Here is a 114,131-nt window from a genome sequence, read left to right as displayed (position 1 = left end):
ACGAAATTGTCGATGACCAGGACGAGCGTGCTGAGGCACAGCACGATCAGGATCCACCAGCGTTTCGGGTCGCGGGTCGCGTTCATCGGAAAACCTCTTCCAGCAGAGTTGCGCACGTCGTTCTCGTTTTGCGAACAATGTACGCATAGAAATTTGCCGTACGCAAGTGCGAACATCGTGCGCTATGCTGGTGGCGACGGAAGGAGTGGTCATGCCCGCGGAGAAACAGCCGGTGGGTTCGGTGTGGACGCGCCCAAGGCGCGGCCGGGAACAACCGGCCCTGACCAGGGAACAGATCGTGGCCGAGGCGGTCGCGCTGCTGGACGCCGAGGGGATGGAGGCGCTGAGCATGCGCCAGCTCGGCGCCCGGCTGAATGCGGGCGCCACCTCCCTCTACCGCCATGTGGCCAATCGCGACGAGCTGATCGAGCTGGTGGTCGACGAGGTCTACGGCGAGATCAGCGTTCCCGAGATCGACGACCCGGCGCAGTGGCGGCGGGCGACCCGAGAGTGTGCGCTGAGCCTGCGCGCGATGATCCTGCGGCACCCGTGGATGGCTTCGACGCTCGGCCAGGTCGGGCTGTCGTACCTGGGCCCGAACGTCATGCGGCTCAACGACCGCATGGTGGGGCTGTTCGAAGCGGGCGGCTTTCCCGTCGACGAGGCGAGTGACGGTATCGGCACGGTGATCAGCTACGTGGTCGGCATGGGCATCTCCGAGGCGGCATATCTGAGTTTGCTGGTTCGCAGCGGAAAGACCGAGAAGGAGTGGATCGCCGAGCTGCGGCCGGCCGCCGAAGAGGCAGCGCGGGAGTTTCCGCGAGTCCAGGAGGATTGGGACCAGGACCCGGAACAACTGCGCGAGCGGAAGTTCCGCTATGGATTGGACCGCGTGCTGGACGGGCTCGAGGCGCGCCGCAACACCTGACCGCAAGCCACGACTCTGCGCGAGTGGGAGTGGGTTGCCACCACCGCTGCCCTGATCCGATACGGTTCACTGCGCAACAACCTGCGTGTTCGCTCCCGTCGAGAGGCGAAGTCTGTTGTCAGCGAAGCTGTTCTGGCGTTCCATATCGGTAGTAGCGGTATCCGTGCTGGTGACTGTGCCGGCCTATAGCCATGCGGAGCCGGTTGAGGAATCGCACCCCATCGAGTTGGACCGGTTCTATCACCAGCGGCTCGAGTGGAAGCCATGCGGTGTCGAGAATCTGGACAAGGCAGGTGGCGAGTGCGCGGATGTCCTGGTGCCGCTCGACTACAGCAGGCCCGCGGACCGCACGATGACCGTGGCGATTTCGCGGGTGAAGGCCGGGGACCCGGCACGGCGGCGGGGCATTCTGCTGTCCAATCCGGGTGGCCCCGGTGGACAGGGCCTGGACAGTGTGGATCTGCTCGGTGACGTGCTGTCACCAGAGGTGCTGGCGAGTCACGACCTGATCGGCATGGATCCACGCGGAGTCGGCGCGTCCGGGCGGAGCCCGCGGTGCGGATGGCCGGTCGGCGAGATGGTTCGGTCCGCGGGGCTGGATGTGCTCGGGTTCGCCCACGACACCGTTCAATCCGGGGTAATGGCCGCTACCTGCCTGATTCGTGATCCGATCATGCTGCGGCAGTTCACCACGCGCAATACCGCGCGGGACATCGACATCGTGCGAGCAGCCCTCGGTGAGCGCACGCTCAATTTCTACGGCTTGTCCTACGGCACCTACCTCGGCGCCGTGTTCACCCAGATGTTCCCCGAGCGGACCGATCGGATCGTGCTGGACAGCGCGATTGATCCGGACCGGTATTGGACGGGCCTGGTCCAGGATTGGGGTCCGGCGGACGAAATCGCGCTGGACGACTGGGCCGCGTGGGTTGCCGTCCGGGATGGCGAATTCCGGCTCGGCGCGACTCCGCAGCAGGTGCGAGCCAAGATCGAGGAACTGGTCCGGATCGCGGCACGCCAACCGATCGTCATCGATGGATTCGCCATCAACGATCACTGGTTGCCGTTCATCTTGCATTCCCTGCTGACGAACTTCCGGCTCAACGAAGCGATGGCCACCACCGTGCGGGAGATCGCCGACGCGGCGGGCGGTCCGCCGACGACGTCGCGCACGCCACGGCTGCGCGCGATCGTGCAGGCGCTGCGCGACGAGGAGAACTCGGCGCTGGCACAGATCGCCTGCGGCGATGTCGGCGCACCGATCGATCCGACCTGGTACTGGCGCAACATCGAAGAGACCCGTGCCACGCAGCCGGTGTTCGGCGCGCTGGCCGGGAATATCCAGCCGTGCGCCTTCTGGCCTCGGCCCGTCGAACCTCCGACGGTCGTCCGGAATTCGGTTCCCGCGCTCATCGTGCAGGCGACCGGAGATCCCCGGACCCCCTATGCCCACGGCGTCCGACTGCATCAGTATTTGTCCGAGTCGCGGATGGTCACGCTGCAGGACGTGCGCATTCACATGACGTTCCGGCCCGAACTGAGCAACTGTGTGAACAATGCGATCAACGCCTATTTCGGTGCGGGGACGCTTCCGGCCACCGACATCACCTGCTCCGCGAATCAGCCCGCCCCCTGACCCCCGGTACCGCTGACCCGGCGATGAGCGCCGGGTCAGCGGATCGATCAGGCCGCGGCCGGGACGGGTTCGTCGGCGAACTGGGTCCGGTACAACTCCGCATACCGGCCGTCGGCAGCCAGCAGCTGCGTGTGCGTGCCGCGCTCCACGATTCGGCCGTCCTCCAGCACCAGGATCTGGTCGGCGGCGCGGACCGTGGACAAGCGGTGTGCGATCACCAGCGCGGTTCGACCGTCCAGAGCTTCGGAAAGCGCCGCCTGCACAGCGGCTTCTGAGGTCGAGTCCAGCGACGCCGTTGCCTCGTCGAGGATTACCACGTGTGGTTGCTTCAGTAGCAGACGCGCGATGGTCAACCGCTGACGCTCACCGCCGGAGAGCCGGTAGCCGCGTTCGCCGACCACGGTGTCCAGCCCGTCCTGCAGCGAGGCGACCAGGTCGCGCAGCCGCGCACGCCGCAGCGCGTCCCAGAGTTCGTCCTCGCTCGCTTCCGGCCGGGCCAGCAGCAGGTTGGCCCGGATGGTGTCGTGGAACAGGTGTCCGTCCTGGGTGACGAGTCCGACCGTCTCCCGCAGCGACCGGGCGCTCAGCTCGCGCACGTCGGTGCCGTTCAACCGCACCGCGCCCCCGTCTACGTCGTAGAGGCGGGAAACCAGTTGTGCGATGGTCGATTTGCCCGCGCCTGACGAGCCGACCAGGGCGATCAGCTGTCCGGGCTCGGCACGCAGTGATACGCCGTGCAGCACTTCCACCCCGCCGCGGGTGTCCAGGGTCGCCACGTCCTCCAGCGAGGCCAGCGACACCTTGTCGGCCGACGGGTAGCTGAAGCTCACCTCATCCAGCTCCACCGAAACCGGGCCCGCCGGAACCTGCTTCGCGTCCGGCGCGTCCTCGATCAGCGGCTTCAGGTCGAGCACTTCGAAGACCCGCTCGAAGCTCACCAGCGCGGCCATGATCTCCATCCGAGCGCTGGCCAATGCCGTCAGCGGCGTGTACAGCCTGGTCAGCAACAGCGACAGCGACACAACCGCGCCCGCGTCCAACTGCCCGCGCAGCGCGTACCAGCCACCCAGCCCGTACACCAAGGCGATGGCCAGCGCCGACACCAGCGTGAGCGAGGTGACGAACACCGTTTGCAGCATCGCGGTGCGCACACCGATGTCACGCACCCGGCGCGCCCGCAGCGCGAACTCGTCGGACTCCTGCTCCGGACGGCCGAACAGCTTGACCAGCGTCGCGCCCGGCGCGGAGAACCGCTCCGTCATCTGGGTGCTCATCGCCGCGTTCAACCGGGCCGCTTCCCGCTGCAGGTCGGCGAGGCGGTTGCCCATCCGGCGCGCCGGAACCACGAACACCGGAAGCAGCACCAGCGCGAGCAATGTGATCTGCCACGAGATGCTGACCATCACGCCGAGCGTGAGCACGAGGGTCACCAGGTTGGCCACCACGCCGGACAGAGTGTCGCTGAACGCGCGCTGGGCGCCGATCACGTCGTTGTTCAAGCGGCTGACCAGCGCACCGGTTCTGGTCCGGGTGAAGAACGCGACCGGCATCTTCTGTACGTGGTCGAAAACGGCGGTGCGCAGGTCGAGGATCAATCCCTCGCCGATGCGTGCCGACATCCAGCGAATCGCCAGCCCCAGCCCGGCGTCGAACACCGCAAGCACGCCGATCACCAGCGCGAGGATGACCACGACCCGCGGCGCCGAACCACCGACGATGTCGTTGACGACCCGGCCCGCCAGTACCGGCGTAGCCACCGCGAGCATCGCCGACACCACACTGAACAGCAGAAACGCGCCGATCCGGCGGCGATGCGGCGTGGCGAACCGGATGATGCGCTTGGCGGTGGCGAGACGGAACGGGCGCTGTTCCCGTGGCGCGTTCGCTCGCCGATACATCTGACTCCACGCCACCGATTCGATGCTCACGTTGCTCTCCCTCTCGCTCCACGCCCCATCAAAGACCTGGCCACCGACACTAAGACCTCAACGTTGGTTGAGATCAAGTCGATTCCGGACACGCACCGGTTCCGCCGACAGCGAAACCAGCCACCGCCCAACGGGCGTTAGCCGCAGTCCCGCGCGCCGTGCCGGGACGGCGAAGCCGAGGCTGTCGCAGAACCGGACAGAGTCCGTCGGCGCCGGGCCGAGCGAAGGCGAGGCAGCCACTTAAGCTGGCGAGGTGACCGAGAACCGGATCGCGGCACTGCGCGGCATGGTCGCGGGTGAGGTCGACACATCCGAGCGCCGTCGCGCGGAGTACTCCTCGGACGCGTCGAACTATCGGGTTCGCCCGGCCGCGGTCGTCTTCCCGCGCACCGGCGAGGACGTCGCGGCCACCCTGGAATTCGCCCGCGACCACGGCCTGCCGGTGACCGCGCGCGGCGGCGGAACCTCGGTGGCGGGCAACGCGATCGGGCCCGGGCTGGTGCTCGATTTCAGCAGGCACATGAACCGAATCGGCGCGATCGATCCGGAGGTGCGCGTCGTCACGGTGCAGCCGGGCGTCGTGCTGTCGGAGCTGCAGCGCGCGGCCCGGCCGCATGGGCTGCGCTTCGGACCCGATCCCTCGACGCAGAACCGCTGCACGCTCGGCGGCATGATCGGCAACAACGCTTGCGGACCGCGAGCGGTCGCCTGGGGCCGCACCGCCGACAGCGTGCGCGAAGTGCGCATTCTGGACGGCACCGGCACCGAGCGCACGCTGGCAGCGGATTTGTCCGCGGTACCGGGCCTCGCGGAATTCACCAGGGCGCACCTGGCGGTATTGCGCACCGATCTGGGGCGGTTCGACCGCCAGGCGTCCGGTTACGGCTTGGAGCATCTGCTGCCCGAGCGCGGCGCGTCGGCAGCCAAGGCGTTCGTCGGTAGCGAGGGCACCTGCGGTCTGTTGCTGGACGCCACGGTCGAGTTGGTCGCGCTGCCCGCGGCGACCGTGCTCACGGTGCTGGGCTACCCCGACATCGCCGCCGCGGCCGATGATGTGGCCGCGGTGATGGCCTGCGCGCCGATCGCGGTCGAAGGCATCGACGCGCGGCTGGTCGATGTCGTCCGGGCGCACCGGGGTTTGGTCCCCGACCTGCCGCGAGGCGGAGGATGGCTGTTCGTGGAGACCTCCGGTGCGACGCAGGCCGAGGCGGTGGCTGTCGCACAGCGGTTGTGCCGGACGGCGGGCGCACTCGACAGCAGGATCGTCACCGATCCCGGTACGGCCACCGCCCTCTGGCAGATCCGCGCCGACGGCGCCGGGCTGGCCGGGCGCACAGCCGACGGCCGCCCGGCTTGGCCCGGCTGGGAGGACGCCGCCGTCCCGCCCGACCGGCTCGGCGCCTACCTGCGTGATTTCGCCGCGCTGACTCGTGACCATGGCGTGGACGGGTTGCTCTACGGGCACATCGGCGACGGATGCATCCACGTCCGTCTCGATCTCCCTATCGTCGACGCACCGCGGCGCTTCCGCGCCTTCCTGTTCGACGCCGCGGAGTTGGTGGTCCGCCACGGCGGTTCGCTCTCCGGCGAGCACGGCGACGGCCGAGCCCGCTCGGAGCTGCTCTCGGTGATGTACTCCCCCGCGGTGCTCGAGGCCTTCGCCGGGTACAAAGCCATGTTCGATCCCGGCGACGTGCTGAATCCCGGTGTGCTCGTCGCACCGCGTCCGATCGATGCCGATCTGCGGCTCGCCGGGCTGCCCCGGGTCCGCGCGTCGAACGGTTACGCCTTCCCGCACGACGATGGCGATATCGGTGTTGCGGTCCATCGCTGCGTCGGCATCGGCAAGTGCCGCGCCGACGGTGATTTCATGTGCCCGTCCTATCAGGCCACTCGGGATGAGAAGGACAGCACACGCGGGCGGGCGAGGGTCCTGCAGGAGGTGGTGCGCGGCGCACTGCCCTGGTCGTCGGAGGCCGTCGCCGAGTCGCTCGAGCTCTGCCTGTCGTGCCGGGCGTGCCGGACGGACTGCCCGGCGGGGGTGGACCTGGCCACCTACAAGTCGGAGACGCTGTACCGCCGCTACCGTCGTCGGCTGCGTCCGATCGATCACTACTCGCTGGGCTGGCTGCCTCGGTGGTTGGCCGTCGCGACTCGGATGCCGCGCGTGGTCAACGCGTTGGCCGGTCGTGCCGCGCTGCGTCGCGCCGGGTTGCGGGCAGTGGGCATCGACCCGCGCCGTGACGTGCCACGTCTGGCCGAGCGCACCTTCCGCCGGATCTGGCGTGACCTGGACGAGGGCGCCTTGCTCGCCGAGTCGGCCTACCCACCCGAGCAACCGGGCGCCGTGCCCCGCTCCGGCGAGGTGATGTTGTGGGTCGACACCTTCACCAACGCCTTCGATCCGGAGATCGCGCTGGCCGCGGCGCGGCTGCTCACCGCACTGGGCTACCGCGTCCGCATTCCCGAACGCGGCGTCTGCTGCGGGCTCACCTGGATCAGCACGGGGCAGCTCGACGGTGCCCGCGCACGACTGCGCGCCACCGTGGCCGCACTGGAGGAACACGTCGCCGCGGGCGGCATCGTCGTGGGACTGGAACCCTCCTGCACAGCGGTCTTGCGTGCGGACTTACCGGAACTGCTGCCGGACGACCCCAGGTCGGCCACGACCGCCGCTGCGGTGCGCACGCTCGCCGAATTCCTCGCCGAGCAGCCGACTTGGCGCCCACCGGCGCGAACCGGACAGTCCGTGGTGGTCCAGCCACATTGCCACCAGCACGCGATACTCGGGTTCGAGTCCGATCGCCAACTGTTAGCCAGTATGGGCGTGCTCGTCACGGAAATCGCCGGATGCTGCGGTCTGGCGGGAAACTTCGGAATGCAAACGGGCCATTACGACATTTCGGTCGCGGTGGCCGAGAACGGCATGCTGCCCGCCCTACGCGCCGCGGGCGAGGACGCGGTCATCCTCGCCGACGGCTTCTCCTGTCGTACCCAGGCCGCTGCCCTGGCCGGGCGACGAGGTCGGCATCTCGCCCAATTTCTCCTGGGGCAGTGAATCTTTCGCATGCCTGCCGGGGGGATCGGCGCGAGTAGGCCGTCCGCTCAGCTGCCGAACGGCAGAGTGCCAGGCGGAATCTGGTAGCCCGAGCTACCTGCGAACACACCGCCCCAGGCGTTGAGCAACCAGTTGAGCACGTTGGTGATCATCAGCGAACCTCCGTCAAGGCGACTGCCAGCTATTTGCCGATCGGAATCAGTATCGCCCTGCTCTCCGCTGCGTTACACAGAGGGGGACACGCCGTCCCACGCGCCGCACCGGGCAGAATGAGCGGGTGCGCACTGTGATGGCAGAGCCGGGCGCGGGCCGGACCGTGACGGCGGATCAGCCGATCGATCTGGCATGCACCCTCGCTCCACTCGGCCGGGGCAGCGGCGACCCATGTCACCGCATGACTCCTGACGGCGCGCACTGGCACGCCTCCCGTCTGCCGACCGGGCCGGTCACCTACCGATTGACCCAGTCCGGTCCGTGCGCGGTAGAGGCCTGCGCCTGGGGGCCAGGCGCGGCGGAATTCCTCGACGGTCTCGAGCGCATGCTGTGCTTGGCGGAGGATCTCTCGGCGTTCGCCCCGGATCATCCGAAGCTCGTCGACGCGCACCGTCGTTTTCCCGGTCTGCGTATGCTGCGCACGGGTCTGGTCTTCGAGGCCCTGGTGCCCGCCGTGCTGGAACAGAAAGTGCACAGCATCTCCGCGCGCGCGTCGTGGCGAAAACTGGTGCGGCAGTTCGGCGAATCCGCACCCGGTCCAGCTCCGGAGGGATTGAAGCTGCCACCGGACGCCGATACCTGGCGGCGGATTCCGTCCTGGACCTATCACCGGGCGAACGTCGGCCCGCAGCGCGCGCAGACCATCGTGCGCGCGGCCAGGGTTGCCGACTCGCTCGAGCGTGCGGCGCGGGTGGACCCGGCCGAGGCTGCGCGCATGCTGCGCAGCGTTCCCGGCATCGGGGTGTGGACGGCCGCCGAGATCGCGCAGCGGGCTTTCGGCGACGCGGACGCGTTGTCGGTCGGCGACTACAACCTGGCCGCCGCGGTCGGCTGGAGTCTGCTGGGCCGCCCGCTCGATGACGACGCGATGGTCGAATACCTGGAGCCGCTACGCCCGCACCGCTATCGGGCGATCCGCCTGCTCGAAATCAGCGGCCATTTTCACAAACCGAAGTTCGGCCCCCGCACTCCCCTCACCGACCACAGCTGGCACTGAGTCGGGTCTTTCCCCAGCGATCCGCGAAGCGGCGTCGTTCATTTTCCCCAGTTTTGCCCATTCTTTATCCGCTCTTCCCAGGCTGAATAGAGCAAAACTAGAGGTAGCCGCGCCACACTGGGCCACCGCCCTGATCCCGCACCGGTGCATCGGCTGTACAGCGCCGATGGTAGCCGCGAGGGTTCGGCATGGCTGGCGCACATTGTCGAACCAGCAGGGGGTTGTCAATGGATCAGATGTCACTTGGGGATACGCCACGGTCCCGGTGCCAGTTCTATCGACGGGAGTGTGATCTGCCCGCCGTTGTCGACCCTCCAGAACTCGGCCGGATAGTAATGCGCGCCGGGTCGGTGTGGGCTTTGACGATGCCGAGCAGCTTGGGCCAAGCGGTCAAGGCGCATATGCAGAGCAGGAGCGTCCCGCTCGGCCCGATCCTCGCGCATCCCCGCTCGAATCGGTGGACGTTCCTGATCACTCCGGATCTGCCCGAAAGCGATTCGCGACTGTTCGCCGAGCTGTTCCGGCTGGATGTGTCGGTCGCCCGCACCGGATCGACGATCGCGTTGCCGTCTCCCACGGCGTCGGTCGGCGCGATCCGCCGCTGGATAGTGCCGCCGCGCAAAAATTTTCGCCCTTCCGGTCGGGTGGTGGTCGAGGCCATACGCGCGTGGGCGGACCCGGCCCGGCGCCATCGGTGAGGACAAGCGTTGTGCGTGCGGTGCATCGGTGCTGCTCGGGCGTGCCCAGAGATGACCCCGGTTGTACGCCTGACAGTGGTGGCGGCGGCGGTACGATCGGGCGCGCGTCGAGCGCGGTGTAGTGAGAATTTCAGTCCGTAGACCTCTGCTCTGCTAGATAGCGAAGGAGTTCATGTCGTGAGCGAGCTTGCGAGCGAACCATCGACACAACGCGCCATGGGCACGGCGGCGAGCGTCGGCGAGGTGACGTTGTGAGCATCCAAGACAACGCGAACGTCGATCTGGCCGGGGCCACCTGGAGGAAGGCCGGGGAAGGTCCCGGTAACGACAGCGTGGAAGTCGCCCTGCTCGCCGATGGGCATGTGGGTCTACGCAATGGGAAGGACCCCGATGGGCCGGTGCTGATTTTCACGCCGGGAGAATGGGCCGCCTTCACCGCAGGCGTGCACGATGGCGAGTTCGACCGTCCGAAGTAGTCATCGCGCGGCCCGGCGGCGACCGAGGAGCTGCCGGGTCCGCCGTATGACAGGCACAGCCGGACGTAGTCCGGCGGTCGCCCCCGTGCCGGGCCGAGCGAAGGCGAGGCAGCCGCATGCCTCGTCAAATCCCCAGGTCGAGTCTCGAAATGTGATTGAAATTGCACTGAAGATCACGAAATGACACAGATTCGACAACAAAACCACGTTTGCCGCGACCGTTTACGGGTAGTCATACTTCGTGGACCGTGGGCTCAAGAGTTCCCATCCCCGGTACCGGAAACTACGGCCGGGCGATTGGGTGGAATGGCTGATCGTCGCGTTGCTGTTCGCGGTGTCGGCGGTCGGTGTCTTCATCCTCACCAGCTCGCTCCTGACGGCGTTGCTCGTCGGGCTGCTGGTGTGGATCGTGGCCCTTGGTGTAGTGGCAATGCTGTAGGGTGCGCCGACCGGCCGGGATGTTCCCGGCCGGTCGTCCGCGGCGTACTACCGACGAAACAGCTTGTTGCCCAGCCAGACCAACGGATCGTATTTCCGGTCGGCGACCCGTTCCTTCAGCGGAATCAGCGCGTTGTCGGTGATCTTGATGTGCTCCGGACAGACCTCGGTGCAGCACTTGGTGATATTGCACAAGCCGAGCCCCTGCTCGTCCTGCGCCAGGTCCGTGCGGTCGGCGACATCCAGCGGATGCATCTCCAATTCGGCGATGCGCATCAGAAAACGCGGCCCCGAGAACGCTGTCTTGTTCTCCTCGTGATCGCGCACCACGTGGCAGGTGTTCTGGCACAGGAAGCACTCGATGCACTTGCGGAACTCCTGCGAACGCTCCACGTCGACCTGCTGCATCCGGTAATCGCCCGGCTTCAGATCCGCGCGCGGCGTGAACGACGGGATCTCCCTTGCCTTCTCATAGTTGAAGGACACATCGGTCACGAGGTCCTTGATCACGGGGAACGTGCGCATCGGCGTCACCGTGATCACCTCGTCCTCGGTGAAGGTGGACATCCGCGTCATACACAGCAGACGCGGCCGGCCGTTCACCTCGGCCGAACAGGAACCGCACTTGCCTGCCTTGCAGTTCCAGCGCACGGCCAAGTCGGGCGCCTGCGTGGCCTGTAACCGGTGGATGATGTCGAGCACCACCTCGCCCTCGTTCACCAGCACGGTGAAGTCGTGCAGTTGCCCGCCGTCGAGATCGCCGCGCCACACGCGGAATTTGGCGTCGTAACCCATCGTTACGCCTCTCGCTCCGTCGAATTCCCGGCTGCGGCCGGGTGCCCGGCGAGTTCCGCCGGGGTGTAGTACTTTTCGAGCTCGCTTAGATCGAATAGGGCGAGCAGCTCCGGCCGCATCGGCTCCTGATCCTTGCGAGTCACCGTGACAGTGGGGATCGGGTCGCCCGACGTGCTGGGATCCACCGCGCAGACCAACAGCCTGTTGCGCCAGTCCGGGTCCATCGACGGGTGATCGTCTCGGGTGTGCCCGCCACGGCTCTCGGTGCGCAGCAGCGCGGCCTGGGCCACGCATTCGCTGACCAGCAGCATGTTCTGCATATCGAGCGCGAGATGCCAGCCCGGGTTGAACTGGCGGTGGCCCTCCACGGTCACGTGCCGGAACCGGTCGCGCAACTCGTCGAGCTTAGCGATCGCCTCGCGCACTTCGTGTTCCTTGCGGATGATGCCGACCAAATCGTTCATCGACTGCTGCAGATCGGTGTGCAAGGTGTAGGGGTTCTCGCCGTCCGTGGCGGGATCGAAGGGCGCCAGGGCGGCCTTGGCGGCATTCGTGATATCGACCTCGGAGACCGATGGCCGGTCGGCGAGGCCCTCCACGTAAGCGGCGGCGCCGAGTCCGGCCCGGCGGCCGAATACCAGCAGGTCCGACAGGGAATTCCCGCCGAGCCGATTCGACCCGTGCATACCGCCGGAACACTCACCCGCGGCGAACAGGCCGGGCACCGTGGCGGCGCCGGTGTCCGGATCGACCTCGACTCCGCCCATCACGTAGTGACAGGTCGGACCGACCTCCATCGGCTCCTTGGTGATGTCCACGTCCGCGAGTTCTTTGAACTGGTGGTGCATCGAGGGAAGTCGCCGCACGATCTCGTCGGCGGGCATCCTGGAGGCGATATCGAGGTAGACGCCGCCGTGTTCGGTGCCGCGGCCCGCCTTGACCTCCTCGTTGATCGCGCGGGCGACCTCGTCACGCGGCAGCAGGTCCGGCGTGCGGCGCGCGGAATCGTTGTCGCGCAACCACTGATCGGCCTCTTCTTCGGTCTCGGCGTACTGCCCCTTGAAGACCGGCGGAATGTAGTCGAACATGAACCGCTTGCCCTCGGTGTTCTTCAGCACCCCGCCGTCGCCGCGCACGCCTTCGGTGACCAGGATGCCTTTCACGCTGGGTGGCCAGACCATGCCGGTCGGGTGGAATTGCAGGAACTCCATGTTGATCAGCGTCGCGCCGGCGCGCAGTGCGAGCGCGTGCCCGTCTCCGGTGTACTCCCAGGAGTTCGAGGTCACCTTGTACGACTTGCCGATGCCGCCGGTCGCCAGTACCACCGCCGGGGTCTCGAACAAGACGAAGCGACCGGATTCGCGCCAGTAGCCGAACGCGCCGGAAATCCGGTTGCCGTCCTTGAGCAATTCGGTGATGGTGCACTCGGAGAATACTTTGATGCGCGACTCGTAGTCGCCGGTCTCCGCGAAATCCTCCTGCTGCAGCGAGACGATCTTCTGCTGCATGGTGCGGATGATCTCGAGGCCGGTCCGGTCGCCGACGTGGGCCAGCCGCGGGTAGGTGTGGCCGCCGAAATTGCGCTGGCTGATCCGGCCGTCCGCAGTCCGATCGAAGAGGGCCCCATAGCTTTCCAGTTCCCACACCCGGTCGGGCGCCTCCTGCGCATGCAATTCGGCCATGCGCCAGTTGTTCAGGAACTTGCCGCCTCGCATCGTGTCCTTGAAATGGACCTGCCAGTTGTCCTTTTCGTTGGCATTGCCCATCGACGCGGCGCAGCCGCCTTCGGCCATCACGGTGTGTGCCTTACCGAACAGCGATTTGCACACCACGGCGACCGACAGCCCGTGCTCCCTGGCCTCGATCACCGCACGCAGTCCCGCGCCGCCCGCTCCGATCACGACGACGTCGTAGTTGTGCCGTTCTACTTCTGCCATGCAGAGAACTCCTCAGTGAGGCGGTCAGTCGATGAACCGCAGGTCCGAAATCGTGTTGCTGGCAACCAACATGACGTAGAAGTCGGTGAGCACGAGCGTGCCGAGGGTGGTCCAGGCCAGCGCCATGTGCCGGGTGTTCAATGTGGAGACCTGCGTCCAGAACCAGTAGCGCACCGGATGCGCGGAGAAGTTCTTGAGCCGTCCGCCTGCGATATGCCTGCACGAGTGGCAGGACAGCGTGTAGGCCCAGAGCAAGATCACGTTGCCGAGCAGAACGATGTTGCCGAGGCCGAAACCGAACCCGCCGGTCTTGCCGTGGAACGCCGCGATGGCGTCGTAGGTGTTGATCACCGAAACCACCAGGGCCACATAGAAGAAGTAGCGGTGCGCGTTCTGGATGATCAGCGGCATCCTGGTCTCGCCGGTGTACTTGGCGTGCGGTTCGGCCACGGCGCAGGCGGGCGGGGAGAACCACACCGACCGGTAGTAGGCCTTGCGGTAGTAGTAGCAGGTCAAACGGAAGCCGAGCAGGAAGGGCAGCACCACGAACCCGAGCGGCAGAATCGCGGGCAGCTCGCCGAACAGGGTGCCGAAGTGGCTCGAACCCTCGACGCACGAGGTGCTCAGGCACGGCGAGTAGAACGGCGTCAGGTAGTGGTAGTCCGGAACCCAATATGCCGTGCGCACATACGATCTGATCACGCCGTAGATGACGAAGGCGGCCAGTCCGAGCACCGTGAAGAGTGGGGGGATCCACCATCGGTCGGTGCGCAACGTGCGCGCCGAGATCCGGGCTCTTGTTCTGCTGAATACGCCGGTGCCCGTGTCCGGGGCGGCAGTGGGTGCGGCACTCACTGGGATGCCTCGCTGATCTTGTGTGCGGGTGGCCATCGTTACCTCCGCAATCGAGTGTGATGCTGAGCACCATACGACACCCCTGCTATGGCGTGAGCAGGGTAGCGGCAATACGAGCCGGGTGAGATGCCAGTGATTTGCGCCACATCCAGATCCGGGCCGGCTGGCGCTCGCACGCGGTGAACTGACCGCAAACAGGTCGAACTCGGCTGAACCGGAAGGGGTTCGGGCGTCTGCACGCGAGGGAATCGGGGGCCGAGGGTTGGCGGGCAACCCCTCCGGAACTGTGTCGGAACCGTGCGCAGGACGCGAGTATCTCGATCCGCCGCGCACGTCGATTCGCGGGCCCGCTCCGGTTACCGCTGGGCCCGCGAATTCAGCGTTGGCGTCCTACTTGGTTCGCGGACGGGAGTGGAAGCCGAGCCCCTCGTCCTGCGCGCCCATCCAGGCAGCCTCGTCGGACTTGCTGTCCGGGACATAGATGACGTCCTGCGCCTCGCGCCGCACCTCCGGAGGCGGTGACTGCTCGAGTTCATCGGCGTCGATGACCAGGCGCTCGAGGTCGTTCTCCAGCCGGCGCACGGGTCCGGCGTCGCCGTAGTGGTCGCGCAGTACGCCGATGGATTGCCGGAGCTGGCCGACCGCGTAGCGTAGTTCCGCAAATTCGCTGCGTGTCATCGATACCTCCTGTATTCCCTGGCGGACATGCGAACTCGGCGGCTAGGACGCGGTTTGCCGATCTGCCTCGGGTCCGCGTGCCATCGAGTTGTGTGACCCACCACACAACGTGATCTACAACACAGTACCGAAAGAATCCGGTTCTGGCTCGTGTGCGGTCGAAATTCGGCGATTGCCGAATAGTTGCCTGGCGGTCAGCTCGCGGCGGCGTAGTCGGCTGGCGTGCGGACCGCGGCGAAGGCTCGTTCGACGAGCTCCACGATGGACAGCGCGACCTCTTCGGCCCGCTCGAGCATGACGCTGTGCCCGGCCCCTTCCAGCCGCACCAGTTCGGAACCGGCCAGCTGGGAGGCCAGCGCCACCGAGTGCGCGAACGGGACGAGGATGTCCGCCGAACCGGCCAGTACGAGCGCTGGGATGGCGCCGAGGCGGTGCAAGGTCGCCGTTTCGTCGAAGGTGATCAGCGAATGCAGGAAGCTGGACATGGTCAGCAGCGGGGTGTCGTTCAACATCGCGGTGGCCAGCGCGGCGATGCGCGGGTTGACCTTCCTGGTGCCGAAGCCGGCCTCACGCAGGATCGGCGCGACCACGTGGCGGGTCAGCCGCTTGGATGCCTGCATCATGCGCGGGGCCCTGGTCACGGCTGCCTGCAGCGAGTTCACCGCGCGCCGGTTCAGGAAGCGGGCCGGTCCGACTTCGGTGATGCCGTTGGCCGCGCCCGCCAGCAGGCCGACGCCGGCGATCCGGGTGCCGATGGCCTCCGGGTAGAGCCGGGCGTAGGCGAGCACGACCATCGCGCCCATCGAGTGGCCGACCAGGATCACCGGGCCGGTCGGGGCAACCGTCCGCAGCACGGCGTCCAGGTCGTGCCCCAGCTGATCGATGGTGTAGCTCGACGGATGTCCCTCGCCGGATTCACCATGGCCGCGGTGGTCGTAGAACACCATCCTGGTGTCGCTTCCCCACTGCCGCAACAGTTGATCGCGCAGGTAGGACCAGGATTCGGTGCGCAGGCAGTGGCCGTGCACGAAGACCACGGCCGCGGGAGCGTCATCGGCGCCGAAGACGCGGACCGCGAGCGGGACACCGTCTTCGGCCGACACCGTGACGCGATGGCCGTCGTAGTCGGCGGCGCGGCGGGCGCTCGTCGTTGACATGGCACTCTCCTGTGGGCGAGGGGCCTGGTCGGCGCTTCTTGCCCTCTTTTCGGTGGGATTTTCCGCGTCGTTACCGGCCCATACCTGCCGTTATGTACACGTTGCCCAACCGAGGCTGCCGATCGATCCGATGGTCGCGACCGCACTCGCCAGGAAAATCTACGAAATGATTGGTCCAACGCTAGATTTCGGTAGACAGCCCGATGCCGCTCGGTCGTCGGAAGAATCTGCCATGTTCTACGGATAATCCGATACTGCCGAATAGTGCCCGAGCGTCGGCCCGTCGGCACGGTCGGTCGCCGCACTCCCGACCGTGCCGACAGTGGCTCTCCGCTCGATCACGTCTCCGCGCGGCTGCGGGTCGAGGACAGGAACGGCCGCAAGAGATTCGCTTCGGTCGACGGACCCACCTGCCACTCCGCGATCCACGGCCCGGTCCCCTCGCTCGGATCGAGCACGCCTTCCTCCAGCCACTGGTAGCGGCCGTCGAGCACGCCGCGGGTGACGGTGCGATCGTCGTCGTCGGTGTTCTCCCACAGCGCGTCGAACAGCTTGCGCACGCGCAACCGGGACTGCCTGCAGAAGGTGTCCGCCAGCTCCTCGGCGGCCTTGGCCTCCGGTGCGCCTGCGGTACGCAACGCCTGGGCGCGCACGCAGGCCGCCGACATGGCGAACAGCTCCGCGCCGATGTCGACGATCCGGCCGAGGAAGTTCTGCCGGTATTCCAGGCCCGCCTGCCAGCGCCCCATCGCGTACATCAGCGACCTGGCCTGCTTGCGCGAACTGCGTTCGACGAACCGCAGGTGACGCGCCAGCACGCCGAATTCGGTGTAGGCCGCGGGCACCGTGCCCGCCCCGACGGCCAGCTGTGGGAACCACTTCGCATAGAAGCCGGTCGCGCCGACCGCCGCCTTCGCCTTGTCTTTGAACTCGGCCTTGCGGTCGACCAGCGCACCAGCGGCCGCCATGTGCGCATCGGCCATCTCCCGGGCGATCAGCAGCCGCATGATCTCGCTGGAGCCTTCGAAGATGCGGTTGATCCGCAGATCGCGCACCAACTGCTCGGCGGGGACAGCGCGCTCCCCTCTGGCCGCGAGCGAGGCCGCCGTCTCGTAGCCGCGTCCGCCGCGAATCTGCACGAGTTCATCAGCGATCGCACAGCTCATCTCGCTGGCCCACAGCTTGGCCAGCGCCGCCTCGATCCGGATGTCGTTGCGCGCCTCGTCGCACATGGTCGCCGACAGGTCCAGCGCCGCTTCCAGGGCGAACGTGGTGGAGGCGATGAACGAGATCTTCTGACCGACGGCGGCGTGCTCGCCGACCGGCCTGCCCCACTGCACCCGCTGCGCGCTCCACTCCCGCGCGATCTTCAGCGACCACTTCGCGGCAGCGGTGCACATCGCGGGAATCGCCAGCCTGCCCGCGTTCAGCGTGGTGAGCGCGATCTTGAGCCCATCGCCCTCGCGGCCGATCAGGTTGCGCTTCGGCACCAGGACGTCGTGCATCCTGGTCAGACCGTTCTCGATGCCGCGCAGTCCCATGAACGAGTTGCGCCGCTCCACGGTGATGCCCGGCGAATCGGCTTCCACCACGAACGCGGAGATGCCGCCGCGATGCCCCTCGCTCTTCGGCACACGCGCCATCACCACCAGCAGTTCGGCGACCACGCCGTTGGTGGTCCACAGTTTGACGCCGTTGAGCACATAGGCCTCGCCGTCCTCGGTCGGCGTCGCGGTGCTCGCCATTCGAGCCGGGTCGGACCCTACGTCGGGCTCGGTGAGCAGGAACGCGCTGATCGCGCCCGCCGCGCAGCGGGGCAGGAACTCCGCCTTCTGCTCGGCGGTGCCCGCCAGCTTCAGTGGTTCGGGCACGCCGATGGACTGGTGCGCCGAGAGCAGGACGCCGAGGCTCGGGTGCGTCGAGCCGACCAGCATCAGCGCACGGTTGTACCCGAACTGGGAAAGTCCTTGGCCGCCATACGATTGCGGTATCTTCAGGCCGAAGCAGCCGAGTTCGGCCATGGCTTTGACGTACTCGTCCGGAATCCGGCCCTCGGCTTCGATCACCGCTCCATCCATGGATTCGCACAGCGTCCGTAGCCGGGCCATGAACGCCTCGGTGTGCGCGGCGTCCTCGGGGCCTGGCTGCGGGTACGGATGGATCAGATCGAGCCGGAACCGTCCTAGAAACATCTCCTTGGCGAATGAGGGCTTGACCCAGCTTGTTTCGCGGGACTCCTCGACCAGTGCGCGGGCCTGTTCTTCGGTGGCGTCGACTTTCGCGGCTGTCGCCATGGTGTCCTCCCTCGGGCGTGATCAGGATCACATCCGAGTGTAGGAGAGTTTGTTACTCACCGGTAGGGCTCTTGGGTCAGAGAAATCTACGAATATCTATTGATCTTGTAAGAGGGGCGGATAGTGGGCAATCGAAGGCTGTCCCGCCTGGCTGCCGGAGCGGTCAGACCGAGCGCAGATAGCGGCCGAAGTGCGGCACGGTGAAGCCGATCGTGCCGCGCTCGGCGGAATAGATGAGGCCCTTCTTGATCAGCCCGTCGCGGGCCGGCGACAGCGAGGCAGGCTTGCGGCCGAGTTCATTGGCAACCGCCGCGGTCGCCACCGGGCCGTCGTCGCCGGCCAAGTCCGCCATGGCGCGCATGTATTCGCGTTCGGCGGGCGTTGCTCGCTCATAGCGGGAACCGAAGAACCCCACCGCCAATTCCTCCTCGGCAGCGGGCGAGGCGACTTCGACGTCTTCGGCCGTGATCGGGCTCTCCGGCGCCTGGTCCCAGGCGGCTTTGCCGTAAGCCTGCACGAAATAGGGGTAACCGTCGGCCTTTTGGTACAGCGCATCCAGTGCCTCGTCGGTGAACTTCACGTTCTCGCGTTGCGCGGGCGCGATCAGCGCTTGGTCCGCGGATTCCCGGTCGAGTCGGTCTATGCGGTGATAACTGAACAGTCGCTCTGAATAGCTTTTCGAGGCGGACAGCACCGCGGGCAGATGCGGCAGACCAGCGCCTACCACGATCAGGGGCGCGGCGTCCTGGCTCAGTTCGTGGCAGGCCCCGCAGATCGCGGAGATGTCGGCGGGGCCGAGATCCTGCATCTCGTCGATGAAGATCGCGATGCCGACCCCGATGTCGCCGGCCAGTGCCGCCGCCTCGACCAGCAACTCGACCAGGTCGATCTCGATGTCGCCGGAATCGGCCCTGCCGCTCACCGCGGGTACGTCGATGCCGGGTTGCCAGCGTTCCCGCATGCCCTTTTCCGCGGTGGACCGCAACGCGAAAGCCTTGAGGATGCCGAGGAAATCGTCCACCCGCTCCGGATTGCGGTGCGCCATGGCGATCGCGCGCACCGCCATGTGCAGCGCCGAGGACAGCGGTCGGCGCAGTTCCTGATCCGGCCGCGCCTCGATCTTTCCGGTCCCCCAGCCGCGCGAGATCGCGGCCGAGCGTAGTTGATTGAGCAGCACCGTCTTTCCGACGCCGCGCAGGCCGGTGAGCATGACGCTGCGTTCCGGGCGACCACGCGCGACGCGTTCGAGCACGATGTCGAAAGCGGTGAGCTGCTTGTCGCGCCCGGCTAGTTCGGGTGGGCGCTGTCCCGCTCCGGGTGCATACGGATTCCGCACGGGGTCCATGCCCTGACACCGTAGCGCGTCGCGTCCGCATAATCTGGGCACATCTACGGCGTGTCCTAGAGAGCCTTAGCGGTCCGTATTGCACTATTGCTCTCGCCGTCGGCTCTCCGGGCTGGTGGCGGTTCGCCAGAACGGTAGCGCGGCACGGCACGCGGGAAGGGAGGGTCATGTCCGACGAACCGATCCCGGCCAGCACCGCCGAGGTGGTGGAGTCGTGGAACGTTCCGGCGGGTGCCAAGGTGGCCCAGCGCATCAGATCGAACATCCTCGTCGCGATCGAACGCGGCTATGACGATCCGCAGTTGGTCGCTGACCTCGCGGTCGGTCCGCTGGTCATGGCGCTCGGCAAGCTGGAGGTGGAGCTCGCGGACGCGCGGCGCCGAATCGACGAGCTGGAGCGAACGATCCGCGGAGCCCGATCCTGAGTGCGTGCCGAGATTCGGTTCGGGTTCTCCGTTCGGTGACCTGACGCAGTGGGCCGAGATCGAAGCGTGACCCGGCCATGCACATCGGCTTTCGTGGATCGACCGGCAGGTCCGGCGATGATCGAAAACATCCTGCTCTGTGCGCTGGACAACATCGCGCAGACACCGTAATCTCTTCGTGACTTAGTGGAACCAGTCGCTTCGTAAGAGAAACGGCGCCACTAGTTACCGCCTAAACGGCAGTCGGGGCCAACCGGTCTCGGCCGTCGTACCGGGGACCCACAGGTTTGTCTGGGGTGAATCCTCGCGGCCAGTTCGGCTGCGGGGTAGGGCCGCTCTCCCGGCCCGAACCCGTCAGCTAACCCGGTCGGCGGGAGGGCAGCAAGATCGGAGACGTAGCTCGGTGGGTAAACACAGCTTGCAACGGGATTCTCGGGTTCCGAATTCCGTCAAGGGTGCGATTGTCATGGGTGCGGTGGCCGCGACTGGCGCCATGCCCGCGATTCCGGCCATGGCCGCGACCATCAATGTTCCAGGTGTCGGCAACTTCGACGTTCCGCAGGAATGGGAGCAGCCGGTCCAGCAGCTCAATCAGCAGATCCAGCAGGCGCTAGCGGCCGTTCCCGCCGCCCCTGCCCCTGAGGCGCCGCAGGCGATGGCTCCCCCGGCTCCCGGTTTCGCGCCGATGCTGCCGGGCCTGTTCAGCCAGCCGACCGGCCCGGGTGACATCGCGCTCGATGCCGCCAAGACCAAGGTCGGCGCCCAGTACTCGTGGGGCGCTGCCGGTCCCCGGTCCTTCGACTGCTCCGGTCTCGTCCAGTGGGCGTTCCGCCAGGCGGGCATCGAGCTGCCCCGCACCAGCTTCGAGCAGTCGCACGTCGGCGCCCCGGTCGCCTACGAGGAGCTGCAGCCGGGAGACATCGTCGTCACCGCCGGCGGCGGTCACGTCGGCATCTACGCGGGCGACAACAAGCTCCTGAATGCGGTGCAGTCGGGTACGCCGGTGTCCTACACCCCGCTGCGCCCCGACATGGTGGTTACCGCACGCCGTATCGTCTAACGAGTGGCCCGCGCCGAATCCGGCATCCAGAGCAGCGCGACCCAGGCGCGCGTCGATTCGTGGACCTGGGCGGTGCGCCTGTTCAAAACCAGATCCGCCGCTGCGGAAGCATGTCGCGGTGGGCACGTGCGGGTGAACGGCTCACCGGCCAAACCCGCACAGCACGTGCGTCCCGGTGACGAGGTGCGCATCCGGGCAGGTGGTCTCGAGCGCATCGTCATCGTGGAGCGAATCGTCACAAAGCGCGTCGGCGCTCCGATCGCGGCGCAGTGCCTGATTGATCGCAGCCCTCCGCCGCCGCCACGGGAAGTCGTGGCGAGCATGCCCCGTCGAGATCGTGGCGCCGGGCGACCCACCAAGCGTGAACGGCGCGAGACCGATCGCCTCATCGGCCGGGCCGAGAGCTGAACCAGGCTGATTCTCGCCGCGGGACCGCTCGTGACATGTGGTCCCAATAGCGGCGAATGCTTCGCCCCGATCTCACTTCGGCGGGGATCCTGTCGGGCCCACCGCGACCGACTCGACGCGCGATGTCTCGCGGACGGTGCTTTCCGGTCTCAGATCATCGCGACTGGGCGCAGCTGGCCTGCGAGGTAGCGAGCCCTGCACTCACCGCGCCGCAGCTTTCCGCTGCTGGTCTTGGGAATCCGCCCCGGTTCGACGAGCATCACCGCGCCGGGCGTCACCTCATGCGTGGACGCGACCGCAGTGCGGATGCGACGAGCCAGAGCGGAGAGCTCGGCGGGCTCGGCGGTAGCGATGGTGACGAGTTCGGCGACCACGACCAGGTCTTCGCGACGGCCGTCATCGTGCCCGAACGCCGTCACATGGCCCGGCCGGATATCCGGCGAGCACGCTTCCACGGTGGTCTCGATGTCGGTGGGATAGTGATTGCGTCCGTCGATCACGATGACGTCCTTGCACCGTCCGGCGATATAGAGCTGGCCCTCGTAGCGGAAACCGAGATCGCCGGTGCGCAGCCAGCGGATATCGCCGCGGGCCAGCGTGGCGCCGAAGGTTTCCTCGGTGGCGTCCGGCCTGCCGAAATAGCCGTCGCACACATTGTTTCCGGCCACCCAGATCTCACCGACGCGGCCCGCGGGCAGCACCGTCCCGGTCGCCGGATCGACCACGCGTACCGCCTGTCCCGCGGGTGCGCCGCAGCCGACGAGCGGCACGCCGTCCTGCGATTCCGGCGCATCGTCGGGTAGCGCGACCGCGCGACCCTCGGCGAGCGCGGCGCGTTCGAAGCGGTGCCACACCGGTTCCCGGCGCTGATCGCAAACGGTGACCGTGAGGGTGGCCTCGGCCAGGCCGAAGCCGGGCGTGTGCGCGTGGTGACGGAAGCCGTAGGGGGCGAACGTACTGGTGAAGTCGTCCAACGCGTCGGCTCGGACCGGTTCCGAGCCATTGAGCAAGATGTCCAACCCGGACAGATCCAGACCGGTCCGCTCCTGCGGAGTCGTGCCCGAAACCGCGAGCGTCAGGGCGAAATTGGGACATCCTGTGATACCTGCGCGGTAGTCGGCGATCGCGCGCAGCCAGCGGATCGGCCGTTTGACGAACTCCGCAGGCGCCAGCGTGACGCCGTGCACGCCGAGCGAGAGCGGTAGCGCGAGACCCAGGATCAGCCCCATGTCGTGAAACAACGGCAGCCAGGTCACGATCGGCCGATCGGTGGCCGCGGACAGAGCATCCCGCAGCTGCGTCAGCGCCGCGGCCAGATTTTCATGCGTGACGCGGACCCCAGCAGGCGATTTGGTCGACCCGGAGGTGTACTGGAGATAGGCGAGTTCGCCGCGCATCGGGTCGACGACGGGCGAATCCACTTGCGCCGCAGCCGGATGTGTCACCGATCCGGCCGCCTGCGGACCGGCTGCGGGCGAATAAGGCCCAGCAGCGCCCAACGCGGTTGGCTGTGTGCGTGACGCGGCTGGATGCGTGCTCGACGTGTCTTTGTGCGTGCTCGCCCGGTCGGCTCCGGGGGTGGTTATTCGTGCAGGCTGCGCGGTTGAGGGTGGCCGTAGTGCGGGCGGATCCGCCGCTGCCGTAGTGGGATGTACTCCATGCGCGGCCGCATGCCGTCCCAGTGCCGTCTGTTCGGTCACCGATGTTGTCGCCTGCCCGGCTGAGCACGTCGCCGGTGCGGCTGAATGCGGGCTCGGTAGAGCTGCTTGCGCGACCGGTGCGGCCTGACCAGTCGGCAGCGTTGAGTCGGCCGGAGCTGTCGCCGCTGTGGTTGATTCAGCGCCCGGCACGATGGAACGCATCTTTGGGGATCGCGCTTGCTCTGCGGTTGGATCCGGCAGCACCGACGCTGTTTGCGCGGCTGGAAACACAGGACATGCCGTCGACGTGACCGAATTCCCCACCGTCGCCTCTGGGTCCGCGGAAGGCGTGGATGGATCCAGGGCTACGGCCAGTACGCGTCCCAGTGCTGGTCCGAGGGTTGCGGCGGTGGTGTCGTCGTGGGCGGAGAGCAGAGTCAGGGTGGGGCGGGCGTCGGCGAGGACGGCGTGCAGGCGGTCTCGGTTGCGCGCGCCGACCGCGGGAAACAGCGGTACCGCGATGCGATTGCTGTACAGGCAGGCGAGAAAGGCAACCGCGTAGTCGATGCCGTGGGCGCAGAGAATGGCGACTCGGTCGCCAGGGGCGCTTTCCCGCCGCAGTTGTGCGGCGAGCGCGCCCACCGCGGCGTGCAGGCCCGCGTAGGTCAGCGTGACAGGCACGCGTTCTTGCATGCGGAAGCGCAGTTCGGTGTAGGCGGGGCCATCCGGCCGGGTCGCTGCCCAGTGGGCCACCTGGGCGGCGAGGATATTGCCCGGCGCGTGGTCGCTCGCGGTCACGGGGCCTCGCTGGTGTTCGCGGCGACCCGAGCCGACAGGGCGGCGCCGAGTGCGGTGATGGTGGGGTGTTCGAACAACTCGGCGGTGCCGATCCGGATGCGCAGCCGAGTTTCCAGATTGCGGCGCATCTCGATCGCGAGCAGGGAGGTGAGCCCGAGGTCGTTGAAGTCGGCGGCGAGGTCGATGGCCTCGGCGGACAGACCGAGGGTGCTCGCCAGCACGCGGCGGATGGCGGTGGTCAGTGGCTCGGAGGGTTCCGGCGGCGCGATCGAATGCTCCGGTGCGCTGTCCCGGCTCGGCGTCGGGTCCGAATCAATGGCCACCACAAGAAGATTCGCTAGGCGCACGGATACGGGTGAAGTGTCGGCGGTTGGGGTGTAGTCCAGTGCGAGCAGATACGGGCTGTCGTAGCGGAGCGCTTGGGACAGCACGGCGCTACCGCGGTGCACGTCGAACGCCTCGACGCCCGCTCGCCGCAAATGGCTCGCCCCACCAGCCGCCGCGGCGAGCCCGGAATCCCAGAGGCCCCAGCCGATGCTGAGAATCCGCCTGCGCGGGTCGCGCCGGGCCAAGGTGTCCATCGCCGCGTTCGCCGCAGCGTAGGCGGCTTGGCCCGGTGCTCCGAGTGCGCCGGTCGCCGAGGAGAACAGCAGGACGAAGTCCGTCGCGTCGGTCGCGGTGAGCTCGATCAGATTGCTCGCCGCGGTGGCTTTGGGAGCGCACATCCTGGCCAGCTGACTTGCCGTGACCGCGTCGAACGCGGCGTCCTCCAATGCGCCCGCGGCGTGCACGACACCGCGGATGGCCGCCCCCCAGGCCCGGATGTCGCTGAGCGCGTTGGCCAGATCGTCCCGGTCGGCCGCATCGCAGCGCACTACGACGATGCGGTCCTCCAAGCCGTCGAGCAGCGCGGGCACCGGGCGCGGTGCCCGCGTCAGCACCACTACGTCTCGCGCGCCCGCATCGAGCAGCCAGCGAACGGCGACGGAGCCGAGCGTCCCCAGCCCGCCGGTGACGATATAGGTTCCGTTCGTGTCGATAGCCGCCACCGGCAACGCCCGCGCTCGCGCAGGCGTGAAACGCCGGACGGCGACCTCACCCGTGGAAAGGCGCAGCTCGTCGGGAATCTGGGCAGCGGTGACCAGGCGGGTGAGCAGCGGGACGCTGTTGGGATCGGTATCAGCCCAGACCAGGCGCACCGCTCGGCCCGACTCGAGCTGCAGCGAGCGCACCAGACCCGCGGTCGCCGCAGGCTCGACCGCGGGTGGCATGGCGAGCTCGTCGAGCCGCGAGTGGGCGGCATCGTGCCGCGGCAGGACGACCGTCACCGAGGCGGTGGCGTTGTCGGTGCTGATCCGTTGCAGCAGATCGAGGACCCGGCCGAGCGATGCGATGCCTGCCTGCGCATCGCTCGCGGCGCCGTCCGCGGGACAGACCACCACCACGGCGGTCGCACTGTCACCGCGCCCGGTCAGGACCGTGTTGACGAGCGAACCCACATCGTCCGGTTCACGCGCGATTCTCTCGGTCGGAAGGCTGGCATTCAAGGCCCTGGCGAGCCGGACCGCGAACTCGGAGGCTCCGATCACTACCGCGCCCTGCACGAACGCTTCGGCTGCGGACGCGTTGCCGAGCCCGAGCGACTCCGGATCGCGAACTGTCCATGCCTCTTGGCGGAACAGCGCATCTTGTTCGGCGCGCGGCGGTCGCAGTGCGCCGACCCCGTCCGCGACACCGGGTTCGGCGTAGCGGATGTGCACTCCGGAGAAGGCGAGACAGGGCACGCCGTGCTGATCGGTCGCGATCACATCGCCCACCAGTCCGCTATCGGCTCGCTCCCGGATCAGCCCGTGCACCTCGAGCACGTGACGATTCGGTTCGTTCGACAGCCACGCGGAATCCATGCCGATCGGCAACGGGATCGACGCGGCGGGCAACTCGTCGAACAGTGCGGCGGCGAGCACTTGCAGGCAACCGTCCAGCGTTGCGGTGCGGTGCAATTCGGCCGCGTCGAAGAGGCCGAGCGCCCGCCCGGCGCCCGCGGCGATACCACGCAGCGGACGGAAGCGCGGTCCGTACTCCAACCGCCTGCGGCGCAGTTCCTCGTAGAAAGTGCCGGTAGCGATGACGCGCATGTGGTGGCGGGCGGCCCGGTTTGCGTCGACCACCCGCATCCATGCGACGATATCCGCGGGTGTGGGGTCACCGGCGGGCCGGGCCGAAGCCAGCGTCTCGGTGCCCGTGACCTCCGCCCGTACGCTTTCGTCCGCTCCTGGTCCTCGATAGACGACCTCGGGCAGCGTGCTCGCATCGGACCTCTCGTGCACGACGAAGTCGGCGAGCGCCGTCACCCCGGCGGTCGTGCGGGCCAGGTGCAGCAGCCTACGCAGCCAGAACACGGCGGGCACCGTGCAGTCGCCCTGTACCACGTGATCGGTGAGATCCTCGGTGACGAAGGCGGATTCGGGAGTGTGTCCGCTCGCGGGCCCCGACACCAGCAGCGGAAACCTCCGCTTGCGCCATTGCCGTGGCGATGTTCCGCCGAACGGGCCGAGGACCGACCAGTCGACCGGCCGCCCCTCCAGGTACAGCCGCGCGAGACAGGCGAGGAACCCGCCCGCTTCCTCCTCGCGCGACGTCACCGGATGCGTGCCGTCACGGAAATCCGGGTACTCCCGCACGGCGGAAATCAGCACAGGGTGCGGGCCGATCTCCAGTACGGTCGAGATGCCTTCCTCTGCTGCACGTTCCAATGCTGTCGCCAATTGCACCGTGCCCGCGGCATTCTCAGCCCAGTAGTCGCGGTCCATGTCTGCTGTGGTGATTTTCGCGCCACGCCGGGCCGTCGAGTACACCGGTACTCGCGGCGCCAGCGGAGTGATCTCGCTCAGCGCCGCGACGAACGGCGGGAGTACGGCGGCGATCTGCGGGCCATGGGCGGCGAAGTCGACGGCGAGCCGACGCGCGAACATGTTGCGGCGGGCGGCTCGGCGCACCAGCGTGTCGATATAGCGCGGCGTGCCGGACACGACCACCGATCTGGGGCTGTTGACCGCGGCGATGCCCACCTCCCTGCGCATGGGCTCCACCAGTTTCGCCGCTTCCTCCGGGTCGGCCTCCAGCACCGCCATCGCGCCGCGGCCGTCCAGGTGGGCGAGCGTCGCGCTGCGCAGCACGACGACGCGCGCCGCGTCGGCCAGCGACAGCGCACCGCCGACGGTAGCCGCGGCGATCTCACCGAGGCTGTGCCCGACCACCGCGTCGGGCCGAATCCCATACGCCGCCAACAGCTTCACCAGCGCAACTTGGAACGCGAACAGAGCCGGCTGCACCAAATCGGTGGCGTGCGCGGCACCGGCGGCGGCGAAGGTGAAACCATGCCGCGGCGTCCATATTCGCGGTCCTCCAGCTGCCACGATCGCGTCGGTCGCCTCCGCGAGTGCGGTGGCGAAGACCGGATACCGCGCCGCCAGCGCGCGACCCATTTTCGGATGCTGGCCACCTTGACCAGAGAACAGGAACAGCAGGCCGCCACGGCGACGGTTTCGTACGGGGCCGAGCGCCGCGTAGGCGTCGCCGCGGCCGAGTGCACGCAACCGGTGCACCGCGTCGCGGCGATCGTGCGCGGAGATCGCGGCTCGCGTCGGCTCGGGAAGCAATCGGGCTGCGGCCGCCGCGAACTCGCGCAGCGGCGAGTGCGCGACGTCCAGCTCGTCGGCCAGCCGCAGCGCGCGCTCGCGCAACTCCCCCTCGTCGCGGGCGGTGAGTGCAAGCAGTACCGGAAACTGATCGCCCCGGTCCCGCTGTGGCGCGGCGACCCCGCGCAGGGCGATGTGCGCGTTCGTGCCACCGAATCCGAACGAGCTGACGCCCGCCGTACGCTGCGGTGCGGGAACGTGACTCCAGTCCACCGGCTGGGTGGGCACCCGCAGCCCCCGCTCGGCCAGGTGCAGCAGCGGGTGCTCGGTGCGGAGGTTGATCGTCGGTGCGATCACGCCATGATGGATGGACAGTGCGGTCTTCACCAGCCCGGTGACCCCGGCGGCGGCTTCCAGATGCCCGACGTTGGATTTCACCGAGCCGATCCAGATCGGCTCGTCCGCGCCGTCGCCGAGCGCGGCGGCGAGCGCGCCGACCTCCACCGCGTCACCCACAGCCGTTCCGGTGCCATGGCATTCGATGTAGCCTGCGCTGCGCGGCGGGCACCCCGCACGCGACCACGCGGTGCGCAGCGTCTCCTGCTGGGCACGGCCGTTCGGCGCGTACAGGCCGTTGGAACGTCCGTCCGATCCGACCGCCGCTCCGACGATCTCCGCGTACACCCGGTTGCCCTCACGCAGCGCGTCCGCGGTCCGCTGCAGGATCAGCACCGCGCAGCCGTCGCCGCGGGTGTAGCCGTCGGCGGTGGCATCGAACGGCGCAGTTCGCCCGCCGGGCGACAGGAAACCGCTCTCGGCCAGGTAATTCGACGTGTGCTCCAGCAGCACCAGATTGACGCCGCCGACGATCGCGAACGGGACCGTGCCATCGGCGAGCAACCGGACCGCGAGGTCCACCGCGGCGAGCGAGGACGAGCACGCGCTGTCGAGCACCAGGCTCGGCCCGTGCAGATCGAGCACGTACGACAACCGGTTGGCGATGATGCTGAGCGCCGATCCGGTCACCGCATACGGGGCATCGTGCCCTGCCCGCCCGAGCACCGCGATGCCGTGGTCGTACCCGGACGCGCCGAACACGACAGCGGCGTCCGATCCACGTGCGCGATAACCGATCCCGGCGTCGTCCAGTGCCTCCACCGCGACCTCCAGCGCAAGCCGCTGCTGCGGGTCCATGACGGCGGCCTCTCGCTCGGAGATGGCGAACCACTCGTTGTCGAACGACTCGACATCGTCGAGGTACCCGCCGCGCCGGGTGCCCAGCCGCCCGGCGGGCGGTGTGGACGTGGCGTCCCGTCCCTCGAGTAGCAGCCGCCAGAACTCGGCGACGCTCGCCGCTCCGGGCAGTCGGCAACCGATGCCGATGATGGAGACGGGAGGAAGCGAGCCGACAGAGTCAGTAGGCGCGCTGCTCATCGCATCGCGAGATACTCGACAAGCTGTTCGATGTCTGGATGGTCGTAGATCGCAGTCAGCGGAACCTCGACTCCCATAGCGTCTTCGAGATGGGCGGTCAGCCTCGCAAGCTGGGTGGAACTGAGGCCGAGATCGGTGAACGGCGAGCTGGTCGACACCGTGGTGGCGTCGACCCCTAGTAGGTCCGCAACGGCCGAGACGGCGGCACAAGTCAACGCGGTGCGCCGGTGACAGCCGAGCGAACCGTCGTTCCCCTGCACACCACTATGCCCGTCCGGAAGACTGGGCGGCATCGCGTCCTCCCTCCCCGTCTCCCGGCTGCTGCTACCCACAGAGAACGGTACCCACGCGATTATGCCGGAGAAATCGGCGGGGGCAAGGTCGCATAAAAGGCGCAGCCGGACGTAGTCCGTCCGAAGCCCGCGCCGGGCCGAGCGTCGGCGAGGCAGCCGCATTTCCGCAGCCTGCCCAGCCTTTCGCGAACCGCGGTGATCACTTACCGTGGCATGGTGACCGAACCGGACAGCGGTGCCGCCACCCGCGCCGAACGCACTCCGATCTTGCCCACTCTGCTGCGCTGCTGCGCCGCACTGGCGGCGACGCCGGGTCGGCTACTGCGCCCGCGCCGTCCCGACACCGCCTTGCTGGCGAACCTCGAAGTGCTGCCGCTGCCCACGGCAAGCGCCGCGGTGCGGCTCACCGTGCTGACCCAGGCCACCATGTCGGCGCCGACCACCATCGTGGCCGAGGGCGTGCGCAGCCTGCGGGAGATGACGCTGTCGATGGCGGCGTTCCTGGTCGAGCATCCGAAGGCGCGTTTCCTGGTCGATCCCGCCCTGTGCGCGGGCGTGCACGACCGGGTGTTGCCCGAGTTGCCGTTCCCGGTCCCGCTGCTCGTCGCGCCGGACAAACCGGTGCTCGGTCTGGCCGATGCGCTGGCCGCGCACAACATCGCGGGCGAAGACATCGATTTCGTGCTCCCCACGCACCTGCATTGGGATCATGTCTCGGGCCTGCTGGAATTGTCTTCCTCGATCGAAGTCCGGTTGCCCGCGGTCGAATACGACTGGGCGATGGGTGGCCCGCACGCCCCGGCTGGTGTGGCGCGGGGGCCGCTGCGGGGTCGTACCTTCGACCGGTTCGAGTTGGAGGGACCACCGGTACTCACCTTCCCACGCAGCAAAGACCTTTTCGGCGACGGTTCGGTGCTGCTGGTGGATCTGGCGGGCCACACGCCGGGCAGCATCGGCGTGCTGCTCGCGGTGGACGACGGCAGCCGCGTGCTGTTGGCGGGCGACGCCGTCTGGAGCAAGCTGCAAGTGGATCTGCTGCGGGAGAAGGCGCCGATGCCGGGCAAACTGTTCGACGCCGACCGGGACGCCGCGTTCGCCACGATCCACCGCCTGCACGCGTTGCCCGGCGACATCGAACTCATCGCCAGCCACGATTACGAGGCCGTCACCGCACGCGCGGCGAAGTAGCCCCGTCAGCCGACGAGGACGTTTCGGCGGCATCGAGCTGATATCCAGTCACGGCTACGAGCCTTGGCCGCCGTGCGGCCAGACAGTCACCGCCCGTCGACGACGAAGGTTCGGCGACATCGGTCACCAGTCACGGCTGTCGCCGCCCGCACGGCCGAGCAACCCCGGTCCGCCGATGACAACGGTTTGGGCGGCATCGAGCTGATGGCCAGCCATGACTACGAGCTGACCGCCCGCGCGGCCGAGGAACCCGGTCAGCCGACGACGGTTTCGGCGAGGCGGGCGGTGATCAGCTCCTCGGCCTCGGTGATCATCCGGCGGATCAGCTCGGCGCAGGTCGGGATGTCGTGGATCAGGCCCTGGCACAGGCCGACCGACCAGATGCCCGCGTCCAGATCACCCTCCTCGAACACCCGGCGACCGCGCGCGCCCGCGACCAGATCCCGCACGTCGTCGAAAGTGCCGCCCGCCTTTTCGATCTCGACGACCTTGCGGCTGACTTCGTTGTCCGCGACGCGCGCGGTATTGCGCATGGTGCGGAAGATGAGCTGGGTGTCGCGCTCGGAGTTCGCGACGATCCGCTCCTTCACCTTCTGATCGATCGAGGACTCCTGCGTGCACAGGAACCGGGTGCCCATGTTGACGCCGTCCGCGCCGAGGGCGAGCGCGGCGACCAGGCCGCGGGCGTCGGCGATGCCGCCCGAGGCGATCATCGGAATGCTCAGTTCACGGGCCGCGGCGGGGATGAGCACGAGGCCGGGGACGTCGTCCTCACCGGGATGGCCCGCGCATTCGAAGCCGTCGATGCTGACCCCGTCCACACCGATCCGTTCCGCCTTCAACGCGTGCCGGACGCTGGTGCACTTGTGCAGCACCTTGATGCCCGCGTCCTTGTAGTAGGGCAGAAACGGTTCCGGGTTGCTGCCCGCCGTCTCGACGATCCGCACGCCGCTGTCGATGATCGCCTGCACGTATTCCGCGTACGGCGGCGGATTGATCGACGGCAGGATGGTGACGTTCACGCCGAACGGTTTGTCGGTCAGCTCCCTGGTACGCGCGATCTCGCGCCGAAGATCGTCCGGTGTCGGCTGGGTCAGCGCCGTGATGAAGCCGAGCCCGCCCGCGTCGGCCACGGCCGCGACGAGTTCGGCGCGCCCGACCCACATCATGCCGCCCTGCACGATCGGGTGTTCCACCCCGAATTTCTCGGTGAACCTGGTCCGCAGCATTGCGCTTCTCCTCTGCCTCGCGCGGGCGTGCCGGTTCGCCCGTTGGCCTCGATGGTGACATGAGGATCGCCTCACGTTCAACTCATAAGTGAACCGAGGTTTGAATGATTGAGGTTCGCTTGCGGGGCCGATCCATGCACGGAGGCGGCCGAGTTGTGCCTGAATAACCAGGTTGAACGGAGCCTTTGGGGCCAAGGCACAAATCCGTATCCCTTAACGCGGATTCATCCGGCTTAACGCTGTCTGGCGATTAAGTTAGTTGCTATTCTGCCCTCATTCAGTCCGTCGCCGCCGTCGGACGTCCCGGCGGTCGCGGTGGCGGTCCGAGAGGAGTTCGTCTCATGACCAGCGGGGCAGCAGCGCTCGACGAGCCGGGCAGGTCGCGGCGCAACCACTGGAACAACCAGATCGCCGTGCATGCTCAGATGCGCCCGGACGCGGTCGCTGTGCGGTTCCGTGGTGTGGACACCACGTGGCGCCAACTGCACGAGCGGTCGCTGAAATTCGCCGACGGGCTGGCACGCCGCGGCGTCGGATTCGGCGACCGGGTCCTGATTCTCGCGCTGAACCACCCCGAGTACCTCGAAGCCGTTTTCGGCGTCAATGCGCTCGGCGCGATCGCGGTCCCGGTCAACTTCCGGCTCACGCCACCCGAAGTCGCCTACATCGTGAGCGACAGCGGCGCGGAGGCGATCGTCACCGATACCGTCCTGCAGCCGGTGGCCACCGCGGTGCGCGCGCAAGCGCCCGCCCTGGAGACCTGTGTGGTGATCGGCGGCGCGTCCGGCGGCGGCGTGGTCGGCTTCGACGACCTGCTCGCCGAAGACGGAGAACCGCATGCCCCACTGGACATCCCCGAAGACACTCCCAGCCTGATCATGTACACCTCGGGCACCACGGGAAGCCCGAAGGGCGCGGTGCTCACCCACGCGAACATGAACGCCCAAGCACTGACGTGCATCCGGGCGCTGGCGCTGGAACCGGCTTCGATCGGACTGTGCACCTCGCCGCTGTTCCACATCGCCGGACTCGGCAGTCTCGCACCGGCCTTCCTGCTCGGTTCGAAGACAGTGCTGCACCCACTCGGCGCCTTCGACGCCGGGGAATTCCTCGACGCGCTGGAGCGTGAGCAGGCCACCTCCGCCTTCTGCGTGCCCGCGCAGTGGCAACTGGTCTGCGACCACCCGACCGTGCAGGACCGCAAGCTCGCACTGGAGGTGCTGAGCTGGGGCGCGGCGCCCGCGTCGGACACCGTGCTACGCGCGATGGCCGACTGCTTCCCGAACGCGTTCAACGTCGCGGTGTTCGGACAGACCGAGATGTCGCCGATCACCTGCGTGCTGGAGGGCAAGGACGCGATCCGCAAGATCGGCTCGGTCGGCAAACCCATCCCGACCATCCAGGCGCGCATCGTCGACGACGAGATGAACGACGTCGCGCCCGGCGAGGTGGGTGAAATCGTCTACCGCGGACCCACGCTCATGCAGGGCTACTGGAACAAGCCGGAAGCCACCGCCGAGGCGTTCGCGGGCGGCTGGTTCCATTCCGGCGATCTGGTCCGCCAGGACGACGAGGGCTTCGTCTACGTGGTGGACCGCAAGAAGGACATGATCATCTCCGGCGGTGAGAACATCTACTGCGCCGAAGTGGAGAACGTCCTGTTCGCGCACCCGAAGATCCGGGAGGCGGCGGTGGTCGGCCGCGCGCACGAGAAGTGGGGTGAGGTGCCGGTCGCGGTGGTCGCGCTGCACAGTCCGGACGACGAGCTGACGCTGGCCGAGCTGGAGCCGTTCCTCAACGAGAACCTGGCCCGCTACAAGCACCCCAAAGACCTGGTGCTGGTGCCCGAGCTGCCCCGCAACGCCAGCGGCAAGGTCGTGAAAGTGCAATTGCGCAAGGACTATTCGTCCTGACCTGGCGGACCGTACGTTTCACGTGAATCGGATACCACGAACGGGCGGCGGTGCGTAAGGTCGTCCCCATGGCGATCCGACGCATCCGCGCCGCGGTACTGGCGCTGCACTGGCAAGTGAATGTCGTTCGGCCGGAAGGGTTCTTCGGTCCGATGTTGGCCGCGCCCGTCGCGGCCAGCGGCGTGGTGCCTCGGGCGACGGACTTCCACACCGCGGCGCTCGCGATGGAGGTGCCGGTGGTCTTCACCCGGTTCACCATCCCGGTCGGCGAGGGCGAACTCGTGCGCAACACCGGTTTCATGCGCTCGGTCGGCGCGGCGCAAACCGAACTCCGTCCCGACGCCCCCGGCAGCGCGATCATTCCGGAGATGGAAGCGCAGCCCACGGACGTGTTCGACAACCAGAAGCTGTCCGGCCTCGCGGGCAGCAAGCTTCCGGAGTGGTTGGCGGATCAAGGCATCGGGACGCTGTTCGTCACCGGCGTGGCGACCAACCTGACCGTCGAGCAGACCGCGCGGCACGGCACCGATCTCGGATTCACCGTGCACCCGGTGTCCGACTGTGTGGCCGCGGCCGTTCCGGAAGCGCACGAAGCCGCACTGGCCAACCTCGAACTCGTCACGGCCGGGTGCCTGACCGCCGCACAGGCGCTGGAGCTGATCGGCGGCTGACGGCCTGATCCAGTTGTTGCGGGTCATGATGTTGTCGACGTGCTTCCACTAATCGATACGAGCCTGTTCAATCGTCGCCGTGTCTCGCTGAGTTCTGCTCGGCGGGCTTCGATGCGTCTGGCCAAGTCGTCCAGTTCCGCGCGCAGTTCTGGGCACATTTCGAGGAAGATGTCGTGATCGCTGGTGCGGGCGCAACCGAGATATTTTCCGACGGTCGCGGTTCCCAAACCGGCGGAGACCATCGTTCTGATCTGGGCCACGCGGGTGACATCGGATTCGGAGTAGTCCCGGTACCCGCTGCTGTTACGAGCCGGGACCAATAGTCCTCGATCCTCGTAGTGGCGTAGCGCTCGCGTGCTCACGCCGGTCAACTCGGCGAGTTCGCTGATCAGCACTCTTGGGTCCTCCTCATCGGCTTGACATTCACGCTGACGTGAACCCATACGCTCCTGCCGTATGACAACTGGAACAACCCAGCGGCGGGCCTCGATCATCCACGGTTACTCTGCATCGCCCGAAGATCACTGGTTTGGTTGGCTGGCCGGGCAACTCGAGGCGGTAGGCATTCCGACCACGGTTCCGGCTCTTCCGAATCCACAAGAGCCGGACCAGGTGCAGTGGACGGAGGCCGTCCGCGCCGAGGTGGGCACTGTTGACGAGAACTCGACTATCGTCGCGCACAGCTTGGGCTGTCTGACCGTGCTGCGCTATCTGCGCTCACTTCCGGAGCCCTGGCACGTCGGCACCCTCGTGCTGGTGTCCGGATTCGTCGACCAATTGCCCGCGCTCCCGGAACTGAACGCATACATCGGAGACGGCTGCGATGTGGAGGGGCTCAGCAACCACATCGGTCGACTCACGGTTATCCGGTCCGACTCGGACCCCCTGGTTCCCGTCGGTCACACCGACCGTCTTGCCAACCTCCTCGGAACTTCCGCAGAGGTGGTTCCCGGAGCCGGTCACTTCCTCGCTTCGGACGGCGTCACTTCGCTACGTGAAGTTCTTGTAGCCCTCGGCCATTCGCCCCGCTAACCAGCGGCTTTGTTCAACTCGGACGGAGAAATCCGCAAGGCGAACGTTGCGGACGGCAGTGGGATGACGACTCCCGCTTCGGTGAGCACCCGTAACACCTCCGGCGGCAAAGGGCGACGCGGCGGTGCCAGCTCGTGGTCCAATCGACGCTCGAGCACCCAGATGGCCCCGAGGTAACAACCGATCTGCACGAGAATGGAAATGGCCGTGCATGCGAAGACCGCGATGCTCACGGCTCGATCACCTGGAGAGCATCCGGCTCCGGCATCACCGCACCTCGTTTCCGGTCATCTGGGTGAAGACGTGCCGAACGCGGTCGACGAAGTTTCCGAAATACGGCATCTCCCCCGGTACCGGCGGGTCGATCCAGACGTGGCGCGGGTCGCCAGGGGCCGGAAGGCGCACCCGCATACCGAGGTAGGCGCTCACCTTGTGCACCACCAGCAGCGGATCATTGCTGATTCCCCGGATGTGTTGAACGTCCTCCGGCGCGGCGGCGGACAGGAACTGCCAGCGCCGCGATCGTCCACAGGCGCAGCCGGTGTCGGCGTGCGAAATGACCGGTGCGTGGATCTCCGACCGCAACAGCCCGTTTCGCATCACTCGGCCGATCGCACCGGGCATGCCGACTACCCGCACTCCGGTATCGAGTCCGGCTTCGAGCCACAGTGCCCCGAGGTCGGGGTCGACTGTCGATCGGAGCCCGAATTCGCCCTCGTAGAGATCGCGGCGCTGCCAGGCGAGCTGGATCGCGACGGACCTGGTTGTGCCCATAGGAACTCACAATTCAATCGTTGGAAGTCGGTTCGGCCGTCGTTCACCACGAAGACCGTCAGACCTGGGGAGTGGCTGCGGCCCCAGGCGTCGAGAAAGCCACGCGCCGCTGTCTCGCACGCACAGCGGTCGATGACCAAGTCGCCTGTCGCCCCGACGTAGACGAAGCGGAGATGCACGTCCGGCTCATCTGGTCGGGGACGACCTTCGCGTTATCCCGTTCGATGCCAAGGGCTCAATTGCTGGGCTCAACGCGGCTACCTTCCACCTTCTGGACTTCGCGAGTCCGCGGCTGCCAACACTCGGCTGGCTCGAAACCGCCCTGTATGGCGAAGTTGTGGAGGACGCCAAGCGAGTTGGCGAACTCGACTACCTGTACAACCGAGTTCACTCGACCGCGCTCAGCAGAGAAAAATCGTTACGCCTGATCGAGCAGATTGCTCGTTAGATAGGGTGACTACATGAGCACTGCTTGGTTCAAGTCCACATTCTCCGGCTCGGAAACGTCCTGCGTCGAGGTCGCCCACCGCACCGATACCGTGCTCATCCGTGACAGCAAGTACACCGGCCCTGCGGCAGAACAGCCGGTCGTTTCCGTCTCGCCCGCGATGTGGCCCGCCTTTCTCGATCTCGCCCTGAGCGCGAATTCCGGCACCCTGGACGAAGGCGTGACCGTCTCCCTCCACCAGGACGGCGGAGCCACGATCTCCGCCCAAGGCGTCGCGCTGCTCTACAACGCCGACGAATGGGACGCCTTCACCAAGGGCGTCGCCGACGGCCAGTTCGACCGCCGCTGACCTGACTGTGGAACCCTCAGCCATCAGCTGACAACCAGCGGTTGCGGCTGATCCCGGTAGGCAAATGGTCGCCGAAGGCGCTCGGGACGCCGCCATTTCACTACGCTCGCTGAACCATACTCACCTGGTTGTCTCGTCAGCGTGGCGTTGCAGTGTAGGCAGCGGTTGCGTTCGGGCCGCACACTACGAGCTGCTCGCCCTGGCCGGTGATTTCAGAGTGGGCGGTTCTTGCGTCCATGTATCCACTGAGCGATGGCAGCGACAGCGGAGAGCAGCGAAATCGCGCTGGCGAGTATCGCATACCAGGTGAGGCTGGCTGTGACGTAGGAAATCGAGCGGAACCCGGGCGCCGGATAGTTGTTGTGGCCCTTGACCCATCGGATCAGCAATCCGGCCTGTGTACCCGGATCTCGGGCCCTGCCGTAGGAAACCATTCGCGTCAGGTCATCGCCTCTGCTGTTGAGGTAGAGCGCGGTGGCGACGGTGAAAACCGCGACGAAGACCGTGGCAACGATTGTCAGATAGGTGAGGGCCTTGATGCGGGCCACGCTGTTGATCGCCACACTGCAAACGGCGATGATGATCGCAGCGCTGGTGAGGATGCCCCACGCTCCGCTGGCCTTCGGATTGGGCACTGATGATTGCGCCCAGAGATCGACCCAGAAGGTGGTCACATGGAGTCGGCCGAAGGCGTTCGCGTGGATCGCACCGTCGGTTCCGCCTGTGTTCGTGCTCAGCCATGGCTGAAACATCAGGACAAACGTGATGACGCAGCCGACCGCGGCGAACAGGTAACCCCTGTTTCCGTCGAACACTGCCCGCAGCCGAGTTCCGCCGCTCATCACGGCACGCCGCCTTGATTCGAGCACCGCCCGCAGCTGCGCGTGATCCGATCGACGTCGTGCTGCGCCACCAGCTGAGCCGACCTGCTCAGGTCGGGATTCTCTGATCTGCCAGGGAGTTGGGCGCACGATTTCCCAGGCTATGAGTTCGGCCGTATGGGCTCCGTCAAGGAATCAGGGCTTGTGTGGCAAGGATTCGTCAAACTTGCCGAAGGGCTCCAGCCTGACGGCGTCGGCTCAGCCGCCGCGGACCCGGCTGGTCAAACCGGGGCCGACCAACTCGACCACGTGCTGGTATGCCTCCTCGGCCGAGAGCGGTGGATGCGGCTCCGCGATGGCGCCGAGCATGCCGACCACGCCCCAGGACAAGAATGTCACGGTCGTCGTGAACTCGTCCTCCGGCATCGCGAGCCGGTCGCCCAGCCGCTCGGCGAGGATCTGCCCGACCATCACTCTGGTCGTCCGCAGCAGTACGGTGCCGCTCTTGCGGCCGAGCAGCGCTCGGTACACCTCAGGGTTGTCGGCGGCCAGCCGGAACAGGGTGCGCACCGGCGCGAGCGGTTCAGCTGCGTCGGTGCCCGCGTCCGCCTTGTCCATGGCTGCACGCAGGTAATCGGTGCTGCTGCGCAGCAGCAGATCGTCCTTGTCGCGGTAGTGCGCATAGAACGTCGAGCGTCCGACGTCGGCGCGATCCAGGATGTCGCGGACGGTGATCCGGTCGTAGGCGCGATCGAGCATGAGCTCGATCAGCGCCTGGTGCAGTGAGGTCCTGGTGCGCCGGACCCGGCGATCGGTGCTATCCGTGGTGTCCTGACCATCCGACACGATTCCTCCTGAACAAATGTTCCATCTGTGTCCGGTTGCGGATGATCTCCGCGGTATTGTCCCTGGTCAACGACGGCTATCTCCGCTGATCCTGAACATATGACCGGAAACGAACCCAAGTCTGCCATTGCTCCGCAGGACGACGACATCGGCGTTCTGCTCACCCAGCCGCGCCGCTACCGGGCGTTCAAAGCCGCGTTCCTGCTCGGTCGCGGGGGGCGCCTGAACGTACGTCTCGCCGAGTTGGCGCGCCCGGCATCCGGCGCTCGAGTCGTCGATATCGGTTGTGGTCCAGGAGATTTCGCTCGGATGCTGGCGCGCCGGGGCGGCCAGGTCACCGGCGTGGATCCGTCGCCGCAGATGATCGACTACGCGACCGCGCGCTCCCGCGACCTGACGCACTGCCGGTTCGAACTCGGGACGGCGCAATCTCTTCCGCTGCCCGACGCATCCGCCGATCTGGTGACCTCGACCTTCGCCATGCACCACATCCCCGCGGCGCACCGCTCCGACGCGGTCGCGCAGATGTTCCGGGTGCTGCGACCTGGCGGCAGACTGCTGCTCGCCGATACGCACCCGACCGGCCCGGTTCTTTCCACGGCCGTGCGCGTTATGGCCCGCTTCGCCGCGCACCGCACGCACGATACGGCGCACGACAACGGCGACCACTTGGCGAGCATCGATATCCGCCGGTACCGGGACGTGCTGCGCGCGAGCGGATTCGAGGACGTGCAGTTCGTCGCGGTGCGCCCCGCAACCGGAGTGCTGCTGGCCACCAAGCCGTAAGGACGCAGCCGGACGGAGGCAGCCGCAGAATGGGCGCTGCCGGACGGAGTGCGTCGATAGCCCGTGCCGGGCCGAGCGGAGGCTGAGGCAGCCGCAGAGTGGGCGCTGCCGGACGGAGTGCGTCGATAGCCCGTGCCGGGCCGAGCGGAGGCTGAGGCAGCCGCAGAGTGGGCGCTGCCGGACGGAGTCCGTCCATAGCCCGCGCCGGGCCGAGCGGAGGCGAGGCAGCCGCAGAGTGGGCGCTGCCGGACGGAGTCCGTCCATAGCCCGCGCCGGGCCGAGCGGAGGCGAGGCAGCCGCTCAGATCAGGTCCCTCGCGGTCATCCAGCGCATGGTGGCCCAGCCGCAGAACACCGGCAGCCAGCAGGTGAGCACGCGATACAGCAGCACCGAGGGCACCGCGATGTTCGCGGGCAAGCCGAAGGCGGCCAGACCGCCGATCAGCGCGGCCTCGACCGCACCGACGCCGCCCGGGGTCGGCGCGGCCGAGGCCAGGGTGCCGCCGATCATGGTGACGATGGTGACGGTGATGAAGGTCGTGCCCCCACCGAACGCCTCCACACTGGCCCACAGCGCGCCCGCGAGGCCCAGGGTGATCGCGGCGCTGCCGAGGACGATCACCGCGGAGCGCTTGGGATCGCGGGCCAGATCGGCGAGTTCGCCGAGCACTTCCTGCAATTGCGGCCGGACCGCGTTGTTCAGCCAGCGGCGCAGCTTCGGCACGAACATGAAGGTGCCGACGATGCCGACGCCGACACCGGCGAGCAGGTACAGCACCGTGGCGTCGGGGACGAAGTGCGACAGATCCGCTGAGGTACCCGCCGCGATGCTGAACGCGAGTAGCAGGCTGACGTGCGTGATCACCTGCACCGCCTGTTGCAGCGCCACCGCGGCCGTGGCGCGGACGGCGCCGATGCCGCCCTTCTGGAGAAAACGGACGCTCAGCGCGAGCCCGCCGACGCGCGCGGGGGTGGTCGTCGCGGCGAAAGTGTTGGCAACCTGCATGATCACCAGATTCCGGAAGCTCACCGCACCGGACGCACAGGCCCACAGCGCCGCCGCCGCGCCGACGTAGGTCAGCGCCGAGACCGTCAGTCCGAGCAGCGCCCACCACCAGTTCGCCGTGCGCAGCTGAGTGAAGAAGGTCGGCACCGCGCTGATGAACGGATAGGCGACGTACACCAGACCGATCAGCAGCACCAGCTGGATGATCTGGTTGCGGGAGAACCGGGTGATCTGCTCGGCCTCGATCCGGTCCTGTCCGGTCTGCTTGCGCACCTCCTCGCGCGCGTCGGACAGCGCGCGCTTCCATTCCGGGAGCGACTTGCGAATCCCGGTGGGTATGGCCGACTTGGTCAATCGGCTCGCCGCTGCGAGCACCCGCGATTCGCCGAGGGTGCCGATTGCCGCGCGCACCGCGGGCTCCTTGCCGAAGACGGCGGTGGTTGTCACGAGCAACTGGGCGATGTCGGACTGCATCTGTGCGTCCGATGCCCCGAACTCGGCGCTGCCGAAGCCGCCGAAAGCGGTCGCTCCGTCGATGATGCGGATGTCGATAGGTCGCAGATCTCCGTGCGAGATCTGCTTCTGGTGCAGGCTGTCGAGTGCCTGCCACAGACCGGGCAGCGCCTCGTCGGCCGACTCGGTGATCGGTTTGCCCCGCGGCTGGGTGTAGGCGAAGAGCATCCAGCCACGCGAGAGCGCGGCGACCGCGACCGGAGTACAGCTGGCCAGCCCGAGGTCACCGACCGCGATCGCCATCAGCGCGCGGTGCTCGACCGCGCGGTGCATGGAACCGTGGATGGCCGCGGTTTCGCTGCTGCGGAAGGTGAGCCAGCGCCACACCGTCCGCAGCGCTCCGAAGCTGCGCTGGTTCTTGCCGAACATCTCGACGACCAGCTCGCGCTCCGGCCCCTCGACGGCGGCGGCCAGCACCAGCGGTCCGCGGCCGGCCGGATGCACCACGGTGAACCCGGTGACGGCGTGGGCGCGCCTGGCGAGCACCCGGACGGCGGCGTCGAGCGGAACCTCCAGCGCGGGCGTGCCGACCACGAGCACGATCACCGCACCCACCAGCCAGCCGACCGCGAGCCCGAACATCGCCCGCGCCGGGACCACGGTGCTGACCACCAAGTGGATCGGCGCGAAGGCGAGCAGCAGGAACCACAACCAGCGCCGCGGCCGGATGGGCAGCCAGGGACTGGAGACGGTGAGCATCGCGGCGATCATCGCGATCCAGCGGGGATCGTCCAGGAATTGGGACAGGAATGTGTCCAACCGGTCCGGCACCTGGAGGTGCCATACCGGCGCGGACAGGCCGGTGCCGGTGATGGACAGCAGCAGCCCGGCGACCACGCCTGCCGCGGCGTAGCCGGCCAGCAGCTTCCACTGCCTGCCGATGATCAGCTCGATCAGGATCGCGAACGGCAGCGCCAGGATCGCCATGCCGTAGACCAGGTACACCAGATTCGACTGGGCGGGATTCAGGAAACCGACGATATTGGATACCGAACGCTCCAGTGCCAGCCATTCCGGCCGGGTGATCAGTGAGGCCGCGACGACGATCGCCACCCCCAGGATCGCGAGGACGACCCGGACGATATCGCTCGTCCGCCGGATCAACGGCTGTAGCAGGCTCCCCGTGACCGGGATTTCCCGCCCGCTCCTGCGCCGCTCCGGATCGTCAGGCCGTACCAGTCGGGTGACGCGGGATGTGCGTTCAGGTCCTGGGTTGGGTGACACCTCCGCCTCTCCGGGAATTCAGGCCGTACTGGTTGGGTGGCGCGGGATGTGCGTTCAGGTCCTGGGTTGGGTGACACCTCCGCCTCTCCGGGAATTCAGGCCGTACTGGTTGGGTGGCGCGGGATGTGCGTTCAGGTCCTGCGTTGGGTGCCACTCCTGTTCTGGGCGTACCCGGCGAGTTACCCACGTGAGTACGAGATCAGTTGTTACGTTGCTGCACGATACCGGCCAGTGTGGCGGCGAGGTTCTCGGCGGTGTCGAGACCCGGCGACCGGCTGTGCCCTAGATCACCCACACTCGAGGTTGATCCTGACATCGGTGTCAGGATCGAGCATGTGGGACATGGACAACGAACTCTTCGACTACAGCCCGATTGTCGACCGCGCGCCGGTGCGCTGGCCCGGCGGCGAGAGGGTGGCGTTCTACGTCGGTCTCAACGTCGAGCACTATCAGGTGGACCGGCCCAGCACGAGCATCTTTCCCGGCACGGCCGGGCTGGCGCCCGATCCGCTGAACTACGGTTGGCGCGACTACGGGCCGCGGGTCGGCATCTGGCGGGTGATCGACGTGCTCGACCGGCACGGCATCCGGGCCAGTGCGCTACTGAATTCCGATGTCGCCGAACATAATCCACAGATCATCGCCGCGGGCGTGCGGCGGAACTGGGCGTGGCTGGCGCACGGGAAGAACAATTCCATCTTCCAGGCGGACATGGCGGTGGACGAGGAACGCGCCCATCTCGCCGACGTGGTCGCGACCATCGAACGGGCGACCGGCCGCAGGCCCCGCGGCTGGATGGGTCCCGCGCTCACCGAGACCTTCCAGACCCCGCGACTGCTCGCCGAACTCGGCCTGGATTATGTGCTCGACTGGACCAACGACGATCAGCCCTATCGCTTGTCCGTGCCGGGCGTGCTCAGCGTCCCCTACTCGGTGGAACTCAACGACAACACCCTGTTCCTGGGCAAGGCCACCAGCGGTCCGGATTTCGTGCAGATCGTCCGTGATCAGCTCGACCAGCTCTATGCCGAGTCGGCCGACAGCGGCCGCGTCATGGCGCTCGCTCTGCATCCGTTCGTGATCGGCCAGGCGTTCCGGATCAAGTACCTGGACCAAGCGCTCGACTACGTGGCGACCCATCCGGGGGTGTGGCTGACGACCAGCGACGAGATCGCCGGGCACTACGCGGGCGGGGCGACACTTGCCGAATCCGCCGGATCCGAAGACGATCGGGTCACATAGCCGATGCTCGGGAGGCAGAAATGGCAGTGCAGGACAAGGACTTGACTGGAAAGACGGTGGTGGTGACCGGCGCGAGCTCCGGCATCGGCGCCGCGGCGGCGGAGCGGCTCGCGGCTCGCGGCGCCACCGTCGCGGTGGTGGGCCGGTCGCCGGAACGCACGGCCGAGGTGGCGGCGAAGGCCGGCGCGCAGCCGTTCATCGCCGACTTCGCCCGGCTCGATGACGTGCGCAAGCTGGCCGATCAGCTGCTCGACCGGTATCAGCGCATCGATGTGCTGGCCAACAACGCAGGCGGTGCCTGGCCCAAGCGCACCGTCACCGACGACGGCAACGAGCTGACCTTCCAGGTCAACCACCTGGCGCCGTTCCTGCTGACCAACCTGCTGCTGGAGCGCCTGAAGCAGTCGCAGGCCAGAGTGGTCAACACCTCGAGCACGACCTACCGGATGGCCAAGTTGAATCTGGACACGGCCAACGCACCGACGGGGCCGTTCAACCAGCTCGGCGCGTATGGCGCGTCGAAGCTGGCGAACATCCTGTTCACAAGGGAACTGGCCCGCCGCACTGCGGGCACCGGACTCACCACAGCGGCCTTCCACCCTGGCGCGGTCGCCACCCACGTCTACGACAACGCCCCGCTCGGTCTCGGCTGGTTCATCCGGTCCCCACTGTCGCGCCCGTTCTTCATCCGCCCCGACAAGGGCGCCGAGCCGCTGGTGCACCTGGCCACTACCACGGACGGCGCGGCGATCAACGGCCACTACTTCCACCGGTTCAAACTCGAGCCGCCGAGCAACAAGCAGGCGATCGACGCCGATCTCGCACAGCGATTGTGGACGTTGTCGGAGCGGGCCACCGGCCTCGAACCTGGCGAGTAACCGGCGGTTACGGGTCGGCGTCGGCGAGCCGGAGGGAGAGGCCGTCCGCCTCGTCCACCTGGTTCAGCTCGACGCCGACGCCGTACACCGCACCGGTCCCGTCGCTCGCGTCGAGCTCGACGATCGCGCGAGCGACCTGCTCGGTGGGCACCAGGGTGGGGAAACTGTTGGGCGCGATGGCATTGGCACGCACACCGAACTCGGCGAACTCGGCGGCGATATTGCGGGTCAGCTGATTCAGCGCGGCCTTCGACGCGGAGTACAGCGTCTGTCCGGGGTACACCTCCGATCCGGAGATGCTCGAGACATTGACGATGTTGCGGTTGCGCGCGCGGTTCTCGGGGCCGGCGTGCAACCAGCATCGCTGTGCCAAACGTGCCGAAAAACGCAGCGGCACACCCACATTGAGCGCGAAATGTGGATCGAAGTCGGCCAGCGCCGCGTCGCCGTCGACAATGCCGCGCGGGTGGAGCCGGATGTGCGCCGCGTTGTTCACCAGCAGATCGACGTGGCCGAATCGAGCCAGCGCAAGGTCGACGACTCGTTCTACCTCGCCCGGTTGCGTCAGATCGGAGCGCACCACGAAGATGCGCGAATCGTTCTCCGGCACTGCCGCATCCGGCGCCAGCGGATCGACGTACCACTCCAGTTGCGAAGGCGCGGCGGGCGTGTGGGTGCGACACACGGCGACGATGTCGTAGTCGCGATAGTAGGCGCGGCAGAAGGCGTCGCCCAGCGTGCCACTCGCGCCGGTGAGCAGGCAGACGCGGCGTTCACCAGTGGACAATCTTGTCTCCTCCCCAGCGCCGTTCGGCGTCCGCCTTGGTGCGATGCACCCACATCACCACACTGTTACGGTCCTTCGCGTTGTTGCCCGCGAAGGTGTGCCAGCTGCGGGGGGTGACCTCGAAGAGGACCATCGAATTGTCCAGCGGTGGAACGAGAGTCACCGAGGGCAGCGTGGCGTCGTCGGCGACGTGGTTGTACAGCGCGGTCTCGCCGCCGTCACCGGGCTGCCAACCCGGGTTGCCCAGATAGAACAGCACCGCGACGGCGCGCACGGTCTCGCGTGCGACAACGCCTGGCGCGCGGGCCCCGGTCTTGGTGTCGACCGTGCCGTCGGGCAGCCGTACCTCGCCGGGGCCAGGAGCCGGTCCGGGAAACCAGGCCGGGTTGAGGTCGTTGTGCGGCCAGCCGAACGGACTGGCCGGCCGATGATGGTGCACCGATCCCTCGATATCGCCGGTCGCCTCGACTCCGCCGAGCCGGGCGACCAGATCGTGCCATTCCCGGGAGCTGAACAGCGCGAGCGGGCCGTCGCGGAGGTCGGCCAGCCGGATTCCGTCCGCGCTGTAACCGTCGGCGACCGAACCGAACAGTTCGGGACGGTCGCGGCGAACCCGGTGCACTTCATCGGACAATCGCTGATAGAACTCGGGAACGAAGACGTCGCGGGCGTACACGTGTGGAAACGGTTGGCTCCGGCGGACCCAGCGCCGATGAGCGAACAACTCCGCGAACCACTGCGGAACCGCCGATGTCGCGAGCGCCGACTCGGTTGTCACCATTACTCCCTCCCGGTCTGACCCTCCGCGATCATATTGCCCGCACCCGGTGCGCGCGGGCGGGTCTCGGCGCTGCGAGGATCGTGCGGGTGAGCCGTGATCTGCGTGTGTGTTTCGTCGGAGACTCGTACGTCGCCGGGGTCGGCGATCCACGCTGCCTGGGCTGGGCGGGCCGGCTCGCGGCCGCGGCGCACGCGGAGGGTGTGCCCCTGACCGCTTACAACCTCGGCGTGCGCAGGCAGACCTCGGCCGACATCATGGACCGCTGGCTGATCGAGTGTTCCCCGCGGCTGCCCGAGGGTGTGGACGCCAGGGTGGTGCTGTCGTTCGGCGTGAACGATGCCATGTACGAGAACGGCGGACAGCGGGTAGCGCCCGCGGATTCGGTGGCCAATCTGGGGAACCTGCTCGCGCGGGCCGCTGAGCGAGGCTGGCGCGTGCTCGTAGTCGCCCCGCCGCCGGTCGCGGACGCCGAGCACAATGCCCGCACGGCCGCGCTCGACGAGCGGTTCGCACAGACCTGCGCGGCGTCGGACGTGCCTTACGTGCGCGTGCACCAGCCGCTGTACGACAACGCGGTGTGGGCCGCCGAGGTGCGTGCTGGCGACGGCGCGCATCCGGGGGCGGCGGGCTACGACGAGATCACCGCACTGATCGCGCCACGGTGGCGGGAGTGGTTGTCGGGCTGATCGCACCCGTGCCACGCTCGGCGCAGCGAACGCGGTTGTGCGCGTTGCCGACCGAGTCAACCGACGGACCAGCTGCGCTCGCCTGTTTCGGCCCGCCGCCTGCGCACCGCACCCAGATCCACCGGCCGCGTGGTGCACGCCGGTTCCTCGTCGTGAGTGAATGCCGCGGCCAATTCCGGCAGCCAGCGAAGGATTTCCGCACGATAGGGCCCTTCGGCTTCCAGCTGGCTGAGCACGCCGACCAGAGTGAGGAACGAGCGGGCGAACGGAGTGAAGTACGCGGGCATGGTCATCTGCCGCACCACGTTGGTCAGCCGGGGGTTTGTCGTGCGCAGCACCTGTCTGCGCAGCCAGCGCGTGGTCAGTCGGTAGGTCGGGTGGCGGAGCGGCTCGCCGCACGGGCTGATCGCGGCGTAGAGCGCCTCGCTGTCGAAGGCCCGTCCGGTTTCCACGAATCCGTGCCTGCGTGTGGCGGCCGCCAGGGCTTCCGGGCCGCCGGTGAAGATCGCCTTGCAGTAATCCAGGGTCAGCTCGTCGAAACCCGCTGGCGGCCACGCGCAGCACGCGCCGAAGTCCACCACGCCGAGCCGGCCGTCCGACAGCACCCGGAAGTTCCCCGGGTGTGGATCGGCGTACAGCAGACCGTGGCGGCCCCAGCCCGAGGTCACGAAGCGGACCATGAGCATGCCGACCCGGTTTCGCTCCGACCGCGACCCGGAGGCCACGATCCGCGGCACCGGCGTCCCCTCGATCCATTCGCTGATCAGTACGTCGCCGTGCTGCGCGACGACGTCGGGCACGTAGAAATCCGGATCCTCGGCGTAGGCGGCGGCGAAAGCCCTTTGATGGTCGGCCTCGGCGGCGTAGTCGAGTTCTTCGGTGACCGACGCACAGATCGCCTCGGTCACCGACTTGATGTCCGCGCCGGGCAGGAATACCGCTGCGAGATAGGAGATTCGGCGCAGCTGGTCCAGATCGCCGGCCACCGCCTCCCTGCCGCCGGGGTACATCACCTTGACCGCGACCTGTCTGCCGTCGTGCCAGACCGCGCGGTGCACCTGGCCGAGCGAGGCCGCTGCGGCGCGCCGGTCGTCGAACTCGCGGAACTGCGACCGCCAGTGCTCGCCCATGCTGGCCGCCATGGCGGCATGCACCGTGTGCGGCAGCATGGCGGGCGCGGCGTCCTGGAGTCGGCTGAGCGCGATCCGATACGGCTCGGCGAGCTCCTGCGGCAGCGCCAGCTCGTAGATGGCCAGCAGCTGGCCGAGTTTCGCGGCGCAGCCCTTCAGCTCGCCGAGTACTTCGAAAATATGCTGCGCTGTGCGGAGTTGGATGTCGCGATTGACTTCTTCGGCCGATTTGCCGAGGGCGCGTTTACCGACGCCCGTCGCCCGACGTCCGACGTAGGCCATAGGGAGCGCGGCGAGCTTGGCGCCGCGAATTGTGCTGCGAACTGGAGGTTTATCGTAGGATCGCGACGCGAAAATCCGGGATCGCGTGCCCGGGAACCCCTCCTCGGGGCGTTCACCGAAGGGACGGAAAGTCATGAGTCACCTCACAGTTGCGCGGACAAGTGTGACACAGGTGCAGTACCGAACAGTAGGGCCTAGACTGTCTGGGACGTGTTCGAAAATAGTCGAAAGGTGACTTCGATGGGATCCCAGACGGTGGTCGCCGACGTTGCCGACGAGCTGGCGCGCCGGGTTGCCGCGGGGGAATATCAACCGGGGGATCTCATGCCGTCGGTGCGTCAGGTCGCCGAAGAGTTCGACATGAACCGCGCGACGGCGCAGCTGACCTTGGGTCGGCTGGAGTCGTACGGTTTCGTCGAAGCGCGGCGTGGCAAGGGATTCACGATTCGTGACGTCCGGGAGTCCGGCGGCGTCGACCTATACCGTCAGCTGTTCCGTTTCTCGATTCCTATGCCGGACATCGCGATCGAGATGTTCCGCGACATCGTGGACGTCGAGCGCAATCTCGTGCTCGGGGCGCTGCTCACCTACACCAGTGGCGAGCAGCCGATCGACACGGCCGCGTGGAAGGCCTCGATCGACGAGCTCGAATCGATTGCCCGCCAGGACGCTCCGGACCTGCGGCAGCTCCTGACCATCGAGGTCGCGCTGGTGCGCAGGTTGCTGACCGCGCTCGGTCTCACCATGCAGCGCGCGATCCTGAACTCGATCGGCGAGATGGTGCTCGAGGTGCCGGAGGCGGTCGAGGCGTACTTCGCGGGGGCGCCCGACCTGCACGTCCTCGTGTGGCGGGCCCTCGCCGCGGTGTGGGACTCCGGGTCCGGGCCGACCGAAGCGCAGCTGGCGCTGTTCGAGGATCTGTTCGGCATGTACCACGAGAAGGTCATCGCGCGGTTCGAGGAGTTGGTCGGCAGCGTCGAGCAGGCTCTCGACGAGCCGCGTGCCGCTACGGCATAGCTACTGTCTCTCGTACGCTGCACAACGCGTCTGGGACGCGAATGGGCAACGCTCCGAGCGAATACCGTCGGCTGAGCCTGAACAGGCTGCCATGCAGCCGGGGTAGTCCGCATGTATGTCTCAGACATTGGGTCGTCGAAGTAGCGTGTCCGCCGAGGTCGCGCAGGCAACGGGCCACGGTCCGAGGTCCGATTCAGATCGTCGCGAATCCCCGCTCGGCGCAGCACGATCGCGATGCCCGGCGCGCCGCGAGCTGGATCAACTCGCCGCCTTGCGGCCTGCCGTTGGCGGCGCGGATATCGTCCATGCGTCCGTGTTGCGGGACCCGACCGGGCGGGATGCCGCGCGGCCGTACTGCGGGCATCGCCGACCTGATCTCCTCCGGGCAATGCCTTCGGACGACTCAGATCCCCCCGTTGAGCTTGTTGAGACGTTCGCACGCCTCCACGTACTCCTCGATCAGCCGGTTCACCACGTCGGCGGAGCGCTCCACCCGGTTCATCATGCCGACGATCTGACCGACCGGGTTGAAGTTGACGTCCTTGGCCGCCTCCGGGTAGCGATGGCCGCGCTTCACGCCGTCCAGGGCGACCATCATCTGCAGCGGCATCGGCAGCGGGTCCGGCGTCTCGGCCCGCTCCCACGCCTCGGTCCAGTCGTTGCGCAGCATGCGGGCGGGTTTGCCGGTCCAGGCGCGCGACCGCACGGTGTCGTGGCTGGTGGCCTCGATGTAGGTCTGCATCTGCGCGGGCGGCACGTTGGCCTCCTCGACGGTCAGCCACAGCGAGCCGGTCCACGCGCCCGCAGCGCCCATCGCCATCGCCGCGGCCACCTGGCGGCCATTGCCGATGCCGCCCGCGGCCAGCACCGGCAGATCGCCGACCGCATCGATCACCTGCGGCCACAGCACCAGCGAGGAGACCTCACCGCAGTGGCCGCCGCCTTCGGTGCCCTGGCAGACCACGAAGTCCAGGCCCGCCCGCTTGTGGTTGAGCGCGTGCTTGACCGAACCGCACAGCGCGCCGATCAGCCTGCCGGACTCCTGCACCTGCTTGACGACCTCCTCGGGCGGGGTGCCGAGTGCGTTGGCGACCAGCTTCGCCTTCGGATGCCGCAGAATCACCTCCACCTGCGGGCCCGCGGTGGTTGCGGTCCAGCCGAGCAGCTGGTTGTGGTGCTCATTCTCGGGCAACTCGGGGACGCCATGGTCGGCGAGGATCTTCTCGGCGAAGTCGCGATGACCCTGCGGGACCAATTCGGCCAGTTTCGCTTCCAACTGCTCGGGGGTGAGGCCATCGATCCCCTTGCCCTCGTACTTGGACGGAATCACCAGATCGACGCCGTAGACGCCATGCACGTGCTCGTCGAGCCAAGCCAGCTCGACCTCCAGCTGCTCGGCGGTGAACCCGACCGCACCGAGCACACCGAGTCCGCCGGCGTTGCTGACCGCGGCCGCCACGTCGCGGCAGTGGGTGAACGCGAAGATGGGGAATTCGATCCCGAGCCGTTCGCAGATTTCGGTACGCATGGCGTGCTGGTCTCCCTAACTGCTCCGCCGCGAACGGTGCGGCGCAGGTCTACTAGAACGAGTTGCATATTCAGCGCACGGTGCGGCGGGCCAGCTGCACGTAGATTCCGCCGCAAGCTGCAGATATCGCCGTAAAGCCGCTGCGGCGTCCGCGACTGGCCCGCGCACCATGCATCGACAGTAACACGTTCTAGTTTTCCGAGGGAGTCCCCGCCGCGGTGTCAGGCCGCGGCCCGCTCCAACTCGGCGAGGGAGTCCTCCAGGTGATCGAGCAGCCGGGGCATGTGTGGCACGCTGCGGCGGCAGCCGACCAGGCCGAAATCGAGATTGCCCGCGTTGGAGGTCAGCGTGATGTTCACCGCCTGCCCGTCGAACGGGATCGACAGCGGATAACTGGCATCGAGACGCGCACCGTTCCAGTACATGGGTTCGCGCGGGCCCGGCACGTTCGAAATGACGATATTGAACGTCGGATTGGTCCACGGAATGAGCGCGGGCACGAGATTGAGGGCCAGTGGACTGAGCATCAATGCCGACAGCGCCATCGTCTGGTTGCACGACAGCGCGCGGTAGACCTCTTTGCTGTCGTGCATCGACGCGCTGACCACGCGCAGCCGCTCCAGCGGATCGGCGAGATCGGTGGCGAGGTTGCACAGCGCCGCGCCGACTTTCACCCCATTGGTCTCGTTGTCGTCATCGGAACGCAGCGACACCGGCACCATCGCGATCAACGGCTTGTCGGGCAAGGCGTCTCGTTCCAGCAGATAGCCGCGCAGCGCGCCCGCCGACATGGCGAGCACGACATCGTTGAGCGTCGCACCGGTCGCTTTCTTGACTTGCTGCAGCCGCTCCAACGGCCAGGACCGGACCACCGATCGGCGCGCACCGCCGATCGGCACGTTGAACATGGTGCGCGGCGCCGCGAAAGGCTGCTGTCGCAGCATGGCATCGCGGGCGGCGCGCAGCAGCGATGCGCCGGAAGTCGCCGCCGACAGCAGGTTTCGCGTAGTGGCGCGCACTCCGGACGGCTCCGCCCTGCGCCGTGCCCGGGGCAGATGCCACGGCACCGGCGCCGCGGTGCAGGACGGGTCGCTGGTCAAGGTGCGCCGCAGAAGACGTTGTGCCGAAACGCCGTCGATCAACGCGTGGTGCATCTTCGAATACAGCGCGAACCGACCGTCGGCGAGACCCTCGATCAGATGGATCTCCCAGAGTGGGCGATGCCGGTCGAGCAGGCTGCTGTGCAGTCCGGAGGCCAGCTCGACGAGTTGGTCCATCCGTCCGGGACCCGGCACGGCCAGCCGCCGCACGTGATAGTCCAGTTCGATGTCCTCGGCATATGTCCAGGCCAGTTGCGGTGACCCGAGCATTGTTGCGGGATGCTTGCGGAAGGTCGGATCTATGTCGGTGCAGCGTAAGAGTTTTTCATGTGTGTGCGCGGCGAAGTCGGCGCCGGCGTCTTCGGGCGGCTCGAACAGTTGCAGCGATCCGACGTGCATCGGCTGCTCGCGGGACTCGGCGAGCAGAAATACCGCATCGACCGGTGCGATGAATTCCATGACGGTCGCCCCCTGACGACAGTGGTGAAAAGTTTTGTGACTTCCGATCGACCACGTTGTCGGCGGGCCCGCGCAGCCCATGAAACCGTCGCGACACGATCAACTTACCCGCACCGGACCCGCCGCGTTCGGCGAATCACCGAACCTTCGAGGCCAGCAGATAGGCCTGTCCGAACCGTTCGTCGGCCCCCGGCTCGCGCACCATACGGGCGTTCACGGTGAACCCGGCGTCGGTGAGCAGACGCGCGAGCCGTTTGGGCGCCCATCGATAGGCACGAGTCACCTTGTGATCGAAGGCTTCCACCGCATCGGACAGATCGGCAGTTTGGAACGCCAGCAGCACGTGGCCTTTGTCCGCGAGTACCCGATAGAACTCGTCCAACACCTGCGGTATGCGATCAGGCGGGATGTGGATCAAGGAATACCAGGCGACGATCCCGCCGAGTTCCTCATTGCCGATCGGTAGCCGTTCCAAGGAACCTTGGTCGAAGGAGAGGTGTGGAAATTCCGCCCGCGCGAGCGCGATCATTCGCGGCGAGAGATCGATGCCGAACACTTGTGCGCCCAGCGTAGCTAGATGCGCGGTCACCCGTCCCGGCCCGCAACCGAGATCCGCGACCGGCCCGGAAGCGTTGTCCGCCACCAATTCCGCGAACACGGCGAGCATCGCCCGGTCCAGCGGCTGGCCATCGAGCTGGTGTCTGAAGATGTCGGCATAGAGGTCGGCGACCTCGTCGTAGGCGTTGCGTGTGGCGGCGACATCGGTGAATTCGCCTGGGAAGTCTTCGGTCGAGTCGGGCATTCTCAACAGCGTATTACGCCGTCGGATCGAACGCCTGAGCGACGGCCAGACTGTCCTCGTAGACGTGGTGCCGGGTGATCAGTCCGTCCTCCACGGTGAGATGCAGCGCGAAGCGAGCGCGGTAGGCGCGACCGGTCGGGCGTGCGGTCTGGCGAATCTCCCCGAGCACCACGGCGGCATCGCCGTCGACGAGTACACGATCCACGCGTGTGGCAACCTCATCTGGCACATGATGTTCGGCGATCGAGCGGAAATGCGCCGCCGCGTCGGCACGGGTCGACCGGTGCCGGATCCAAGGTGTCGCTGCGCGGCCGTGTTCGGCCTCGGGCCAACTCAGGCGCCAATCCGCGTGCTCGGCGTACAACTCGGCGACCGACTCCGGATCGCCGGAACCGATCCGGCGCAATAGTTCTTCGACCACCGCACGGGTGGTCGGTTTCGTGACCGACAACGACGGGTCCTTTCTCAGCGACACCGCGTGGTTGTGCGGCGCGCTCTCATTCTCGGCAGCGGCGCGCCGCAGCGCGATTACCTCTCAGGTAGTGGGGCGACCGCCTCCGGCGCGGCCGGCGTGGGCACGCCGCCGGACGTCTGGTCCCGGCTGCGCGCGGTGCCGAGAATCGAGCCGAGGATGACCAGCGGGAAGCCGATCGCCATGCCCGCGGTCAGCGGCTCGTTCAGGGCCGTCACGCCGAGCAGGATCGCCACCGCCGGATTGATGTAGGTGATCACCGTGGCGCGTGCGGGACCGACTTCGGAGATCAGTGCGAAGAAGAACAGGAACGCCACGGCCGTGCAGATCACCGCCAGGCCGAGCACCGACCACGCCGAATCGGCCGTGAGGTGCGCTGGCCACAGCCAGCCCGCCAGCGGGGCGTAGATCGCCGCGGCCAGCAGCAGCGAGCCGGTGACCACACCGAGCGGAGGAAGGTCGGCGAGCGCGCGGTTGATGATGATCGGGCCGATCGCGTACCCGATCGTGGTCAGGCCGATCGCGCCGATGGCCGCCGGATTCCCCAGGTCGATGTCCAGGCCGACCAGTGCGGCGACACCCGCGAATCCCACGAGCAAGCCGGTTACCCGGCGCGCATCGAACCGATCGTGGCCGAGCTTGGTCACGATCACGACGGCGATCAGCGGAACCGCGGCGATCAGCAGTCCGACGGTCGAGCTGTTCAGCGTGGTCTCGGCGTACCCGATCAGGAACCACGGACCGGTGATCTCCACCAAGGTGTAGAGCAACAGCGGCCGCCATCGCCGGAACACCGGAGCCAATGCATCGCGGTACAGCGCGATCGGCAGTAGCAGCAGACCGCCGATCAGCGTGCGCCCGAACGCGACCACGATCGGATCGAGGTCCTCCACCGCGATCCGGATCATCGCGTACGGCACACCCCAGATCACGCCCATCGCCAGGAACAGTGCCCACCCGCGTCGCGTCATCGCGCGACCACCGATCGGCTCCGAGGGACGAGGATCAGATGGGTTGTTGACATGCTCCGCTCGCTTTCGACCTCTCGGAGCTTAAACAAATGATCCGATCATCCGACAGGTCCAGTTCTCCGGTTGTGGCATGGCCGGTTTCCGCTGGTCCGGCTGTCCTCTTCGCCCGATTTTCCCGAATGGTCTCCGCGGACAACCGTCTTCGAGCTAGTCTCGCCGAGAGCGAAGGGAATGCATGATCGTGGTCGACGTGATCCGCCGGCTTGCCCCGAGCGAAGAAATGTTCGCCGCAGGCGAGGTCTTCATCGGTTATTCGGCGCGGGTATCAGGCCCGTTGGACCTGGCGGCTCTGACGGCCGCTTTCGAAGCCGTCGCCCGCGCGCATCCGATTCTGCGCGCCCGCATCGAGCTGGCTGAAGGGGGCGGGCACACGTTCGCTGTCTCGGAGGCCACCCCCGAGATCTTCGTCGCCGACGCGGACCCCGAAATCCCGCTCACCGACGCGAAGTTCGATCAGCGCGTGGGCGTTTGCGCATTGTGCGTGGTGCGAGCAGGCGATACCGCCGGCGTCACGCTCATGATCCACCACAGCATCGCGGATGCCTATCACGCTTTCGCCGTGGTCACCGCGCTGTGGGCCGCGTACCGGGACGCGGCCGCCGGGCGCTCGCTCGACCTGCCGGTGCACACGTTCCCCGAGCCTGTGGAGCAGCTGCTCGCGGCGCGGGGCATCGAGAAGATGGCACTGCCCGGAGGGCCGCCCGCTGGCGAATCGACCGCTGCGCCGCCGGTTTCGCAGCCGCGCGACGACGAGTACCCCGTGCTGCACACGACCCGTTCCCGGTTCGGCCGAGACGAGACCGCGGCGCTGGTCGAGCTCGGCCATCGGGAGAACGTCACGGTGCACGGCCTGGTGTCGGCGGCACTGCTGCGGACCGAGGCCGAGATCCGCGAACTACCGCTGAGCGGATTGCTCTACCTGTACTCCGTCGACCTGCGAACCAGGATGAGCCCCGAAGTCGACGCCACCGAGGGGACGAACGTCCTCGGCTTCGCCAATTACCTGTCCCCCGAAGCCGATGTGACGCTGGTCGACTTGGCCCGTGGCATCAGCGAAGCCCTGCATGCGGGTTTGACCGCAGGCATCGTGCAACGGACTCCGTTGAGCATCCCCGACATGGCTGCCGCACCCCCTCCGGCGCTCCCCGGCGTGGTGATCGCGACCAACTGGGGCACCATCCCACAGCTACCGGAGCAGGACGCCCTGCGCATCGACGACTTCCACTCCACCATGCTCGCGAAACCGGACCTGACCGGCCGACGCCCGCAACAACCAGGCGGCGGCACCTGCGTCATCAGCACCTTCGCGGGCCGCCTGAGCGTAGAGATCCACCACCCACCGGAATTCGCCGACCTCCAACGCCACCGCATCGAAGTGCTCGAGCGCCACCTCCGTTCCGCACTCGCCTGACAGCTCGCGCCCGCTGGCTTCGCTGCGGCGATCTGCTGTTCCATGCTGTCACCAGGGAAAGGCTTCGCGCCGGTGCGGCATTCGTAGAGCACGCATGTCCGGCGGCGAGACCTTCAGCGCGACAACATGATCGGTCCCGTGCCGTAGACGCGATAGGGCCAGCCCACCCGCCCACGCCGGGTACCTCGAGGTCCCGCCGGCGTGAATGCGTTGGCGGATTGCCGCTAATAGACTTGACGAATGGCATATTGAGATGTCACTATTAATGCGGGAAGACACCAGAAATCGGGTGTCTATTTGTTTGTGCCCTCGACATCGGTCGATTTTGGGTGTAATTTAGTGCTTCGCGTCGGCTCGCGTGCTGTCCAACTCTCGAAATACGAAATGACTGTAGAAGTGGCACTGTCTGCGTGTCATTTTTCTACCCGTTGTTGTCGAGTCATGTTCGGGCAGCGTCCGGCACGGTGCGCAATGTGAAATACGGCCCACAGGACAAGCAGATACCGTGACGACCGCGCGAACGCGTGGGCGGCGCGAGGTGCTGGAAGGACGCATCTTGGCAGTCTCGACTCAGAGCAAGGTCAATGCCGGAATACCCGTCGATACCGGATTCGCCGGGGCGCCGAAGCGGGTCTCGTTCGCCAAGCTCCGTGAGCCCCTGGATGTTCCAGGGTTGTTGGATGTCCAGAGCGATTCGTTCGAATGGTTGATCGGTGCGCCTGCCTGGCGTGAACGGGCAGCGGAGCGCGGCGACTCTGCGGGTGGATTGGCGGAGGTACTCGAAGAGATCAGCCCGATCGAGGACTTCGCGGCAACGATGTCGTTGACGCTATCCGAGCCCCGTTTCGAGGAGGTCAAGGCCTCGATCGAGGAATGTAAAGACAAGGATATGACCTACGCGGCTCCGCTGTTCGTCACGGCGGAGTTCATCAACAACAACACCGGTGAGATCAAGAGCCAGACGGTCTTCATGGGTGATTTCCCGATGATGACCGACAAGGGCACGTTCATCATCAACGGCACCGAGCGCGTGGTCGTCTCGCAGCTGGTGCGTTCGCCGGGTGTCTACTTCGACCACAGCGTCGACAAGGCCACGGAGAAGGACCTGCACAGCGTGCGCGTCATCCCGAGCCGCGGCGCGTGGCTGGAATTCGACATCGACAAGCGCGACACCGTCGGCGTTCGCATCGACCGCAAACGCCGTCAACCCGTGACAGTCCTGCTCAAGGCGCTCGGCTGGAGCAGTGCGCAGATCACCGAGCGGTTCGGTTTCTCCGGGATCATGATGACGTCCCTGGAGAAGGACAACACGTCGGGCACCGATGAGGCGCTGCTCGATATCCATCGCAAGCTGCGTCCGGGTGAGCCGCCGACCAAGGAGTCCGCGCAGACCCTGCTGGAGAACCTGTTCTTCAAGGAGAAGCGCTACGACCTGTCGCGTGTCGGTCGCTACAAGATCAACAAGAAGCTCGGCATCCACACCGGCGAAGTCCTCGGTGCACGGGTACTCACCGAGGAAGACATCGTCACGATCGTCGAATATCTGCTGCACCTGCACGCAGGTGATTCGGTGATGACCGCACCAGGTGGCATCGAGGTTCCGGTCGAGGTCGATGACATCGACCATTTCGGTAATCGCCGGCTGCGCACCGTCGGTGAGCTGATCCAGAACCAGATGCGGGTGGGGCTGTCTCGGATGGAGCGCGTGGTCCGCGAGCGGATGACGACGCAGGATATCGAGGCGATCACGCCGCAGACGCTGATGAATATCCGCCCCGTCGTCGCGGGGATCAGGGAGTTCTTCGGAACCTCGCAGATGTCGCAGTTCCTGGATGAGCGGAACCCGCTCGCGAGTCTGACCCAGAAACGTCGCCTGTCCGCGCTCGGGCCGGGTGGTCTGACCCGGGAACGCGCCGGTCTCGAAGTCCGCGACGTGCATTACAGCCATTACGGTCGGATGTGCCCGATCGAGACGCCCGAAGGTCCGAACATCGGGTTGATCGGCTATCTGTCGGTATATGCGCGAGTCAATCCGTTCGGCTTCATCGAGACGCCGTACCGAAAAGTGATCGACGGCAAGGTGACCGACGAGGTCGACTACCTGTCCGCCGACCAGGAAGACCTGCACGTCGTGGCGCAGGCGAACGAGCCGCTCGATGCCAAGGGCCGCTTTGTCAATGCGCGAATCGCGGTGCGTCGCAAGAATTCCGAGGTCGAGCTGGTTGATTCCGCCGAGGTCGACTACATGGACGTCTCGCCGCGTCAGATGGTGTCGGTCGCGACGGCGATGATCCCGTTCCTCGAGCACGACGACGCCAACCGCGCCCTGATGGGCGCGAACATGCAAAAGCAGGCCGTGCCGCTGATCCGTTCCGAGGCACCGATCGTCGGCACCGGCATGGAGCTGCGCGCCGCCGTGGACGCGGGTGATGTGGTGGTGAACGAGAAGGCGGGTGTGGTCGAGGAGGTTTCCGCCGACTACGTCACCGTGATGGCCGACGACGGCACCCGCAAGTCCTACCGGATGCGGAAGTTCAACCGCTCGAACCAGGGCACGTGCTCGAATCAGCGTCCGATTGTGGATGAGGGTCAGCGGGTGGAGTTCGGTCAGGTGCTGGCTGATGGGCCGTGCACCGAGAACGGTGAGATGGCTCTGGGTAAGAACCTGTTGGTGGCGATCATGCCGTGGGAGGGGCACAACTACGAGGACGCGATCATCCTGTCGCAGCGCCTGGTGGAGGAGGACGTGCTGACCTCGATCCACATCGAGGAGCATGAGATCGATGCCCGTGACACCAAGTTGGGTGCTGAGGAGATCACCCGGGATATCCCGAATGTTTCCGATGAGGTGCTCGCGGATCTGGATGAGCGGGGCATCGTGCGGATCGGTGCCGAGGTGCGTGATGGTGACATCCTGGTCGGGAAGGTGACCCCGAAGGGTGAGACCGAGTTGACGCCGGAGGAGCGGTTGCTGCGGGCGATCTTCGGTGAGAAGGCGCGTGAGGTGCGGGATACGTCGCTGAAGGTGCCGCATGGTGAGTCGGGCAAGGTGATCGGTATTCGGGTGTTCTCTCGTGAGGATGATGATGATCTGCCGCCGGGTGTGAACGAGCTGGTGCGGGTGTATGTGGCGCAGAAGCGCAAGATCCAGGATGGTGACAAGCTGGCCGGTCGGCACGGGAACAAGGGTGTGATCGGCAAGATCCTGCCGACCGAGGATATGCCGTTCCTGCCGGACGGCACTCCGGTCGACATCATCCTGAACACTCATGGTGTGCCGCGTCGTATGAACATCGGCCAGATCCTGGAAACCCATCTGGGTTGGATCGGCAAGGCAGGCTGGAACATTCAGATCGCGGACGGTGCTCGTCCGGACTGGGCGAAGCGATTGCCCGAGGAATTGTTGTCGGCGGGCCCGGATACGAATCTCGCGACACCCGTCTTCGACGGCGCCCGCGAGGAAGAACTCGCCGGGCTGCTGGCGTCGACACTGCCCAACCGCGACGGAGACGTCATGGTCGGGGCAGACGGTAAGGCAACACTGTTCGACGGCCGCACCGGTGAACCCTTTCCGTACCCCGTCGCCGTCGGCTACATGTACATCCTCAAATTGCACCATCTGGTCGATGACAAGATCCACGCGCGGTCGACCGGTCCGTACTCGATGATCACCCAGCAGCCGCTGGGTGGTAAGGCGCAGTTCGGTGGTCAGCGCTTCGGAGAGATGGAGTGCTGGGCCATGCAGGCCTACGGTGCGGCGTACACGCTGCAGGAGCTGCTGACCATCAAGTCCGACGACATCGTCGGTCGTGTGAAGGTCTACGAGGCGATCGTCAAGGGCGAGAACATTCCGGAGCCGGGCATCCCGGAATCGTTCAAAGTGCTTCTCAAGGAACTCCAGTCGCTGTGCCTCAACGTCGAGGTCCTCTCTGCCGGCTCCGCCATCGAATTGCACCGCGGCGACGACGACGAGATCGATCGCACCGCCGCCAATCTCGGAATCACGCTGTCCCGCAACGAATCCGCATCAGTCGACGACCTCTCGAGCTGATCCCCAGGCCAGAGCTGCCGCGCACCGGACCTTCGGTGCGCGGCACTCCGGGACGTGCGCGTGTACGGCTGTCCGGGGAGGTCGAGAGGCGACTCCACGTCACAGGTGCAGTTGCCAACCCCGAACCCGTCTCCCCGGCCTGGCTGCCACGTCGAAGCGGGGAATGCGTTGAGATCGTGAGGGGCACTCAGCCGCCTTCGCCCGAGAGGCGTTGGCGGAGGGTGGCCGCCTGGAGCGTGAGGTGGTTGCGCTCGGCGAGGTTTTGCGCCTGCGCGGCGGCCTCCACGTAGAGCTGCGCCGCGGTGGCGAGGTCGCCGGCCCGCTCGTGGAGGTAGGCGGCCGAAGCGGTGTATCGCGGGAGCGCCGGGTCGAGTTCGGCGAGTTCGGCGAGCCCCGCCTGCGGCCCGTCCGCCGCACCGACGGCGACGGCCCGATTGAGCCGCACAATCGGGCTGTCGGTGAGACGGACCAGCTCGTCGTACCACTCGACGATCTGCACCCAGTCGGTTTCGTCGGCTGCCTGCGCGTCGGCGTGCAGGGCCGCGATCGCTGCCTGCGCCTGGTACTCCCCGAGCCGGTCGCGGGCCAGCGCGGCCTGAAGCACGGCCACGCCCTCGGCGATCAGGTCGCGCCGCCACAGACCGCGGTCCTGATCGGACAGCGGCACGAGGCTGCCGTCGGCGCGCGTGCGGGCCTGTCGTCTCGCGTGGTGGAGCAGGAACAGGGCCAGCAGGCCCGCGGCTTCCGCGTCACCGGTAGTCGCGGCGAGCTGCCGGGCCAGCCGGATCGCCTCCGCGGCGAGGTCGACATCGCCGCTGTACCCCTCGTTGAATACCAGATACAGCACCCGAAGCACGGTGCGCAGGTTTCCGGGACGATCCAGCCGGACGTCGCCCACGGTGCGTTTGGCCCGGCTGATCCGCTGGGCCATCGTCGCTTCGGGCACGAGGTAGGCCTGCGCGATCTGGCGGGTGGTGAGGCCGCCGACGGCCCGCAGCGTCAGAGCGACGGCCGACGCGGGCGTGAGGCTCGGGTGCGCGCACAGAAAGTAGAGCTGCAGCGTTTCATCCACCGACGCGGTCGGTCCGGGTGATGGCTCGTCGGAGACCCGAAGCTCGCGGCGGCGCCGCGCGGTGTCGGATCGGGCGAGATCGACGAAGCGACGCCACGCCGTGGTGATCAGCCAGCCCTTGGGGTCGGCGGGGCGCTGGCTCGGCCACGTCTCGACGGCCCGGACCAGTGCGTCCTGGACGGCGTCCTCGGCGGTCGCGAAGTCCGCCCCGCGGTGGACGAGGGCCGCCAAGACGCCGGGGATCAGGTCCCGCAGCCCGGCCTCGTCCACCGCGTCGGCGGCCATCACTCGGTGACAGTCGGCGCAGCGGTCAGGAACGGCCGAACTTCGAGCCACTCGTGGATCGGCTTGCCGCCCGCGCCGGGCGCCGCGGACAACTCGCCGGCCAGCTCGACGGCGCGCTCATAGGTGTCGACGTCGATGATCATCCAGCCCGCGATCAGGTCCTTGGTCTCCGCGAACGGGCCGTCGGTCACGGGGGGCTTGCCCTCGCCGTCATAGCGGACCCAGGCGCCCTCTGGCGCCAGGGCCTGGCCGTCGACGAACTCGCCGCTGTCTTCCAGGCGGGCCGCGAAGTCGTTCATGTACTGCATGTGCGCCTCGATCTCGGCGGGCGTCCACTGGTCCATCGGCACGTCGTTGACTGCCGCCGGAGCGCCTCGGTAGTGCTTGAGGAGCAGGTACTTGGCCATGACATTTCTCCCTTCGGGAATTGCGACCCTAGTTGGTCGCTCACCCCTAGGACGGAGCCGGGACGACGTTCTCGACATCCGCCGTCGAACTTTCTCGCGCCCGTTGATAGGGCCTGTTCATTTCGGCGGCGAAGGCGATGGCACTTCTTCAGTTCGAACCTGGTCGTCGAAGCGCGCACGTGCTCGCTCGACGGCGGGCAACGTGACAGTGGTCCAGTGCAGGAGTGCGTCGATGAGGTCTTGCAACGACCTCCCGGTCCGCGTGATTCGGTACTCGACCGCGACAGGTCGGGTACTGGTAATGATGCGCTCGACCATCCCGTTGCGCTCCAGGCGCCGCAGTGCGGCCGTGAGCGGCTTCTGCGTCACGACCGGGATCGCCCGACGGAGCTCGTTGAAGCGCAACGGCCGCTCGCACAGGGCGTCGAGGATCTGCAGCGACCACTTGTCGAGTACCTGGTCGAGCAGCTCGCGATGTTGCTCGGTGAGCTGCGGGCTGTCCGAACTGCGTGGAGCGGTTTCCGGCATGACACCTAGTCTCGTTGAAGTTCCCTTCGAGTACCAGGTAGACATCAGATACCAACTCTGACTGTGAAGGGACACACCACCATGGCAGTGCAGCTGCTGACCCCGGAGGGCATGTTCGCTCCCGTTCCGTACCACCATGTTTCGATCAGCACGGGTACTCGCCAGGTGCACGTGGCCGGTCAGATCGCGCGCGACGCCGAGGGCAACCCTGTCGCGACAGATGACCTCACCGGCCAGGTCGCGCACGCACTGCGCAACACGGCACGCGGCCTGGCCGGCGCCGGAGCGAGCTTCGCCGACGTCGTACGCCTCCGGTTCTTCGTCACCCACTGGACCCCGGACAAGTACGACGACTTCATCGCAGGTATCGAGCGCGTCGCAGACGAACTCGGCATACCGCGGCCGTTGCCGCCTGTGTCGGCGATCGGCGTCGACTACCTGTTCGAGCCCGACGTGCTCGTCGAGGTCGAGGCGTTCGCCGTACTCGACTGAGATCCAGGTCCCGAGTCACGAACTTCATCCGTGGACCCATGGGTCGATCTCAGCCGCGAGCCATATCCACGAATCGCGACAGATGCAGTTGATGTGCGACGGTGATCGTCGCGGTCGGCCCATTGCGGTGCTTACCGAGAATCAGGTCGGCCTCGCCGCCTCGCGGGTCGTCGCGTTCGAAGGCATCCGGCCGATGTAGCAGGATCACCATGTCCGCATCCTGTTCCAAACTTCCGGACTCGCGGAGATCGGACACCATCGGCCGCTTGTCGGTTCGCTGTTCGGGACCTCGGTTGAGCTGGCTGATCGCGACCACGGGGACTTCGAGTTCCTTCGCCAGCAGCTTCAGGTTTCGGGAGAAGTCCGAGACTTCCTGCTGGCGGGATTCGACCTTCTTGCCGGAGGTCATCAGCTGGAGGTAATCCACCACAACGAGTTTGAGATCGTGGCGCTGTTTGAGTCGCCGGGCTTTCGCCCGGATTTCCATCATGGTCAGGTTCGGCGAATCATCCACGAACAGCGGTGCTTCGCTGATCTCACTCATCCGCCGCGCCAGTTTGGTCCAGTCGTCGTCACTCATCCGCCCGGACCGCATATCGCCGAGCTTGATCTTGGCCTCGGCCGACAGCAGCCGCATGACGATCTCAGTACGGCTCATCTCCAACGAGAAGATAACGCTCGCCAAGCCATGCTTGATCGAGCAACTGCGCATGAAATCCATTCCCAGCGTGGAATTATGCGTCGGGATCATCGAGCGGCCTGCCAGATAAAGGTGATCGGCGTTGTCCACTTCGACGCAGCGCACCGGAACGCTGTCGATCCGGCGCACGTCGACGATGAAGCGTGAGTTCGATCGCACGGTGCTGCGGCTGGCACGTCGTTCTTTGTGCAGCAGAGCCTTTCGGTACAGGCCGAAAACCTCGTCGTCGGTGGCGAACGTGATGGTGTACGCGGTGGACGATTCCTCGGACCGGCCCCGGACCCGTTTGGTGGAGATCTGGCTGCAATAGCCGAGGCTGACGATCAGCTCCTGCACGCCCCGAACGAGCCGTGCGTTGGTGGCGCTGAACTGCACCGAGCCGCCGTGTGTGACAGTGCCGTCGGTGTCCAGCAGGCCTGCTAGAAGTGCCCGGCGCTGCGATTCGGAGGCCCGAAGGTAGTCGACCGGGATGTGTTTGTTCCCCAGTACGCCGAGCGTCTGCAGACGCGCCTGCACACTGCCTACGGTGTTTCGGCATTTTTGGCACAGACGCAAGCCGATCGACCGCTCCCCGCAATTCGGGCAGCGGGGCGCGGGAACAGGAGCCGAATAGAACCGTGCCCTGCCGCCACAGGAGCGCCCGCAGGTGCGGACCTCGCTGGTGAAGGGTACGAATTCCCGTCCACACACTACGCACCCACGAGCGGTGATCGGCTCATCAGCAGGCAACTGGAGCTGGTAACGCAGCCGCGCCGACTGCGACGGCACGGCGACGATCCCCTCCGCCTCGATGCGCACGACTATCTCCGGGTCGGCACAAGTGAGCTGTGCGGCCGCCGACGTTCCGTCGCCGAGCCACGCGCCCAGCGTGTAGGGCGGCACCGGCAACATGCGGGTGGGTAGCCGAAGCGAAGTGGCGTTGGTGACCGAGTGATTGAGCCTGCGGTCGGCCGTGTCGCATCGCAACGTGCGTGCGATCTCGGCGGTGGTCCGCACCTCGGCGACAATCCGCTTCGATCGGCGGGACGCTCTCGTCTCGGTGAGCCACTGGTGCTGTTCGTCCGCGACGAGCACAGAGCCGTCGGAGAACTCGACTTCGTAGCAGGGACGTCCGGAAATTACCTCGGTGGCTGCCACGACGCGGGTGGGAAAGCCGTCGGCATCCAGCAAGTCGTCGCCGACGCGGACCTCACCCATCGTGGTCCAGCCGGTAGGCGTGGGCAGCGGCGTGTCCAACGCCAGCGCTTTACCCACTCCGGGCCTGGCCGCGACGATGATCATTTGGCCTGGGTGGAGGCCGTTGGTGACCTCGTCGAGTTCGGTGAAGCCGGTCGGGACGCCGAGGGAGATGCCGCCGCGGCTGGCGATGGAGTCGATCTCGTCCATCGTCGGCTGGAGCAGTTCCTCGAGCGGGAGGAAGTCTTCGCTGGTGCGACGCTCGGTGACCTCGTAGACCTCGGCTTGGGCGCGGTCGACGACCTCGGCGACGTCCTGGCCGTCGGCGCCGGCGTAGCCGTACTGGACGATGCGGGTGCCCGCCTCAACCAGGCGGCGCAAAATAGCTTTCTCCGCGACGATTTCGGCGTAGTAGCCGGCGTTGGCGGCCGTTGGCACGGTTTGGGTGAGCGTGACCAGATACGGTGCGCCGCCGATGCGTTTCAGTTCGCCACGGCGGTCCAGCCCAGCGGCGACGGTGACCGGGTCAGCCGGTTCGCCACGACCGTACAGATCGAGGATCGTGTCGTAGACGGCCTGGTGGGCGGGACGGTAGAAATCGCCGGGACGGAGCACCTCGACCACGTCGGCGATGGCGTCTTTGCTGAGCAGCATGCCGCCGAGCACGGACTGCTCGGCGGCCATGTCGTGCGGAGGTTGGCGGCCGAAGTCTTCGCCGGGGGGTTCGGGTGGGAAATCCGTGTGCCCGCGGTCATCGGTGGCTGTCACCAGACTCGACCGTCCTCTCTACCCCACGACCGGGTTCCACCCTGTTGACTCGTTCTACCCCCGGGCACCGACACGTTCGCCACCGCCGCTGACCAGGGGTCCAGCTACCGCTGCGGCACCCGCCCGCGCGCGCTCTCCGGGGCGGTGCGCACATGGCGATGCGAAGAACCTAGGCGACCCGACGGGCGCCCGCCAAACCGGACTGTGCACGGAGCTGTGGATAACTTGGGGAAAGTTCACCTAACGATGTGCACCCCCTGTGTACAACTTGGGGAAAACCCAGGTACGCGGGGTCAAACGCGCAGATAAACACAGACTTCCGTGTTTCTCCACGTGTGGATTAATGAAGTTCCGGCGTGTCGGCGAAGTTGAACAGCCGGGCGTGTTGGGTTAACAGCACGTGAGGTGTATATGACTTGAATCACAGTGCGGACGGTTGGTTTCGCCCGGTAATCCACAGGGCGGAAAACCGATCCTCCGGCACGAGGTAATGAGCGGCCCAGATTGTCCCGAATGACTCTTCTCCCATTCGGCAAACAATTAGCTATTTGTTTGTAAGGGCAACACGGCACAGCCGGGACCACTCCCGCGTGAACACGGGAGTGGCCCTCGACGGATGCCTGAATCAGGCGGCGGTGACCGTCAGGTCGAACTTCGCCACCACATCCGGGTGCAGGTGCACAACGACGGCGTGCTTGCCGGTCGTCTTGATGTGCGCTTTCGGCAGCTCGATGCTGCGCTTGTCGATGACGGGCCCGCCCGCCGACTTGATCGCGGCCGCGACGTCCGACTGGGTCACCGAGCCGAACAGCTTGCCGGTGCCCGCGGTCTTCACGCTCAGCGAGACCGAATCCAAGCCCTCGACGGCCTGCTTCAGCTCATTGGCGTGATCCAGGTCGCGGACGCGGCGGGCCTCCTGTGACCGGCGGATGCCCTCGACCTGCTTCTGCGCGCCCCGGCTGGCCACAATCGCCAGGCCGCGCGGCAGCAGGTAGTTGCGGCCGTAACCGTCCTTCACCTCCACGGTGTCGCCGGGGGCGCCGAGGTTGTCCACATCAGCAGTCAGAATCAACTTCATTTGCGTGCCTCCCTTTCTCAGCGAGCCGTCGACACGTAAGGCAGCAGAGCGACCTCACGCGAGTTCTTGACCGCAACCGCGATATCGCGCTGATGCTGCACGCAGTTGCCGGTGACACGGCGGGCACGGATCTTGCCCCGGTCGCTGACGTACTTGCGCAGCAGCGTTGTGTCCTTGTAATCGATCGAAACGGTTCCGGTCTTGCTCTCCTTGCAGAAAGCGCAGGCCTTCTTCTTGAGCACCTTTTCGCGCGCGGGCGCCTTAGGCATGGTCGTGTACTCCGTAATCATTGATGGCCCGGATCATGCGGGCCGGTGTGGCCGTTCTCAGAACGGCGGTTCGTCATCCATGCGGCCGCCGCTCCCGGAGGAGCCGGCCGCGGGCGCACTGCCCCAAGGGTCGTCCTCGGCACCGCCGGAACGCCCACCGCCACCACCGGAGGAGGCGTAGTTGCCACCGCCGCTGCCGCCGGACCCGAAGCCGCCGCCACCACCGCCGCGGCTGGTCTTGTTGACCTTCGCGGTGGCATAGCGCAGCGAGGGGCCGACCTCATCGACCTCGAGCTCGACGACCGTGCGCTTCTCGCCCTCGCGGGTTTCGTAGGAGCGCTGCTTGAGCCGTCCGCTCACGATGACACGAGAACCTCTGGTCAGGCTTTCGGCGGCATTCTCCGCGGCTTCGCGCCAGATATTGCAGCGCAGGAACAGCGCTTCGCCGTCTTTCCATTCATTCGAATTACGGTCGAACACCCGGGGGGTCGACGCGACGGTGAAATTCGCCACCGCCTGCCCCGCCGGTGTGAATCGAAGCTCCGGGTCGGCCGTCAGATTTCCGATGACGGTGATGACCGTGTCGCCTGCCATGTGGTTCCTCCTGCTCGGTGTGCAGTCCGCGTCTCGCTGTTGCGCTAGAGCCTAGGCACAGGCTCCGACGCAAACGAGGGTTGCCGGACTACTTGTCGTGGCGCAGAACCTTGGTGCGCAGCACCGACTCGTTGAGACCGAGCTGGCGGTCGAGTTCGCTCACCGTGGCGGGCTCGGCGGTCAGGTCGACCACGGCGTAGATGCCCTCGGCATGCTTGGCGATCTCGTAGGCGAGCCGGCGGCGGCCCCAGATATCGACCTTGTCGATCTTGCCGCCCTCGGTGCGAACGACACTGAGCAGGTTGTCCAGCGACGGACCAACAGTGCGCTCGTCCAGGCTCGGATCGAGGATGACCATCACTTCGTAATGACGCACGGACCAATCACCTCCTGTGGACTAGGAAACGGCCACGGACGGTCCGTGGCAGGAGGGTCGTTGCGTCAGCAACCCGACAAGGCTACATGAGCGGGTATTTGTCGGGGTACACCGGCATGGTCTGGCGGGGCCGCTTAGGGTGGTTCCATGCCGACCGGACTCGCCGCCCGCGACCTGCCCGCGGGCCGTGTGCGACGCTCCGCGGCGTTGGCCGCGGTGGTGGTGCTGCTGTGCGGCCTCACCCTAGCCTTGGCATATGTGAACAAGGCGCGCTGCGCGGGGGCGCCGTTCGATCAGGACGGCCGCAGCAGGGTCTTCGACGTCATCAAGGATAGGGACGTCTGCTATTCGGATATCCAATTCCTCTGGCTCGGCCGAGACATCAACGAGCATGTCTTCCCCTATGTGAGTGGCGGCATCACCGAGGACGGCGCGCTGGTCGGCGGGGCGGTGGAGTATCCGGTGCTCAGCGGGGTGCTGATGTGGCTCGGGGCGATCGGCGCGGACAACGACGCCGAGTTCCTGCGGTACTCCGCCCTGCTGCTGGTGCCGTTCGCACTGCTGACGGCGTGGATGTTGGCCCGGCTGGCCGGAGGCGCCGCCCTGCTGTGGGCGGCTGGTCCGCCGCTGGTGCTGTACGCCTTCCACAACTGGGAGCTCCCGGTGGTGTTCACGGCGGTCGCGGCCGTCTACGTGGTAGGCGCGCTGCCCCGCTTTTCCTTGCGCAGCAGGGGGATTGCGGCCGCGGTCTTACTCGCTCTCGGATTCTGTCTCAAGCTTTACCCGGGGATCTTCGTGCTTCCGTTGCTGGCGTATGTGCTCACCGGGGGCGTCGAACGCCACAAGGATGAGTCCGGTCGCGGTTTGGATGTCCGCGGTGCGCTGCTCACCGCGGCCGCGGCAGTCGGCACCGTCGTCGTGGTGAACCTGCCGTTCGCGCTGGCGGGTTACGAGGGCTGGCGCGCGTCGATCACCTTCCAGCAGCTGCGCCAAGCCGACATCACCACGAATTCCATTTGGTACTGGGGACTTCGGCCCATGTTCACGCATGACATCGCGGGCGAGGCGTCGTTCCAGCAGGTGGTGTCGATCGTCTCCCCGATGCTGGTACTCGCGGCCTTTGCGCTGGCCATGTGGCTCGGCTGGCGGAGATACGTGGTGACCGGCGTTTTCCCGTGGGTCGGGGTGAGCGGCGCGATGCTGTGTGGATTCCTGTTGTTTCACAAGGTGCATTCGCCGCAGTACACCCTGTGGCTGGTGCCGTTCCTGGTGCTGCTCGAGGTGCCGTGGTGGCTGATCGGTGGTTATCTCGTCGCCGACGCGGCTATCGGGATCGGGGTGTTCCGCTACTTCTACTCGATGGGGTCGGGCACCTCGGTCGAGCTGATGCAGAGCATCGTCCAATTCGGTGTGTGGGGGCGCGCGAGCCTGCTGGTTGTGCTGTTCTTCGTGTTCCTGTGGGCGCTGCCGCGCGGGTACCGATCAGTGCGGCCGACGGCGCCGCGGTCCGACCCCAGTGATCTTGTTCCAGTTTCCTAGAGTCCGCTGCGCCAGGCCCGGACGGCGGCGGTCTCGGTGCGGTGGCTGGCACGGCTGCCCGCGCCGAAGGCGCACCGACCTACTTGCGCGCGCTGTGCCACTGCATGCCCCACTGGTAGGCCTGGTCGATCTCGCGTTGGGCGCCGTTGACGTAGTGCACCTCCCGGTGCACGGTGATCCCGGCGCCCTGGTTCTGTAGCAGGGCGATGGCACACGAGCGGGCACCGTCCACGGGAGAGTCGAGCCGAACCTCGATCTGCGGGCCGGCCGTGGGGGAGAGCGTCACCACGCCGTCGGCGGCGGCCCAATTGGGCACGCCCTGGTAGATGAAGGCGAAGATCAGGATGCGGCGGAACAGCTCGGGCCGGGCGAGGTTGATGTGCATGTTCTCGCCGCCGGTGGCCGAACCGCTGCGATCGTCGCCGTCCAGTTTGATGTAGGGCTCGACGTCCAGCGCGCCGAAGTTGTGACCGATCGCCTGCACGACACCCTTGGCGCCGTTGGACAGCTCGTACAAACAGCCGAGGTCCAGATCGACGGGTTTGGCACGGCGGAAGAATCCCTTGGACCCGCTCGACCAGTTCAGGTTCACCCGCATGGTGCCCTGCTGTTCGCCCGGCTTGGTCAGGTTGATGCTCGGCGTCGCCTTCGACAGCGTCACCTTGGACAGGTTGACGCCGCCGGGGTGGTCATCGATCGCCATGGCGCGATCCCCCTCTGTGGAAACGAGAACGGCAGCGGCCATCCGCGGGGATGGGGCCGCTGCCGCAACGGGTCTTCGGCTGCATGCCGGGCATCAGCCTACCGGCGTGGGTTCCCGTTCGCTGTCCAGTTCCTTCTCGTCCGCGCGGCGGTTGCGGAGGATGCTGCTGAGGAATGCCGCGCCGATGAACGCGACGCCGATCAGACCGGTGACGACCTCGTTGACGTGCACACCGATCGAGATGAGCAGGATCACCGCCAGGGCGCCGATCGCCCAGTGCGCGCCGTGTTCCAGGTAGACGTATTCCGACAGCGTGCCCTTGCGAACCAGGTACACCGTGATCGACCGGACGAACATGGCGCCGATCAGGCCGAGGCCCAGCGCGATGATGATCGGGTCGGAGGTGATGGCGAACGCGCTGATCACGCCGTCGAAGGAGAACGACGCGTCGAGCACCTCCAGGTAGAGGAACAGGAAGAAGCCCGCTTTACCGGTGGCCTTGGCCAGCTCGGACGGGCCTTCGGTCTGTTCTTCGGTGTGGAACATCGAGCCGAGCCCGTCGACCGCGATGTAGGTGATCATGCCGAGCAGGCCGGCCGCCAGGACCGTCGAGCGGTGCGCCTCGTCGGAGACGAACTCCGCGGTGAGGATCAGGCCGGTGCCCGCCACCACGATGGAGAGCATGTCCAGCTTGCCCGCCCTGGCCAGCGGCCGCTCCAGCCAGCCGAGCCAGGTGATCTCGCGCTCTTCGAAGATGAAGTTGAGGAACAGCAGTGCCAGGAACATGCCGCCGAAGGCCGCGATCTGCGGGTGTGCGTCGGTGAGCAGCTTCTCATAGCTCGGGCTGCCGTCCGGGAAGGTCAGCGCGTCATTCGGCGGCGGGTTGAGCGCCAGGTCGAAGGCCTCTACCGGACTCAGTCCCGCCGTGATCCACACGATGGCGAGCGGGAAGACCAGCCGCATGCCGAAGACGGCGATCAGCACGCCGATGGTGAGGAAGATCCGCTGCCAGAACGCGCTCATGCGTTGCAGGACGGTGGCGTTGATCACGGCATTGTCGAACGACAGCGATACCTCGAGGATGCCGAGGATCGCGGCGAGCGCGAAGGCGGTCGGCCCGCCGTACAGCACCGCGACAACGAGAGAGAGCGCCGTGACGAGGAGGGACATGCCGAATATGCGCAGGACCACGCTGGGACCTTTCGTGAAGTAAAAACGAGTCGGCGACGGTTGCTACCAGCGTGGCTGCTGGATCGCCGGTTGTCCAACGCTGTTCCCAGGGCGCCGGCATGCCTGGGTCGCATCAGCAGGGGGCCCGTCGCCGGGCCCCCTGCGAACAACGAAGTATTCCTTAGACGTTCACGCCGTAGTCACGGGCGATGCCGGCCAGGCCGGAGGCGTAACCCTGGCCGACCGCGCGGAACTTCCACTCCGCACCGTTGCGGTACAGCTCGCCGAAGACCATAGCGGTCTCGGTCGACGCGTCCTCGGTGAGGTCGTAGCGGGCGAGCTCCTCGTTGTTGCTGCGGTCCACGACGCGAATGTAGGCGTTGCGGACCTGGCCGAACGACTGCGAGCGGGAGTCGGCGTCGTAGATCGAGACCGGGAAGAAGATGCTCTCGATGGTGGGCGGGGTGTTGGCCAAGTCGACGTTGATGACCTCGTCATCGCCCTCGCCCTCACCGGTCCGGTTGTCGCCCACGTGCTCGATCGAGCCTTCCGGGGACTTCAGGTTGTTGAAGAAGACGAAGTGCTGGTCGGACAGGACCTTCTTGTCCGCACCGGTCGCGATGGCGCTCGCGTCGAGATCGAAGTCGGTGCCCGTGGTGGTCCGCACATCCCACCCGAGGCCGACCGAAACAGCAGTCAGGTTAGGCGCCGCCTTGGTCAGCGAGACATTGCCGCCCTTGGACAAACTGACACCCATGCGGGATTCCCTTTCAATAGTCCGTCATTGGTTCCCAGCATGTCCGAATCGCCGGGTACGCCATACGACAGTAGTAGGTTTCCGCGAAGTTGCGTAGGAACCCGCGTAACCCTCGGCGAACAGGAAGATCTCCTACCATCGGGGCGTGGCAGGCCGAAGGCGTGGTTGGTTCCGGTCGTCGGGAAACGACGAGTGGATCGAGCACGCCCGCACCGCGCTGGCCTCGGCGTTTCTCGATATGGATCGGCGGCAGAGCGCGGCCGACGCGGCGGTGCACGCCTCCGATCAGGTTTTCCCGGAGCGGCGGATGAGCGCGCGCTGGGAACCGGTGCGCGATAGGTGTTATGGCGCGGCCGAGGTTTACGTGACGCTGAGTGGGGAGTTGGACGGCGCGCAGCGGAGCGGCGCGCCGGTACCCCATGGACAGCAGCGGGTCGATGCCGCGGTGCGGCAGCTGACCGACGCGGCGCACGCCGTCGACGAGTTCTATCGCGGCAGCCAGAGCCGGCTCGAAGAGGCGGTCGCGGTACTCGGCGCGGTGCCGCAGCTGGTGCGGCACGTGAAAGTCGCCGCGGCGGACGTGCGCGGGCAGGCCGCCGAATCCGAATTCGCGAACTACCCCTCGGTGCGTGAACGCACGGCGGCAGTGGATGAGGCGCTGGTCACACTGGAAGCCATCGGCGCCGACACACCTGGCGCCGTGCGCGAGGCCGCGAACCGGCTGGAGACAGCCGCCAAGGACTTGGCGGATGCGTTGGCGCAGGCTCCTTCTCGGGCCGCCGTCGCTCGAACCGCCATCTCCTCGGTGACCACCCGTCTTGCCGCCGTCCGTACCAGAGCCGAAGGGGTCGCACCCGCGTTCTCGGCGCTCCTGCGCGAGTTCAACGCTGCGAGTTCGGCGGATCTGGCTGACAATGAGCGGGAAAGTCGGCGAGCCATCGAGGCCGCGGACGCGGCTCTCGTCAAGGCGCGTGCGGCAGCGGCGGAGAACAACCCGGAGTTTGCACTTGATCTGACCACGTCCGCGCGCGGGTTTCTCGCCGAGGCCGAGCAGAAGGTCGATGCCGTCACCAAGCGGCTCACCTTGCTGCGTGCGATCCGGTCCGACCCGCAAGAACACGCCAAGGCCGTACGATTCCGGCTGCGGGATGCGCAAATGCTCGCGGTGAGCCGCGGGCTCGTCGCCGAATGGGGATCGGTGCTCGACGCGCAGGCAGCACGGATCGACCGAATCAGCGAAACACTGTCGGGGCGCCACCCCGACTACTGGGCCTATGTGGCGGAATTGGATGCCGTCGCCGAATTCATAGCCGGGGTAGTGGATCGAATGAGAAAACAAGCAGGACCACGACGAGAATGAGAATGGGGCAACGATGACCGCAGGCATCGCCGTCCAGCAGGAGGTTTCCCTGCGGAAGCGAATGCCGCTGCGCCACTTCCGGCAGTTGCACGGCCCAGAGGCGAGGCGTCTTTTCCACCGGCAGCCCGAACCTTTCGCCCGCGACCGGACGGATCGGGAGCTACTCGCGATCGGGCTCGGTGCGACGCTGTACGCGCCCGCGACCAGGCCGGATCTCGCGCTGACGATCGGTAGGCGCGCCGAGCACGGTGTGTGTTCGATGGTGATCGATCTCGAGGACGCGGTCGCCGACCACGAGGTGGAGTACGCCAAAAAGCAGACCGTCGCCGCGCTCGATCTGCTCGCGACCAGCCACGATGCCAATCCGCTTCTGTTCGTGCGGGTACGCGACGCGGACACGATCACTGAGCTCATCGAGCAGCTCGGCCCGGGCGCACGGGCGCTGACCGGGTTCGTCTTCCCGAAGTTCGACAGCGATTCCGGACCGAAGTACCTCAACGCCCTGAACGTGGCAGGCCAGCGTGTGGCGCGTCCGCTGTACGGGATGCCGGTGCTGGAGTCGCCGTGCCTGGTGCACCGGGAGACCCGCGACTACGAGCTCACCCAGGTCGCGGCGCTGCTGGCCGCGCATCGGGACCGGGTGCTCGCGGTGCGGGTCGGCGCGACCGACATGTGCTCGACCTTCGGTATCCGGCGGGATCGCGACCTGACCATCTACGACGTGCGCGTGGTCGCCGACGTCATCGCCGACATCGTGAATTATCTGGGGCGCGCGGACGGAACCGGTTTCGTCATCACCGGGCCGGTGTGGGAGTACTTCGCCGATCACGAGCGGATGTTCCGGCCGCTGCTGCGCACCGCGCCATTCGAAGAATCCGACGCCGTGCCGTTCCGGCAGTACCTGGTCAGCCGGGATCTGGACGGACTGCTGCGGGAGATCACTTTGGACCGCGCCAACGGCATTCAGGGCAAGACGGTGATCCATCCGTCGCATGTGTCCGCCGTGCACGCGCTGTCGGTGGTGACGCACGAGGAGTACTCGGACGCGCTGGACATTCTGCGGGCCGATGTCGGCGGCGTGGCGGCCTCGGGCTACCGGAACAAGATGAACGAGATGCGGCCGCATCGCAGTTGGGCGCGACAGACCTTGTTGCGCGCGAGGGTGTTCGGCGTGGCGAACAAGGGAGTGTCGTTCGTGGATCTGTTGACGGCGTTGGTCACCGTATGAGCCAGACGGCAACCGAGTTCGGTGACAATGAAATTCCCTGGGCAACAAGGACTCTCGGTATAGCGCTGCGTCATGAGCGCGGCCGGGAACGCCTGAGCTCGGCCGAGCTGCCGATCACGGCGCTGGTACGGCCCGGGGTCCGCCACAACAATCCGCGCCGGGCGCACCTGCTGGTGTCCACCGTGCTCGGCAAGCATCTGCCGACCGATCCGCGGGTGGTGCTCGGGGCGGGCAATCACCTGGGCGATCTGGTGCGCGAGGTACTCGGCGCCCGCGAAGCAGTGGTGCTCGGGTTCGCCGAGACCGCGACGGGACTCGGCCATTGCGTGGCAGCGCGGATCGGCGCGAGCTGCTATCTCCATTCGACCCGTCGCGAGGTGCCGCACGCACAGACGCTCGCCGGTTTCGAGGAGGGGCATTCGCACGCCACCTCGCATCTGCTGCAACCGGCACCGGCCGACATCTTCGTCAACGATCTACCGCTGGTGTTGGTTGACGACGAAATCTCCACCGGTGCAACCGCGATCGATGCGGTGCGCGCGCTGCACGCCTTTTCGCCGCGGTCCCATTACGTGCTGGCGTCGCTGGTCGACCTGCGCAGCAAGGCCGACCGCGCCGAATTCGACGTCGCCGCGGCGCAACTCGGTGCGCGCATCGACACGGTCTGCCTTGCCACCGGCCGGGCCACGCTGCCCGACGGACTGGTCGAGGCGGTCGGCGCCCTCCCCGCGCCCCGGCTCAATCCGACCGCCGGACACCCCGGCTCGTTCCGGCGGATGGAGCTGCCCTGGCCCGCTTCGGTGCCGGAAGGCGGCAGGCACGGGATACTCGCGTCCGACACCGGCGCGTTCGAGGCGGCGCTGACGGCCGCGGCCGAGATGCTGACCGCGCGGCTAGACACGGACTTCGCTGGTCGGCCCGCTATCGTGCTCGGCCACGAAGAGTTGATGTATCTGCCGCTGCGGCTGGCGGCGCTGCTCGCCGAATCCGGTACAGCCACGCGCTTTCAAACCACCACACGATCGCCCGCGTATGTCCTGGACGAGCCGGGATATCCCTTGCGACGCGGTTTTCGGTTCGTCGCGCCGGAGCCCGGCGACGCCGCGCCGCGCTACCTGTACAACGCGCACTGGCCCGACGATTCGCTGGACCTGTTCGAGGCGGATATGGCGGGGCTCGGAGTGCTGGTCGCCGACGCGGCTGCGGGGCGCGGCGACGAGGTCACGGTCACCGATGACGGCGTCGACAGCGGTGCGGAGGGTGACGGTCCCGCATCCGATCCGGTGCTCGTCGTCGTGGTCGACTCGCCCGCCGACACCGCACAACTGCGGGCCGAGGGCGGATTGATCGACGTGCTGACCGCCTCCGGCGCCGACGTGCTGCTCACGGTGCTGCGGGAGGCCGACCCGCGGCGGCTGCAGGCGGAACGCGCCGAGTCGCCGGTAACCGGGGAGGGGAGCCGACTATGACGACGAAGGTGGGTGCGTTGCCTGTTCCGCTGCACGGTCCGGAGTTCGGATCCTATGCGGCCGACGAGGTTTCCTGGTTGCTGAAGGACCTGTCCGACGTCGACTTGGAGCGCGATATCGCGGAGCGGGAACGGAGGATCCAAGCCGGGCAGGCGCACTATGCGGAATCGCTGCCGATCGAATACCAGCCGGACGCGCAATATCGGACGCTGTTCGACGAAGTGCTCACGGCCAGCGCCGAGCGGCTCGCGCTCGCCGTGGCGACCGTGTCGGAACTGGTCGTCGCCGAACGCGGCGAGGACATCGTGCTGGTGTCGCTGGCGCGGGCGGGCACGCCGGTCGGCGTCCTGATGCGCCGCTGGCTGCGTGCGCGGCGGCCGAGTCTCGCGGTGCCGCATTACGCGGTGTCCATCGTGCGGGATCGCGGGATCGATGCGGTGGCGCTGGACTATCTGGCCGAGCACCACGAGCCGGACTCGGTCGTATTCGTGGACGGATGGACCGGCAAGGGCGCGATCGCCCGCGAGCTGACCGAGGCGCTGGACGCTTACCGCGCGGCCGGGGGTGTGCGGTTCGATGATGAGCTGGCGGTACTGGCCGATCCAGGGCACTGCGTGCGCACCTACGGCACCCGCGACGACTTCTTGATCGCCTCGGCCTGCCTGAATTCGACCGTGTCGGGCCTGGTCTCGCGCACGGTGCTCAACGAGACGCTGATCGGACCCGGCGATTTCCACGGCGCCAAGTTCTATCGTGACCTGGCCGGTGACGATGTGTCCGGACGGCTGCTCGACATCGTGAGCGGCGCCTTCGACGCGGTCCGCGATCGGGTCGCCGCCGAGGTGGCCGCGATCCGCGCGAGCGACCGCACGCCTACCTGGACCGGCTGGGCGTCGGTGGAGCAGGTCAGGGAGCGGTACGGCATCGCCAGCGTGAACTTCGTGAAGCCCGGCGTCGGCGAGACCACCCGCGTGTTGTTGCGGCGGGTCCCGTGGCGGGTGCTGGTCCGCGAGCCGGACGCGCCGGAGCACGCGCATATCCGGCTGCTCGCCGCCGCTCGGGGAGTGCCTGTGGAAGTCGTCGATGACCTGGCATATTCGTGTATGGGATTGATCAAGGACGTGCAGCAGTGAACCTATCTCGGAGAGTGCGGCGAAGACGTGCGCTGATCGCGACCGACTTGGACCGGACGATGATCTATTCGCGTAACGCCTTCAGCACCACCACCGAGGTGCCCACCGTCTGTGTGGAGCATCTCGAAGGGGCGCCGCTGTCGTTCATGACCACCACCGCGGCGCTGCGGATGCAGTCGTTGACCGAGCCGGCCGCCGTCATCCCCACCACCACCCGCACCATCAAACAGTTCGGACGCATCCGACTACCCGGGGCGCCCTGGCGTTATGCGATCACCAGCAATGGGGGCAACATCCTCGTCGACGGCGTGCCCGATCTGCACTGGCGGATCGACATCGACGCCCAGGTGCGCGCGGGCGGCGCCACCCTGTCGGAGGTGAGCAGGGAACTGCACGCTCGCATCGATGATTCGTGGGTGACCAAGTTCCGCGTGGCCGACCACCTGTTCTGCTACCTGGTGGTGAAACCCAAGGCCGTCCCCGACGGATTCCTCGCCGAATGGGACGACTGGTGCCGTCCGCGCGGCTGGTCGGCGTCCCAGCAGGGCCGCAAGATCTACACCATGCCGCAGGCCGTCTGCAAGAGCCGCGCGGTCGGCGAAGTCCGCAAACGCCTCTGGGACAGCGGTGAACTCACCGACGAGGCGAGGACTCTCGCCGCGGGCGACGGCGCCCTCGACGCCGAAATGCTGCGCGCCGCCGACTCCGCCATCCGCCCCCGCCACGGCGAACTCGAACAACTCAACTGGACCAACCCCAACCTCACCATCACCAGCGCCACCGGCATCCTCGCCGGCGAAGAAATCATCAACTGGTTCATCAAGGGATCTCCGGCACCGCTCGAGTAGCCATCACCGCATCCGTGCGCTGCTCGGTGGTGAGATCGCTGCCGTTCGACGTTGTCGACGGGAAGGCTGTCCCGATCGACTCGATCGTCACGCCGATTCGGTGGTGGGTTCGAAGGTGGACTTGAAGTCCGGGCATTCTACGAGGGGGTCGTGGGTGCAGGTGGAGGCGTGGCGGAGGCTGTCGCGCATGCGGATGAGGCGGGCGATGTCTTCGTCGAGTTGGCTTGCCTTCTCGGCCATGCGGGTGCGTAGTTGGGCGTCCGTGGGGGAGGCGCGCAGGAAGCGGGCGATTTCGGCGAGGGTGAAACCGGCGCCTCGGGCGCAGATGATGAGGGCGAGGCGGCCGAGGATGTCGGGGTGGTAGGTGCGGCGCAGGCCGTTGCGGCCGGTCGCGGCGATGAGTCCGCGTTTCTCGTAGAAGCGGAGGGCGGAGGGGGCGAGGCCGGTGTGGTCGGCCACTTCGGCGATGTCGAGCAGATCGGTCATCTCGGCTCCTTGACTTGAACCACGCTTCAAGTCACAGACTAGTGCGCATGACAATTCATCACCTCAATTGCGGATCGGTGCGGCAGATCGAGGCCACCTACGAGGGGCCTGCGCCCGCCCGCGCCGTCAACCACTGCCTGCTGGTCGAGACCGAATCAGACGGGCTGGTCCTGATCGAGACGGGCATCGGGCTGGACGATGTCCGTGACCCGGCGGGCACCCTCGGCGCGGACTGGGTCGCGATGGCGCAGCCGGTCCTGTCCGAGGACGAGACCGCCATCCGGCAGGTGCAGCGGCTCGGCTACGACCCCGCCGACGTCCGGCACATCGTCCTCACCCACCTCGACGTGGATCATTGCGGCGGACTGCCCGATTTTCCGCATGCGCGGGTGCACGTGCTCGCCGCCGAACTGGCGGCGGCGCTCGCCGAAGCGCCGAGCTTCCGCTACCGGCCTGCCCATTGGGCGCACGACCCGCAGTGGGTGACCTACCCGTCGGACGCCACCGGAACGTGGTTCGGCTTCAACGCGATTCAACCGAAGGACCTACCCGGAGACTTCCAGCTGATTCCGCTGGGCGGGCATACCGCAGGCCACACCGGCGTCGCTGTCCGCGACGGTGCGCGCTGGCTGCTGCACTGCGGCGACGCCTACTACTACCATCGCGAACTCGACCCGGCTCCGCAGCCGCACCCGGTGCTCGACATCGTGCAGACCACCTCCGAGGTCCACCACGACCTGCGGGTGGGCACCCAGGCACGGTTGCGCGAACTACACCGCGATCACGCCGACGAAGTCACGCTGATCAGCGCGCACGACCCCTGGGAATTCCAGCGCGCCGGCTGAGTGGCCGCGCGATCGGTCATCGCCGCTGCCAGCATTGGGCGGTGTCGCCGAGGTTCCACCATGAGACGTAGTCCGGGTCCTGGTCGAGCCGGGTCCATTCGGCGTCCAGGATGTCGAAGAAGGCGGTGTCGGCGGTGCGTCCGCCTCGCGACTCGCCAATGTAGACGAGTGTGCAGCCGCCCGCCTCCTGATAGGCGGTGAGCGTGGTCGAGGCCATCGGGTCTTCCCAGCCGGGAGGCCAGCAGAGGAACAGGACGTCGTCGGCGTGCGCGGCGGCGAGATCGGCCGTCGACGCCGGTGGTGTCGCGGTGGGATGCCACGTCGCGAGTTGTCCCGGAACGGCGGGAAATGCCGTATTGGTCATGAGGTCGGGCGGATGTGAGTCGAAAGCGGTTGTCGGCACACCGATCCGGGTGAGTTGATGCGCCCAGTAGCCGCGACCTGACCCGACCTCGAGAATCGGCCTGCCCTCCGTGACGTCGGCTACCCACCGCACCGTCGCAGGGGACGGAATGGCATACGCGTAGGCGGCTTGCAGGAGGATCTGCGCATAGGCCAGCCGAGCACTGCCTTTCGGATTTCCGCCGTTCACCTCGGGGCGCGCGGCCCGCTCCGGCGGCCCCGACGAGACCGCGGCGGCGACGATGTCCCAGTACGGGTTGGTGCTCGCGCCGCCGGTCATGTAGTGGAGCAGGTGTAGGTCGAACGTGGCGTCGGCGATGTCATCACCGGTGCCGGGCAACCTGCCCACGGTGGACCAGTAGTCCGCGACGCGCGGATAGGCTGCCGAGAAAGTGGATTCGTCTCCGACCAGGTCCGTCAGCGCCGTGCGACGCTGCGGCGAGAGCGCCAAGTCAGCCATCCACCGATTCTCCGCCGCCCATGCCACGCGTCGGCGAGCATCGAGACGATTTCACCGTACCGACGCGAATCCTTTGCTGTTCGTATGCTATTCGCCCGTCGACCCGCGATGCCGCGGTGGGCCAGTACTCGGCGACTCTCGGAGACGCTGTCGCGAAGGCGCAAGGTGTCGGCGAGAGCGCCGAGTCGGCCACTCGAATGCGTCCCGGGCTCAGCCGCCGTCACGCATCGACACCAGCCCGCCGAGCGTGCCGAGGTAAGCCGCTCCGTCGGGCCCGATCGCGATCCCGGCGTAATTGTTGTTGAACCCGAGGCCGGTGCCGGACAGCTGTTTCCACACGGTCGCACCGGTGCGGTAGTCGAGTGCGGTCCAGTACCAGGGATCGCTCGGCGCGGTGCCCTTCGTGTAGGTGTAGATCAGTCCGGTGGCCAGTGACAGCTTCGGCACCACCGTAGGTGCGGCTTCGACCGAGTTGGTCCAGGTCACCTGGCAGCCGCTGCCGTCGGCAGCGATGTCGACGCGAGCGAAACCCGGGGTCGTGGTCTTGCCGGACGCGGTCGCGTCGGGGTGTGCGTAGCCGTAATTGTTCTCGACGATGAGCGAGCGTCCCGCGCCGATCAAAGAGTTCTCGGTAGCGCTGCCGCCGGCCTCGAACACCGGCACCGCGCAGACCTGTCGTTCGGCGACGGAGGGCGCCGTGCGGTAGACGACGACGTTCATCGGATCGGCATTGTCTGTGATGGCGACATAGCCGTCGGGCAGGATGGTGGGTGTGGTGCCGGTTCCGTCGTCCACCTGGCCCGGCTTGCGCTGGTTGCTGTTGGCGTAGGTGACCTGCCAGGTGATCTGTGGCGCGCCATCCGGATCTGCGTCGAAACGCAGGAGCTGGCGGTTGGTAGCGAGGTAGACCTCACCGGCCGCGCCCACCGCGAACGAGTTCTCGATCTGGTTCTCCGTGCCCGCGCCGAGGCGAATGATCTGCGCCGCACCGGTATCCGGGTCCAGTGTGCCGACGACGCCGTTGGTCTTCGCCACGAACCAGATCAGGCCGTTCGAGTCCGGTAGCGCGGAGTTCAGCGTCTCGTCCGGGTGCAGTACCCCGGTCAGGTCGTAGTCGCGCACGAGCGAGAAACCGTCGGCGGCAGGGGTTTCGGCGAACACCTGAATATGTCCGGTGCTGGTGCCGACCACCGCGCGGTCCTCGTCGTCGAGATAGAAGTACCCGCCGCCGACGAAATTGTTGAAAGCGCCGGGTTGCAGCGTATCGAGCGGACTCTTGCCGGGCAGCGGATGTTTGCCGAGCACGGTCATCGTCGCGGGGTCGATGAGATAGAGACCCGGTGAAAGACCGAGGCAGGTGGTGACGATGCGGCCGGCGCGGTCGAATGCCACCGAACCGCACTCGCTGCCGAGTAGCAGCGAATCGGTTCGGGGAGCCCGGCCGAGCGGGCCGGAGCGGGTATAGGTATCGCTCATCCAACCGTCGTTGTGGACGCCCGAGTTACCGTTCGGCGCCAAGTGCGGGTTCTGTGGAATCGGGGGGATACCGGTGACCGGTTCACCCATCGCAGATGCGCCGAGAAACCGCGGAACGTCGGGTACGGCCGGGACCGAAGGAATCGGCACCGCGGCGGCGGGCACCGCTACCGCGGCGAGGACTGCTGCCGGCAGCGCTACACGCAGGATCCGGGAGGAGAGAATGTGAAACACGGGTGAACGGTATCCAGGTCCGGCGCGTCGCGAATCCCCCGCGCGGGGGGCGCGAACCCCCCATGCGAGTGATGACGAATTTTTGCTCAGTGCTGCTGTTGCCCAGCCAGCTGCTGCGCGATCACCCCTTGCAGCCGTTGCAGGCCGCCGACGGTGACGCCGCTCTGGAGCTGTCCCTCGATGGTGCGCACCAGCATCGAGTCGCTGAGCACCTTCTCGCTGGACTGGATCAGCACGGTTCCCGCGCCGGTGAAGTCGAACTGGCGTTCCTCACCGGAGTCGACACCGAAGGCCGCAGCGCCTGCGGCCAGGAAGTTGGTAACCCACCGCTGGTCGTAGTGGTGGCTCGGCGAGGGGCAGTCCGCCCACCCGACCAGTGATTCCGGGTCCACGCGCAGCGGCGGCTCGGCGAACATGACCGGCCCGTTGGACGAGGCGAGGAACTTGCCGGTGCCGATGAGGGTGAGGAACCCGGGCACGATGGACTGGTTCAGCGACAGACCCGGCTCGAACGCCAGCAGATTCGCCGCCCGGATGGTCAGGTTGCCGTTGTCCTCGAGGTCATAGGAATTGATGTCGTAGCCGCGGTCGCCGATGATCAGCTTGCCGTGTCCCTCCGCGACGACGTAGTCGCCGGTGAACAGTGGCGCGGAGAACTGCTGCGACACCATGTGCAGCAGACCGCCCTGCAGGCCGTGCGTGAGCATCTGGAACCGCATCTCGCCGTAGTAGGCGATCATCGCGCCCTTGCGCATGAACCACGGCTTGTTCAGGTCGATGCAGTAGGCGTAGCTGTTTCCCGGGATGTTGTCGCTCTCACCGAGATTCATGGGGTTGAGGATCTGGGACATGCTCACAACTTCTCTTCGGAGGCCTGCACATAGACGACGCCCTGGCCGACGCAGTGCAACTGCATCGCCTCGCCGGAACCGCGGCCGACAGCGTCCCGCCAGCTCAGCGCGGTCTTCAGCTCGGTTTGCACATTGCCGTATGCGGCGACGAAGGCTTGCGGGTCGACCACGATCGGATTCGGGCCGCCCACTTGCAGTTCCAGGAACCCGCCGTGCGCGAGCAGTACCGCCGCGCCGTGCCCGGACAGTTGGGTGGTGAACATGCCTTGGCCGGTCAACGCGCCCGATGCGGCGCCGCGCAGCGCGCCCATCAGGCCACCGCCTCCGCCTCCGCCTCCCGAACTCATCACGGACACCACCGAACTCTGCAGCCCGGCGGTATTGGCCAGTAGTCGCGAAGCCTCGACGCGCAGGGCCGCGCCCGGCTGCAGGTGCACCACATGCGCCTCCAGCCCCGCGAATCCGTAGTGCACCTGGCCGGTGCCCTGCGCCAACATGGTGCGCTCGTGCTCGCCCGCCATCGCGCGCCCGGCCAGCCGCATCACACCGCCCATGCCGCCCATCCCCTGGCCACCCGGAATCTGGTGCGGCGCAAAGGAAACATCGCCGGTATAGAACAGCATCGCGCCGTTGCGCGCGACCACACCGCCCGCCATCCCTACGTCGACCTTGACGACCTTGCCGTTGACCTTCTCGAACATCGCTGGTTCCTACCGTTCCGCCGGCTGGATCAAAACCACGCCCTGACCGTCCCAGCGCAGCGAGAACGCCTCGCCCGCGTCCTGGCCGACGAAACTGCGCCAGGACACGTCGGTGATGAAGGACTGGTTGAGGTTGCCGCGCGCGGCGACGAACGCGTCCGGGTCCACCACCAGCGGATACTGCGGCGACACCTCCAGGTGAATGAGCGGCCCGCCCGCCGAGAGCAGCGCGACCTGACCCTGGCCGGAGACGGTCGTGGTGAACAGGCCCTGTCCGGTGGACGCGCCGCGCACGCCGGCGAAACGCACGTCGGTGCGGAGGTTCCCGGCGAAGGCGAGTAGCTGTTGTGACTCCACTTGCAGCGTCTCGTTGTTCAGGTTGACCACGGTGACATGCTGTCCGTTGACCGCGAAGAAAACCCGGCCGTTGCCGGAGCACTCCATCAGCGACAGCTTCTCGCCGGTCGCCCGCCGTTTGAGCCCGGCGAGCACGCCGTCGCCTCCGCCGAAGCCGGCCGACTTGAACTGCACATTTCCTTCGTAGGCGATCATCGAGCCGGAAATCGCCCGGAGGCTGGTTCCGGCGAGGTGGGCTTCGACCACCTTCTTCGATTGCTCGAACAGTTGCGCCATGGAGTGTTTGCCTGCTGTCTCGATCGGGAACACGGTGTGATTGCCGTATTCCAAGTGCGTGCGGTCACCCTAACCGATGCCGCAACGCGTGTCGGGGGTAGCGCGCCCGCTCAGTACGAGCGGTGCCGAGCGCGTTTCTCGTAGAGTGTCAGGCGTACGCACCGACAAGCGAAGGGTCGAACTTGTCCGCAACACTCGCCAAGGGCCAGAACGGTCCGCTGGCCACCAACGACGTGGTGATTTCCGTCCAGCTCACGACGCCGGCGGATCTGTCGGCACTATTGGTCACCGAGCGGGGCAAGGTCCGTTCCGACGCCGACTTCGTCTTCTTCAACCAGCCGACCGGCCCCGGCGTGAACTTGCAGCCCGCGCCTGCCGGACAGCCCGCGTCGCTGGCGGTGTCGTTGAACGCGGTGCCCGCCGACATCGAGCAGATCCGCGCGGTGATCACGCTGGACGACGCGAACAGCACCTTCGGCCAGTTCGCCCCCCCGACCGCGGTGGTGTCGGACGGGGCCGGTAATCGCTTGTACGAGTACCGGATCGATGGTCTCAACACCGAGTCGATCGTGATCGCGCTCGAGCTCTACCGTCGCCAGGGTGCATGGAAGGTCCGCGCGGTCGGACAGGGCTACGCCGGTGGATTCGCCGCGCTGGTCACCGACCACGGCGTCAGCGTCGACGACGCGCCCGCCCAGCCCGCGCAGGCTCCGCAACCGGCGCAAGCTCCGCAACCGGCGCAGGCTCCGCCGCCGCCCCCACAGCAGCCGCCGAACTACCCGCCGCCGACCACCCCGGCCTACCCGACTCAGCAGCAGGCGCCGCAGTACGCGCCGCCCGGTTCGTATCCGCCGCCGCCGGGTCCCGGCTACCCGCCGCAGGGCGCGCCGGGCTACCCGCCGCCCGGCCCGGGCTACCCTCCTCCGCCCGGTCCGGGTCAGCCGCCTGCCCAGCCCGCGCCGCCTCAGCAGCAGCCGCAGCAGCCTCCGGCCGAAGTCAGCTTGAGCAAGGACCGGCCGGTCAGCCTGGTGAAGGGACAGCGGGTCACGCTCCGCAAGGAAGGTGCCGCGCTGACCTTCGTCAAGATGGGTCTCGGCTGGGATCCGGTGCGCAGCCGCGGCATGTTCGGCAACCGCACGGTCGACATCGACCTCGACGCCTCGGTCATCATGTTCGCCGACATGAACCCGGTGGATGTCGCCTATTACGGCCAGCTGACCTCCAAGGACGGCTCGATCCGTCACCAGGGCGACAACCTCACCGGCGAGGGCGCGGGTGACGACGAGATGATCCTGGTCGACCTGACTCGCATTCCCGCGCACGTGACCACGCTGGTATTCATCGTGACCTCCTACAAGGGCCACACCTTCGAGCAGGTGCAGAATGCGTTCTGCCGCTTGGTCGACGGCGCCAACAACGGCGAATTGGCCAGGTATACGCTGGCGGGCGGCATGCCGTTCACCGCCATGGCGATGTCCAAGCTGTACCGGGTGGGCAACGATTGGAAATTGCAAGCGCTCGGCGAGGGCTTCCAGGCCAAACACCCAGGTGAGGCGGTGCCGCAGCTCGGCCGGTTCCTCGTCAACGGTTGATCAGCGGCACGAACAACAGGTCAGAGATCGTGATTCAACTGCAGGCCGGTCAGAACATTCCGTTGACCGGTGAGGTCCTTCGTTTCAGTGCGAAAGCCGAGGCTGCCCTCGATGTTTCCGCGCTGGTGGTCGCCGAGAACCTGAAGGTGTTCTCCAGCGACGATTTCGTCTTCTACAACCAGCCCGCCACGGCTGGTGTCGCCTTGGGCGCCGACGGGGTGACGATCACGCTCGCCGAAGTGCGTCCCGACGCCAAGGCGGTGTTGTTGGTGGTGAGTGCCGACCCCGCCGCGCCTCCGAGCGGCGACGGGCTCGGAGCGGTGACGGCGACACTGTCCGAGAACGACAGTGTCACCGCCGCATTCGTGTCGGCGGCAACGTCCGGCGAGACGGCGCTGATCTGTCTCGAGGTGTACCGGCGCGGCCCGGCCTGGAAGCTGCGCGCTGTCGGCCAGGGCTACGCGGGCGGACTGGCCGTGCTGCTCACCGGGCACGGCGTGGACATCGACGGTGAGCCCGCACAGCCGAGCCAGGCCACGCAGCCCGAGGCGCAGACCGTGGTCGACCCGTTGGCGGGTGATGCGCGGGCCGCTGCCGCCGGTGCGCCGCTGGAAGTCGGGCACGGGCTGGAACGGCTGTGGATGGTATTCGAAGACGCCGCGCGGTCGGCCGCCGCGCTCGTTTCGGCGCGCGAATATGCGGCCAAGCGTTTGGATCACGAGCTGTCGCTTGCTGTTTCCGATCCCGCGACCAGGAACACTCCGGCGGCCGAGGAGGCGCGCCGCGCCGCGCAGCAGCGTAGCGACGAGTTGATCGCCACCGCCGAGCACAACCATCAGCGCGATGCCGAACAGCTGATGCGCGAACTCGCCGAAGCCGACCGGGCGCTACCGCCCGCGCTGGCATCCTGGGACTCGCCCACCTGGGACAAGCCGGTCGCGCCGAGCGACGGCATCCGGCTCGGCGAGCTCTACGCTCTCGATCGGGGTCCGTTGCGTATCCCGTATTGCGTGCCCGTGCCGCTGAATCGGCCGCTGTGGATCGATACCGAATCGACCCGCGCTGTCGCACCCGTGGTGGGCGCGTTGCTCGCGCGTCTGCTCGCCACGGATCCGCAGCGGCGGGCGCTGGTCGACATCATCGACCTCACCGGCGCGTTCGGCGGCTTCGCCGACCTGCTCGCCCCGGTGCTGAACGGACCGCCGATCACTGATCACGCCGATATCTCGCCGCGATTGCAGGCGCTGGTCGACACCGCCGAGCTCGCCGAATTGGCCTACTCGAGTGGCTCTTTCACACCACCGACAGAGCACCGGCTCCTGCTGGCGGCGGATTTTCCGCATGGCTACCAGAGCTCGGACGCGCAGCGCATCGGTGCGCTGATCGCGCGCGGCGACTTGATCGGCTTGTCCACGGTGATCGTCGGCGCCAACGAATCCGATTCGGCCGACAGCATCGTGGCGATGCTGTCGCAGTCGTGCAGGCACTTGCCTACCGTCGGTGGCACTCCGCTGTTCGATCCGTGGACCGGCAGCGCGTGGCAGCTGGATCTCGATATGCTGCCGCAGGAGCCGGGGCGGCAGGCGCGCTTTCTGCGCACGCAATAAGCGCTGGACGCGTGGGCTGATCGCGCCGGAGCGGTCAGCCGCGTGCCACCGCCACCCCCGGCCGCAGCGGCTCGGGCAGCCAGGGCAAGAGGGGATCGGGCATCCGGTCCACGATCCCGCCGGGAGGGTCGTCGACGTAGTCGCGGCGCACCAAGTCCTCCTCCGGACGGTAGATCTCGCGCACGATCAGGGCGCACAGCCCCACCACCGCGAGGTCCCGCAGCGCCACCGTGCCGGTGAACCACTGCTCGGGCAGTCCCTTGCGGTCCAGGCCGAGGTAGTAGAACATGCGCGGCACCCAGACCAGCGCGTCGATGGTCATCCAGGCCAGCAGGATGCGCCGGTGCGGCAGCGCGAGCACGGCGATCGGCACCAGCCACAGCGAATACTGCGGGCTCCATACCTTGTTCGTCAGCAGGAAGGCGGCGACCACCAGGAAGCACAGCTGTGCCAGCCGCGGCCGTCGCGGCGCGGTGAGGCCGATATAGCCGATCAGCGCGCACGCCACGACGAACGCGATCAGGGAGACCGCGTTCAAGATGACCGGCTGCTCCCCGTGGCTGAGCACGCCGTCGAATCCGGGCCAGCCGGTGAACGAGGAGATCACGTTGTAAATCGAGTCCGGATCGGCATGCCTGGTGGTGTTGAGCCGGAAGAACTCTCGCCATCCGTTCGGGTAGAGCGCGGCGATCGGCAGGTTCACCGCCAGCCAGGTGGCCAATGCCGCGGACACCGTGACCGACGCGGCGCTGAGCGGACGGGCACTGAGGACTTGCACGCGGTAGGGCGTCTCACGCACCCAGGCCAGCAACGCCGACCAGCCGTCCACATCGCGTATCCGCAGGCCGAGGTGGGTGCGTGGGGTCCGCTGCATCGTCTCGGTGCGCAGGCACAGCACGACGATGGGGCCGAGCAGCAGCAGCGGATACAGCTTGGCGGCGCCGCCGAGACCGAGCAGGACGCCGGCGAGCACGGGTTTGCGCCGGGCCCAAGCGAGCAGACCGGTAGCGGCGAAAGCCGTCGCGAGGGCATCGAAATTGGTGAACGCGTGCACGATCACCAACGGCGAGCAGGCGACCAGCGCCGCGTCCCAGATCCGGCGACCGGCCAGCAGCGCCGACGCCCAGATGGTGACCAGCCAGGCCATCGCCAGTCCGAACGCGACGACATTGAAGTAGATCACCACCTGCAGCGCGCCGGGTAGCGGCGCGGCGTCCCAGCTCTTGGCGATCCGCATCGCGAAGTACTGGTACAGACCCGAAAGCACCGGGTACTCCATGTACCGAATCTCCCGGCCGCCGTCAGGGGCCTGTTCGATCCAATACTTCTTGTACGGGAAGGCACCCTCGTTCAGTCGTTCCGCGCCGTAGAGCGGCACGGTGTCCGAGTAGCACATGGCCACGTATTGGCGGCCGTTGTTCCAGTCGAGGGTCAGCTCGCCGTCCGAGCCGGTGGTTTGCTGGATGCAGCCCGCTTTGCCGAACCAGCCGAGTGCGAGGAAGACGACGGCGAAGGCCAGGAGCACTCGCATCGGCGTCCAGAACCGCACCCGCCCGATCAGGGCGTGATCGCCGACCGGCCCGCCGATGACCGTGGACAGCTGGGCGGTGAGCGAATCGTTGCGGCTCGGTCGGTCGCGCGCATCCGCCGAGCGGAGATCCGGTGCGAGCGGGGCGGGCGCGGAATAGTACGCCCCGCCGGACCCGGCCCGGTCGGATAGCGGCGGCCTCCCGTTCGTCCGTGGCTCCACCAGCTGCTGATCGGTCACGGAACCCGAGGCTACCGGCCCCGGGGCGCTCCGGTCGTCCCCGCGTCGTTGCCGTTCCCGTTGTTGCCTGCGCGTGGTGCGCCGGTGGCCGTGGGGGACGAACCGTCGGTGGGTGCGACCGGCTGGCCGGGAAGCGGACCCGAGTCCTGCTCACGCTGCTGCTGTGAACGCGGCTGCTGCGGTGCGGGCTGGACGCCGGGGACCGGGAGGACGAGGCCGGGGAAAACCTCAATCTGCGTCGGCGCGACGACGACCGGCGGCAGCAGCGGCGAATCGACGGCAGACGGCGGGGTGTAGGGCGCCGACCATTCGGGGACACCGGCCTGGCCCTTGATCGGGGCGGGTTTCGGGAAGGCTTCGTTCGTGGTGCCCTTCAGCGCGCCATCCATCGTGGACTTCCAGATATCCGACGGCAGGCCGGAGCCGTAGATCATGCCGCCACTGGCGTTGCGCAGCGGGTCGCCCTGCTCGGTGCCCACCCAGACCGCGGTCGCCAACGACGGGGTGTAACCGACCATCCAGGCGTCCTTGTTCTCGCCTGTGTCGCCCAGCTGTGCGGTACCGGTCTTGGACGCCGATTCGCGACCGCCGGCCAAGCCATGGTTGCGCGAATAGCCCGCGATGGGCTTCATCGCGGCGGTGACGTTGTCGGCGACCGCCGCCGAGACGCGCTGCTCGCCGGCCACCTCACCGCGGTCGAGCAGGACCTGGCCGTCGGCGGTCACCACCTTCGACACGAAATGCGGTGCGTGGTAAATGCCGGAGGCCGCCAAAGTCGCATAGGCGGAAGCCATGTCGAGCGGCCGAGCCTGGTACTGACCGAGCACGATGCCGTTGTTCGGGCCGGAGCCGTCCGGCTCGCTGAGCGTCTGGCCCACGCCGGGGATGGTGTCCGGGATACCGAGCTTGTGGCCCATGGCGGCGATCTTCTGCGGGCCGTTCTGCATGTCCAGCTGCATACGGTAGAAGCTGGTGTTCAGCGACCGCTTCAGCGCCTCGGCGATGGTGCACGTGCCGCACTGCTCGCCTTCCACGTTGGTGATCTTGATGCCGTTCACGGTGATCGGCGAGCTGTCGTACATCTGCGACAGCGGGACCCCCTGCTCCAGGTTCGCCGCGAGGCCGATGACCTTGAACGAGGAACCGGTCTGCAAGCCCGCGTTGGCGAAGTCGTAGCCCTGGCCGTCGTTGCCGCCGTAGTAGGCGCGCACCGCGCCGGTGCGCGGATCCACCGAGACGGCGGCGGTGCGCAAGTTCTCCGGCTCGCCGTCCATGTTCTTCGTTACCGCGTCGATGGCCGCCTGCTGCGCCTTCGGGTCGATCGTGGTGGTGATCTGCAGACCGGCAGTGTTCAGCTGCTGCTCGCTGATGCCCGCCGCGGCGAGCTCCCTGAGCACCTGCGTCTTGATCAAGCCCTCTGGCCCGGAGTCCCCTTCCTTGTCCCTGGTGGACGCCAGGGAGACCACCTGCGGGTACTGCAGGCCCTGCCGCTCCGTCGCGGGCAGGTTGCCGCTGGAGACCATGCCGTCGAGCACGTAACCCCAGCGGGTCTTCGCACCCTCCGGATTCTTCTCCGGGTCCAGGCTGGACGGCAGCTGGATGGTGGCGGCGAGCACCGCGCCCTCGGCGACGGTGAGTTCCTGTACCGGCTTGTCGAAATAAGCCTTGGCGGCGGCATCGATGCCGTAGGCGCCACGACCGAAGTAGATGGTGTTCAGGTAGGCGGCGAGGATCTCGTCCTTGCTCCACTGGCGCGCCATCTTGGCCGAGATGACCAGCTCGCGCATCTTGCGGGTCAGCGAGCGCTCGTCACCGACCAGCGCGTTCTTCACGTACTGCTGGGTGATCGTCGAGCCACCGCCCGCGCTTTCCTTGCCGAGGACGTTGTCCCTGGCCGCTCGCGCGAAGCCGGAGATCGAGAAGCCGGGGTTGGTGTAGAAGTCCCGGTCCTCGGCCGCCATCACCGCGTTGCGCACGTGCGGCGGAATCTGCTCGATCGTGACGTCGCTCCGGTTGCCTTCCGGCGGAACGACTTTGCTGACCACCGTGCTGCCGTCGGCGGCGAAGATGGTCGCGACCTGGTTGGTCTTCAGGTCGCCCGGCTGCGGCACCGACACCGTGGTGTACGCGGCCAGGAAGATGCCGCTCGGCACCAGGATGGCCAGCGCGACGAGGACGTAGAGGGTCCGGCGGACGATGCGCCAGGGCGACTTCTTCTGCTGTGCGGGCCGACGCCTGCCCGGCCCGTCGGAGCCGTCGCCGCTACCGCTGCCTCGGCGCGGTGGCGGGCCGGATGGCGGGCCACCTGCGGTTTGCCTGCGCTCACCGGTGGTGGGGCCGGCTCCGGGAACGCGACGGCCGTCGCGATCGACGGCCGGACGCTGGCCGGTGATCGGACGGGGACCGGTGGCGGGACCGCGCCGGTTCCGCTCGGCCCCCGCCTCGGTCGGCGAGCCGGGGCGCTGGATCTTTTGGGTTGCCTGGGGGCCGGGGGCGCCACCATCGGGCACGCCGCGATTCGGCTGCGGCGGGCGCCCCGGCTGGGGGGGACGGCCCTGCTGGACCGGGCGCCCCGGTGGCGGGGGTCCGGGACGGCGCGGCGGCTGCGGGCCGCGCGGCTCGCCCGGGAGCGGGGCGCCGGGCCGCGGACCGGGCGCAGGGCCGGGCCGGGCGCCCGGCGTGCCCGGGCCCCCTCCTGGGGGCCCGGGACGGGGATTCTGGTACGGGTTGGGTGGAGGTGAACTGCGTTGCGGACGGCTGCCTTGTGGTTCATCGCCGTAGGGGGAAGTCTCGTAGGGCGAATTCACTGACAAGATCTCCATAACTCGTAGCGGTCCGGGTGGCTATCAGCGGTGCTCACCGCGGCGAACGCAGATTGGCTCCGCGAGTCACCCGACGGGCAGATGACCAGGCATTTCATTCGGCCGCGGTGCGCCGGTTCGCGCGTGTCCCGGTGCGGCGGCGCGGTGGTGCCGGCGCGGAGCCGAGCACATACGACTGCACCAGATGATTCCAGCTGCAGGTCCGGCATACCTCGACGACATGAACCGAGAACTCCTCGCGGGTCTCGGCGAGGCGCGTGAGCTCCTCGGGTGTGCGAGCCGATCCGGCGACGGGTCCGAGGCCGTCGCCGAAGACCCAGGATACGAGAGTCAGCTGTTCTTTCCGGCAGATGGGGCATGTGACCTCGCTCCCCCGGCCGTGGAACTTCGCCGCACGCAAGAGATAAGGATTCGCATCACACACCTCGGCGACATCGACACGGCCCGCATAGACGTCAGCCAGCAGCGACCGGCGCCGGAGGGCGTAGTCGACCACTTGCCGCTGAATTCGCACGAGAACCAGAGTAGCGGTGTTGCCATCGGGCCGCCCCGGGCTGGGCGGATTGGCCGGTCGGCGATCCGTGCGCGGACGCCGACTACCACTCCAACCCACATATCGCTCGAGACTGTGCACAGTTATATCGCTCCGATATAGTGGAAAGTCGCATCCATCGGTTAGGTCTGGACCACAGTCAGGGGGTGAAGCCCGTGCTCGAACTGGCAATTCTCGGGCTGCTCCTCGAATCGCCCATGCACGGTTACGAGCTGCGCAAGCGGCTGACCGGCCTGCTCGGGGCGTTTCGTGCCTTCTCCTACGGATCGCTCTATCCGACGCTGCGCCGCATGCAGGCGGACGGATTGATCGCCGAGGAGATCCCCGCGGGCGCGACGACACGCCGTGCGCGACGGGTTTACCAACTGACCCCGGCCGGGCGGGAGCGGTTCAACGAACTGCTCGCCGACACCGGACCGCAGAACTACACCGACGACGGCTTCGGCGTTCACCTCGCCTTCTTCAGCCGCACTCCCGCGGAGGCGCGGATGCGGATCCTGGAGGGCAGGCGGCGTCAGGTCGAGGAGCGCCGAGAGGGGCTCCGGGAGGCGATCAAGAGGGCCAGCGGGTCCTTGGATCGCTATACCCGGCAACTCCATCAACTCGGGCTCGAATCAAGCGAGCGCGAAGTGCGCTGGCTCAACGAGTTGATTGCGGCGGAGCAATCGACGAAGGCGGCACCACAGAAAGAGGGAAATATCGGCCATGAGTGACGTCAAAAAGGCTGACAATGCCACAGAAGTTCGCGTCGCCATCGTAGGTGTGGGCAACTGCGCCTCATCGCTGGTCCAGGGCGTGCAGTACTACAAGGACGCGGACGAGTCCTCGACCGTTCCCGGGCTGATGCACGTGAAGTTCGGGCAATACCACGTCCGCGACGTCAAGTTCGTCGCCGCGTTCGACGTGGACGCGAAGAAGGTCGGCTTCGATCTGGCCGAGGCGATCTTCGCCAGCGAGAACAACACGATCAAGATCTCCGACGTGCCACCGAGCGACGTCGTCGTGCAGCGCGGCCCCACCCTGGACGGCATCGGCAAGTACTACGCGGAGACCATCGAGTTGTCCGAGGCCGAGCCGGTCGACGTGGTGCGCGTGCTGAAGGACAACAAGGTCGACGTGCTGGTGTCCTACCTGCCGGTGGGCTCGGAGGAAGCCGACAAGTTCTACGCGCAGTGCGCCATCGACGCGGGTGTCGCGTTCGTGAACGCCCTGCCGGTGTTCATCGCCTCCGACCCGGTGTGGGCGGAGAAGTTCACCAAAGCCGGTGTGCCGATCGTCGGTGACGACATCAAGAGCCAGGTCGGCGCGACCATCACACACCGCGTGATGGCCAAGCTGTTCGAGGATCGCGGTGTGCAGCTCGACCGCACCATGCAGCTCAACGTCGGCGGCAACATGGACTTCAAGAACATGCTCGAGCGCGAGCGCCTGGAGTCCAAGAAGATCTCCAAGACCCAGGCCGTCACCAGCAACCTGAAGAAGGAGCTCGGCGCCAACGACGTGCACATCGGCCCGTCCGACCACGTCGGCTGGCTCGACGACCGCAAGTGGGCCTACGTTCGCCTGGAGGGCCGCGCCTTCGGCGACGTGCCGCTGAACCTGGAGTACAAGCTCGAGGTGTGGGACTCGCCGAACTCGGCGGGCATCATCATCGACGCGGTGCGCGCGGCGAAGATCGCCAAGGACCGCGGCATCGGCGGACCGGTCATCCCGGCCTCGGCCTACCTGATGAAGTCCCCGCCCAAGCAACTCGCCGACGACATCGCACGCACCCAGCTCGAGGCATTCATCATCGGCGCGGAGTGACGTGCAGCCGGGCCGTGCATCGGATCGCATGAGTCACCCGGAAAGGTGAGTCGTCGGCGCTCGGTCGGTTTCGAGCGAAGCGAGACCGAGCATTGCCCGTTCGTGGCCCGGCTCGCGTCCGAGCGGCCGCCGCGTCCGCGACGAAGTCGCCAGCGGCGGTCGCTCGGACGCGAGCCATAAGGGGGCCGCGAACACGCAGCGCCGCAGGCGCTGCAAATTAGACAGAGCCGCGAACACGCAGCGCCGCAGGCGCTGCAAATCGACACAGCTAGTCCAGCGAGACGTAGACCTCCACGGAGGCCGGGCCGGTGTAGCGCTCGACCTCGGCGGTGTGGGAGCGGGTGATGGTTCCCGCGTTCTCCGCCTTCGCGACCTGGGCCCATGCGGTGCGTAGCAGGTCGTAGGGCTTGTCTGCCACGACGAACTTGGCGTAGCGGCCCTGCGGGATGATGGTGAGCACGTCGCCCGGGTCCAAGTTGTCGAGCGCGGCGAGTTCGTAGCCGAGCACCGCGACGGCATGGTCGTTCTGGCCGATGTAGGCGGCCACCCTTGGCACGCTCTTCTCCCGCGCCAGATACCGGTCCCAGGTGAAGTTGACCAGGTCGAGGTCGCGCGCGGTCACCTCGCGACCGGCGAGTGGCACGGTGAGGCCCGCGACCATGCTCTGCTCCAATGTGACGATCTCGAAATCCACTGTCTGTTCCTACTCGTTGACCTGATCGTCCGCCAATGCCACGAAGACTTCCGCCGTGCGGGCATCGGGATAGTGCTCCCAGTCGCCGGTATAGGCGCGCACGAGGCGCCCTGCGGCCTCCGCGTCCCACACCGCGCGCCAAATGCTCACAATGGTGTCGCCGAGGTTGTCGCCGCTGGCGATGAACCGGGCGAACCGTCCGGCGGGCACCCGGGCGAGCACGTCACCGGGCAGCAGATCGGCCAGGCTGTGACAGCGGTAGCCGACGATATGGGTCAGGTACGAATTGATCTCCGGCGCATGGTCGACGTATGCCGTGGTCGGCGGGCCGGGCAGCTTGCGAGCCAGGTTGCGTTTCCACGCCTCTTCGACTTTCGCGCGGCGCGGTCCCTCGACCGCGAGCGCGGGGCTGCGAAGCACCGTTCCCGCCACCAGCGTCTCGGGTTGGTCAACGACATTGAAATCCACCGGCGTAGCCCCTATGTCTCGTCTGTCTCCAATTGGCGTCGCTCCCGGTGCCCTCCGTGGTGACGCAGGCTACCGCCTCCGGGCCCACCGCTCGCCGCGCTGTCGTCGCTCGAGCGCTTATCCTTCCGCATCGTTTGCGCGGTTCCGGCGTCGGCCCGTTCCGACGCACTCGCTGTTCGCTCTCACTCTGGCAAACGATGCTGCCATGTCATCCGTTCCACCGGGCCACGGAAGGTCACAGCATCATCGCTATCCCGGAACCGGAATGCTCAGTCCCGGAAAAATCTCGACCTCCCTGGGCGGCTGTGTGGTTGGCGGGATGACGACGGCGGGTTCGCGCTCGGGCGACTGCTGCGGTGGATTCAGGATGTCGTAGGCGCCGCCGGGGGGCTTGCTCTGGTTCGGCTGTCCCGAGGTACCGGGGAATGGCTCGACCGGGGTGCCGTCGAGTGCGTCGTCCATGACCTGTTTCCAGATGTCGGCGGGCAGGCCGGAGCCATAGATGTCGGCGCCGCGGGCGGTGCGAATCGGCTGCGACCGCTCGGTGCCGATCCATACCGCCGTGGACAGCGAAGGAGTGAACCCGATCATCCACGCGTCCTTGTTCGCGTCGGTCTCGCCGAGTTGGGTGGTACCGGTTTTGGCGGCCGAAGGCCGGTTGTCCTGCAGCGCGTGCCCATTGGAGTAGGCCGCGATCGGAGTCATCGCCTGGACGGTGCGCTGCGCGATCGTCTGTGAGACGCGCTGCTGCCCCGCCGGCATTTGCTTGCCGACCCGCTGGTCCGGATCGCCGCCGCGATCGAGCAGCACCCGCCCGTCACCGGCCACCACCCGCTGCACGAAGTACGGCTGGTGGTAGGCGCCCGCCGCCCCGATGGTGGCGTAGGCCGAGGCCATGTCGATGGGCCGAACCAGATACTGGCCGAGAACGATGCCGTTGAGCGGCTTTCCGCCGTCCTCGGTCAGCGTCTTGCCTGCGACGCCGGGCATCTCTTCGGGGATGCCCGCCGCGTGCGCCGCGTCGGCGATGGCCTGAGGACCGTCGAACATCGACATGGTCAACCGGTAGAAGCTGGTGTTCAGCGAGCGCTTCAACGCCTCGGCCATGGTGCACTTGCCACACGACTCGCCGTCCACGTTGGTGATCCGGGTCCGGTTGTCGGTCACCGGAGAGCTGTCCAGTACACGCGACAGCGGAATGCTCTGCTGCTGTGCGGCGATCACCGCGAAGACCTTGAACGCCGACCCGGTCTGCAACGGCGCCTGAGCGAAGTCGAAGCCGATGCCGTCGTGCCCACCGAAGTAGGCGCGCACCGCGCCGGAGCGCGGATCGATCGACACCACCGCCGCGCGCAGTTCCGGTGGCTGGGCACCGAGCCGATCACGCACCGCGCCGAGCACCGCCTGCTGTGTCTTGGCGTCGATGGTGGTGGTGATCTGTAGTGCGCCGGTGTTCAATTCGCGTTCGCTGATGCCGGAGGCGCGCAGCTCCCGCACCACCTGGTTGCGGATCAAACCCTCCGGACCGCGGGTCACGTTGTCGTCGGGGACCTCGGAGATCGGGATGATCGACGGAAACATCGTCGCGTCGCGATCACCCGGCGCCAGCACCCCCATCTCCACCATGCCGTCGAGCACGTAGCGCCAGCGCGCCTTCAGGTCCGCGAGATGGGTTTCCGGGTCCAGGATCGACGGCGTCCTGATCAGCGCGGCCAGCACGGCACCTTCGGCAAGGGTCAGCTGGTTCACCTGCTTGTCGAAGTATGCCCCGGCCGCCGCCGCGATCCCGTAGGACCCGCGGCCGTAATAGATGGTGTTGAGATAGGCGGCGAGGATATCGTCCTTGCTCCACTGCCGGGCCATCTTCGCCGCGATGACCAGCTCGCGCAGCTTGCGCGTGACCGTGCGCTCGGAGCCGAGGAACGCGTTCTTCACATACTGCTGGGTGATCGTGGACCCACCGCCCGCGTTGTCGCGCCCGAGCAGGTTGTCACGGACGGCGCGGAGAAAGCCGGAGGTCGAGTAGCCGGGATTGGTGAAGAAGTTGCGGTCCTCCGCGGAAAGCACCGCGTCGCGCACCGGCCGCGGCACCTCCGATAACGGGATCGGTGTCCGATTGCCCTCCGGCGGAACGACCTTCGCGATCACGGTGCGGCCGTCGGACGCGAGGACGGTGGCGATCCGGTTGCCCTGCATCGCGGTCGGGTCCGGTATCTCGGCGCTCCAGTAGGCCAGGACGGACAGCAGCGCGGGCACCACGCCGAACAGGATGAACAGGGCGAGCAGCAGGCGACGGACGCGTTCGGCCCGACTGGGCGGCCGCCGATTGGGATCGGGCGCCGGAGGTGGAGCGGGATGTCCCTGTTTCCGGTGCGCCGCGTTTCGCTCGCGTCCCTTCCGCGCGTTCGGCTTCAGCGCTCGCGTCCGCTGGCCGCGGCCCCCGAACGAGGAATACAGCGCGCGCCGGGGGTTCCTCTTGGCGCCGCGCGTGCGCCCTGGCGGTTTGCGGAACGAGCTCACGATCATCTCCTCCCGGAGTGTCGGACGAACCCCACCTGCACGAACACGATCGGAAAAGAGTATTGAAGAACCGAGTTTACCGTGTCGCTTTACGGCGTCTTCCGCTTCCAGAGCTGACTCGTGCGCGAGATATGGCGAGTGCAACAGCCTCGCGTCCGCGCGACCGCCGACGCCCGTCGAGCTGTCAGAGGATCGGCGAACTCTTGGTTGCCGCGATTACCACGTGCGGCAACCACATCGGCGCTACCACGGGTTTCGAGCGAAGCGAGACCGAGCATTGCCTGTTCGCGGCCCGGCTCGCGCGCGAGTGACTGCCGCGTCCGCGACGAAGTCAGCAAAGCAGGCGCCCAGCCGCTAGCGACGAAGTGCGGCACACCTTTGATGCCGCGGTTGCCGACCCACGCCGCACTCGGCACTACCCCCCTTTTCGAGCGAAGCGAGACCGAGCATCTACCGTTCGCGGCCCGGCTCGCGTCCGAGCGGCCGCCGCGTCCGCGACGAAGTCGCCAGCGGCGGTCGCTCGGACGCGAGCCACAAGGGGGCCGCGAACCCGCCGCGCCCGCGCGGCCAAAAACTCAGCTCTTCACGCCGCCTGCGGTGAGGCCGGAGATGATGCGGCGCTGGAAGAGCAGCACCATGATGACCAGCGGGATGGTGACGATGGTGCCCGCGGCCATGATCGCCGCGTACGGTTGCACCAAGGGGTTGTTGCCGGAGAAGCGGGCGATCGCGACCGTGACGGGTTCGGTCTTGTCGCTGGAAAGCAAACGGGCCAGCAGGTATTCGTTGACCGCCGCGATGAACGCGAGGATCGCGGTGGTGAACACGGCGGGCGCGGCGAGCGGCAGCATGACCAGACGGAAGGCCTGCATCTTGGTCGCGCCGTCGATCCGCGCCGCTTCCTCGAGTTCCCAGGGCAGTTCGGCGAAGAAGGACGCGAGGATGTAGACCGTCATCGGCAGCACGAAAGAGATGTTCGGGATGATCATCGCCTGGTACTCGCCGATCCAGCCGAGGTTGGTGAACAGCTGGAACAGTGGGGTCACCAGCACGACCACGGGGAACATCGAGGCGCTCAGGATCAGTCCGGACACCACGTACTTGCCTCGGAAGGTGAGCCGGGCCAGCGCGTACGCGGCGAACACGCCGATCACCAGCGCGACCACCGTGGTGGCCGCGCCGATGACGACACTGTTCACCAGTGCCTTGCCGAAGTCGTTGCCGCGGCTGGTGTCGAACGCGTTGCGGAAGTTCTCCAACGTGACGTGGGTCGGCCAGGGCGTGTTGTCGAAGGTGTAGTCGGGATCGCGGAACGCGGTGACCGCCATCCAGTAGAACGGTGCGAGCCCCCAGACCAGCACGATCAGGGCACCGAGGTACAACCGGACCGACCCGAGCCGCTTCGTCCACGGAACCGGCTGAGCGGCGGGCCCTTCCGGCTGAGCGGCGGGCTTCTTCGTCGTCTGCACGGACATCAGTGCGCCTCCCGTGTCTGGCGGGACACCTGTCTCATCCGGCCCTCCGCTGCTCTTCCTGGGTGCGAACGGCATTCGCGCCCAGCACCTTCACCAGCACGAACGCCACCGCGAAGATCAAAAGGAAGGTGAGCGTGGACAACGCGGCCGCGCTGTTGGGTCCTTGGCGAACCTGCTCGACCACCAGGATCGACACCGTGCGGGTGGACGGGTTGCCCAGCGTCATGATCGCGGGCAGGTCGTACATGCGCAACGCGTCCATGGTGCGGAACAACACCGCGACCAGCAGGGCCGGCTTCAGCAGCGGGAGCGTGATCTGGGTGAACCGCTGCCAGGCCGACGCGCCGTCGACCCGTGCCGCCTCGTACACGTCGGCCGGGATCACCTGCAGACCGGCGAGCAGCAACAGCGCCATGAACGGCGTGGTCTTCCAGACGTCGGCCGCGATCACCGCGAACCGCGCGGGCCACGCGTCGGAGGTCCACAGGATGTGCGTGCCGAGGACCCGGTTCACCACGCCGTCGTACTGGAACATGAACTCCCACAACCGTGCCGTGACGGCGGTCGGGATGGCCCACGGAATCAGCACGGCCGCGCGCAGCAGCGCCCTGCCGCGGAAGGTCTTGCCCATCACCATGGCCATGCCGAGGCCGAGCGTGAGCTCGAGCGTGACCGTCACGACCGTGAAGAACAGCGTGACCCCGATGGCCAGCCAGAATTGCGAGCCCAGGTTGCCGGTCGGGCAGGACACCATCTCGCCGGTCGCGACCTGACACTGCTGCAACAGCCAATGCGTGTAGTTCGAGAACCCGGCATTGCCGCCTTCGACGAACATGCCGGTCGCCGGGTCGAGCCCGGAGTCCTTCTGGAAGGACATCCACAGTGCCCGGACCACCGGATACCCGATGATGACCGCGAGCGCGAGCAGCACCGGCGTGACGAACAGCCAGGCTTTCCCGGAACGTCGCAGTTCCAACGCTATGGTCGTGGCGATGCCGCGCTTGGCCGGAACGAAATCGTCGTCTTTCGGCGCGATAGTCGCCGTTCCCGAAGGATCCGACACCGTTTCTCTCTCCTGCGGGTTCGTCGGGTCCGTTGCACTCAGCGCTTACGATCCGGCGGTCTCGATGCCCTTCTGCATACCGGTGATCGCGTCATCGACGGACTTGGTTCCGTTCAACGCAGCATAGGCGTTGTCCTGGATGGCCTTGGACACCGCGGGATAGAACGGAGTCACCGGGCGCGGCACCGCGCTGGCGATGGAGTCCTTCAGCGCGGGCAGGTACGGCATCTTCGCGATCAGCGCCGGGTCGTCGTACATCGACGCGCGCACCGAGGGCAGCGCGCCGGAGGCGACGATGTGCTGGGCGTCCTCGCTGATCAGGAAGCGCAGGAAGTCCAGCGCGGTGGCCTTGTTCTTGGAGAACGCGCTGATCGCCGCGTTGTAGCCGCCGAGGGTGGAGGCGCCGACGCCGTTCTCGCCCGGCAGCGGAGCTACCGCGAACTTGTCCTTCACCGCGGAGGCCTCGCCGCCGACGTCACCGAAGGTGGACGGCCAGGACCGCAGGAACAGCAGCTTGCCTTGCGCGAAGGCATTGCTGGACTCCGGCTCCTTGAAGGTGATGGCTTCCTTCGGGATCTCGCCGTTGTTGTACGCGTCGACCATGACTTTCAGTCCGGCGCGCGACTGTGGGCTGTTCACCGTGGGGGTTTTGCCGTCGGAGCCGACGAAGCTGCCGCCGTAGGCGTTGATGACCTCGGCCGCGTTCACGGTCAAGCCTTCGTAGGGCGCGAACTGGCCCGCGTAGCAGCCGATGTTCTGCTCGCGTGCGATCTGGCACTGGGCCAGCATCTCGTTCCAGGTCTTGGGCGGGTTGGGCACCAAGTCCTTGCGGTAGAACAGCAGGCCGCCGTTGGTGTTGCGGGGCGCGGCGTAGAGGGTGTTGTTGTACGTGGCGCTGGCGACCGGCGGGGAGAGCAGCGCGGTGGTGTCGATGGTGAAGGAGTCATTCAGCGGCTGGATCCAGCCCTTGGCGGCGAACTCCGCGGTCCACGGCACGTCCAAGGCGACCACGTCGTAGTTGGACTGTTTGGAGCGCATGTGCTCGACCAAGTCGTCGTACTGCTGCGAGGCGTCGTTCGACTGCTCCTTGAACGTCACCTGTTCGTCGGGGTGGGCGGCGTTCCAGCGCTCGATCAACTGCTTGACCGCGCCGGTCTCGGTGGTGTCCTTGCCCTCGACATAGGTGATCGGGCCGCGTCCGGTGAGGTTCTGGCTGGTCGGGCTGCCGCCGCTGTCGCTGGAACAGGCGCTGGTGAACGTCGCGGTCAGCAGCGCGACCGACGCGGCCGCCACCGCGGCCCGCGGCACGAGCGACAAACGTAGGGCCGACACCTTCTTAACAGCCATCGCAAACACTCCAGGATCGTTCGTGAGCGGCAACACACCCTGCCGGTGCACAAGGCAAGATACATGGTGTCGATCCGGTACGCGGGAGAGTGGCGGGAAGTCCTCATTAGGCTTGGGGTGATGACATCGCCGAACGCGGTTCCCGATCGGATGCTCACCCGCATCGGTGGACTGCTGCGCAAGGCCGAATCCACCGACAACGAACACGAGGCCGAAGCGTTCCTCGCCGCGGCCCAGCGGCTGGCCACGAAGTCCTCCATCGACCTCACGGTGGCCCGGGCGCACATCGCGGGACGCGAGCGCAGGCCGACGCCGGTGCAGCGGATCATTCCGATCGGTGAGCCGGGTAAGCGTGGCCTGCGCACCTACGTCCAATTGTTCGTCGCGATCGCCTCGGCCAACGACGTGCGCTGCGATGTAGCCCGGACGTCGACGCAGGTCTATGCCTACGGCTTCGACTCCGACATCGACACTTGTGCGGCGCTGTACGCCAGCCTGCTGGTGCAGATGGTGCGCGCGTCCGACCAGTACATCAAGTCGGGGGCCTACCGTTCGGCCACCGTGGAGAAGGTCGTCGTGGAGAAGCGCTGGGGACGCCAGACCCGGCGCCGGGTGCAGGTGCCGGTGGCCGGCGTGACGGCACGGCTGAACTTCCAGATGGCGTTCGCGGCGCGGATCAGACGGCGGCTGGCGGAGGTGAAGGCGGAAGTCGAAGCGGAGGTGTTGCCCGAGGACGCCGGTGGGACCGGTACCGCCTTGGCTCTGCGCAATAAAGAGATCGAGCTCACAGACTTCTACTCGCGGACATCAGAGGCGCGCGGCGCGTGGCGGGGGCCGCAGGAGTCGACGGGGCATTCGGCGGCGGCGCGGGCGGCCGGCGATCGCGCGGGCCGGGCCGCGCGGATCGGCACGGCACCGGAACTTCCCGCTGCCCGTGGTCAGTTGGCCCCGCCCGACTCGGGCGGATCGGCGTGAGTGTCGCTGGACGTGCCCAGAGGACAGGCAGACATGGTCGTGGGCGGGTGGCCGACGTGCTGGTTTTGCGTCCGCCGGTTTCCCGCTATGACGATCCGGAGGCCGTACGTCCAGGCAGGTTCGGCGAGATCGATCGATTCCCGCACGCCCGACACTGCCGTGCCGACGGCGCGCGGCATCCTGTCGATACGGCCGTTGGGTGCCGGACCGACTGCCCACCGGACCACTCCGCGTGGAGTGAGCTAACGGTCGACGCCGACGGCTCGCTGTCTACCATCGGCGCTGGCGGTTCATCGCCGCAAACTACCGCGGAGCAGCGTCGATGACCGTGCGGGACAACCAGCGAGCCAAGGTGTACGACGCCGAACAGTTGGTGCGCGGAGCATTCGATCGAGCCGATGAGTATGGCGTACGTACCGTCGAGCTATACGGCTCGCATCTCACCTTGCCGATCGAACGCCGCTTCGCCTCGGTGGAGTCCGTGCAGAGGTACGCGGACAAGGTGCTGGCCCTCAATTGGGTTCGGGCGCGGTGGGAACGGGCCGCCGTGGTGGTGCGGGTTCGTGCCCGCGCCGGGGTGACCGCCGCGCATTACGAGGCCGTCGAGGCCGTCCTCGCGGTCCCGCTGCATGCCGGCGGTAGCGCTTGGGCGCTGCGCGAACTGGTGATCCTGCACGAACTGGCGCATCATCTGGACGCGGCCCCCGCGTCCGTCGCCGCGCACGGGCCGGAATTCTGCGACCGATATGTGGAACTGGTCGACGGCGTCGTCGGCCCCGAGGCGGCGTTGCTCCTTCGGACCACCATGCTCGGCTGCGGTGTACGACTCGGATGACCCGCAGAGGTGCATGCCGCGCTGTCGTATCAGGCGAGGCCGCGCCTGCGACGTCGCGCGTCCGTTCCGGTGGCGCAGGGGCGGAACCGGTGCCCGGAGCTACGTGGCCGGGCTCCGCGGAACCAGGGCCGAGACGCGGGCGAATCGCTCCTGCCACCAGGCGGTGCGGTCGGCATCGGGGTGACGGTGGCGTTCCAGCAGGTCGGGATCCGGTTGGGGTGGGGTGCGGAGTACCGGGAGGTAGCCGTCGGTCGGCCGCAGCGAGCCCGGTGTCACGTCGCCGGTGAGCAGACTCAAAGTGCCGAGGCCACAGGCGAAGTCGAGTTCCGGGAGCGCGCCCGCCAGCGCCAGCTGGGCGGCGAGGCCGACGCTGGTCTCCAACGCGGAAGAGACCACGCAGGGCAGGCCCGCGGCCTCGGCCACTTGAAGGGCGCGGCGCACGCCGCCGAGTGGCGTGCACTTGAGCACGGCGATATCGGCGGCCCCGGCGACCGCCACCCGCAACGGGTCCTCGGCGCGGCGGATGGATTCGTCGGCGGCGATGCGGACGTCGACGCGGCGGCGCACCGCTGCGAGTTCCTCGATGGTCCGGCACGGCTGTTCGACGTACTCCAGGCCGCCTGCGGCCTTGTCGATCCGGTCGATATGGCGCACGGCGGTGTCCACATCCCAGACCGCGTTGGCGTCGACCCGGATCGCACCATTGCGGCCGAGCGCGTCGCGCACCGCCTCCACCCTGGCCAGATCCTCCGCGAGCGATTCGGGATGGTCGGCGATCTTCACTTTGGCAGTGCGGCAGCCGGACCGGGCGACGATCGCGTGCGCCTCCTCCGGATCGACGGCGGGGACCGTGCAATTGATCGGGATCCGGTCCCGTACCGGCTCGGGCCAGCCCGCGGTGACCTGCTCCACGGCGGTGGCCAGCCATGCGGCGGCCTCCTTGTCGTCGTACTCCGGGAACGGACAGAACTCGCCCCACCCGAGCGGTCCGTGGATCAGCATCCCCTCCCGGACCGTGATGCCACGGAACCGGGTACGCATCGGAATGGCGTAGACGACGCTCTGCGCTGCGAAATCGGTCATCGCGGACCAGCTTATTCGTCCGCTCCGTTGGAATGGCGTATGCGCCCCCCGACGGGTACCGCAGGCTCACTCACAACCGTTCGAGGATGGTGGCGTTAGCCAAACCGCCTGCCTCACACATGGTTTGCAGGCCGTAGCGGGCGCCGCGGTCCTGCATCGCGTGGACCAGCGTGGTCATCAGGCGTGCACCGGACGCGCCGAGCGGGTGCCCGATGGCGATGGCGCCGCCGTTGACGTTGACCTTGGCCAGATCCGCCTCGGTGTCGTGCGCCCAGGCCAGTACGACCGGCGAGAACGCCTCGTTGATCTCGATCAGGTCGATGTCGGACAAGCGCAGTCCAGCGCGCTGCAGCACCTTTCTGGTCGCGGGGATCACGGCGGTCAGCATCAGGAGCGGATCGTCACCGGCTACGGCGAAGCTGTGCAGCCGGGCGAGCGGTTTCAGCCCGAGTTGCGTGGCGCGCTCGCTGGTCATGATCAACATCGCGGCGCTGCCGTCGCTCACCTGGCTCGCGCTCGCCGCGGTGATCTCCCAGCCGATCTGCGGGAACCGGTCGGCCATGGCCGGGTCGTAGTAGGCGGGACGGAGCCCGGCCAGCGTCTCCAGCGTGCTGCCGACCCGGATGCCCTCGTCGGTGGCGAGTCCGTTGATCGGCGCGAGCTCCCTGGCGAACAGTCCGTTCTTGGTGGCGAGCGCGGCCTTCTCGTGGCTGCCGAGCGCGAACTCGTCCAGCTGGGTGCGGGTCAGGCCCCACCTGGCCGCGATCAGCTCGGCGCTGATGCCCTGCGGCACCAGGCCATCCGGGTAGCGCTCGGCGAAACCGGCACCGGAGATGTCGTCCGAACCGACCAGGTTGGCGCCCATGGGAACTCGGCCCATCGATTCGACGCCCGCGGCGACGACGATGTCGTAGGCCCCCGCGATGACGCCCTGCGCGGCGAAGTGGATCGCCTGCTGGCTGCTGCCGCACTGCCGATCGACCGTGGTCGCGGGGACGGATTCGGGATATCCGGCGGCCAGCACGGCCCGCCGGGTCATGTTCGCGCCCTGCTCGCCGACCTGGGTGACGATGCCACCGATCACGTCGTCGATGAGTGCGGGATCGATGCCGCTGCGGTCCACCACCGCGCGCAGGCTGTGGGCCAGCAGGTCCACCGCGTTGACGTTGTGCAGTGCGCCGTTCGGCTTGCCTTTGCCGATCGGGGTACGTACCGCTTCGACAATCACCGCGTCTCTCATGGTGCTTCCTTCCGGACCGAGAGCCGAGCCGCCTCGCCTGGCTCTATAAACCCATAGTCAGGTCTTACTATAGTTTATACAAGTCAGCCTCGGTATGATGTTCGTCATGGCAGCCGTGATGGAAGGACCGTTGGCCGATCTGAGCTCGTGGAAAGCGGAGGATTGCTCGATCGCGAAGGCGATCGACATCGTCGGCACCCGCTCCGCGGTACTCATCCTGCGCGAGGCGTACTACGGGACCCGGCGGTTCGACGGGTTCGCCGGCCGGGTCGGCATCACCGACGCGGCCGCTGCCACCCAGTTGCGCAAACTCACCGAGGCGGGCTTGCTGGCGAAACAGCCGTATCAGGAGGAAGGCCAGCGCACGCGGCACGAATACGTGCTCACGCCGATGGGGCGGGATCTGCTGCCCGCGGTGCTCGCGCTCATGCAGTGGGGCGACGCGTATCTGCAGCCGGGCCCGGCTCCACTCCTGCTGGTCGAGGAGGCGACCGGTGCTCCGGTGCGGGTACAGGTGCGCAGCGAGTCCGGCCGGGAGATCGAGCTCGAAGAGCTTGGTGTGCGGCTCAACCAGGAGTACGTCCGCGAGCTGCGGAAACGGCGGCCCGCCGGGGAGGTCTAGGACGCCGCGGCCGCGGTCGAGACGCGGCAGCTAGGCCCGTCGGCCGCATGACGTACCGCGCGGCATCTTGCCGAGGCGGTCGACCCGGATGCGATCGCGTCCCCCTCGTGGGTCGCGTCGATGTTCACAACGCGATCCGGCGAGCCGATCGGTGCTTCCGGACCAGCGGCCCGCTCGCCGAACCGGTTGGGCGAGCGGGCCTTCGGCGACTTGCTCAGTTGAGCCGACGGCCGTCGGTGTCGAAGAAGTAGATGTGCTCCGGATCGGTGGACAGCTGCAACCGGGTGCCCTTCGCCGGCGGATTACGCCAATCCGCACGCGCCACAATGGTTTCCGCGGCGCTACCGGTCTCGTCCCCGGCACTGGTACGGCCGTAGATGTAGGCGTCGGAGCCGAGTTCCTCCACCACGTCGACCTCCATCTCGATGCCGGAGCCGTCGCCCAGCTCGAAATGCTCGGGCCGGATGCCGACCGTCACGGTGGCCCCCGCCTCGTCGGCGACCGAACGCGGCAGCGGTACCGCGTGCCCGCCCAGCATGACCTGGCCATCGGTGACCGGCAGCGTGAACAGGTTCATGGCCGGTGAGCCCATGAAGCCCGCGACGAAGACGTTGGCCGGATCGCGGTACAGGTCGCGCGGCGTGGCGCACTGCTGCAGCAGGCCGTCCTTCAGCACGGCGACGCGATCGCCCATGGTCATCGCCTCGACCTGGTCGTGCGTGACGTACACGGTGGTGGTGCCGAGCCTGCGCTGCAGCTGTGCGATCTGGGTGCGGGTCTGCACGCGCAGCTTCGCATCCAGGTTGGACAGCGGCTCGTCCATCAGGAACACCTGTGGCTGACGCACGATCGCCCGGCCCATCGCGACCCGCTGGCGCTGGCCGCCGGACAGCGCCTTCGGCTTGCGGTCCAGGTAGGGCTCCAGGTCGAGCAACTTCGCCGCCTCCAGGACCCGCTTCTCCTTCTCCGCCTTGGCGACCTTGGCCAGCTTCAGCGCGAAGCCCATGTTCTCCGCGACGGTCATGTGCGGGTAGAGCGCGTAGTTCTGGAACACCATGGCGATATCGCGTTCCTTGGGCTCGGCGTGCGTCACGTCGTTCGCGCCGATCAGGATGCGGCCGTCGTTGACGTCCTCCAGTCCGGCGAGCATGCGCAGCGAGGTCGATTTCCCGCAGCCGGACGGGCCGACCAGCACGAGGAACTCACCGTCCGCGATCTCCAGATTCAACCGATCCACCGCGGGTGTGGCGGCTCCGGGGTAGAGCCGTGTCGCGTGGTCGAAGGTCACAGTGGCCATGACGTATTCACATCCCATCCCGGCAGGAACGTGCCGGACGATCCGAGTAAGGGCGGGACGATCCTACTGGGTCGGTGCCGTGCGCGGGCCGGTTGTGGGCCACCCGCACCCCAGCCGAACCCTCGACGCGCGGCGAGAGCGCCGCCCGCGGGAACCCGACCGCCGGTAGCCTCGATCGGGGAGTCCACCCGAGCGACGAGGAGTACGCATGAGTCGTCCAGTTCGTATCGGAGTTCAGCTGCAGCCGCAGCACGCGCCCGAATACGGGCTCATCCGCGACGCTGTGCTGCGGTCCGAGGACGCGGGTGTCGACATCGTCTTCAACTGGGATCACTTCTTCCCGCTCACCGGCGACCCGGACGGCGCGCACTTCGAGTGCTGGACGATGCTGGGCGCGTTCGCCGAGCAGACCGAGCGGGTGCAGATCGGTGCGCTCGTCACCGGCGGTGGCTACCGCAATCCGGACCTGCTCGCCGACATGGCGCGCACCGTCGACCACATCAGCGGCGGCCGCCTCATTCTCGGTATCGGCGCCGGCTGGTTCGAAAAGGACTACGACCAGTACGGCTACGACTTCGGCACGCCCGGAAGCAGGCTCGCACTGCTGAAGGAGAACCTGGTCCGGATCACTGCCCGGCTGCCCATGCTCAACCCGCGGCCGACCCGCCACATCCCGATCCTGATCGGCGGCGGCGGTGAGAAGAAGACGTTGCGGCTGGTCGCCCAGTACGCCGACATGTGGCACACCTTCGCCGACCTGGATGTCCTCGCGCACAAAAACCAGGTGCTCGCCGACCATTGCGCCGCCGTCGGCACCGACCAGGCGCGCATCGAACGCTCGGTGCAATGGCCGGGTGTGGCCAAGGCGCCGAGCTTCGTGGACGCGGGCGTGACGACGTTCACCGTCGGGGTCAGCGGACCGGACTATGACCTCAGCGAGGTCGAAACCGCCGTTCGGTGGCGCGACGAGGTCAACCCGGAGCCGGTCAGCGGAATCGCTTGACCCGATAGCCCGGCGGCTGACAGCCGACCCAGCGGTGTTCGGATCACCGTGATCGGAACTCTCGGCCTCCGCACAGGCAAGGGTTCTCGCGGTATCGGCCTCGGGGTAGCTGGGGAGTACAGGTTCCCGCGGCTAGGGTTGTCCATCATGGCTGTTCTGCCCGCTGTGCGGTCTCGCGCGTTGATCGCCGTGATATTGCTTGCCGTCGGTCTGAGCGCAACGGCGTGCGGTTCCGGCTCCGACGACGCGTCCACCGAGCGCAACCTCTGCGCACCGCCGGGTGTAGCGGCCGCGTCCGCCGCGCCCACGAACCTGGCCTCCTCGGCCGCCGCGGGCACCGACCGCTACACCACCGCGACGACCGCGCCGCCGGCATCGATCGACGTCTCGAAGCTCGGGTTGATCACGCCGGGCAAACTCAGCGTCGGCACGCTCTCGGACGCGCCGCCGAGCATCTGCGTCAACCGGCAGGGCACGTTCACCGGCTTCGACAACGAACTGCTGAAGGCGATCGGAGCCGAGCTCGGTCTCCAAGTGGAGTTCTCCGGCACCGAGTTCGCCGGGCTGCTCGCCCAGGTGTCCGGCGGCCGCTTCGACGTCGGCTCGTCGAACATCACCACCACCGACGCACGCCGCCAGCTGGTCGGCTTCACCAACGGCTACGACTTCGGCTACTTCTCCCTTGTGGTGCCGAACGGCAGTGCCATCAAAGGCTTTTCCGATCTCAACCGCGGCACCAGGATCGCCGTGGTGCAGGGCACGGTCCAGGACGAGTTCGTGGTGAACCAGCTGCGCCTGGACCCGGTGAAGTTCCCGGATTACAACACCGCTTACGCCAATCTGAAGTCCGGCCAGGTGGATGCGTGGGTCGCGCCGTCCGCTCAGGCGGAAGGCGCGATCAAGCCCGGCGACGGAATCTCGGTCTCGCAGAACACCTTCAGCCTGGACAACTTCGTCGGCTACGCCGTCGCCAAGCACAATCAGCCCCTGATCGATGCGCTCAACAGTGGTTTGGACGCGGTGATCGCGGACGGCACCTACGCCAGGCTCTATAGCGACTGGGTGCCGAGGGAACTGCCCCCGGGCTGGAAGCCGGGTTCCAAGTCGGTGCCCGCGCCGCAATTGCCGGACTTCGCCGCGCTCGCCGCGGACGAGCAGCAGGGCAGCACCGAGCAGAATGCGCCGAAATCCACCGTGCAGCAGTTGAAGGACACGTTCTTCGACTGGTCGTTGTACCGCAAGGCTTTTCCCGACCTGTTCAAGACCGGCCTGCCGAATACCTTGATCCTCGCGGTGGTTTCGGGTGCGCTCGGCACTCTGCTCGGCATGCTGCTCGCGGTCGCCGGAATCTCCCGGACTCGCTGGCTGCGCTGGCCCGCGCGGGTGTACACCGACATCTTCCGCGGACTGCCCGCCGTGGTGATCATCCTGCTGATCGGTCTCGGCGTCGGCCCAGTGGTGCGCAATCTCACCGGGAACAACCCGTACTGGCTCGGCGCCGTCGCACTCGCGTTGCTCGCCTCGGCCTATATCGGCGAGATCTTCCGCTCCGGTATCCAATCGGTCGAGCCGGGTCAGCTGGAAGCGGCGCGTGCTATCGGGTTCGGCTACCGGCAGGCAATGACGCTGGTGGTGATCCCGCAGGGCGTGCGCCGGGTGCTGCCCGCGCTGATGAACCAATTCATCGCGCTGATCAAGGATTCCTCGCTGATCTACTTTCTCGGCCTGCTCGCCACCCAGCGCGAGTTGTTCGCCGTCGGTCGCGACCTCAACGCCCAGACCGGGAACCTCTCGCCGCTGGTGGCCGCCGGTCTGGTCTACCTGCTGCTGACCGTCCCGCTCACCCACCTGGTGAACTACATCGACCGCCGGATGCGCACCGGACGTCCCGACCGGCCGATCGACCCGATCGAGACCGCCACGATCACGGAAGGGCGCGGATAGATGAGTGCCTCCCTCACCGGTACCGGCCTGCACCTGACGCTGGGGCACAACCATGTGCTGCGCGGCATCGACATCCATGTCGACGCGGGCAAGACTGCCACCGTCATCGGCCCCTCCGGCTCGGGCAAATCGACGCTGCTGCGGGTGCTGAACCGGCTGTACGAACCGGACCGGGGCGATGTGCTGCTGGACGGCAAGTCCGTGCTCACCGAGAACCCGGACCGGCTGCGCCAGCGCATCGGCATGGTCTTCCAGCACTTCAATCTGTTCCCGCACAAGACGGTCGCGGAGAACGTCGCGCTCGGTCCGCGCAAGCTGCATGGCCTGTCCAAGGACGAGGCGCGGACGGTGGCCGTCGAACAGCTGGAGATCGTCGGACTGGCGGAGAAGGCCGACACCAGACCTGCCAACCTCTCCGGCGGACAACAGCAGCGCGTCGCGATCGCGCGGGCGCTGGCCATGCGTCCGGAGATCATGTTCTTCGACGAGGCCACTTCGGCCTTGGACCCAGAGCTGGTCAAGGGGGTGCTGGCCCTGATGACCGACCTCGCCTCCGGCGGCATGTCGATGATCGTGGTGACGCACGAAATGGGTTTCGCGCGCTCGGTTTCCGACAGCGTGGTGTTCATGGACCAAGGGCAGGTCGTGGAGACCGGCTCGCCCGACGCGCTGTTCGACAACCCGCGGACGCCGCGGTTGCAGAGGTTCCTCTCCCAGGTGCTCTGAGCCGTACGGCCCAGCCAGCACATTGAGGGCAATCTCTATTGATGCACATCTGCTAATGTATTGCTCATCACGATTCCAGCTGTCCGATGACGGAAAGAGGGGAATTCGATGACCACAGCACATGTGCAGCACACCGGCCATGAGCACGTCCACGGCCCGGACTGCGGCCACACGGCCGTCCAGCACGGCGATCACATCGACTACGCCCACGGCGGTCATCTGCATCGCGAACACGAGGGCCACTACGACGAATGCGAGCCGTCCGGGCACACCGAGTGCACCGATCACCCGCATCGGCACGGCCCCAACTGCGGCCATGAGACCGTCCAGCACGGCGACCACGTCGACTACCTGCACGACGGCCATCGCCACGCCGCTCACAACGGACACTTCGACGAGCACTGACTCGCGGACGCCCGAGTCCCGGTAGTCCCGGCGGGGTGATCGAAGAACTCCGGAATCAGCACCTACTTCATCATCGCGGCCGAATGCGCAGGTCGCGACGCTGATCCGCGCATTCTCCGGACGTGGCGCGCGGCCAAGGGGAAAGCTGAGCATGGTCCACCACATCCGAGGGAGGTGAACCATGGACGTCAAGGAGATCAATCGTCGAACGATCGCTCAGTTCCGCGCCGGCAGTGACATCGAGGGTATGCATCGCGACCGCTTGGTCCTGCTGACCACGACCGGCCGCCGTTCCGGCGCCCCGCACACCACCCCGATGATGTTCCACCGCGACGGCGGCCGCCTCTTGGTCATCGGGTCCAACGTCGGCTCCCCGAAGCACCCGGATTGGTACCTGAACCTGCGGGCGAATCCGCACGTCACCGTCGAGGTGGGCGAGGAGACCTACGCGGCGCTGGCCACCCCGCTCACCGGCGACGACCGCGCTGTCACCTGGGCCATGCTCAAAAACGCCTACCCGTTCTTCGCCGAGCACGAAATGAAGACCGCACGCGTCATCCCGGTGGTCGCCCTGACCCGGGCGTAGTTCGAATCCGCCACCCTCGGGCAGAAATGTGTAACATGTTTAACATGAGTACACAGAGCTTGCGGGAGTTGCGAATGCAGCTCGGCGCCATTGTGCGAGAAGTGGCCGCGAGTGGCGAAGAGGTGATCATTACCGATAGCGGCACCGAGGTTGCCGTGATCATTTCGATGGCTGACTATGAGCGGCTGCATGAGCATGCTGACCTGGTTGACGCCCTCCAGTTGCGTGACATCCGCGCTGAGGCGTATTCGACCCTGTCCATGTCGCAGATGCTCGACGATCTGGGCGTTGACCCGGCGTCGGTACTCGCCTCGTGAAGATCGCGTTTCACCCCGACGTCCTCAAACAACTGCAGAGGCTGCCCCGTGACGTGCTGGAGGCGGCACTGCACGCCATCATCGGTCTGACCGAGAACCCGCGCCCGACCGGTGCGAAAAAGCTGGTCGGCAGCCACGACGATTGGCGGGTTCGCATCGGGCAGTACCGCATCGTCTACGAGATCGATGACAGCGAGCAGGTCATCACGATCTTCATCGTGGCCAAGCGTTCCGATGCCTATCGGTGATCGGCGGTCAGGGCCTCGTATCGGCGCGGGTGTGCGATGCGCCGCTCTGGTAGTCCGCGGCGATTTCGAGCAGGGTCACCAGGTTGCCCGGGTCCACGGGCTCGATGGCTCCCTCGGGAATTGCCAGTTCGGTGAGCTGGTGGCCAGTGGGGCGCAGCGGCGGGGCGTGGTCGGGTTGCCCGAGGATGGTGGCAATGTTCCCGTCGATGTCGTAGACGGCGTAGTAACGCATGAGTGGGCTCCTCAGTGGCCGGTCGAGACGGTCATCCGAATGGTGTAGCTACTCTTGGTCGGAACACGCTGTAGTTGAAGGCGTCTGAGCTTAGCTGTCTCCACCTCCGCATGGTGCCGTCGACGTCCTCGAGTGCGCATGCGTAGCGGATACCCGTTTTCGCTCGGATATTGCGGACTCTGTGCAGGTAGAGCGGTCTACGGAACCATGATCAATGGTTTGCTCATTAGGCGCGTATGGTCGCGAACGCCGCCCAGAGCACCGGCGAGTCCTCGATCCCGCCGGTGTCGCGCCAGGCGGCCAACCGGGCGCGCTGCCATTCGGCGAGCGCGGTCACCGGCTCGGGCTGTTCATGCGCCGCGTCGATGGCGCAGATGGCGTGCTGGAGCGGGTGGGCTTCGGGCGGTGCGCCCGCGATGCGCTGGAAGGCGAGGTCGGTCGGCAACGCCCACCTGCTCGCGGTGACCAGTTCGGCGCCGCCGCTGATCATGGCGGCGGTCAGGCCGAGCGCTTCGCTGAATCGCAGGTCGCCGCCGCTTTCACAGGCGATCAGCGCCACCCGGCTCGGTACCGGCCACAGTTGGGGCCCGGCAACGGGATCTCCGTCGATCGTGTGTGTGCCGAGCAGCAGATCCTTGGCCGACAATGGCCGGTGCGTGCGGGTGGGTTCGGCGAAGCCGACGGCATCGGCCGTGCAGGCCAGGTGCAGTTGGGCGTCCTCGCTGCGGCCGGATTCGGGCGCGGCGGCGGTGACGTGACCGACGTAGATCATGCGGCTCGCTCCCTCGCGCAAGACGGCGCCCAGCCAGTCGCGGTCGATGTCGGTGCGGCGGAATACCTCGACCGGGTCCTCGACCGCGGGCCGCAGCCTGCCACGCATCGCATAGCTCGCCATCCGTTGCGCGAGTGGAGTGTCGGCGGTCATGCGGCCCAGGACCGAGCCGAGCATCGAATCGGCGCGGAAGCCGGGGACCCGTGGGTCCAGCACCGCGACGACCGGACTCGCCTGCGTCCGCGTCCAGTCGCGCGCGGTGCGTCCCGGCGCTTGCACGACGCTCGCCGGGGCGAGCAGGCTGACGTCCGCGATGTCGATCAGCCGGACATCGCGGTCCGGAGCGATCAACTCCCACGGCACCTGCGCGACGCGTGGTGACGGCTGCAACCGGATATGCGGGCGCACGCCGCGCTGCCACAGTTCGTGGAGCTGGGCGGCCAAGCCGTAGGGGAGCAGCGCTCGGGAGAGTGCCTGTGCCACCACGTACTCCCGCTCGTAGTCGG

Annotated in this window: 104 protein-coding genes and 1 riboswitch (2 of these 105 only partly in view); of the genes, 45 read left to right on the top strand and 59 right to left on the bottom strand. The window is 67.2% G+C overall.

What is annotated here, in order from left to right:
- A protein-coding gene (locus OHA40_RS15310) for an MFS transporter (protein WP_330233710.1) crosses the window boundary here: on the bottom strand, positions 1 to 86 show its 5' end (the start). Its footprint begins 1,432 nt before the window's first position; the window shows 86 of its 1,518 coding nt (coding positions 1-86); it begins with the start codon at positions 84 to 86; the stop codon falls past the left edge of the window.
- 125 nt (positions 87 to 211) lie between these two features.
- On the opposite strand from OHA40_RS15310, the gene OHA40_RS15305 reads away from it, so the two are divergent.
- Both OHA40_RS15305 and OHA40_RS15300 read left to right on the top strand, forming a co-directional pair.
- Positions 212 to 928: a TetR/AcrR family transcriptional regulator gene (locus tag OHA40_RS15305; RefSeq protein WP_330233709.1), complete on the top strand. Its 717-nt coding sequence runs from the start codon at positions 212 to 214 to the stop codon at positions 926 to 928.
- A 163-nt stretch (positions 929 to 1,091) separates the two neighbouring features.
- Positions 1,092 to 2,564 carry an alpha/beta hydrolase gene (locus tag OHA40_RS15300; RefSeq protein ID WP_330233708.1) on the top strand — a complete coding sequence of 491 codons (1,473 nt, stop codon included), beginning with the start codon at positions 1,092 to 1,094 and terminating at the stop codon, positions 2,562 to 2,564.
- 47 nt (positions 2,565 to 2,611) lie between these two features.
- Here the strand turns inward: OHA40_RS15300 and OHA40_RS15295 are convergent, their stop codons facing one another.
- On the bottom strand, positions 2,612 to 4,492 hold the full coding sequence (locus OHA40_RS15295) for an ABC transporter ATP-binding protein (RefSeq protein ID WP_330233707.1): 1,881 nt from the start codon (positions 4,490 to 4,492) through the stop codon (positions 2,612 to 2,614).
- 286 nt (positions 4,493 to 4,778) lie between these two features.
- Between OHA40_RS15295 and OHA40_RS15290 the strand changes: the two genes are divergently transcribed.
- From OHA40_RS15290 to OHA40_RS15270, 5 genes are all read left to right on the top strand, one after another.
- The gene (locus OHA40_RS15290) at positions 4,779 to 7,550 is read left to right on the top strand and encodes an FAD-binding and (Fe-S)-binding domain-containing protein (protein WP_330234189.1); all 2,772 of its coding nucleotides are present in this window, start codon (positions 4,779 to 4,781) and stop codon (positions 7,548 to 7,550) included.
- Positions 7,551 to 7,839: 289 nt separating this feature from the next.
- Positions 7,840 to 8,760, top strand: a complete 921-nt coding sequence (locus OHA40_RS15285) for a DNA-3-methyladenine glycosylase family protein (RefSeq protein WP_330234188.1) — start codon at positions 7,840 to 7,842, stop codon at positions 8,758 to 8,760.
- Positions 8,761 to 9,125: 365 nt separating this feature from the next.
- Entirely contained in the window at positions 9,126 to 9,458 is a 333-nt protein-coding gene (locus OHA40_RS15280; protein WP_330233706.1) for a hypothetical protein, read from the top strand.
- A gap of 251 nt (positions 9,459 to 9,709) precedes the next feature.
- On the top strand, positions 9,710 to 9,934 hold the full coding sequence (locus OHA40_RS15275) for a DUF397 domain-containing protein (protein ID WP_330233705.1): 225 nt from the start codon (positions 9,710 to 9,712) through the stop codon (positions 9,932 to 9,934).
- 241 nt (positions 9,935 to 10,175) lie between these two features.
- On the top strand, positions 10,176 to 10,373 hold the full coding sequence (locus OHA40_RS15270) for a hypothetical protein (RefSeq protein ID WP_330233704.1): 198 nt from the start codon (positions 10,176 to 10,178) through the stop codon (positions 10,371 to 10,373).
- 47 nt (positions 10,374 to 10,420) lie between these two features.
- On the opposite strand, the gene OHA40_RS15265 is transcribed toward OHA40_RS15270, so the two are convergent.
- The 7 genes from OHA40_RS15265 to OHA40_RS15235 form a co-directional block, all read right to left on the bottom strand.
- A complete protein-coding gene (locus tag OHA40_RS15265) occupies positions 10,421 to 11,167 on the bottom strand; it encodes a succinate dehydrogenase/fumarate reductase iron-sulfur subunit (protein WP_330233703.1) in 747 nt (248 codons plus the stop codon).
- 2 nt (positions 11,168 to 11,169) lie between these two features.
- Positions 11,170 to 13,104, bottom strand: coding sequence for a fumarate reductase/succinate dehydrogenase flavoprotein subunit (locus OHA40_RS15260; protein WP_330233702.1), 1,935 nt, complete (start codon positions 13,102 to 13,104; stop codon positions 11,170 to 11,172).
- A gap of 24 nt (positions 13,105 to 13,128) precedes the next feature.
- Positions 13,129 to 13,959, bottom strand: a complete 831-nt coding sequence (locus tag OHA40_RS15255; protein WP_442944005.1) for a hypothetical protein — start codon at positions 13,957 to 13,959, stop codon at positions 13,129 to 13,131.
- A 390-nt stretch (positions 13,960 to 14,349) separates the two neighbouring features.
- A complete protein-coding gene (locus OHA40_RS15250) occupies positions 14,350 to 14,637 on the bottom strand; it encodes a hypothetical protein (RefSeq protein ID WP_330233700.1) in 288 nt (95 codons plus the stop codon).
- A gap of 194 nt (positions 14,638 to 14,831) precedes the next feature.
- Positions 14,832 to 15,794 (bottom strand): alpha/beta fold hydrolase, encoded by a 963-nt coding sequence (locus OHA40_RS15245; protein WP_330233699.1) that lies wholly within the window; start codon positions 15,792 to 15,794, stop codon positions 14,832 to 14,834.
- A 338-nt stretch (positions 15,795 to 16,132) separates the two neighbouring features.
- Positions 16,133 to 18,088, bottom strand: a complete 1,956-nt coding sequence (locus OHA40_RS15240) for an acyl-CoA dehydrogenase family protein (protein ID WP_330233698.1) — start codon at positions 18,086 to 18,088, stop codon at positions 16,133 to 16,135.
- 163 nt (positions 18,089 to 18,251) lie between these two features.
- Positions 18,252 to 19,433 (bottom strand): ATP-binding protein, encoded by a 1,182-nt coding sequence (locus OHA40_RS15235; RefSeq protein ID WP_330233697.1) that lies wholly within the window; start codon positions 19,431 to 19,433, stop codon positions 18,252 to 18,254.
- 167 nt (positions 19,434 to 19,600) lie between these two features.
- Between OHA40_RS15235 and OHA40_RS15230 the strand changes: the two genes are divergently transcribed.
- From OHA40_RS15230 to OHA40_RS15220, 3 genes are all read left to right on the top strand, one after another.
- Entirely contained in the window at positions 19,601 to 19,858 is a 258-nt protein-coding gene (locus OHA40_RS15230; protein ID WP_330233696.1) for a hypothetical protein, read from the top strand.
- Between the two features lie 219 nt (positions 19,859 to 20,077).
- Positions 20,078 to 20,245: riboswitch (cyclic di-AMP (ydaO/yuaA leader) on the top strand.
- Between the two features lie 79 nt (positions 20,246 to 20,324).
- Positions 20,325 to 20,918, top strand: coding sequence for a C40 family peptidase (locus tag OHA40_RS15225; protein WP_330233695.1), 594 nt, complete (start codon positions 20,325 to 20,327; stop codon positions 20,916 to 20,918).
- Positions 20,919 to 20,921: 3 nt separating this feature from the next.
- Positions 20,922 to 21,326 (top strand): RNA-binding S4 domain-containing protein, encoded by a 405-nt coding sequence (locus OHA40_RS15220; RefSeq protein ID WP_330233694.1) that lies wholly within the window; start codon positions 20,922 to 20,924, stop codon positions 21,324 to 21,326.
- 149 nt (positions 21,327 to 21,475) lie between these two features.
- Here the strand turns inward: OHA40_RS15220 and OHA40_RS15215 are convergent, their stop codons facing one another.
- Genes OHA40_RS15215 through OHA40_RS15205 form a run of 3 tightly spaced genes read right to left on the bottom strand, consistent with a single transcriptional unit; the run spans position 21,476 to position 29,129 of the window.
- The gene (locus OHA40_RS15215; protein WP_330233693.1) at positions 21,476 to 23,764 is read right to left on the bottom strand and encodes a fatty acyl-AMP ligase; all 2,289 of its coding nucleotides are present in this window, start codon (positions 23,762 to 23,764) and stop codon (positions 21,476 to 21,478) included.
- Entirely contained in the window at positions 23,761 to 28,836 is a 5,076-nt protein-coding gene (locus OHA40_RS15210; RefSeq protein WP_330233692.1) for a type I polyketide synthase, read from the bottom strand. Before OHA40_RS15210 ends, OHA40_RS15215 begins: the two co-directional genes overlap by 4 nt.
- Positions 28,833 to 29,129, bottom strand: a complete 297-nt coding sequence (locus tag OHA40_RS15205; protein WP_330233691.1) for an acyl carrier protein — start codon at positions 29,127 to 29,129, stop codon at positions 28,833 to 28,835. The genes OHA40_RS15210 and OHA40_RS15205 overlap by 4 nt, the downstream gene beginning before the upstream one ends.
- 195 nt (positions 29,130 to 29,324) lie before the next feature.
- Between OHA40_RS15205 and OHA40_RS15200 the strand changes: the two genes are divergently transcribed.
- Positions 29,325 to 30,317, top strand: coding sequence for an MBL fold metallo-hydrolase (locus OHA40_RS15200; RefSeq protein WP_330233690.1), 993 nt, complete (start codon positions 29,325 to 29,327; stop codon positions 30,315 to 30,317).
- 254 nt (positions 30,318 to 30,571) lie between these two features.
- Here OHA40_RS15200 and OHA40_RS15195 read toward each other — a convergent pair whose 3' ends face one another.
- Entirely contained in the window at positions 30,572 to 31,546 is a 975-nt protein-coding gene (locus OHA40_RS15195; protein ID WP_330233689.1) for an NAD(P)H-dependent flavin oxidoreductase, read from the bottom strand.
- Between the two features lie 341 nt (positions 31,547 to 31,887).
- On the opposite strand from OHA40_RS15195, the gene fadD5 reads away from it, so the two are divergent.
- Together fadD5 and OHA40_RS15185 are read left to right on the top strand one after the other, a co-directional pair.
- On the top strand, positions 31,888 to 33,459 hold the full coding sequence (fadD5, locus tag OHA40_RS15190; protein ID WP_330233688.1) for a fatty-acid--CoA ligase FadD5: 1,572 nt from the start codon (positions 31,888 to 31,890) through the stop codon (positions 33,457 to 33,459).
- A gap of 68 nt (positions 33,460 to 33,527) precedes the next feature.
- Positions 33,528 to 34,130 (top strand): cysteine hydrolase, encoded by a 603-nt coding sequence (locus tag OHA40_RS15185; protein WP_330233687.1) that lies wholly within the window; start codon positions 33,528 to 33,530, stop codon positions 34,128 to 34,130.
- 23 nt (positions 34,131 to 34,153) lie between these two features.
- Here the strand turns inward: OHA40_RS15185 and OHA40_RS15180 are convergent, their stop codons facing one another.
- Complete coding sequence (locus OHA40_RS15180; protein ID WP_330233686.1) at positions 34,154 to 34,624, bottom strand: MerR family transcriptional regulator; 471 nt, start codon at positions 34,622 to 34,624, stop codon at positions 34,154 to 34,156.
- Here OHA40_RS15180 and OHA40_RS15175 point away from each other — a divergent pair.
- Complete coding sequence (locus OHA40_RS15175) at positions 34,587 to 35,162, top strand: RBBP9/YdeN family alpha/beta hydrolase (RefSeq protein WP_330233685.1); 576 nt, start codon at positions 34,587 to 34,589, stop codon at positions 35,160 to 35,162. The genes OHA40_RS15180 and OHA40_RS15175 overlap by 38 nt on opposite strands.
- Here the strand turns inward: OHA40_RS15175 and OHA40_RS15170 are convergent.
- Positions 35,159 to 35,395, bottom strand: a complete 237-nt coding sequence (locus tag OHA40_RS15170) for a hypothetical protein (protein WP_330233684.1) — start codon at positions 35,393 to 35,395, stop codon at positions 35,159 to 35,161. The genes OHA40_RS15175 and OHA40_RS15170 overlap by 4 nt on opposite strands.
- A 34-nt stretch (positions 35,396 to 35,429) precedes the next feature.
- Entirely contained in the window at positions 35,430 to 35,936 is a 507-nt protein-coding gene (locus OHA40_RS15165) for a hypothetical protein (RefSeq protein WP_330233683.1), read from the bottom strand.
- Positions 35,937 to 36,081: 145 nt separating this feature from the next.
- Between OHA40_RS15165 and OHA40_RS34725 the strand changes: the two genes are divergently transcribed.
- Positions 36,082 to 36,384: a Scr1 family TA system antitoxin-like transcriptional regulator gene (locus OHA40_RS34725; RefSeq protein WP_442944049.1), complete on the top strand. Its 303-nt coding sequence runs from the start codon at positions 36,082 to 36,084 to the stop codon at positions 36,382 to 36,384.
- A 13-nt stretch (positions 36,385 to 36,397) separates the two neighbouring features.
- The gene (locus OHA40_RS15160) at positions 36,398 to 36,733 is read left to right on the top strand and encodes a DUF397 domain-containing protein (RefSeq protein WP_330233682.1); all 336 of its coding nucleotides are present in this window, start codon (positions 36,398 to 36,400) and stop codon (positions 36,731 to 36,733) included.
- Positions 36,734 to 36,945: 212 nt separating this feature from the next.
- Here OHA40_RS15160 and OHA40_RS15155 read toward each other — a convergent pair whose 3' ends face one another.
- Both OHA40_RS15155 and OHA40_RS15150 read right to left on the bottom strand, forming a co-directional pair.
- A complete protein-coding gene (locus tag OHA40_RS15155; RefSeq protein ID WP_330233681.1) occupies positions 36,946 to 37,575 on the bottom strand; it encodes a hypothetical protein in 630 nt (209 codons plus the stop codon).
- 237 nt (positions 37,576 to 37,812) lie between these two features.
- Positions 37,813 to 38,400, bottom strand: a complete 588-nt coding sequence (locus tag OHA40_RS15150) for a TetR/AcrR family transcriptional regulator (RefSeq protein WP_330233680.1) — start codon at positions 38,398 to 38,400, stop codon at positions 37,813 to 37,815.
- A gap of 99 nt (positions 38,401 to 38,499) precedes the next feature.
- On the opposite strand from OHA40_RS15150, the gene OHA40_RS15145 reads away from it, so the two are divergent.
- Positions 38,500 to 39,186 carry a class I SAM-dependent methyltransferase gene (locus OHA40_RS15145; RefSeq protein ID WP_330233679.1) on the top strand — a complete coding sequence of 229 codons (687 nt, stop codon included), beginning with the start codon at positions 38,500 to 38,502 and terminating at the stop codon, positions 39,184 to 39,186.
- A 300-nt stretch (positions 39,187 to 39,486) separates the two neighbouring features.
- Here the strand turns inward: OHA40_RS15145 and OHA40_RS15140 are convergent, their stop codons facing one another.
- Positions 39,487 to 41,808, bottom strand: coding sequence for a lysylphosphatidylglycerol synthase transmembrane domain-containing protein (locus tag OHA40_RS15140; RefSeq protein WP_330233678.1), 2,322 nt, complete (start codon positions 41,806 to 41,808; stop codon positions 39,487 to 39,489).
- Between the two features lie 462 nt (positions 41,809 to 42,270).
- Here OHA40_RS15140 and OHA40_RS15135 point away from each other — a divergent pair, with 462 nt between their 5' ends.
- Together OHA40_RS15135 and OHA40_RS15130 are read left to right on the top strand one after the other, a co-directional pair.
- Positions 42,271 to 43,170, top strand: a complete 900-nt coding sequence (locus OHA40_RS15135; RefSeq protein WP_330233677.1) for a polysaccharide deacetylase family protein — start codon at positions 42,271 to 42,273, stop codon at positions 43,168 to 43,170.
- 20 nt (positions 43,171 to 43,190) lie between these two features.
- Positions 43,191 to 44,048: an SDR family NAD(P)-dependent oxidoreductase gene (locus tag OHA40_RS15130; RefSeq protein ID WP_330233676.1), complete on the top strand. Its 858-nt coding sequence runs from the start codon at positions 43,191 to 43,193 to the stop codon at positions 44,046 to 44,048.
- Positions 44,049 to 44,055: 7 nt separating this feature from the next.
- Here OHA40_RS15130 and OHA40_RS15125 read toward each other — a convergent pair whose 3' ends face one another.
- Positions 44,056 to 44,835: an SDR family NAD(P)-dependent oxidoreductase gene (locus tag OHA40_RS15125; RefSeq protein WP_330233675.1), complete on the bottom strand. Its 780-nt coding sequence runs from the start codon at positions 44,833 to 44,835 to the stop codon at positions 44,056 to 44,058.
- On the bottom strand, positions 44,822 to 45,616 hold the full coding sequence (locus OHA40_RS15120; RefSeq protein ID WP_330233674.1) for a 2OG-Fe(II) oxygenase: 795 nt from the start codon (positions 45,614 to 45,616) through the stop codon (positions 44,822 to 44,824). The genes OHA40_RS15125 and OHA40_RS15120 overlap by 14 nt, the downstream gene beginning before the upstream one ends.
- Before the next feature lie 86 nt (positions 45,617 to 45,702).
- On the opposite strand from OHA40_RS15120, the gene OHA40_RS15115 reads away from it, so the two are divergent.
- The gene (locus OHA40_RS15115) at positions 45,703 to 46,302 is read left to right on the top strand and encodes a DUF459 domain-containing protein (protein ID WP_330233673.1); all 600 of its coding nucleotides are present in this window, start codon (positions 45,703 to 45,705) and stop codon (positions 46,300 to 46,302) included.
- Between the two features lie 56 nt (positions 46,303 to 46,358).
- Here the strand turns inward: OHA40_RS15115 and OHA40_RS15110 are convergent, their stop codons facing one another.
- Positions 46,359 to 47,714, bottom strand: a complete 1,356-nt coding sequence (locus OHA40_RS15110) for an ABC1 kinase family protein (protein ID WP_330233672.1) — start codon at positions 47,712 to 47,714, stop codon at positions 46,359 to 46,361.
- A 240-nt stretch (positions 47,715 to 47,954) separates the two neighbouring features.
- Between OHA40_RS15110 and OHA40_RS15105 the strand changes: the two genes are divergently transcribed.
- A complete protein-coding gene (locus OHA40_RS15105) occupies positions 47,955 to 48,731 on the top strand; it encodes a winged helix-turn-helix domain-containing protein (protein WP_330233671.1) in 777 nt (258 codons plus the stop codon).
- Between the two features lie 193 nt (positions 48,732 to 48,924).
- On the opposite strand, the gene OHA40_RS15100 is transcribed toward OHA40_RS15105, so the two are convergent.
- The 6 genes from OHA40_RS15100 to OHA40_RS15075 form a co-directional block, all read right to left on the bottom strand.
- Positions 48,925 to 49,095 carry a hypothetical protein gene (locus tag OHA40_RS15100; RefSeq protein WP_330233670.1) on the bottom strand — a complete coding sequence of 57 codons (171 nt, stop codon included), beginning with the start codon at positions 49,093 to 49,095 and terminating at the stop codon, positions 48,925 to 48,927.
- Between the two features lie 39 nt (positions 49,096 to 49,134).
- Positions 49,135 to 50,259, bottom strand: a complete 1,125-nt coding sequence (locus OHA40_RS15095; protein WP_330233669.1) for an NAD(P)H-dependent flavin oxidoreductase — start codon at positions 50,257 to 50,259, stop codon at positions 49,135 to 49,137.
- A gap of 221 nt (positions 50,260 to 50,480) precedes the next feature.
- Entirely contained in the window at positions 50,481 to 51,818 is a 1,338-nt protein-coding gene (locus tag OHA40_RS15090; RefSeq protein WP_330233668.1) for a WS/DGAT/MGAT family O-acyltransferase, read from the bottom strand.
- A gap of 136 nt (positions 51,819 to 51,954) precedes the next feature.
- Complete coding sequence (locus OHA40_RS15085) at positions 51,955 to 52,620, bottom strand: class I SAM-dependent DNA methyltransferase (RefSeq protein WP_330233667.1); 666 nt, start codon at positions 52,618 to 52,620, stop codon at positions 51,955 to 51,957.
- A 13-nt stretch (positions 52,621 to 52,633) separates the two neighbouring features.
- Positions 52,634 to 53,071, bottom strand: a complete 438-nt coding sequence (locus tag OHA40_RS15080; protein ID WP_330233666.1) for a nuclear transport factor 2 family protein — start codon at positions 53,069 to 53,071, stop codon at positions 52,634 to 52,636.
- A gap of 77 nt (positions 53,072 to 53,148) precedes the next feature.
- Positions 53,149 to 54,063: a DMT family transporter gene (locus OHA40_RS15075; RefSeq protein WP_330233665.1), complete on the bottom strand. Its 915-nt coding sequence runs from the start codon at positions 54,061 to 54,063 to the stop codon at positions 53,149 to 53,151.
- A 235-nt stretch (positions 54,064 to 54,298) separates the two neighbouring features.
- Between OHA40_RS15075 and OHA40_RS15070 the strand changes: the two genes are divergently transcribed.
- Both OHA40_RS15070 and rpoB read left to right on the top strand, forming a co-directional pair.
- Positions 54,299 to 55,534 (top strand): phthiocerol/phthiodiolone dimycocerosyl transferase family protein, encoded by a 1,236-nt coding sequence (locus tag OHA40_RS15070; protein ID WP_330233664.1) that lies wholly within the window; start codon positions 54,299 to 54,301, stop codon positions 55,532 to 55,534.
- A gap of 538 nt (positions 55,535 to 56,072) precedes the next feature.
- Positions 56,073 to 59,585, top strand: a complete 3,513-nt coding sequence (gene rpoB, locus OHA40_RS15065) for a DNA-directed RNA polymerase subunit beta (RefSeq protein WP_442944048.1) — start codon at positions 56,073 to 56,075, stop codon at positions 59,583 to 59,585.
- A gap of 187 nt (positions 59,586 to 59,772) precedes the next feature.
- Here rpoB and OHA40_RS15060 read toward each other — a convergent pair whose 3' ends face one another.
- The 3 genes from OHA40_RS15060 to OHA40_RS15050 form a co-directional block, all read right to left on the bottom strand.
- The gene (locus OHA40_RS15060) at positions 59,773 to 60,942 is read right to left on the bottom strand and encodes an RNA polymerase sigma factor (protein ID WP_330234187.1); all 1,170 of its coding nucleotides are present in this window, start codon (positions 60,940 to 60,942) and stop codon (positions 59,773 to 59,775) included.
- On the bottom strand, positions 60,942 to 61,349 hold the full coding sequence (locus OHA40_RS15055; RefSeq protein WP_330233662.1) for a YciI family protein: 408 nt from the start codon (positions 61,347 to 61,349) through the stop codon (positions 60,942 to 60,944). Before OHA40_RS15055 ends, OHA40_RS15060 begins: the two co-directional genes overlap by 1 nt.
- Positions 61,350 to 61,466: 117 nt before the next feature.
- Complete coding sequence (locus tag OHA40_RS15050; RefSeq protein ID WP_330233661.1) at positions 61,467 to 61,877, bottom strand: winged helix-turn-helix transcriptional regulator; 411 nt, start codon at positions 61,875 to 61,877, stop codon at positions 61,467 to 61,469.
- An 81-nt stretch (positions 61,878 to 61,958) separates the two neighbouring features.
- Here OHA40_RS15050 and OHA40_RS15045 point away from each other — a divergent pair, with 81 nt between their 5' ends.
- Positions 61,959 to 62,369: a RidA family protein gene (locus OHA40_RS15045; protein WP_330233660.1), complete on the top strand. Its 411-nt coding sequence runs from the start codon at positions 61,959 to 61,961 to the stop codon at positions 62,367 to 62,369.
- A 49-nt stretch (positions 62,370 to 62,418) separates the two neighbouring features.
- Here OHA40_RS15045 and dnaB read toward each other — a convergent pair whose 3' ends face one another.
- From dnaB to rpsF, 5 genes are all read right to left on the bottom strand, one after another.
- On the bottom strand, positions 62,419 to 64,929 hold the full coding sequence (gene dnaB / locus OHA40_RS15040) for a replicative DNA helicase (protein WP_330234186.1): 2,511 nt from the start codon (positions 64,927 to 64,929) through the stop codon (positions 62,419 to 62,421).
- A 709-nt stretch (positions 64,930 to 65,638) separates the two neighbouring features.
- The gene (rplI, locus tag OHA40_RS15035) at positions 65,639 to 66,091 is read right to left on the bottom strand and encodes a 50S ribosomal protein L9 (RefSeq protein WP_330233659.1); all 453 of its coding nucleotides are present in this window, start codon (positions 66,089 to 66,091) and stop codon (positions 65,639 to 65,641) included.
- Positions 66,092 to 66,108: 17 nt separating this feature from the next.
- Entirely contained in the window at positions 66,109 to 66,360 is a 252-nt protein-coding gene (rpsR, locus tag OHA40_RS15030) for a 30S ribosomal protein S18 (RefSeq protein ID WP_327121395.1), read from the bottom strand.
- 57 nt (positions 66,361 to 66,417) lie between these two features.
- Complete coding sequence (locus OHA40_RS15025; protein ID WP_330233658.1) at positions 66,418 to 66,954, bottom strand: single-stranded DNA-binding protein; 537 nt, start codon at positions 66,952 to 66,954, stop codon at positions 66,418 to 66,420.
- Between the two features lie 88 nt (positions 66,955 to 67,042).
- Positions 67,043 to 67,330 carry a 30S ribosomal protein S6 gene (rpsF, locus tag OHA40_RS15020; protein ID WP_039803204.1) on the bottom strand — a complete coding sequence of 96 codons (288 nt, stop codon included), beginning with the start codon at positions 67,328 to 67,330 and terminating at the stop codon, positions 67,043 to 67,045.
- Positions 67,331 to 67,477: 147 nt separating this feature from the next.
- Between rpsF and OHA40_RS15015 the strand changes: the two genes are divergently transcribed.
- Entirely contained in the window at positions 67,478 to 68,869 is a 1,392-nt protein-coding gene (locus OHA40_RS15015; protein WP_330233657.1) for a hypothetical protein, read from the top strand.
- A 79-nt stretch (positions 68,870 to 68,948) separates the two neighbouring features.
- Here OHA40_RS15015 and OHA40_RS15010 read toward each other — a convergent pair whose 3' ends face one another.
- The 3 genes from OHA40_RS15010 to OHA40_RS15000 all read right to left on the bottom strand — a co-directional run bounded on the left by OHA40_RS15010 (position 68,949) and on the right by OHA40_RS15000 (position 71,499).
- Positions 68,949 to 69,572 carry a TerD family protein gene (locus OHA40_RS15010; protein ID WP_330233656.1) on the bottom strand — a complete coding sequence of 208 codons (624 nt, stop codon included), beginning with the start codon at positions 69,570 to 69,572 and terminating at the stop codon, positions 68,949 to 68,951.
- 93 nt (positions 69,573 to 69,665) lie between these two features.
- Positions 69,666 to 70,763 carry a DUF475 domain-containing protein gene (locus OHA40_RS15005; RefSeq protein ID WP_330233655.1) on the bottom strand — a complete coding sequence of 366 codons (1,098 nt, stop codon included), beginning with the start codon at positions 70,761 to 70,763 and terminating at the stop codon, positions 69,666 to 69,668.
- A gap of 160 nt (positions 70,764 to 70,923) precedes the next feature.
- Positions 70,924 to 71,499 (bottom strand): TerD family protein, encoded by a 576-nt coding sequence (locus OHA40_RS15000; RefSeq protein ID WP_330233654.1) that lies wholly within the window; start codon positions 71,497 to 71,499, stop codon positions 70,924 to 70,926.
- Between the two features lie 145 nt (positions 71,500 to 71,644).
- On the opposite strand from OHA40_RS15000, the gene OHA40_RS14995 reads away from it, so the two are divergent.
- From OHA40_RS14995 to OHA40_RS14975, 5 genes are read left to right on the top strand one after another with little or no spacing between them, the layout of a single operon-like run.
- The gene (locus tag OHA40_RS14995; RefSeq protein WP_330233653.1) at positions 71,645 to 72,859 is read left to right on the top strand and encodes a hypothetical protein; all 1,215 of its coding nucleotides are present in this window, start codon (positions 71,645 to 71,647) and stop codon (positions 72,857 to 72,859) included.
- A gap of 13 nt (positions 72,860 to 72,872) precedes the next feature.
- Positions 72,873 to 74,087, top strand: coding sequence for an HpcH/HpaI aldolase/citrate lyase family protein (locus OHA40_RS14990; RefSeq protein WP_330233652.1), 1,215 nt, complete (start codon positions 72,873 to 72,875; stop codon positions 74,085 to 74,087).
- Complete coding sequence (locus OHA40_RS14985) at positions 74,084 to 75,556, top strand: phosphoribosyltransferase domain-containing protein (RefSeq protein WP_330233651.1); 1,473 nt, start codon at positions 74,084 to 74,086, stop codon at positions 75,554 to 75,556. Before OHA40_RS14990 ends, OHA40_RS14985 begins: the two co-directional genes overlap by 4 nt.
- A 17-nt stretch (positions 75,557 to 75,573) precedes the next feature.
- Complete coding sequence (locus tag OHA40_RS14980) at positions 75,574 to 76,689, top strand: cysteine protease StiP family protein (RefSeq protein ID WP_330234185.1); 1,116 nt, start codon at positions 75,574 to 75,576, stop codon at positions 76,687 to 76,689.
- Positions 76,690 to 76,748: 59 nt separating this feature from the next.
- A complete protein-coding gene (locus tag OHA40_RS14975) occupies positions 76,749 to 77,537 on the top strand; it encodes an HAD family hydrolase (RefSeq protein WP_330233650.1) in 789 nt (262 codons plus the stop codon).
- A gap of 87 nt (positions 77,538 to 77,624) precedes the next feature.
- Here the strand turns inward: OHA40_RS14975 and OHA40_RS14970 are convergent, their stop codons facing one another.
- Positions 77,625 to 78,023, bottom strand: coding sequence for a MerR family transcriptional regulator (locus tag OHA40_RS14970; RefSeq protein ID WP_330233649.1), 399 nt, complete (start codon positions 78,021 to 78,023; stop codon positions 77,625 to 77,627).
- Positions 78,024 to 78,070: 47 nt separating this feature from the next.
- On the opposite strand from OHA40_RS14970, the gene OHA40_RS14965 reads away from it, so the two are divergent.
- Positions 78,071 to 78,868 (top strand): MBL fold metallo-hydrolase, encoded by a 798-nt coding sequence (locus OHA40_RS14965; RefSeq protein WP_330233648.1) that lies wholly within the window; start codon positions 78,071 to 78,073, stop codon positions 78,866 to 78,868.
- Between the two features lie 16 nt (positions 78,869 to 78,884).
- Here the strand turns inward: OHA40_RS14965 and OHA40_RS14960 are convergent, their stop codons facing one another.
- From OHA40_RS14960 to OHA40_RS14940, 5 genes are all read right to left on the bottom strand, one after another.
- A complete protein-coding gene (locus OHA40_RS14960) occupies positions 78,885 to 79,730 on the bottom strand; it encodes a hypothetical protein (protein WP_330233647.1) in 846 nt (281 codons plus the stop codon).
- 210 nt (positions 79,731 to 79,940) lie between these two features.
- The gene (locus OHA40_RS14955; protein WP_330233646.1) at positions 79,941 to 81,440 is read right to left on the bottom strand and encodes a hypothetical protein; all 1,500 of its coding nucleotides are present in this window, start codon (positions 81,438 to 81,440) and stop codon (positions 79,941 to 79,943) included.
- Positions 81,441 to 81,526: 86 nt separating this feature from the next.
- Positions 81,527 to 82,291, bottom strand: coding sequence for an AIM24 family protein (locus OHA40_RS14950; protein WP_330233645.1), 765 nt, complete (start codon positions 82,289 to 82,291; stop codon positions 81,527 to 81,529).
- A 2-nt stretch (positions 82,292 to 82,293) separates the two neighbouring features.
- Positions 82,294 to 82,992 (bottom strand): AIM24 family protein, encoded by a 699-nt coding sequence (locus OHA40_RS14945; protein WP_330233644.1) that lies wholly within the window; start codon positions 82,990 to 82,992, stop codon positions 82,294 to 82,296.
- A 9-nt stretch (positions 82,993 to 83,001) separates the two neighbouring features.
- Positions 83,002 to 83,625: an AIM24 family protein gene (locus tag OHA40_RS14940; RefSeq protein WP_330234184.1), complete on the bottom strand. Its 624-nt coding sequence runs from the start codon at positions 83,623 to 83,625 to the stop codon at positions 83,002 to 83,004.
- Positions 83,626 to 83,807: 182 nt separating this feature from the next.
- Here OHA40_RS14940 and OHA40_RS14935 point away from each other — a divergent pair, with 182 nt between their 5' ends.
- Positions 83,808 to 85,217, top strand: a complete 1,410-nt coding sequence (locus OHA40_RS14935) for a TerD family protein (protein WP_330233643.1) — start codon at positions 83,808 to 83,810, stop codon at positions 85,215 to 85,217.
- 29 nt (positions 85,218 to 85,246) lie between these two features.
- A complete protein-coding gene (locus tag OHA40_RS14930) occupies positions 85,247 to 86,824 on the top strand; it encodes a TerD family protein (protein WP_330233642.1) in 1,578 nt (525 codons plus the stop codon).
- Between the two features lie 34 nt (positions 86,825 to 86,858).
- Here the strand turns inward: OHA40_RS14930 and OHA40_RS14925 are convergent, their stop codons facing one another.
- From OHA40_RS14925 to OHA40_RS14915, 3 genes are all read right to left on the bottom strand, one after another.
- The gene (locus OHA40_RS14925) at positions 86,859 to 88,592 is read right to left on the bottom strand and encodes a glycosyltransferase family 87 protein (protein ID WP_330233641.1); all 1,734 of its coding nucleotides are present in this window, start codon (positions 88,590 to 88,592) and stop codon (positions 86,859 to 86,861) included.
- An 11-nt stretch (positions 88,593 to 88,603) separates the two neighbouring features.
- The gene (locus OHA40_RS14920) at positions 88,604 to 90,790 is read right to left on the bottom strand and encodes a transglycosylase domain-containing protein (protein ID WP_330234183.1); all 2,187 of its coding nucleotides are present in this window, start codon (positions 90,788 to 90,790) and stop codon (positions 88,604 to 88,606) included.
- A gap of 718 nt (positions 90,791 to 91,508) precedes the next feature.
- Positions 91,509 to 91,928: a DUF5318 domain-containing protein gene (locus OHA40_RS14915; protein WP_169811140.1), complete on the bottom strand. Its 420-nt coding sequence runs from the start codon at positions 91,926 to 91,928 to the stop codon at positions 91,509 to 91,511.
- Positions 91,929 to 92,122: 194 nt separating this feature from the next.
- Between OHA40_RS14915 and OHA40_RS14910 the strand changes: the two genes are divergently transcribed.
- Both OHA40_RS14910 and OHA40_RS14905 read left to right on the top strand, forming a co-directional pair.
- Positions 92,123 to 92,680, top strand: a complete 558-nt coding sequence (locus tag OHA40_RS14910; RefSeq protein WP_330234182.1) for a PadR family transcriptional regulator — start codon at positions 92,123 to 92,125, stop codon at positions 92,678 to 92,680.
- Positions 92,673 to 93,773, top strand: coding sequence for an inositol-3-phosphate synthase (locus OHA40_RS14905; protein ID WP_330233640.1), 1,101 nt, complete (start codon positions 92,673 to 92,675; stop codon positions 93,771 to 93,773). The genes OHA40_RS14910 and OHA40_RS14905 overlap by 8 nt, the downstream gene beginning before the upstream one ends.
- Before the next feature lie 268 nt (positions 93,774 to 94,041).
- Here the strand turns inward: OHA40_RS14905 and OHA40_RS14900 are convergent, their stop codons facing one another.
- The 6 genes from OHA40_RS14900 to OHA40_RS14875 form a co-directional block, all read right to left on the bottom strand.
- The gene (locus OHA40_RS14900; protein WP_330233639.1) at positions 94,042 to 94,467 is read right to left on the bottom strand and encodes a GyrI-like domain-containing protein; all 426 of its coding nucleotides are present in this window, start codon (positions 94,465 to 94,467) and stop codon (positions 94,042 to 94,044) included.
- Positions 94,468 to 94,476: 9 nt separating this feature from the next.
- Positions 94,477 to 94,935: a GyrI-like domain-containing protein gene (locus OHA40_RS14895; protein ID WP_330233638.1), complete on the bottom strand. Its 459-nt coding sequence runs from the start codon at positions 94,933 to 94,935 to the stop codon at positions 94,477 to 94,479.
- A 249-nt stretch (positions 94,936 to 95,184) separates the two neighbouring features.
- Positions 95,185 to 97,461 (bottom strand): transglycosylase domain-containing protein, encoded by a 2,277-nt coding sequence (locus OHA40_RS14890; protein WP_330233637.1) that lies wholly within the window; start codon positions 97,459 to 97,461, stop codon positions 95,185 to 95,187.
- Positions 97,462 to 98,030: 569 nt separating this feature from the next.
- Positions 98,031 to 98,930 carry a carbohydrate ABC transporter permease gene (locus OHA40_RS14885; protein WP_330233636.1) on the bottom strand — a complete coding sequence of 300 codons (900 nt, stop codon included), beginning with the start codon at positions 98,928 to 98,930 and terminating at the stop codon, positions 98,031 to 98,033.
- Between the two features lie 34 nt (positions 98,931 to 98,964).
- A complete protein-coding gene (locus OHA40_RS14880) occupies positions 98,965 to 99,924 on the bottom strand; it encodes a carbohydrate ABC transporter permease (RefSeq protein ID WP_330234181.1) in 960 nt (319 codons plus the stop codon).
- A 114-nt stretch (positions 99,925 to 100,038) separates the two neighbouring features.
- Entirely contained in the window at positions 100,039 to 101,340 is a 1,302-nt protein-coding gene (locus OHA40_RS14875) for an ABC transporter substrate-binding protein (protein WP_330233635.1), read from the bottom strand.
- A 120-nt stretch (positions 101,341 to 101,460) separates the two neighbouring features.
- On the opposite strand from OHA40_RS14875, the gene OHA40_RS14870 reads away from it, so the two are divergent.
- Positions 101,461 to 102,315 (top strand): DUF2786 domain-containing protein, encoded by an 855-nt coding sequence (locus OHA40_RS14870; protein ID WP_330233634.1) that lies wholly within the window; start codon positions 101,461 to 101,463, stop codon positions 102,313 to 102,315.
- Between the two features lie 322 nt (positions 102,316 to 102,637).
- Positions 102,638 to 103,150, top strand: a complete 513-nt coding sequence (locus tag OHA40_RS14865) for a TIGR04338 family metallohydrolase (RefSeq protein WP_330233633.1) — start codon at positions 102,638 to 102,640, stop codon at positions 103,148 to 103,150.
- 99 nt (positions 103,151 to 103,249) lie between these two features.
- Here OHA40_RS14865 and OHA40_RS14860 read toward each other — a convergent pair whose 3' ends face one another.
- Both OHA40_RS14860 and OHA40_RS14855 read right to left on the bottom strand, forming a co-directional pair.
- On the bottom strand, positions 103,250 to 104,233 hold the full coding sequence (locus OHA40_RS14860) for an o-succinylbenzoate synthase (protein ID WP_330233632.1): 984 nt from the start codon (positions 104,231 to 104,233) through the stop codon (positions 103,250 to 103,252).
- A gap of 70 nt (positions 104,234 to 104,303) precedes the next feature.
- Positions 104,304 to 105,473 carry a thiolase family protein gene (locus OHA40_RS14855; protein ID WP_330233631.1) on the bottom strand — a complete coding sequence of 390 codons (1,170 nt, stop codon included), beginning with the start codon at positions 105,471 to 105,473 and terminating at the stop codon, positions 104,304 to 104,306.
- Between the two features lie 94 nt (positions 105,474 to 105,567).
- Between OHA40_RS14855 and OHA40_RS14850 the strand changes: the two genes are divergently transcribed.
- Complete coding sequence (locus OHA40_RS14850; protein WP_442944004.1) at positions 105,568 to 106,095, top strand: winged helix-turn-helix transcriptional regulator; 528 nt, start codon at positions 105,568 to 105,570, stop codon at positions 106,093 to 106,095.
- A gap of 214 nt (positions 106,096 to 106,309) precedes the next feature.
- On the opposite strand, the gene OHA40_RS14845 is transcribed toward OHA40_RS14850, so the two are convergent.
- Positions 106,310 to 107,392 carry an ABC transporter ATP-binding protein gene (locus OHA40_RS14845; RefSeq protein ID WP_330233629.1) on the bottom strand — a complete coding sequence of 361 codons (1,083 nt, stop codon included), beginning with the start codon at positions 107,390 to 107,392 and terminating at the stop codon, positions 106,310 to 106,312.
- A gap of 208 nt (positions 107,393 to 107,600) precedes the next feature.
- Here OHA40_RS14845 and OHA40_RS14840 point away from each other — a divergent pair, with 208 nt between their 5' ends.
- The 7 genes from OHA40_RS14840 to OHA40_RS14810 all read left to right on the top strand — a co-directional run bounded on the left by OHA40_RS14840 (position 107,601) and on the right by OHA40_RS14810 (position 112,621).
- Positions 107,601 to 108,395 carry an LLM class F420-dependent oxidoreductase gene (locus OHA40_RS14840; protein ID WP_330233628.1) on the top strand — a complete coding sequence of 265 codons (795 nt, stop codon included), beginning with the start codon at positions 107,601 to 107,603 and terminating at the stop codon, positions 108,393 to 108,395.
- Between the two features lie 147 nt (positions 108,396 to 108,542).
- The gene (locus tag OHA40_RS14835) at positions 108,543 to 110,339 is read left to right on the top strand and encodes an ABC transporter substrate-binding protein/permease (protein ID WP_330233627.1); all 1,797 of its coding nucleotides are present in this window, start codon (positions 108,543 to 108,545) and stop codon (positions 110,337 to 110,339) included.
- Positions 110,340 to 111,065 carry an amino acid ABC transporter ATP-binding protein gene (locus tag OHA40_RS14830; protein ID WP_330233626.1) on the top strand — a complete coding sequence of 242 codons (726 nt, stop codon included), beginning with the start codon at positions 110,340 to 110,342 and terminating at the stop codon, positions 111,063 to 111,065.
- 108 nt (positions 111,066 to 111,173) lie between these two features.
- Complete coding sequence (locus OHA40_RS14825) at positions 111,174 to 111,470, top strand: hypothetical protein (RefSeq protein WP_330233625.1); 297 nt, start codon at positions 111,174 to 111,176, stop codon at positions 111,468 to 111,470.
- 181 nt (positions 111,471 to 111,651) lie between these two features.
- Entirely contained in the window at positions 111,652 to 112,056 is a 405-nt protein-coding gene (locus OHA40_RS14820; RefSeq protein ID WP_330233624.1) for a nitroreductase family deazaflavin-dependent oxidoreductase, read from the top strand.
- Between the two features lie 44 nt (positions 112,057 to 112,100).
- A complete protein-coding gene (locus tag OHA40_RS14815; protein WP_330233623.1) occupies positions 112,101 to 112,373 on the top strand; it encodes a type II toxin-antitoxin system Phd/YefM family antitoxin in 273 nt (90 codons plus the stop codon).
- Positions 112,370 to 112,621: a type II toxin-antitoxin system RelE family toxin gene (locus OHA40_RS14810; protein WP_330233622.1), complete on the top strand. Its 252-nt coding sequence runs from the start codon at positions 112,370 to 112,372 to the stop codon at positions 112,619 to 112,621. Before OHA40_RS14815 ends, OHA40_RS14810 begins: the two co-directional genes overlap by 4 nt.
- 7 nt (positions 112,622 to 112,628) lie before the next feature.
- On the opposite strand, the gene OHA40_RS14805 is transcribed toward OHA40_RS14810, so the two are convergent.
- Both OHA40_RS14805 and OHA40_RS14800 read right to left on the bottom strand, forming a co-directional pair.
- On the bottom strand, positions 112,629 to 112,853 hold the full coding sequence (locus OHA40_RS14805; RefSeq protein ID WP_330233621.1) for a hypothetical protein: 225 nt from the start codon (positions 112,851 to 112,853) through the stop codon (positions 112,629 to 112,631).
- Between the two features lie 226 nt (positions 112,854 to 113,079).
- Positions 113,080 to 114,131: the 3' portion of a CHAT domain-containing protein gene (locus OHA40_RS14800; RefSeq protein WP_330233620.1), read on the bottom strand. Its footprint extends 202 nt past the window's final position; only the last 1,052 of its 1,254 coding nucleotides appear in the window; its start codon lies off the right edge, out of view — the gene reads right to left on this strand; its stop codon occupies positions 113,080 to 113,082.

This window comes from Nocardia sp. NBC_00508 (assembly GCF_036346875.1).
GTDB lineage: Bacteria > Actinomycetota > Actinomycetes > Mycobacteriales > Mycobacteriaceae > Nocardia.
Note: the sequence above shows the minus strand (reverse complement) of the source record. Positions and strands in the feature narration are given on the sequence as shown.

Excerpts from the sequence above, each read along its gene's own strand:
- OHA40_RS15305 (WP_330233709.1), top strand. The coding sequence starts at position 212 with ATGCCCGCGGAGAAACAGCCGGTGGGTTCGGTGTGGACGCGCCCAAGG.
- OHA40_RS15290 (WP_330234189.1), top strand. The coding sequence starts at position 4,779 with ATGGTCGCGGGTGAGGTCGACACATCCGAGCGCCGTCGCGCGGAGTAC.
- OHA40_RS15285 (WP_330234188.1), top strand. The coding sequence starts at position 7,840 with ATGGCAGAGCCGGGCGCGGGCCGGACCGTGACGGCGGATCAGCCGATC.
- OHA40_RS15280 (WP_330233706.1), top strand. The coding sequence starts at position 9,126 with ATGCCGAGCAGCTTGGGCCAAGCGGTCAAGGCGCATATGCAGAGCAGG.
- OHA40_RS15265 (WP_330233703.1), bottom strand. The coding sequence starts at position 11,167 with ATGGGTTACGACGCCAAATTCCGCGTGTGGCGCGGCGATCTCGACGGC.
- OHA40_RS15260 (WP_330233702.1), bottom strand. The coding sequence starts at position 13,104 with ATGGCAGAAGTAGAACGGCACAACTACGACGTCGTCGTGATCGGAGCG.
- OHA40_RS15250 (WP_330233700.1), bottom strand. The coding sequence starts at position 14,637 with ATGACACGCAGCGAATTTGCGGAACTACGCTACGCGGTCGGCCAGCTC.
- OHA40_RS15245 (WP_330233699.1), bottom strand. The coding sequence starts at position 15,794 with ATGTCAACGACGAGCGCCCGCCGCGCCGCCGACTACGACGGCCATCGC.
- OHA40_RS15240 (WP_330233698.1), bottom strand. The coding sequence starts at position 18,088 with ATGGCGACAGCCGCGAAAGTCGACGCCACCGAAGAACAGGCCCGCGCA.
- OHA40_RS15235 (WP_330233697.1), bottom strand. The coding sequence starts at position 19,433 with ATGGACCCCGTGCGGAATCCGTATGCACCCGGAGCGGGACAGCGCCCA.
- OHA40_RS15230 (WP_330233696.1), top strand. The coding sequence starts at position 19,601 with ATGTCCGACGAACCGATCCCGGCCAGCACCGCCGAGGTGGTGGAGTCG.
- OHA40_RS15225 (WP_330233695.1), top strand. The coding sequence starts at position 20,325 with ATGGGTGCGGTGGCCGCGACTGGCGCCATGCCCGCGATTCCGGCCATG.
- OHA40_RS15210 (WP_330233692.1), bottom strand. The coding sequence starts at position 28,836 with ATGAGCAGCGCGCCTACTGACTCTGTCGGCTCGCTTCCTCCCGTCTCC.
- OHA40_RS15205 (WP_330233691.1), bottom strand. The coding sequence starts at position 29,129 with ATGCCGCCCAGTCTTCCGGACGGGCATAGTGGTGTGCAGGGGAACGAC.
- OHA40_RS15195 (WP_330233689.1), bottom strand. The coding sequence starts at position 31,546 with ATGCTGCGGACCAGGTTCACCGAGAAATTCGGGGTGGAACACCCGATC.
- fadD5 (WP_330233688.1), top strand. The coding sequence starts at position 31,888 with ATGACCAGCGGGGCAGCAGCGCTCGACGAGCCGGGCAGGTCGCGGCGC.
- OHA40_RS15185 (WP_330233687.1), top strand. The coding sequence starts at position 33,528 with ATGGCGATCCGACGCATCCGCGCCGCGGTACTGGCGCTGCACTGGCAA.
- OHA40_RS15175 (WP_330233685.1), top strand. The coding sequence starts at position 34,587 with ATGACAACTGGAACAACCCAGCGGCGGGCCTCGATCATCCACGGTTAC.
- OHA40_RS15180 (WP_330233686.1), bottom strand. The coding sequence starts at position 34,624 with ATGATCGAGGCCCGCCGCTGGGTTGTTCCAGTTGTCATACGGCAGGAG.
- OHA40_RS15165 (WP_330233683.1), bottom strand. The coding sequence starts at position 35,936 with ATGGGCACAACCAGGTCCGTCGCGATCCAGCTCGCCTGGCAGCGCCGC.
- OHA40_RS15160 (WP_330233682.1), top strand. The coding sequence starts at position 36,398 with ATGAGCACTGCTTGGTTCAAGTCCACATTCTCCGGCTCGGAAACGTCC.
- OHA40_RS15155 (WP_330233681.1), bottom strand. The coding sequence starts at position 37,575 with ATGAGCGGCGGAACTCGGCTGCGGGCAGTGTTCGACGGAAACAGGGGT.
- OHA40_RS15145 (WP_330233679.1), top strand. The coding sequence starts at position 38,500 with ATGACCGGAAACGAACCCAAGTCTGCCATTGCTCCGCAGGACGACGAC.
- OHA40_RS15135 (WP_330233677.1), top strand. The coding sequence starts at position 42,271 with ATGGACAACGAACTCTTCGACTACAGCCCGATTGTCGACCGCGCGCCG.
- OHA40_RS15130 (WP_330233676.1), top strand. The coding sequence starts at position 43,191 with ATGGCAGTGCAGGACAAGGACTTGACTGGAAAGACGGTGGTGGTGACC.
- OHA40_RS15120 (WP_330233674.1), bottom strand. The coding sequence starts at position 45,616 with ATGGTGACAACCGAGTCGGCGCTCGCGACATCGGCGGTTCCGCAGTGG.
- OHA40_RS15110 (WP_330233672.1), bottom strand. The coding sequence starts at position 47,714 with ATGGCCTACGTCGGACGTCGGGCGACGGGCGTCGGTAAACGCGCCCTC.
- OHA40_RS15105 (WP_330233671.1), top strand. The coding sequence starts at position 47,955 with ATGGGATCCCAGACGGTGGTCGCCGACGTTGCCGACGAGCTGGCGCGC.
- OHA40_RS15100 (WP_330233670.1), bottom strand. The coding sequence starts at position 49,095 with ATGCCCGCAGTACGGCCGCGCGGCATCCCGCCCGGTCGGGTCCCGCAA.
- OHA40_RS15095 (WP_330233669.1), bottom strand. The coding sequence starts at position 50,259 with ATGCGTACCGAAATCTGCGAACGGCTCGGGATCGAATTCCCCATCTTC.
- OHA40_RS15090 (WP_330233668.1), bottom strand. The coding sequence starts at position 51,818 with ATGGAATTCATCGCACCGGTCGATGCGGTATTTCTGCTCGCCGAGTCC.
- OHA40_RS15085 (WP_330233667.1), bottom strand. The coding sequence starts at position 52,620 with ATGCCCGACTCGACCGAAGACTTCCCAGGCGAATTCACCGATGTCGCC.
- OHA40_RS15075 (WP_330233665.1), bottom strand. The coding sequence starts at position 54,063 with ATGACGCGACGCGGGTGGGCACTGTTCCTGGCGATGGGCGTGATCTGG.
- OHA40_RS15070 (WP_330233664.1), top strand. The coding sequence starts at position 54,299 with ATGATCGTGGTCGACGTGATCCGCCGGCTTGCCCCGAGCGAAGAAATG.
- OHA40_RS15060 (WP_330234187.1), bottom strand. The coding sequence starts at position 60,942 with ATGGCCGCCGACGCGGTGGACGAGGCCGGGCTGCGGGACCTGATCCCC.
- OHA40_RS15055 (WP_330233662.1), bottom strand. The coding sequence starts at position 61,349 with ATGGCCAAGTACCTGCTCCTCAAGCACTACCGAGGCGCTCCGGCGGCA.
- OHA40_RS15050 (WP_330233661.1), bottom strand. The coding sequence starts at position 61,877 with ATGCCGGAAACCGCTCCACGCAGTTCGGACAGCCCGCAGCTCACCGAG.
- OHA40_RS15045 (WP_330233660.1), top strand. The coding sequence starts at position 61,959 with ATGGCAGTGCAGCTGCTGACCCCGGAGGGCATGTTCGCTCCCGTTCCG.
- dnaB (WP_330234186.1), bottom strand. The coding sequence starts at position 64,929 with ATGGCCGCCGAGCAGTCCGTGCTCGGCGGCATGCTGCTCAGCAAAGAC.
- rplI (WP_330233659.1), bottom strand. The coding sequence starts at position 66,091 with ATGAAGTTGATTCTGACTGCTGATGTGGACAACCTCGGCGCCCCCGGC.
- rpsR (WP_327121395.1), bottom strand. The coding sequence starts at position 66,360 with ATGCCTAAGGCGCCCGCGCGCGAAAAGGTGCTCAAGAAGAAGGCCTGC.
- OHA40_RS15025 (WP_330233658.1), bottom strand. The coding sequence starts at position 66,954 with ATGGCAGGCGACACGGTCATCACCGTCATCGGAAATCTGACGGCCGAC.
- OHA40_RS15015 (WP_330233657.1), top strand. The coding sequence starts at position 67,478 with ATGCCGACCGGACTCGCCGCCCGCGACCTGCCCGCGGGCCGTGTGCGA.
- OHA40_RS15010 (WP_330233656.1), bottom strand. The coding sequence starts at position 69,572 with ATGGCGATCGATGACCACCCCGGCGGCGTCAACCTGTCCAAGGTGACG.
- OHA40_RS15000 (WP_330233654.1), bottom strand. The coding sequence starts at position 71,499 with ATGGGTGTCAGTTTGTCCAAGGGCGGCAATGTCTCGCTGACCAAGGCG.
- OHA40_RS14990 (WP_330233652.1), top strand. The coding sequence starts at position 72,873 with ATGACCGCAGGCATCGCCGTCCAGCAGGAGGTTTCCCTGCGGAAGCGA.
- OHA40_RS14985 (WP_330233651.1), top strand. The coding sequence starts at position 74,084 with ATGAGCCAGACGGCAACCGAGTTCGGTGACAATGAAATTCCCTGGGCA.
- OHA40_RS14975 (WP_330233650.1), top strand. The coding sequence starts at position 76,749 with ATGATCTATTCGCGTAACGCCTTCAGCACCACCACCGAGGTGCCCACC.
- OHA40_RS14970 (WP_330233649.1), bottom strand. The coding sequence starts at position 78,023 with ATGACCGATCTGCTCGACATCGCCGAAGTGGCCGACCACACCGGCCTC.
- OHA40_RS14965 (WP_330233648.1), top strand. The coding sequence starts at position 78,071 with ATGACAATTCATCACCTCAATTGCGGATCGGTGCGGCAGATCGAGGCC.
- OHA40_RS14960 (WP_330233647.1), bottom strand. The coding sequence starts at position 79,730 with ATGGCTGACTTGGCGCTCTCGCCGCAGCGTCGCACGGCGCTGACGGAC.
- OHA40_RS14950 (WP_330233645.1), bottom strand. The coding sequence starts at position 82,291 with ATGTCCCAGATCCTCAACCCCATGAATCTCGGTGAGAGCGACAACATC.
- OHA40_RS14945 (WP_330233644.1), bottom strand. The coding sequence starts at position 82,992 with ATGTTCGAGAAGGTCAACGGCAAGGTCGTCAAGGTCGACGTAGGGATG.
- OHA40_RS14940 (WP_330234184.1), bottom strand. The coding sequence starts at position 83,625 with ATGGCGCAACTGTTCGAGCAATCGAAGAAGGTGGTCGAAGCCCACCTC.
- OHA40_RS14905 (WP_330233640.1), top strand. The coding sequence starts at position 92,673 with ATGAGTGACGTCAAAAAGGCTGACAATGCCACAGAAGTTCGCGTCGCC.
- OHA40_RS14890 (WP_330233637.1), bottom strand. The coding sequence starts at position 97,461 with ATGATCGTGAGCTCGTTCCGCAAACCGCCAGGGCGCACGCGCGGCGCC.
- OHA40_RS14885 (WP_330233636.1), bottom strand. The coding sequence starts at position 98,930 with ATGTCCGTGCAGACGACGAAGAAGCCCGCCGCTCAGCCGGAAGGGCCC.
- OHA40_RS14875 (WP_330233635.1), bottom strand. The coding sequence starts at position 101,340 with ATGGCTGTTAAGAAGGTGTCGGCCCTACGTTTGTCGCTCGTGCCGCGG.
- OHA40_RS14870 (WP_330233634.1), top strand. The coding sequence starts at position 101,461 with ATGACATCGCCGAACGCGGTTCCCGATCGGATGCTCACCCGCATCGGT.
- OHA40_RS14865 (WP_330233633.1), top strand. The coding sequence starts at position 102,638 with ATGACCGTGCGGGACAACCAGCGAGCCAAGGTGTACGACGCCGAACAG.
- OHA40_RS14860 (WP_330233632.1), bottom strand. The coding sequence starts at position 104,233 with ATGACCGATTTCGCAGCGCAGAGCGTCGTCTACGCCATTCCGATGCGT.
- OHA40_RS14855 (WP_330233631.1), bottom strand. The coding sequence starts at position 105,473 with ATGAGAGACGCGGTGATTGTCGAAGCGGTACGTACCCCGATCGGCAAA.
- OHA40_RS14850 (WP_442944004.1), top strand. The coding sequence starts at position 105,568 with ATGATGTTCGTCATGGCAGCCGTGATGGAAGGACCGTTGGCCGATCTG.
- OHA40_RS14845 (WP_330233629.1), bottom strand. The coding sequence starts at position 107,392 with ATGGCCACTGTGACCTTCGACCACGCGACACGGCTCTACCCCGGAGCC.
- OHA40_RS14840 (WP_330233628.1), top strand. The coding sequence starts at position 107,601 with ATGAGTCGTCCAGTTCGTATCGGAGTTCAGCTGCAGCCGCAGCACGCG.
- OHA40_RS14835 (WP_330233627.1), top strand. The coding sequence starts at position 108,543 with ATGGCTGTTCTGCCCGCTGTGCGGTCTCGCGCGTTGATCGCCGTGATA.
- OHA40_RS14830 (WP_330233626.1), top strand. The coding sequence starts at position 110,340 with ATGAGTGCCTCCCTCACCGGTACCGGCCTGCACCTGACGCTGGGGCAC.
- OHA40_RS14825 (WP_330233625.1), top strand. The coding sequence starts at position 111,174 with ATGACCACAGCACATGTGCAGCACACCGGCCATGAGCACGTCCACGGC.
- OHA40_RS14820 (WP_330233624.1), top strand. The coding sequence starts at position 111,652 with ATGGACGTCAAGGAGATCAATCGTCGAACGATCGCTCAGTTCCGCGCC.
- OHA40_RS14815 (WP_330233623.1), top strand. The coding sequence starts at position 112,101 with ATGAGTACACAGAGCTTGCGGGAGTTGCGAATGCAGCTCGGCGCCATT.
- OHA40_RS14805 (WP_330233621.1), bottom strand. The coding sequence starts at position 112,853 with ATGCGTTACTACGCCGTCTACGACATCGACGGGAACATTGCCACCATC.